This window comes from Streptomyces albidoflavus (genome assembly GCF_000719955.1).
Taxonomy (GTDB): domain Bacteria; phylum Actinomycetota; class Actinomycetes; order Streptomycetales; family Streptomycetaceae; genus Streptomyces; species Streptomyces albidoflavus.
On the sequence record NZ_JOII01000006.1, the window covers coordinates 57,672 to 169,985 of the forward strand.

Sequence of the window (112,314 nt, forward strand, 5' to 3'; positions counted from 1 at the left end):
CTGTACGGCGTCGACCCGGCCACCGTCGGCAAGGCCGTCCGCATGATCGTGGACGAGGACCTCGCCGACCACATCGACCTCAACTTCGGCTGCCCGGTGCCGAAGGTCACCCGTAAGGGCGGCGGCTCGGCGCTGCCCTACAAGCGGAACCTGCTGCGGGCCATCCTGCGCGAGGCGGTGTCGGGCGCCGGCGACCTGCCGGTGACGATCAAGATGCGCAAGGGCATCGACGACGACCACACCACCTACCTCGACGCCGGCCGGATCGCCGTCGAGGAGGGCGTCACGGCGGTCGCCCTGCACGGCCGCACCGCCGCGCAGCACTACAGCGGCACCGCCGACTGGGAGGCCATCGCCCGGCTCAAGGAGCACGTCACCGAGATCCCGGTGCTGGGCAACGGCGACATCTGGTCGGCCGCGGACGCCGTCCGCATGATGGCCGAGACCGGGTGCGACGGGGTCGTCGTCGGCCGGGGCTGCCTCGGCCGCCCCTGGCTCTTCGGGGACCTGGTCGCCGCCTTCGAGGGGACGGGCGCGCCGGCCGCGCCGACCCTGCGCGAGGTCGCCGACGTCATGGTGCGCCACGCGCAACTGCTGGGGGAGTGGATCGGCGACGAGGCGCGCGGGGTGATCGACTTCCGCAAGCACGTCGCCTGGTACCTCAAGGGGTTCTCGGTCGGCTCGGACCTGCGCCGCAGCCTGGCGATCACCTGCTCCCTCGCCGAACTGCGCGAGCAGCTCGACACCCTCCACCTCGACCAGCCCTGGCCCGCCGGGGCCGACGGCCCGCGCGGCCGCACCTCCGGCCGCGACCGCGTCGTCCTCCCCGACGGCTGGCTCAACGACCCCTGGGACTGCGCCGGGGTCGCCCCCGAGGCCGAACTGGACACCTCCGGCGGCTGATCGCCCCGCCGCAGCCCCCGGCACCGCACGACGGACCCCGCGTGACCGCCCCGGTCGCGCGGGGTCTTCGCATGTCCGGGCCGGTGCCCGTGCGGTGACTGCGGCCGGCCCCGTTCGGAGCATCAGCGAAGGCGGCGTGTCGGCGCGCTGCCGAGACTGAGGCCATGGCAGAGCAACGCACCAGACCCGCCAAGAGATCCACCGCCTCCAAGGGTTCCCGCGAGGAGCCGGTACGTGGTGCGCGGGGTGCCGCCGAGCGGGCGTGCGAGGGCCTCGCCGACCTGATCGGCCACCGCACCGAGGGGGTCTCGGCCGTCCGCAAGGCCGAGGAGCACCCCGGCTGGCGCGTCGACGTCGACGTGCTGGAGGTACCCAGGATTCCCGACACCACCAGTCTGCTCGCGACCTACGAGGTCGAACTGGACGGTGACGGCGAACTCCTGGAGTACCGCCGGGTACGCCGCTACCGGCGGGGCGCCGCCGACACCTGAGAAAGCTGGTCCGCCATGACGACCCCTGCGATATACCGCGACGACCTCGTCTGCGCCCCGCGCGCCGGCACGCTCTACGACACCCTGGAACTCATCCTCGACCGCGGCATGGTCATCGACGTGTTCATCCGGGTCTCCCTCGTCGGCATCGAGATCCTCAAGATCGACGCACGTATCTGCGTCGCCAGCGTCGACACGTACCTCCGCTTCGCCGAGGCGTGCAACCGCCTCGACCTGGAGAGCGACTCGCACAGCCGGACCGTGCCCGAACTCTTCGGGGGCGGGATGGCGGGGGCCGCCGGCAAGGCCGGGGCCAAGCGGGCCGCCAGTTCGGTCGGCGGCAAGGTCAAGGGCGCCCTCGGCCTCGACGGTGAGGATGACGACGACGAGGCCGACGAGGCCGAGGAGGAGCGGGCCGAGAAGCCGAGGCCGCGCAAGAAGCGTTCCCCGTCGTCTTCCGACCGCCCCCGCCGCCGCCCGGCCAGGAGCTGACCCATGAGCCTGTACGTCTACGGAGTCGTCGCACCCGGCCACCCGGTCCCGGCCGGCCGCGCCGGTGTCGGCGCCGGACCCGTGCGCCTGCTCACCACCGGGCCCGAGGCGCCGGCGGCGGTGGTCGGCGGCGCCCCGGCCGGGCTGCGTGCCCGGCGCCGCGATCTCACCGCCCACCAGGAGCTGCTGGTGGCGCTCGCCGCCGACGGGCCGGTGCTGCCGATGAGGTTCGGGGTGGTGCTGCCCGACGAGGCCGTGCTGCTCGACCAGTTGGCCACCCGCCGCTCCGCCTACGAACGGGCGCTGGAGCGGGTCGCCGGCCGCGTCGAGATGAACGTCAAGGCGCTGCCCCCGCAGGGCGAGGCCGCCCTCGCCCAACTCCTCGCCGAGGAAACGGGGTTGCGGGCGATGCGCGACCGTGGCCTGCGCCGCCCCGGGTACGAGGCGAGTGTGCGGCTCGGCCAGGCGGTGTCGGACGCGCTGGAGCGGCGGGCCAGGTTCGCCGCCGAACGGGTCCGCCGGAGCCTGGTCCCGCTCGCGGACCGGTGGTGCGACGGCCCTCAGGTCGAGGGGTGCGTCCTCAACGTGTCGCTGCTGCTGGACCGGGAGGCCGAGGCGGCCTTCCGCGCCGAGGCCGACCGCCTCGCCGCCGCCCTGGCCGGCCGGGCCGAACTGCTGCTCACCGGCCCGCTGCCCTGCTACAGCTTCGTCCCCGCCGAGGCACCTACCTCCCCGGCGCCGCACAGGGCGGCGGTCTGAGATGGGGCTCCTCACCGGACTGCTCACTCTGCCGCTCGTCCCCGCACGCGGCGTCGCCTGGATCGCCGACCGGCTGGAGGAGACGGCTGGGCGCGAGACCGCCGACCCGGCCGTGCTCCGCGCCCGCCTGGCCGCGCTCAACCGCGCGCTGGATGAGGGCGAGATCGACCAGGAGCGCTTCGAGCTGGAGGAGGAGCGCCTGCTGGACCTCTTGGAGGGCCGCCCACCGGGCCCGGTTCCCACCCACCCCGCACCCCCACCCCCGGGAAGTCACTGATGAACGACACGAACAAGGTGGCCCTCGCCACCGCGGTCGCCGCCGGGTACGCCCTCGGCCGCACCCGTAAGGCCAAGCTGGCCCTGACCGTCGGCACCTATCTGGCCGGACGCCGGTTCAAGCTCAGTCCGCAGGAGCTGGTGACCGAGGGAGTCAGCCGGCTCCGCGAGACCCCGCAGTTCAACGCGATCAGCGACCAGGTCCGCGGCGACCTGCTGACGGCGGGCCGCAGCGCCCTCACCGCGGCGGCCGACCGGCGCTTCGACTCGCTCGCCGACACCCTCCGCGAACGCACCTCCCTGCTCAGCTCCCCGCGCTCGGAGGAGGACGAGGACGACGACACCGAGTACGAGGAGTGGGAGGACGAGCCGGAGGACGAGCCGGAGGACGAGTACGCCGAGGAGGACGACGACTTCGGCGAGGCGTACGAGGGCGAGGAGGACGAGGAGGAGCCCGAACCCGAGCCCGCTCCCCGCCGTCGCAGCCCCGCCGCCAAGAAGTCGCCGCCCGCCAAGAAGTCCGCGCCCAGCAAGAAGTCGCCTCCGGCGAAGAAGTCCGCCGCGCGGAGGCCCGGGGAGGACAGCCCGGCCAAGAAGGCGGCCAGGAAGCCGCCCCCGGAGAAGGAGCCGTCCGGGAAGAAGGCCCCGGGCAGGAAGGCGGCGGACGAGCCGCCGGCGAAGAAGGCGGCCAAGAAGGCACCGGCCAAGAAGTCCGCCGCGAAGAAGCCGCCGGCGAAGAGCGTCCGTCGCCCCGGACGAGAGGGGTGACGGCAGATGGCCGCGAAGAAGGACGACGAGCAGGGTTCGGCGTTCGACCGGCTCAAGGAGGAGGCAAGGTCGCACCTGAGCGCCCGTGCCCAGAGCCTCGCCGACAAGGCGGGTGAGAAGGTCACCGAACTGACCGGGCGGCTCACCGACTCCGTGGACGGACCGGCCGGCGAGGCCGGCAAGCGCATCATGGAGGGCGAGTCCCCGGTCAAGGCGATGGCAGCCGAGAAGGCCAAGGACGTCAAGGACAAGGCCGTCGGCAAGGTCAAGGAGGCGTTCGGCGGCGGCACCGGCTCCACCGGCGACACCAAGGTCACCAACATCGTCGAGTCGATCGACATCCCGGTGCCGCTGCGGACGGTCTACGACCACTGGACGCAGTTCGAGGACTTCAGCTCGTTCATGAAGGGCGTCAAGTCGGTCACCCAGAACGAGGACGAAGAGACCGACTGGAAGGCCAAGGTCTTCCTCTCGGAGCGCAGCTGGACCGCCACCATCCAGGAACAGGTCCCCGACGACCGGATCGTCTGGACCTCGGAGGGGGACAAGGCCAGCACCGCCGGCGCCGTCACCTTCCACGAACTGGCGCCGCACCTCACCCGCGTCGTGGCCATCGTCGAGTACTACCCGGCGGGCTTCTTCGAGAAGACCGGCAACCTCTGGCGCGCCCAGGGCCGCCGGCTGCGCCTGGACCTCAAGCACTTCGCCCGCCACGTCACCCTCGGCCCGGACCCGGAGATCGAGGGCTGGCGCGGCGAGATCCGCGACGGCGAGGTGGTCCGCACCGACGAGGAGGCGCGGGAGGACGAGGAGTCCGAGGAGGAGTACGAGGACGGGTACGACGAGGACGAGGACGGGGAGTACGACGACGAGGACGGCTACGACGACGAGGACGACGAGGACGACGAGGACGACGAGGACGACGAGGACGACGAGGACGACGAGGACGACGAGGAGGAGAGGCGGTGAATGGCGGCGCGGCCGGGCTGCAGAGCTGGGAGCAGACCGACGTGCTGCCGCACAACGGTCCCTCCTCGGGCAACCTCGCCGACATCCTCGAACGCGTCCTGGACAAGGGCATCGTCATCGCCGGCGACATCAAGATCGACCTGCTCGACATCGAACTGCTCACCATCCGCCTGAGGTTGTTCGTCTCCTCGGTCGACACCGCGAGGAAGGCGGGCATCGACTGGTGGGAGACCGACCCGGCCCTCTCCTCCCGCGCCAAACGGGACGCCCTCATGGAGGAGAACGCCTTCCTCCGCGGCCGCCTCAGGGAACTGGACCCGGGCGACGGCGAGGAGGACGGCGCGGCAGAACGGACCACCAGGCCCCCGAACGAGAGGACGGCCTCCGCATGACCTACGCGACGTACGTCTACGCCGTCCGCCGGACCGGCGGTCCCGAGATCCACAGCCCCGGCCATGACGGCGGCGGGCCGGTGCGGCTGCTGCCGCTCGGTTCGCTGACCGCCGTCGTGCAGGACGTGCCGGCCGCCGAGTTCACCGAGGAGGCGCTGCGGCAGCGGTTCACCGACCGCCTCGACCTGGAGCGGTGCGCCCGCACCCACCACCGGGTGGTCAGCGCCGCCGCGGCCGGCGCCGCCACCGTGCCGCTGCCGCTCGCCACCCTCTACGCCAACGACGTGCGCACCAAGGTCGTCCTGGAGGAGCACGCCGAGCGGCTGAGCGAGGCCCTGCACCGGGTCACCGGGCACGTCGAGTGGGCGGTGAAGGTGCACCGCGACACCGCCGTGCCGCTCCTGGAGCCGGACGCGGACGCGGACGCGGACCCCCCGGCGGCGTCCGCGCCCGACGAGCCCGCCACCGGCCGGGAGTACCTGGCGCGGGTCCGCGACCGCCGAGCCACCCGCGAACGGCGGCAGGAGAGCGCGCTGGACGCCGTCGACCTGGTCGACCGGGTGGTCCGCACCGTCGCCGTCGCCTCCGTACGCAGGCCCCTGCACGGGGTGGAGCTGACCGGGCGGGACCGGCCGCAGGTGATGAACGGGGCGTACCTGGTGCCCCAGGACGACGAACGGCTGCTGAGCGCCGCCCTCGACACCCTGCGGCAGGACCCCCGGCTGAGCGGCTTCGCCGTCGAGGCGTCCGGGCCCTGGGTGCCGTACTCCTTCGCTTCGGTCGCCCTGACGGAAGGGGTCGGCCGTGACGGCGCCCCCGCGTGAGGTGGTCGACTGGGAGCACGTCCAGGCGCCGGTCGGGGTGCCGCTGGTCGACCTGCTCGACCGGGTGCTGGCCACCGGCGTGGTGATCAGCGGCGACCTGGTGATCGCCATCGCCGACGTGCCGCTGATCCGGCTCTCGCTGCACGCCCTGCTCGCCTCGGTCAGCGAACGCGTGCCCGCGCCCTGGGCCGACGGGGGGCCGCTGTGACCGGGACCCGGGTCGACATCGACCCACAGCAGGCCGGGCGGGACCTGGCCGCGCTGGTGCTGACCGTGGTCGAACTCCTCCGCCAGCTGATGGAGCGCCAGGCGCTGCGCAGGCTCGACCTCGGCGACCTCGACGACGGGCAGGAGGAGGCCATCGGCACCACCTTGATGATGCTCGACCGGCGGATGGACGAGCTCTGCGCCCAGCACGGCCTGCGCCGCGAGGATCTCAACCTCGATCTCGGCCCGCTCGGCACCCTGCTGCCGGACGGGGCCTGAGGGCGCGGGGGGTATCCAGGGATTGCGCCGGATTCGGGAGTAACGTACCGCCGCTCTCCGGTCACGGGGACGGAAGATTTCCAGACTGGCTCGTTCTGCGGAGGATGCCTGACGCATTACTGCAAGAGGAGTCTTGTCTTCCGTTCGTGTGTGCGTTCCGACCTGGAATGATGAGAAGCCGGGGCGGTGCGCGGTCTTTCCGCCGGGAGATCATCCGCGTGCGGGGAGGGGTTTCCCCTCTCGTGCGGCCGTTGTCCAGTGTGCGAAATGGCCAAAGTGCAAATACTCCCGCGCGTATCCATGTCCGTTCGGTCGCACCGCTGTGACCTGCGTAGCTGTGGAGTTTGTCAGGCTCCCGAACGATATCCCCGCGGGCATATGCGCGGTTGACGCGTGGCTGAGGTGCGCTATAGCTTCCGCTTGGTCTTGCTGGAGGACTGCTAAAGGGGCTTCCGGCATCACCTGCGTTCTGCGTAAAGGACGCGCCCTCGTCCGGGGAGACCCCCCGGGCGAAAGGTTGCAGTGCGCTCAGGGGGATGTTCGTGATCAACGCTGTCACCAGACGCTATGTCGACCGGTGCGCCGAGGCGGAATCGCCGTTGCGGAATGCCGCGCGGAAACTCAGCCTTCCGGCCGTCTACTCCCAGTCGTTCGGCCAGGTGCTCCTGGACCGCCCGCTCTTCGCCGACCGGACGGAGACCGAGGAGTTCGCCGACGACCTCCGTTCCCTCTTCACCCTCATGACCTCGCTGCCGGCCCGCCTCTACGGCGGGGACCTGCGCGCCTACTGCGCGGCCATCGGCATGGACGACCGGCTCGCCGAGCTGATGTGCCGGGGCTCGGTGCAGCCGCCCGTCCTGCACGCCCGGGCCGACGCCTACCACGACGGCACCCGCTTCCACCTGCTGGAACTCAACGCCGGCAGTGAACTGGGCGGCACCGACACCGCCCAGCAGAACCGGGCCTGGCTCCGCGTCCCCGAGTTCGCCGCCTTCGCCGAGGAGCACGGCCTGCGGCACCTCGACACGACGCCCCGGGTGGCCGCCGCCCTGCGCCGCGCGGCCGAACCCGTCACCGGCGGCGAGCCGGTCGTCGCCCTGATCGAGAGCACCGGCGGCCTCGCCGCCCACGAGCACGTCTTCACCGCGGTCCGCGAGGCCATGGCGGCCGAGGGCATCACCCTGCTCCTCGGCGAGATCCACGAACTGGCCGAGCGGAACGGCAAGATCACCCTCCGGGGCACCCCCCTCGACGTCATCCTGCGCTACTTCGTCGCCGGTGAGCTGCTCGACGACCCGGCCGGCCAGCAGGTCCTCGACACGCTCATCCGTGCCGACCGCGAGGGACGCACCGCGCTCTTCCTGCCCCTGGACAGCGGGGTCTACGCCAGCAAGGGCAGCCTCGCCCTCCTCCACGACCCCGCCGTCCGGGCCGAGCTGACCGAGGCCGAACGCGCCACCGTCGACCGGGCCGTGCCCTGGACGCGGCTGCTCGACGAGGGCCGGCAGTACGCCGGTGACCGCGCCGGTCTCCTCGCGCGCTGTCGCGCCGAACGCGAGGAACTGGTCCTCAAGCCCGGTGTCGGCTACGGCGGCGTCGGCACCGTCATCGGCCACGAGACGGACGACGCGAGCTGGGCCGAGGCGCTGGAACGGGCCGCGGGCGGCGACGCCGTCGTCCAGCGGCGGGTCCGCCCCGCCCCCGAACCCGTGGTGGACGCGGTCACCGGGCGCACCGAGGAGTGGGCCGCCAACTGGGGCGTCTTCGTCGACGGCGAGGGCTACGCCGGAGGCTTCGTCCGCGCGCTCCGGCCCGGCCACGGCGCCGTCATCTCCTTCTCCAACCCGGGCACGCGCAGCAGCTGCGTCTTCACCGCCGACTGACCGGCCGCCGCACCCTTCCCGCGAGCTCTTCCGCATCGCCGCACCGTCGCACCGTCGCACTCCAGGGCAGCCCTGCCCTCCTTCGTCACGCACCCGGCCGCCGGGCCGCGCCCCCGCAGGCACGGCCGGCCGCCCTGAAGGGACCGCTGATGTCCGAGCACGCCCCCGACGAGGAAGACCGCCCCCACATAGTCGTCATCAACCGATGGCGGGAGCGGTACGCCGACTACGCCGGCTACCTCGACCACGCCACCCACCGCGTCACCTACGTCTCGACCGACGTGGGGCTCGGCTCCGTGCCGGCCACGGCCGCCGGGACCGAGGTGGTCGCCGCCACCGACGACCTGCCCGCCGTCCGCGCCGCCGTCGCCCGGCTCGCCGCACGCCACGGCGCCCCGCGCGCCCTGGTCGCCCTCAAGGAGGACGACCTGCTGACCGGCGCCGAGCTGCGGACCGAGTGGGAGCTGCCGGGGCCACGCCCCGAGGACCTGGTGCGGTTCCGGGACAAGTACCTGATGTGCCGCGCGGTCGCCGCCGCCGGGCTGCCGGTACCCGCCTTCGCTGCGGCCGAACGCCCTTCAGATGTACGGGAGTTCGCCGGCCGCGAGGGATGGCCCGTCGTGCTCAAACCCCGTATCGGCAGCTCCAGCGCGGGCGTTCGGGTCCTGGACGGGCCCGAGGAGCTGCCCGGGGACGCCCCGTTCGCCGAGCCGATGCTGGTCCAGAGCTTCGACGCACGCCCCATCCACCACGCCGACGGCGTCTTCGACGGCACCCGCGTCACCCGGCTGCGCCTCTCCCGGTACGTCAACACCTGCCTGGGCTTCCGCGAGGGCACCTTCCTCGGCTCCGTCGAGGTGGACGACCCGGCCGTGGTCCGGGCGGCCGAGCGGGCCGCGACCGCCTACCTGGCCGCGCTCACCGACGCCCCCACCCCCTTCCACCTGGAACTCTTCATCGGCCCCGCCGGGGAGGCCGGGCCGGACTGCTCCTTCCTGGAGGTCGGTGCCCGGGTGGGCGGCTCGGAGATCCCCTTCATCTGGCGCGACCTGCACGGCCACGACCTGATGCGGACCGCCTTCGACCTCCAGCTCGGCCGCACCCCCGCCGCCGCGGACGCCGCTGCCACCGGCGAGGTCGGCGGCTGGCTGCTGATCCCCGCCCCGGCCGAACGCCCCTGCCTGATCACCCACGTCACCTCGATGACCGGGCTGACCCCGGGGCCGTACGCCGAGGTGGTACTGGCCCCCGGCGGGGTGCTGCCGGAGGCGGACGCCTACTACGAGCACGTCGGCGGGAGGTTCCGGTTCCGGGGCCGCACCAGCGCCGAGGTGACCGAGGCGCTGATCCACACGGCGACCCGGTTCCGGGTCAGTGCCGAACCGATTCTGCGGAGCACGCCCGCGGGCCCGTCGCCAAACGGCCGCACCGCGCTCTCCGCCGCGCACACCGCACCCGTGGAGGTGACCGGATGAAGGACTACGCCGAACAGATCCTCGACGGCGAGGGCGAGAACGACTACACCCGCTACATGCGGACCGACGCGCTGCTCTCCCTCCAGCGCGGGCCCGGGGAGTGGGTCCACCGGGACGAGATGCTCTTCCAGATCGTCCACCAGTCGACCGAGCTGTGGCTCAAGCTCGCCTGCGCGGAGGTGGCCGAGGCGACCCGCCGTATCGAGGCCGGCGAGCTGGACGCCGCCACCCGTCTGCTGGGCCGGGCCGCGCTCGGCGGCCAACTCGTCACCCAGCAGCTGGAGATGATGCGCCGTCTCTCCCCCTGGGACTTCCAGACCATCCGCACCATCCTCGGCCACGGCTCCGGCGCCGACTCGCCGGGCTGGCGCGCGGTCCGCAGCCACAGCCGGGTGATCGGCGCCGCCTTCGACAAGCTCGTCGCCGACCGGGGCATCGACCTCGCCGAGGTCTACCGCACCGGCGAGGACACCCCCGAGTACCGCCTCGCCGAGGCGATGATCGAGTGGGACGACCGGATCTCCATCTGGCGCGTCCAGCACTTCAAGGTGATCACCCGCATCATCGGCCACCAGTCCGTCGGCACCCAGGGCACCCCGGTCGACATCCTGGCCAAGCTGATCTCGCACAAGCTCTTCCCCGAGCTGTGGCACCTGCGCACCGAACTCACCGCCACCGGACCGATGGGCGACCAGCCGGTACGGGAGGGACTGTGAGCACCCTCGCCGCCGGACCGCGCCCCTCCGGCACGCTGAGCGCGGAGGAGTTCCGGGCCCACTTCCCCACGCTGGAGCGCGTCACCCACCTCGCCGGCTGCGGCCTCGCCCCCCGCTCGACCGCGCTGGACGAGGCGCTCGCCGAGATGCTGGAGGCGATGGCCTCGCACGGTGCTCCCTGGCATCTCTTCGAGGAGAGGACCGCCCAGGCCCGCGAGCGGTTCGCCGCCCTGGTCGGGGCCGACCCCGAGCAGATCGCCGTGGTCCCCAACGCCTCCGTCGGCGCCTACCAGGTCGCCTCCACCGCCGACTGGACCGCCCGGCCCCGCCTGGTCACCACGCCGCTGGAGTTCCCCTCCCTGGCCCACATCTGGCTCGCCCAGCGGCCCCGGGGCGCCGAGGTCGTCTTCGCCGAGGACCCCGAGGAGTACGCGGCGGCCGTCGACACCACCACCCGGCTGGTCTCGGTCCCCATGACGGCCTACCAGGACGCCCTGCGGATGCCGGTCGCCGAGATCGCCGAAATCGCCCACGCCCGCGGCGCCGAGGTCTTCGTCGACGCGTACCAGGCGGCCGGAGTCGAACCCGTCGACGTGCACCGCCTCGACTGCGACTACCTGGTCGCCGGCACCTCCAAGTACCTGCTCGGCCTCCCCGGCCTGGCTTTCCTCTACGCGCGTCGCCCTGAGGCGGCCGACCTGGACCCGGCCCTGACCGGCTGGTTCGGACGCCGCGACCCCTTCGCCTTCGACCCCCGCCTCCTCGACTTCTCCGGCACGGCGCGCCGCTACGAGACCGGCACCCCGCCGGTCCCCGCCTGCTACGCCGCCGCCGCCGGGCTCGGGCTGATCGCCCGGACCGACCCGGCGCGGGTACGCGCCCACGTCCAGGAACTCACCGCCCGCGCCGCCGACGCGCTGCGCGCCCAGGGCGAGAGCGTCCGGGAGATCCCCGCCGCCCGGCGCGGCGCCCACATCGGTCTGCTCGACCCCGAACCCGCCCGGCTCGCCGAGGAGCTGGGACGCCGCGGGGTCGCCGTGAGCGCCCGGGGCGACGTGGTCCGCGTCGCCTTCCACTACTACAACCACCCCGACGACATCGCCTCGCTCTGTAAGGCGCTGCGTGAGTACAGGTCCCGCTGAGAAACGAGCACCATCCGCCGAGCACACTCCCCACCCACACCCGTGGCAGGAATCATGTTCACAGCCGAACTCGCCTCCTGGGCCCGCGAACCGGACCCCGGAAGATTTCCCTACGACGCCGTCGTCCGCGAGTACCACCGCGTCGGCAAGCACTTCGTCCCCGCCGAACTGCTCCAGGAACTCACCCGGGTACGCGACATGCTGCCGGCCGTGCACGGCCCCTGGCCGGAGATACGCGCCCTGGCGTCCTTCCTCGACACCGCGCTGGACAAGCCGGACGGCCGCTACGACTACCCGACCTACCTGGCGCTGCCCGTCCTGGAACTGCCCAGCGCCGACGACCCGGTCTCCACCGCGCCCTTCGCCCGGCCCCGCTGCGACCGGCTCATCGCCCAGCTCGTCGCCGACGCGCTCGACTTCGAACTGGCCGCGCTGGACGGGCTGAGCGTACGGCTGCCGGAGATGCGCCCCGGCGAGGATCTCGTCGTCAAGCGCTGCAAGCACGGACTGCGCGCGGTCCTGCCCGCCCTCGGCCGGATGGCCCTGGACCGGGGCGTCACCGCCACCGGCCACATCGACCGGGCCCGCCAGGTCCGCACCCTGGTCCGCGCCGACATGTCGGTGGCCGAACGGCGCGCGGTCCAGCTGAGCGTCCTGCCGGTCTACGTCTCCCACGACGAGTACCTCTTCCTGCGCGTCCTGCAGTCCTTCGAGACGACGTTCGTGCTGCTCGCCATGGACCTGCGCGCCGCCATCGAGGCACTCGCCGGGCGCCGCGCCGAGGAGGCCGTCCACTTCATCCGGGGCGCCGAGGAGGCGCTGCGCGAGTCCGCGCCGCTCTTCTCCATGCTCGCCACCATGCAGATCGGCTCGTTCCGCACGTTCCGCGAGTTCACCGAGGGCGCCAGCGCCATCCAGTCCCGCGGCTACAAGCTGGTCGAGGCGCTCTGCCGCACCCCCGACAAGGAGCGGGCCGAGTCGCCCGCCTTCCACTCGGTGCCCGAGATCCACGCCCGCCTCGCCGGGGGACACCCCAACCTCGACGACGCCTACCGCGAGGCCCGGGAGTCCGGCGCCCTCGACGCGGAGGCGGCCGCGGCGGTCGAGTCGGCCATGACCGGCTTCGCCCAGGCGCTCCAGCGCTGGCGCGGCACCCACTACCGGCTCGCCGTGCGGATGCTCGGCGAGGCCACCGGCACCGGCTACACCGAGGGCACCCCGTACCTCGACTCGGTGCGCGACATACCCGTCTTCCACCACGCCGCGCCCGCGGCCGACCGGACCGTGAGGACACGATGACCGCAGTGGACGCACCCGTGGGGATCGTCGGAGCCGGGCCCGTCGGCCTGGTCGCCGCCCTCAGACTCGCCGGCCTCGGCGTGGCCAGCATCGTGCTGGACGCCAAACCCTCCCTGGTCAAGCAGGGTTCCAAAGCCTGCCTCATCCAGGGCGACGTCCTGGAGATCCTCGACAAGGCGGGGTGCGCCGACCCCGTCGACGCCGAGGGCGTGACCTGGCGCGTCGCGCGGACCTACGTGGCGAACGAGGAGATCCGCGCGGTCACCCATCCCAAGCCGCTCGGCTACGGCCCGTTCGTCAACATCTCCCAGTACCGCATCGAACAGGTCCTGGCCGAACGCGCCGCCGCCGAACCCCTCATCGACCTGCGCTGGGACCACCAGGTCGAGGACGTCGCCCAGGACGCCGCCGGGGTCACGCTCACCGCCAGGACCTCCGGCGCCGAACAGGTCCTGCGCTTCCGGCACCTGGTCGCCTGCGACGGCGTCCGCAGCACCCTGCGCGAACTGCTGGGGGTGGAGTGGACCGGGTACACCCACAAGGACCGGTTCCTCATCACCGACATCAAGGCCGAACTGCCGCTCGCCAAGGAACGGCACTTCCACTACAACCCGTCGTTCAACCCGGGCCGCCAGCTGGTCATGCACCCGCAGCCGGACGACATCTGGCGCATCGACTGGCAGCTCCCGCCCGACGCCGACATCGAGGCCGAACGCGCCGACGGCCGCTTCGACGCCCGGGTGCGCGCCGTCATCGGCGACATCCCCTACGAGATCGACTGGGTCAGCACCTACCGCTTCCACCAGCGCGTCGTCGCCCGGCTCCGGGTGGGCCGGGTGCTCTTCGCGGGCGACGCCGCCCACGCCCTGCCGCCGTACGGCTCGCGCGGCATGAACAGCGGCATCCAGGACGCCGACAACCTCGCCTGGAAACTCGCCCAGATCGAGCGGGGCCTGGCCGACGAGGAACTGCTGGAGAGCTACCACACCGAGCGGTACGCCGCGGCGCGCGAGAACCTCCGGGTCACCGAGGCCACCATCCGCTTCATGGTGCCCCCGCACCCCCTGCGCCGCTGGGCCCGGTCCGTCCTGCTGCGCCTCTCCAAGGTCCTGCCCTCGGCCGAGCGGCGGGTCAACAGCGGCCGCATGGCGGAGCCGTACGTCTACCGCGAGTCGCCGCTCATCCCGGGGGCCGAGGCCCACCCGCTGCTCGGCGCCTTCGCACCGGACGCGGCGCTCACCGGCGAGGGCGCCCCCGACCGGCTGCGCCGCCTCTTCGGCCGCGGCTTCACCGGGCTGCTGATCGCCCCCGACGCGGCCGGCGCCGCCCGGCTCGCCGCCGAGGCCCGCTCGCACCCGTGGGCCGTCCCGGCCGGCCTCGTCGCGGTGCTCCCCGCCGGCGTCCCGGCCGACGGCCTGCCCGAGGACGTCACCCTCGTCCGCACCGGCCCCGAGGGCCTGCCCGCCGGGTACGCCGCCACCACCCCGGTGTGGTGGCTGGTCCGGCCCGACGGCCACCTCGCCGCCCGCTCCACCCGCGGCGAGAGCTTCGCCGCCGCACTCCACACCGCCGCCGGAGCCAGCGTCCCGGCCGACGACGGCACCACTCCGGAAGGCGACGCCGCCCGCGTGGCCGCCCCCCTGCTGAGAGGAACCCAGGCATGACCACCCAACCACCCCCGTACGCATGGCTCAACGGTGGAGTCGTCCCCTGGGACCAGTGTGTTCTGCACGCGCGCAGCCAGGGGGCGTTCTGGGGCGCCAACGTCTTCGAGGGGCTGCGGGTCTACCGGGACGAGGACGGGCAGCGCCAGGTCTTCCGCGTCCAGGACCACCTGGACCGGCTGCGCCGCTCGATGAAGAGCCTGCACATGGAGATCGAGTACACCGACGAGGAGCTGACCCGGGCCTGCATGGACCTGGTCCTCGCCAACGACTTCGAGGCCGACGCCCACGTCTGCGTGGTCGCCTACTTCGGTCTGGGCTCCACCTTCGACCCGATGGGGCGCACCACCGAGACGGGCGTCCACATCACCTCCACGCCGGTGCCGCGCTCCGCCGCGCACGGCAGCGGGGTGGCCGCGACGATCTCCTCCTGGCGCCGCATCGGCGACGACACGATGCCCCCGCGCATCAAGACCGGCGCCAACTACCACAACAGCCGCCTCGCCCAGCACGAGGCGCTGCGCAACGGCTACGACACGGCGCTCCTCCTCAACCAGCAGGGCACCCTCGCCGAGGCCCCCGGCTCCTGCGTGGTGGTCGTCCGCGACGGCCGGCTGATCACCCCGCCCGGCACCAGCGGCGTCCTGGAGGGCATCACCGTCGACACCGTCGCGCGCCTCGCCGACGAGCAGCTCGGCCTGACCCTCCAGCACCGCCCCGTCGACCGCACCGAGCTGTACGTGGCCGACGAGGTCTTCCTCTGCGGCACCATGTCCGAGCTGCTGCCGGTCACCAGCGTCGACCGGCTCCCCGTCGGCGACGGCACCCCGGGCCCGCTGACCCGCGCCCTGCAGAACCACTACGACGACGCGGTCCGCGGCCTCGGCAAGCACCCCGAGTGGTGCACCCCGGTCCCGGCCCGGACGGGCGGTGCCGCATGAGCCTGCTGACCGACCTGGTGACGGCGGTGCGCACCGGCGGCGTCCGCGTCGTCGACCTGACCTCCCCGCTCAGCGAGGAGACCCCGATCATCGACCTGCCGCCCGAACGCGGCCAGCCCTGGCCCTTCGGCCGCGAGGTGATCAGCCACTACGACGCGGCCGGCCCCACCGTCTACTGGAACAACATCCGGCTCTCCGAGCACACCGGCACCCACTTCGACGCGCCCGTGCACTGGCTCTCCGGCAAGGACGGCCAGGACGTCTCCCAGGTCCCGGCCGAGCGCCTGGTCGGCCCCGCCGCCGTCATCGACCTCACCGCCGAGGCCGCCGACGATCCCGACTTCCTGATGCGCCGCGAGCACGTCGAGGCGTGGCAGGAGCGCCACGGCGCGCTGCCCGAGGGCGGCTGGCTCCTCTACCGGAGCGGCTGGGCCGAGCGCCAGGACGACCCGGCCGCCTTCCACAACGGCCGCCACACCCCGGGCGTCGCCCCCGACTGCGCGCGCTGGCTCGCCGAGGAGACCCCGCTGGCCGGGATCGGCGTGGAGACCGTCGGCACCGACGCCGGACTCGCCGGCGAGTTCCCCGACCGGCCGTACCCCTGCCACTGGTACTTCCACGGCGCCGGCAAGTACGGCCTGACCCAGCTGCGGAACCTCGCCCAGCTGCCGCCCACCGGCGCGGTCCTCATCGCGGGGCCGCTGCCCATCGTCGGCGGCTCCGGCAGCCCCAGCCGGGTGCTCGCCCTGGTCGAGACCGCCCCCGAAGGAGCCTGACCATGCGGGACAGCACGGGATTCGACCGCGCCAGCGACCTGCTGCGGCGGCACACCGGTGACACCGGGCGCCCCGGCGAGTTCACCCTCCTGGACCGCGAATGGGAGCTGCTGGACGGGGTGTTCAGCCCGACCTACACCCCGGTCACCGGCCTGTTCACCACCTGGCTGCCGTTCCCCGACGGGGGCTCCTTCCTGGAGATCGGCTCGGGCACCGGGGTCACCGCCGTGGTCGCGGCCCAGGAGGGCTGCGCCTCGGTGACCGCCCTGGACCTGAGCGAGGAGGCCGTCGAGAACACCCGCCGCAACGCCGCCCGCCACGGCGCCGGGGACCGCGTACGGGTGCTCAGGAGTGACCTGTTCTCGGCGCTCGGGCCCGAGGAGCGCTTCGACCTCATCTACTGGAACTCCAACTTCGCCGAGCCGCCCGAGGGTTTCGTCAACGAGACCGACCTGCACCACGCCTTCTTCGACCCCGGGTACGACGCGCACCGCCGCTTCCTGCGCGAGGCCCCGGCCCGGCTGAACCCCGGCGGACGCGTCCTCCTCGGCTTCAGCAGCATCGGCAACGTCGAACTGCTGCGTGCCCTGGCGGCCGAATCGGGACAGAAGCTCACGCTCTTCAGAAGTCAAGGGCGAGAAGTGGACACGATGGTGATCGAGTTTCAGATGTGGGAGCTCACGGCGGAGTGACCTCCCCCACAATCGACGGGTCAGACCCACCGCACAGACGACCGACCGAAGGACCGCACGTGCCCCAGAACGACGACGCCCGCGACCGCACCCTCTCCCTCCTGGACGACATCAGCCGGGGTGTGCTGGTCACCCTGAAGAAGGACGGCCGCCCGCAGCTGTCCAACGTCGACTTCACCTACGACCCGGAGAAGGGCGTCATCCGCTTCTCCACCACCGACGGCCGCGCCAAGGTCCGCAACCTGCGCCGCGACCCCCGGATCAGCCTCCACGTCACCACCGCCAACGGCGGCGCGTACGCGGTCTTCGAGGGCACCGCCACCCTCTCCGACGTGGCCGCCGCCCCCGACGACGAGGCCGTCGAGGAACTGGTCGACGTCTACCGCGCCGTCCAGGGGGAGCACCCCGACTGGGACGAGTACCGCACGGTCATGGTCGAGGACGGGCGCCTCGTCGTCCGGTTCTCCATCGACCACAGCTACGGCTGGGTCCCCGGCGCCTGATCCTCGCCCCGCTCACCCCCGGCGGGGCGCCACCGCGCCCCGCCGTCCACCCCGCACCACCGGAACAAGGAGTCCCGCCCATGCCCCGCCTGCACGTCGTCATAGCCTCCACCCGCCCCGGCCGCACCGGCCCGGCCGTCGCCGACTGGTTCACCGGCATCGCCGAGAAGCACGGCGGGTTCGACGTCCACGTCGTCGACCTGGCCGAGGTCGGGCTGCCCCTGCTGGACGAGCCGCACCACCCCGCGGAGCGGAACTACACCCACCAGCACACCAAGGACTGGAGCGCCTCGGTCGACGCCGCCGACGCCTTCGTCTTCGTCGCCCCCGAGTACAACTACGGCATCAACGCCGCCCTGAAGAACGCCATCGACTACCTCTACTTCGAGTGGCAGTACAAGCCGGTCGGCATCGTCAGCTACGGCAACACCTCCGCCGGCCTCCGGGCCGCGCAGATGACCAAGCAGGTCGTCACCACGCTGAAGATGATGCCGGTCACCGAGTCCGTGGCGATCCACTTCATCGGCACCCACATCGCCGAGGAAGGCACCTTCCAGGGCACCGAGGGCATGGCCGAGGCCGCCGGCGGGATGCTCGACGAGATCGCCCGGTTCGCCGAGGCGCTGCGCCCGCTGCGCGAGCCCGCAGTCTGACCCGACCGCCCTGACAGCGCCCGGAACCCTGGAGGGGAACGCCGTGCAGCAAGCCCACATCATCCTGGTCGGAAGTGGCGGACAGCCCTACCGCGACTACGCCTTCCGGTCCCTGGCCGGACGGTACCGGCTCTCGGCCCTGCTGCCGACGGACCCCACCTGGCAACAGCCCCACCTCCAGGACTGGCGCACCGCCGACCTCACCGACCCGGACGCCGTCACCGGCGCCCTGAAGGAGCTGGCCGACGACGGCTCCGCGGTGCTCACCTGGGACGAGACCGTCCTGGAGGTCACCGCGGAGGCGGCGGGCCGGCTCGGCCTGCACCACATGAGCGCCCGCTCCGCCCAGCGCTGCCGGGACAAGTACCTCACCCGCCGCCTGCTGGACGAGGCGGGGCTGCCCGCCGTCCGCCACGGCCTCGCCCACACCGCCCGGGAGGCCGAGGAGATCGCCGCCCGCCTGGGCTTCCCCGTCGTCGTCAAACCCCGCGCCCTCGCCGGCAGCGTCGGCGTGGTCCGCGTCGAGGAGCCGGAGGCGGTCGCCGCCGCCTTCGAGCTGGCGGGCGGCGCCGGGTACGCCACCCTGCCGAACGGCCACGGTATCCTCGTCGAGGAGTTCCTCGACGGCCCCGAGATCAGCGTCGACAGCGCCGTCCTGGACGGCGAGGTGAGCTGTGTCCAGGTGGCCGCCAAACGCCTCGGCTACGCCCCGCACTTCGAGGAGACCGGCCACCTCGTCAAGGGCTGGGACGGCACCGAGCCGTGGGCCGATGAGGTCCGCGCCCTGGTCACCGCCGCCCACACCGCCCTCGGCGTGGAGGCGGGCGTCACCCACGCCGAGGTCCGCCTCACCTCCCGCGGCCCGCGCCTGGTCGAACTCAACGGACGGCTCGGCGGCGACCTCATCCCGTACGCGGGACAGCTCGCCACCGGCGTCGACCTGGTCCGGGCGGCCGCCGCCGTCGCCCTCCGGGAGCGGCCCGACCTCACCCCCACCCGCGCCCTCACCACCGAGGTCCGGTTCGTCTACCCGCCGCACGACGGGCGGGTCGCGGCCGTCTCGGTCGGCCGGGCCGCCGAACTGCCCGGCGTGGCCCACGCCGCCACCCTGGTGGCCCCCGGCGACACGCTGCTCCTCCCGCCGCGCCAGCCGATACCCCGGCTCGCGGTGCTCATCGCCGAGGCCGCCGACGAGGCCGGGTGCGCCGAGGTCCTGGCCCGGGCACTGCCGGAGGTCACCAGCGAGGTCGTCCCGCTCACCGGGGAGCCCGGCCGATGAGCCTGCTCGGCCGCTTCCGCCCGGTCGACCGGCTGATCGTCACCCACGGCCTGTCCTCCTTCTGCCTCGGCCTCGTCTTCCCGTACACCGCGATCCACCTCGCCGCCCAGCCCGGGGTCGGCACCGGCGGCGTCGCGCTCTTCTACGGCGCGGCCGGCGTCGCCAACCTCGCCGTCGCCCTCCTGCTGACCGGCGGTGTGCTACGGCTGCCCCGGGTCACCCTCGGCGTGCTCGGCACCCTGCTGTGGTTCGTCGGCTACCTGACGATGCCGTTCGTCTCCTCGCACGCCCTGGCGCTGGTGGCGGGCGTGGCCATCGGCTGCGGCCAGGGCGGCTTCCTCGCCGCGATCGTGCCGCTGGTCAACTCCCTGGTCACCGCCGAGGAACGCCGCAAGGTCTTCGCCCGCCGCTACGCGGTGCTCAACGCCACCCTTGCCGCCGGCTCCCTGGTGGCCGGCGCGCTGACGCTGGTGCTGCCGCGCGGCGTCATCCCGTACTTCTTCGTCGCCAACGCGGTGGGCATCCTGCCGCTCACCCTCGCCATGCTGATCGCGGGGCGGCACGCCCGGGCCGCCGACGAGGAGAAGGAGAAGGCCGGGGGAGGGGAGGACGGGCCGCTGCTGCCGATGGCGGCGCTGGTCCGGCTGGCCATGCCGGCCGCCGCCGTCCAGCTCGCCGTCTTCCTCTTCGGCTTCAGCCAGTTCGAGGCGACCGCGCCGCTGGTCTCCGAACGGCTCATGCAGATGGGCCTGTTCGTGGTCTCCATCCTGCTCGCCGTCAACGTCCTGGTGATCGTCTGCACCCAGCGCCTGGTGACCCGCCTCCTGGAGGGCCGCCCGGAGACCGACGGCCTGCGGATCGCGGTGGGCCTGTGGACCGTCGGCTACGCGGTGGCCGGGGCGATGGCCTTCCTGCCGTACGGCTTCCGCCTCACCGGGCTGCTGGTCTACGCCGTGCTCTTCGCCCTCGGGGAGTGCGCCTACTCCTGCTCGTTCCACCCGTGGCTGATCTCCCTGGTCCCCGACCGGGAGCTGACCCGGGCCAACGCGCTGGCCAACTCCATGATGGGGGTGGGCAACTTCGCCGGGCCCTCGATCGGCGTGGCGCTCGCCGTCACCGGCAGCGCGCCCGTGGTCTGGTTCGGCCTCGGACTGTGCTGCACCCTCATCACGGTCGCCGTCGGCCTGCTGGCCCGCAGGAAGGCGGCGAAGGCTCCCGCCCCCGCCGCCGCCTGACGCACCCCCGGCTCAGACCCCGCCGACCGCCGTCAGCAGGGCCAGCGGGGTCGCCGCCACCCGGGACTCCCGGACACTGGCGTACGGGTGCGGGACCGGGGCGGGGGAGTCGGCCCGGTCGTACCCGGCGGCCACCGAGGGCAGGCCGCCGCCGGTCAGCGCGGCGGCCTCGGCGAAGGCCGCCGCCACCCGCCGGGCCTCGTCGTGCAGCCCGTACCGGGCCAGCCCCAGCGCGGCCAGCGCGTTGTCGTGCGGCCAGACGGCGCCCCGGTGGTAGCCGAGCGGGTGGTAGGCGGGCTGGCCGGCGGCCAGGGTGCGTACGCCCCAGCCGGAGAAGAAGTCCGGCTCCAGCAGGCGGCGCCCGACCACCTCCCCGTACTCCTTGTCGAGCAGCCCGGACCAGAGCAGGTGCCCGGCGTCCGAGGCGAGCGCGTCGAGCGGGCGGCCGTCGGCGTCGAGGGCGAGCGCGGGGAAGCCCTGCGGCTCCAGCCAGAAGTCGCGCTGGAAGCGGTCCCGCAGATCGGCGGCGGCCTGGTCGCAGAGGTCGGCGTAGGGCAGGTCCGCCCAGACGGTACGGGCCAGTTGGGCGACGCGGCGCAGCGCGTCGTACGCGTACCCCTGGGCGCCCGCCGAGGTGACCGCGCCCACCGGGCGGGAGCCGTCGGCGCGGCACAGGGCGCCGGGGGAGTCCTTCCAGTGGTGGTGGGCGTGGCCGCCCTCGTCGGCCCGGTGCAGCAGATAGCCGCTGGTGGCGAGCCCGCCGTGGTCCAGCATCCAGCCGACCGCCGCCCGGGCGTGCGGCTCCAGCCGCCGCGCGAGCGCCGCCTGTCCGGTCTGCTCGGTGTACGCGCCGAGCAGCACCAGGAAGAGCGGGGTGGCGTCGACCGAGCCGTAGTACCGCCCGTAGGGGACCTGGCCGAAGTGGGCCAGTTCGCCGTGGCGCACCTCGTGGACGATCCGGCCGGGCCGGGCCGCCGGGTCGGCCGCGTCCGGGTCGTCCGGGGCCTGGGTCGCGGCCAGCGCCAGCAGGGTGGCCGCCGCCGGGGCCGCGCGGTACGGCAGTACGAAGAGCGAGGCCAGCAGGGCGTCGCGGCCGAAGAGCGCCGCGTACCAGGGGACACCGGCGCCCGGCACGAGCAGCGCCTCGCCCTCCGGCCCGGCCGCCTCCACCTGGAGCAGCGCCAGTTCGGTCAGGCCCCGGTCGGCGGCGGCCGCGAGAGCCGGCTCGGAGGCGGGGAGCCTGACGCCCGCGCGGTACTCCTCGACGCTCCGCGCCCGCCGGGCCACCGCGTCCGCCACGGTGGCCGGGGGCGTCCGGGGCGCCGGGGCGTCACCGGGCAACGCCCGCACCCGCACGGTCAGCACCGCCTCCCCGGCCGCGTCCGGGTCGAGCGTCCAGACCAGCCGCCGGGCCCCGGTCCCGGTCTCCTCCACCGCCTCGGGGGCGGGCGTGGCGGTGATCCGCGTACGGGCCAGCCAGCCGCCCCGCCGGTAGCCGAACTCCACGCCGTCGTCCAGGAGTTCACGGCTCCGCTGGAGCGCGGCCTTGACGTAGGTGCGGTGGTCGGAGCGCAGCTCGAAGAGGTCGGCGAAGTCCGCGTCGACGGTGAGCGCGATCCGCAGCGGCGCCGCCGCCGGGGTGTTCCGCACCACCCGCAGCCGGTCGACGAGACACCCGTCGCTCAGCGCCTGCTCCCGGAAGACGGTGTACGCGGGCGGCTCGCCCGGCCCCGACCGGGGCGCCAGCACGCACCGCAGCGTCTCCTCGCCGGAGGCCGGGACCAGCACGTCCGGCGCGGCCCCGTCCAGCGCCAGCTGCCACCGGCTGAGATGCCGCGCGTCCCGCACGAACAGCCCCTTCGGCACGGCCCCCCGGCCGGCCACCACCGCCTCCCCCTCGTCCCCGAGCGCGGCGAACGCGCCCCCGTGCACCAGCAGATGATGGTCTCGCCCGTTCATGGCATGGCCCTCCCTTGACCCCGTGCCGACAAGTCTCAGACGCGGACCCCGGCCGTCCGCCGGTCCGCCCACCGCCCCGCGCGCCCCGCAGCCGTCCGCACCACCGCGGCCGGTTCGCCCGCCGGCTCCTCGCTCAGCAGGTCCACGCAGAGCGCCGCCGTCCAGCTGAAGTCCCGCGTCCCGCAGCTCTCCTTGGTGTACGGGTCGACGTACTCGGCGAAGCCGGAGGCGGCGGCGGTCTCCACCAGCGCCGCCCGCAGCCCGGCGGCCAGGCCGCGTTCACCGTGGAGCCGCAGGCCCCGCTCCAGCAGCCAGTTGGTGTTGAACCAGGCCGGGCCCCGCCAGTAGCGGCGCGGGTCGAAGACGGGGCCGAGCAGGTCGTAGCTGGGGACCAGTTCCACCGGGCCGCCGAGGCCGAAGTGGGGACCGCACGCGGTGTGCACCAGGGCGTCCACCACCTGCGGCGGCAGGCCCGGCAGCAGCAGCGGGAGCAGCCCGCCGACGGCCCGCTCGGGGACGGGCGCGCCCTCGCCCCCGGGGCCGGCCGGCAGGTCGCGGCAGAGGAAGAGACCCGCTTCGGGGTCCCAGAGCCGTTCCACCAGCACCTCGGTCAGCCGTCCGGCGCGGGCCAGCCGCTCGGGCTCCGGCTCGCCCAGTTCGGCGGAGATCTCGGCGAGGGCCTGTTCGGAGGCGATCAGCAGGGCGTTGAAGGCGGGGTCCTCCACCGCGAACTCCGGCCCGTCCGCGCCGCCCGGGGCCCGGTCCGCGTAGCCGCCGTCCCGGTAGCGGACCGCGAGCCGGACGTACCGGCCGTAGTCCAGGTCGGTCGGGCGGTCGCTCACCGTGCCGTGGTCGAGGTCGGCGCGGCGGAAGGAGCGGGCCGGGGCCGGGGTGACGCGGGCGAGCGGCGCGTCCCAGCAGGGGCTGTTGTCCATGCCCTGTTCCCAGGGGTGGACCACCGAGGCGAGTCCGGCGCCGCCGAGGTCGCGCCGCTCCAGCAGGTAGCGGTGCCAGGCGGCGAGCTTCGGCCGCAGGCGGGCGAGGAAGCCGCGGGCCCGGGAGAGCCCCGGGTCGGCCCGGTGGACCAGGAGCGCGGCGAGCGCGTGCACCGGTGGCTGGACGATCCCGGAGGTTTCCACCGCCTCGGGGGCGCCGGCGCCCCGGCCGTCGGTGGAGGAGCGCCAGAAGCCGGGGCCGGGGAAGTAGGCGCCGGCCGGCACCTCCGGGTTGAAGACGATGTGCGGCACCCGGCCGTCGCCCCACTGGGCCGCCAGCAGCGTCTCCAGTTCGATCTGGGCGCGCAGCGGCGAGAGGTGGCGCAGGCCGATGGCGACGAAGGCGGAGTCCCAGGACCACTGGTGGGGGTAGAGCCCGCGGGAGGGGACCGTGGAGGTGCCGGTCCAGTTGGCGTGCAGCACCCGGGCGGCGGCGGAGCGCAGCCGGGGCGCCGCCTCGGGCGCGGAGAACGGCGGGACCAGGGTGAGCGAGCCGGGGGTGACGTCGGTCACCCCAAGATCGGATGCAATCGTAGGCACACGCTCCGCTTCGGGCGCGGCGGTCTCGGCTGCCGGGTCGGCGGCGGTGCGGTCCACGCGTTCTCTCCCCTGGAGGGTCGTACGGACGCACCACTGCCCCCGTCGTGCGGCAGTGGGTACCGTAGGGTTACGTCTATTTAACACGCAAAACTCACTGTGTAATGCACAGTTGATGAGCGCAAGGGGGTAGGACATGTCGAGTTCGGCCGGAAAGGCCGGTCCCCGGGCCGGTGCGGGGGATCTGCTCGCCCTCGTCCGGAGCGGCCGCGCCACCACGCGCGGCGCCCTCCAGCAGGCCACCGGACTCTCCCGCGCCACCGTCGGCCACCGCCTCGACCGGCTCTTCCGCGCCGGATGGCTGCGCGAGGGCCCGGCCGACCCCGGCGGCTCCCCGCTCGGGGGACGCCCCTCCGTACGGCTGGAGTTCGACGACCGCCACGGCCTCGTCCTCGCCGCCGACCTGGAGACCCGGCACGCCCGCGCCGCCGTCCTCACCCTCGGCGGGGAACTCCTCGCCGAGCACACCGGTCCCCTCGACATCGCCGCCGGACCCGGCCCGGTCCTCGACACCCTCGGCCGCTGGTTCGCCGCCCTGCTCGTCCAGGCGCGGAGCCCCGCCGACGCCGTGTGTGGGATTGGTCTCGCCGTGCCCGGACCGGTCGACCACGCCACCGGCCGGGTCGTCCAGCCGCCGATCATGCCGGGCTGGGACGGGGCACCCCTCCCCGGCCTCCTCGGCGACGCCTTCCGCCGCCACTGCGGCGCCCCGCCCCCGCCGGTCCTGGTCGACAACGACGCCAACCTCATGGCCTACGGCGAGCAGCGCCACGCCCACCGCGACTGCGCCGCCTTCGCCCTGGTCAAGGTCTCCACCGGGATCGGCGCGGGCGTCGTGGTGGACGGCGGGATCTTCCGGGGCGTCGACGGGGGCGCGGGCGACATCGGCCACATCCGGGTCCCCGCCGGGCAGGACGCCCGCTGCACCTGCGGGGCCCACGGCTGCCTCGCCGCCATCGCCAGCGGCCGGGCGCTCGCCGCACGGCTCACCGAGGCCGGGGTCCCGGCAGCCTCCGGCTCGGACGTCCGCGACCTCCTCGCCGCCGGGCACCCCGAGGCGTCCCGGCTGGCCCGCGAGGCCGGCCGGCACGTCGGCGAGGTCCTGGCCACCGTCGTCACCCTCCTCAACCCGGGCGTCCTGATGATCGCCGGCGACCTGGCCGGCACCGCCTTCCTCACCGGCGTCCGGGAACTCCTCTACGAACGGGCCCTGCCCCGCTCCACCGCCCACCTGGAGGTGGTCACCTCCCGGCTGGGGGAGCGGGCCGCCGTGCGCGGCGCCGGGGCACTCGTCGTGGAACACGTCTTCGCCCCGGAGCGCGTGGAGGAACGGCTGGCGGCCCTTTCCCTGTGAGGGGTGGGGCTCAGCCGGCGGCGGCCCCGGCAGGTACGCGATCTCCGGGTTGGCCCCGGTGTCGAGCGCGTCGGGGAAGGCGCTGACGGAGCACCCCGCGAAGGGCGAGGCCACCTTCCCCCTGCCCGCCGCGACCAGCGAGACGCGCCCGTGGCACAGCGTGACGACGAACCGGTCCTCGGCCGGCGACCGGTCCAGCGTCCCGGTGACCTCCTCGCTCTCCGCAGGCGCGCCAGGCACCCCCGCCCGCCCGGTGGCGGCCCCCACCACCCCGGGGCAGAGTGGCCGCGAGGGGGACGACGAGGAGGTCCCGCATGTCCCAGCCGTCACCCCGGAACGGGCAGGAGTACGACTTCGTCGTCGTCGGCTCCGGAGCGGGCGGAGGCCCGCTCGCCGCCAACCTGGCCCTCGCCGGACACCGGGTGCTCGTGCTGGAGGCGGGCGGGGACCACGACTGCCCGTACCGCTCGATCCCGATCATGCAGTCCTTCGCCAGCGAGGACCCGGACATGGCGTGGAACTTCTTCGTCCACCACTGGGACGACCCGGCGACCGCGCGCCATGACCAGAAGTTCGACGAGGCCCGGGACGGCGTCCTGTACCCGCGTGGCAGCTCACTGGGCGGCAGCACGACGGTGAACGCGCTGATCACCCTCTTCCCCCAGGGGGAGGAGTGGCGGCGGCTGGCCGAGCTGACCGGGGACCCCGGCTGGGGCGTCGAGGCGATGCGGGAACGGTTCCGGCGCCTGGAGAACTGGCAGGGGCAGGACGCCGAGCCGCTGCCGGGCGAGAGCGCGGCCGAGCGGGACGCGAAGGCACGGCACGGCAGGGAGGGCTGGCTCGCCACGACGCGCGCCGCCCCGGGACTGGCCCCGCGCGAGCCCCGGTTCCTCGACATCATCGGCGCCGTCGAGCAGACCGCCCGCGCCCGCTTCGGCATCCCCGACGACGTCCCGCTGCCCCGCGATCCCAACGCCGCCGACACCCCGCCGGACTTCCAGGGGATGGCCTTCATCCCGGTCGCGGTCGACCAGGGCGTGCGCAACGGCACCCGCGAGCGGCTGCTCGACGTCCGACGGCAGGTCGGCGACCGTCTGACGATCAGGACCGACACCCTGGTGACCCGCGTGATCGTCGAGGACGGCCGCGCGGTCGGCGTCGCCTACCGCGAGCAGCGCCGGGCCTACGGCGCCGCGCCGGAGCGCACCTGCCGCCTCTCGCCCGACCCGGCGGACAGGGGCGAGGCCGAGCCCGTGACCGGCGAGGCGTACGCCTCCAAGGAGGTCGTCCTGGCGGGCGGCACCTACAACACCCCGCAACTGCTCATGCTCTCCGGCATCGGCCCCCGTGCCGAACTCGACCGCCTCGGCATCCCTGTGCTCGTCGACGCCCCGGGCGTCGGGCGGAACCTGCACGACCGGTACGAGGCCTCCGTCATCGCCGAACTCGACCGCAACTACCCGCTCTTCGACGGCTCCACGCTCGACGTCCCCGCCCCGGGCGAGCGGGAGGACGCGCTCATCGCCGAGTGGCGCGCCGGGCACGGCGGCCCGTACGGGACCAACGGCCAGCTCGCCGCGATCATCGGCCGGTCGAGCGTCTCCAGGGGCGACTCCGACCTCATGCTGCTGGTGACGCCCCTCGACTTCCACGGCTACTACCCGGGTTACGCCCAGGACGGCACCCTCGCCCACGACCGGCTGGGCGTGGTCGTGCTCAAGGGCCACACCAGGAACCGCGGCGGTGCGCTGACCCTGCGCTCGGCCGACCCCACGGACCCCCCGGAGATCCGGTTCCGCTACTTCGCCGAGGGCACCCCCGGCTGGGAGGAGGACCTGCGGGGCCTCGCCGACGGCCTGGAACTGGCCCGGGAGTTCCTGGACCAGGCCGCCGCCTCCGCCGGCGTCGTACGCGAGCTGGTCCCCGGTCCCGAAGTCCGCACTCCCGACCAGCTCATGGAGTGGGCGCGGACCCAGTCGTGGGGCCACCACGCCTGCGGCACCGCGAGGATCGGCGCCGACGACGACCCCGAAGCCGTGCTCGACGGCGATTTCCGGGTGCGCGGAGTGCCCGGGCTACGTGTCGTGGACGCCTCGGTCTTCCCGGACATCCCGGGCCTGTTCATCGCCTCCGCGGTCTACCTCGCCAGCGAGAAGGCCACCGAGGCTCTGCTGGCGGAACACCCTGCCTGACTCCGTCAGACGGCAACCGTGCCGGAGGTGAAGAGGCCGCAGCGGTCTTGCCCCGCACCTGCCGGTCCACCAAAGTCTTGAGTCCAGGTGCGCCGCCGACCTCGAGTGTGGCCGATTCGCATCGAACCCCTCCCGGGGACGGGCAGCCTGTAATCCCTCGGGACGTGGATCGACGCAGAGATGCCGGTCCTGGTTTCGTACATGGCAGCTCGTTGGAGCTGCACCTGCTGATCGGCGCCTGGGAGCGCACGTTCAAGCAACTCCCATTTCCAGTAGGCGAGTTCGTCCGTAACCAAGGAGAGTCCCCCGTGGCATCCAGGAGCGAGCAGCGCATGATGGCGGACCGCCTCGGTGTCCGTGCCGAAGCCGCTGAGTGGTGCACGATCGACAAGATCCCCCAGCCTCCCGCGGAGGTTCTCCGGGCCGCCGGCCATCCCCCGCTGCGGCCGGGGAGACTTCGCCCTCTGGGCATGGTCGGCGCGGCGCTCGCGCTGCTTTTCGCGCCGCTCGTCATGCTGTTGTCCCTTTTGTCCGACGCGAAGGAAGCGCTGAAGCGGGCCCTCGCGACGAAGTCCGAGAGGGAGCGGCTGCGCGCCAAGGACGCCGCCGACAGGCGGCGGGACGCTCTCATCGCCGAGCGCGGACTCGACCAGGTCTTCGACGGGAACTGGCACGGCGACGCGGGGCGTTTCCTGCTGGGCTGGTACAGCCGCTCCGCTCACCCCGAACGGCTCGTCGTCGCGGTGGAGGACGGGATCGTCCTGGCGGCTCCGCCGAAACGCGTGTCGGTCGGAAAGGAGAAGCACATGCGCGTGGTCGCGCGTCTCTCCGGCTCCGAGGCCGTCCTCGTCGACCCGTTCAACGGCGAGTTCGACACCCGCATCGTCCTGGTCCGCTTCCGGGACCGCTCCTGGCTCCGTCTGGGGACGGTCGAGCCGCGCGGTGCGCTGCACAAGCACCTGCTTCGTCAGCCTCTTGCCGACAGTTGACCCGCCCGGTCTGCAGGACGGGTCAGCTGTCGGCGCCCCTTGCTCCGCGCCTGCTTCGCTCGTTCTGCCGGGCGTGGGTGGGGATGGATGCCGATGTGGCTCGTAGTGGAGACGCCGCAGGCGGCACCAGCCCGTCTCCGTCGCGACGAACGACGAGGCCACATCCCCCAAGCCGCAGCCTCGTCACTTGAGCACGGTTGCGGCACTTGGCCCCGCTCATCCGAGCACACCCCACCCCCGCCCCCGGATTGGCGCAAACCCGCGCCCCCGCGGGGCCATCCGTGCGGCACCCCGTGCCGAGAGTGCCGGTATGCGGTGTGAGCTGTTCGCCTGGCGTGCGGAAGTGGTCCACATGGTGGCCCGAACCCCTGGCGTAGGGCGTGATTCTCGCCACCCCTGATCGGGCCTCTGCTCAGATGAGCGCGAATTGGGGGTCTGCACTTGTCAAAGGGTGGCACTGGGTGCCAATGCTCGATCATTTTTGAGCCGAACATCAATGTTGCCGAGCGTCACCGAATCGGCCCCGGAGTCTCACGTTCCGCTTTTATCCGTTCGACTCTTGAACGCGGATTCTTGATCCGCGCTCCCTTGCGATCACTTTAGATCTGCTGGCAGACGGGTGGCGGCAGCCCCATGACGCGCAAGTGGACGTACCGAGGAGCCTTCGATCTGGGTATGTTCCTCGCCGTCAGGGCAGCCAGTCCGCGAGGAGTCGAATCCCGTGTCGGAATCGAAGAACACAGAACCCGCCGTAACGAACGCCGGTGCCGAGCAGGCGCACGCGCAGAAGTTCGTCTACGACTTCACCGAGGGCAACCGCGACCTCAAGGACCTTCTCGGCGGCAAGGGGGCCAACCTCGCCGAGATGACCAACCTGGGTCTGCCCGTCCCTCCGGGCTTCACCATCACCACCGAGGCGTGCAAGACGTACCTCGACAGCGGTGACGAGCCCAAGGAGCTCCGCGACGAGGTGAGTGCGCACCTCGACGCCCTGGAGCGGACCATGGGCAAGAAGCTCGGCCAGGCCGACGACCCGCTGCTGGTCTCGGTGCGCTCCGGCGCCAAGTTCTCGATGCCGGGCATGATGGACACCGTCCTCAACATCGGCCTCTCCGACAAGTCCGTGAAGGGCCTCGCCGCGCAGTCCGGCGACGAGCGCTTCGCCTGGGACTCGTACCGCCGCCTCATCCAGATGTTCGGCAAGACCGTCCTCGACGTCGACGGCGACCTCTTCGAAGAGGCCCTGGACGCGGCGAAGAAGGCCAAGAAGGTCACGGTCGACACCGACCTGGACGCGGCCGAGCTGAAGAAGCTCGTCACCAAGTTCAAGAAGATCGTCAAGGCCGAGGCCGGGCGCGACTTCCCGCAGGACCCGCGCGAGCAGATGGACCTCGCCATAAAGGCCGTCTTCGAGTCGTGGAACGGCGACCGCGCCAAGCTCTACCGCCGCCAGGAGCGCATCCCGCACGACCTGGGCACCGCGGTCAACATCTGCTCCATGGTCTTCGGCAACCTCGGCCCCGACTCCGGCACCGGCGTCGCCTTCACCCGCGACCCCGCCAGCGGCCACCAGGGCGTCTACGGCGACTACCTGCAGAACGCCCAGGGCGAGGACGTCGTCGCCGGCATCCGCAACACCGTGCCGCTCGCCGAGCTGGAGTCGATCGACAAGAAGTCGTACGACCAGCTCATGGAGATCATGGAGACGCTGGAGACCCACTACAAGGATCTCTGCGACATCGAGTTCACCATCGAGCGCGGCCAGCTCTGGATGCTCCAGACCCGCGTCGGCAAGCGCACCGCCGGTGCCGCCTTCCGCATCGCCACCCAGCTCGTCGACCAGGGGCTCATCGACGAGGCCGAGGCGCTCCAGCGGGTCAACGGCGCGCAGCTGGCGCAGCTGATGTTCCCCCGCTTCGACGAGACCACCTCCGTCGAGACCATCGGCCGGGGCATCGCCGCCTCGCCCGGTGCCGCCGTCGGCAAGGCCGTCTTCGACTCGTACACCGCCATCAAGTGGTCGCGGTCCGGCGAGAAGGTCATCCTGATCCGCCGCGAGACCAACCCGGACGACCTGGACGGCATGATCGCCGCCGAGGGCATCCTCACCTCGCGCGGCGGCAAGACCTCGCACGCCGCCGTCGTCGCCCGCGGCATGGGCAAGACCTGTGTCTGCGGCGCCGAGGACCTGGAGGTGGACACCAAGCAGCGCCGGATGACCGCGCCGGGCGGCCTCGTCGTCGAGGAGGGCGACGTCGTCTCCATCGACGGCTCCAGCGGCAAGGTGTACCTCGGTGAGGTGCCCGTCGTGCCCTCGCCCGTCGTCGAGTACTTCGAGGGCCGGATGCACGCCGGCGCCGACGACGCCGACGAACTGGTCGCCGCCGTCCACCGGATCATGGCCTACGCCGACCGCGTCCGCCGCCTGCGGGTGCGCGCCAACGCCGACAACGCCGAGGACGCCCTGCGCGCCCGCCGGTTCGGCGCCCAGGGCATCGGCCTGTGCCGCACCGAGCACATGTTCCTCGGCGAGCGCCGCGAGATGGTCGAGAAGCTGATCCTCGCCGACACCGACGCCGAGCGGGAGAGGGCGCTGGAGCAGTTGCTGCCGCTCCAGAAGAAGGACTTCGTCGAGCTGTTCGAGGCGATGGACGGCCTGCCCGTCACCGTCCGGCTCCTCGACCCGCCGCTCCACGAGTTCCTGCCCGACATCACCGAGCTGTCGGTCCGCGTCGCCCTCGCCGAATCCCGCCAGGACGCCAACGAGAACGACCTGCGCCTGCTCCAGGCCGTCCACCGCCTGCACGAGCAGAACCCGATGCTCGGCCTGCGCGGCGTCCGTCTCGGCCTGGTCATCCCCGGCCTGTTCACCATGCAGGTCCGCGCCATCGCCGAGGCCGCCGCCGAGCGGAAGAAGGCCAACGGCGACCCGCGCGCCGAGATCATGATCCCGCTGGTCGGCACCGTCCAGGAGCTGGAACTGGTCCGCGACGACGCCGAGCAGGTCCTCGCCGAGGTGCAGAAGGAGACCGGCGTCGACCTGAAGCTGGCGCTCGGCACCATGATCGAGCTGCCCCGCGCCGCGCTGACCGCCGGCCAGATCGCCGAGGCCGCCGAGTTCTTCTCCTTCGGCACCAACGACCTCACCCAGACCGTGTGGGGCTTCTCCCGGGACGACGTGGAGGCCAGCTTCTTCACCGCCTACCTGGAGAAGGGCATCTTCGGGGTCTCGCCCTTCGAGACCATCGACAAGGACGGCGTCGGCAAGCTCGTCCGCGACGCGGTCGAGGCCGGCCGGGCCACCCGCCCCGACCTCAAGCTCGGCGTCTGCGGTGAGCACGGCGGCGACCCGGAGTCCGTCCACTTCTTCCACGAGGTCGGACTCGACTACGTCTCCTGCTCGCCGTTCCGCATCCCGGTCGCCCGGCTGGAGGCCGGCCGTGCCTCGGCCGCCTCGAAGGGCAGCGACAGCCGCTGACCCGCGACCTCCGGAGCCGCCCGCACGCCAGCCCCTGACCCTCACCGGCGTGCACCGCGTAAGGTTCCGGTTCCACCCTGGACCGGACCCGTCGCCACCCTTGTGCGGGGGAGCGCCGGGCCCGGTCCGGTGACAGAGCCCCTGGGTCCCGCTTCACGAGGGCGGGCCCCAGGGGCGCTGTGGTGTCCGGGGCCCGGGAGCGGGCGTGCGCCGTCTCGGCCCGTGGGCTCCCGAGGGGCTGGGCGCGCCTCCCCGATAGGGTCATGCCCATGCCTGACATAGCCCTGACCAGCATCATCCTGCTCTGCGTGGCCGCGCTGGCCGCCGGCTGGATCGACGCCGTGGTCGGCGGCGGTGGGCTGCTCCTGCTGCCCGCGCTGCTCCTGGGGCTCCCCGCCAACACCCCCGCCGCCTTCGCCCTCGGCACCAACAAGGCCGTCGCCATCGTCGGCACCACCGGGGCCGCCGTCACCTACGCCCGCCGCGCCCCCGTCGACGTCCGCACCGCCGTCCGGATCGGCCTGGCCGCGCTGGCCGGCTCGACCGGCGGCGCCTTCTTCGCGGCGGGGATGAGCACCGAGGTGCTCAAGCCGGTGATCATGGTGGTGCTGCTCGCCGTCGCCGCCTTCGTCATCCTCAAGCCCGCCTTCGGCACCACCGCGCCCCCGCCGGGCCCGGTCTCGCGGCGCCGCACCCTCGCCGCGATCGGCCTGGCCGGCCTCGGCATCGGCTTCTACGACGGGCTGATCGGCCCCGGCACCGGCACCTTCCTGGTGCTGGCGCTGACCGCCGTCCTCCACCTGAACCTGGTCACCGCCTCCGCCACCGCGAAGATCGTCAACTGCTGCACCAACGCCGGCGCGCTCGCCATGTTCGCCTGGCAGGGCACCGTCTTCTGGCAGCTCGCCGTGGTGATGGCCGTCTTCAACCTCGCCGGGGCCACCCTCGGCGCCCGCACCGCCCTCAAGCGGGGCAGCGGCTTCGTCCGGATCGTCCTGCTGGTCGTCGTCCTCGCCCTGGTCGCCAACATGGCGTACGAGCAGTGGATCGCCTGACCGGACCGGCCCTCACCTGATCCCGCGCGCCAGCAGCCACAGCCCCAGGCAGAAGAAGAACCAGGTCCCGGCGCCGACGGCCAGCGTGACCGCCCTGCGCCGCGACAGCCCCGCCGCCCCGGCCGCGCGGACCGGACGCCGGGCGGGCCCGGTCAGAGCCCGCCGCCACGCGTGTGGCGGTGCAGCAGCCAGGTGCCGCCGGCGGCGGCCAGCCCCAGCGCCGCCACCCCGGCCGTGACCTGCACCGGGTCGGTGCCCAGCGCCGAGTCGACGCCCGCCACGGAACCCTGGGTCACCTTCTCCCCGGCGGCGTCCGCCGGTTCGCCCCCGGGCCCCGAACGCCCCTCGGGCCGCTCGCCCGGCAGCAACTCCTCCCGCTCCCGGGAGTCGTCCTCGCCCAGCGAGGTGAGCCTCACCACCAGATCCGCGGCCACCACCTCTCCCTGCGGGCAGCGCGCCACGATCTCGTACGTCCCCGGGACCGCCGAGCGCGGCACCCGGAAGGTGCCCCGCGCCTCCTCGCCCTCCGCGTCCGGCGCCAGGCTGAACCGCCCCGCGCCGACCGCGCCCGCGTCGCCCGTGACGGTCCCGCCGCCCCGGCCCTCCTCGGCGCAGGCGCCGGTCAGCAGGGTGACCGCGGCGCCGGGCGCCACCTGCCGGGGCTCGACGGCCGCCCGCCCGCCGCCCCCCGCGTCGGCGTACGCGGCCGGGGCGGCGGACAGGGCGAGACCGGCACCGAGGGCGGCGGCCGCTCGGACCGTACCGGTCAGCAGACGGGCAGTACGCATGGTGCTCCTTAGCCACAGACGACAGCGGCACACGGGTGCCGCCGGGGCGCGTCCCCGCTACCGAGGTAAAGCCGCCCCGCCGCGCACCGCCTGTCGGACACCTCGTCACAGCCCCGCGCCCGCCCAGTCGGCTGACGCCTCGTCGGCCTCGTCGGCGCAGGTCACAGCAGGTGTACCCGCGAGCGGCCGCCCCTTCCCCCGCCCCGCCGGTGAACGGGTGACCCGCACCCCCGACCGGCCCAACCCCCTCGCCCGCCCGCCGTCCGACGTACCGTGAGCGCGACACTCAGCCCGAGGAACCCGAGTAACCCCAGGAGAGGGAACCGAGATGACCGCCCCGCAGGAGTCCACGCCCCCGCCCGCGCTCGTCGTCGTCACGACCGTCGACACCCCCGACCGGGCCGAGACGCTGGCCGCCGGAGCCGTCGAGGCCCGTCTCGCCGCCTGCGTACAGATCGTCGGCCCCGTGACCTCGGTCTACCGCTGGCAGGGCGCGGTCGAGAACGCCCGCGAATGGCAGCTCCACCTCAAGACCGCCGAGTGGCGCTACCCGGCCCTGGAGGAGTGGCTGCTGAGCCACCACGACTACGACACCCCGGAGATCCTCGCCGCCCCCGTCACCGGCAGCCCCGCCTACCTCCGCTGGATCGCCGAGGAGACGGCCCCTGACGCCGGGTGAAATCCCCGTGCGGGCCACCCCGCCCGCGCGCCGGACTCCCCGCATGACGCCACGCCTGACCCGCCTCGACCCCGACGCCCTGCACGCCACCCCCGGCTACCACCACGTCACCGTGGTCGAGGCGGGCCGCACCGCCCACCTGGCCGGACAGTGCCCCCTCGACCCCCAGGGCGACCTCGTCGGCCCCGGCTCCCTCGACGCCCAGACCGACCAGGTCGTCGCCAACGCCCTCACCGCCCTGGCCGCCGTCGGCGCCGGTCCCGACGATGTCGTCCGCGCGGTGATCTACGTACGCAGCGACGAGCGGGGCCGACCTCTCGGCCACCTGGGCGCGGCTCATGGACTCCGCCCTGGCCCCCGCCTTCACCGGCGCCGCGACCCTGCTGGGCGTCGCTCAACTGGGCTTCGCGGGGCAGCTCGTGGAGATCGACCTGACGGCGGCGCTTCCGGACGGGGGCTGAGGGCGGCACTCCGTCGCTGTCCAGCTCTCCCAGACGGCCGCCAGCCCCGCCTCGACCGGCGGAGTCACCCGGTCGAGCAGTCTGACCTGCGCCCCTGGCCCCGCCAGCTCCATCCGGGAGGGATGGCCGGCTCCGGGCGGCCGGACGCCCAGCGAGGTGACCGAGCCGATCACCCGGTGGGGGCCGAGCACGCCGGGCAGTTCGCGCTGCTCAGGGTCGAGCAGGTCGAGGTCCTCCATGAGGAGTTCGGTGCCCTCGTGCCGGGCCCGGGTCAGCGCCCGGACCGCCCCGCCGCGCTCTCCGGAACGGCCCAGGACCAGCAGGTCCCGCCAGAGCATCCGGCCGCCCGCGGCCACCTCCACCTCCGTCAGCCGCTCCACCCTGGCCCCCGAGGCGATCACGAACGGGGCTCCTGACCAGAGGAGTTCACCGCCCTCGGCGATCTCCACCCGGGCCCGCCACCGGGAGGCCCCGCCCCGGTGGTCGTAGGCGACCAGGCCGGAGGGTTCCACCAGTTCCAGCCGCGCGCCCGCCCCGACCGTGATCCGCAGGTCGAGGGTGTCCCCGGCCAGCAGCCCCGCCCGGGTCGAGACCAGGGCGACACGGACCCGGTCGGGCGGGGAGAACAGCGGCCGGGGCGCCAGGAACGCGCCCGGGCTCAGCTCGGCGGCCACCTGCCGCCCGGCCCCGTCGCGCACCGCTTCGACCAGGGTGGGGCGGGTCTCCTCGCCGGTCGGGTCGGTCCCCGTCACGCGTGCCGGTGCGGGGCCATGGGGCCCGGGTCGGTGGGCACATGGACGCCCGCGCGGTGGCGTACCAGCAGCGCCCGTACCCAGTCGGCGAGTTCGGCGACCGAGGCCGGGTCCTTGCGGGAGAGGGCCAGGACCGGGAGCCCGTCGCGGGCCGCCTCGGCGTCGGCGACCATGGCGGCCACGTCGACCTCGACGTGCGGGGCCAGATCCGTCTTGTTGACGATCAGCAGGTCGGCGCCGGTGATGCCGGGGCCGCCCTTGCGGGCCACGTCCCCGCCTCCCGCGACGTCGATGCAGAAGAGCTGGGCGTCGGCGAGGGCCGGGCTGAAGGTCGCGGTGAGGTTGTCGCCGCCGCTCTCCACCAGGACGAGGTCGAGCGGTCCGTACGCCTCCTCCAGATCCTCGACCGCGTCGAGGTTGGCGGTGACGTCGTCGCGGATCGCGGTGTGCGGGCAGGCGCCCGTCTCCACGGCGCGGATGCGCTCGGTCGGCAGGACCCCGGCGGAGCGCAGGAAGCGGGCGTCCTCGTCGGTGTAGATGTCGTTGGTGACGACGGCCATCGACAGCTCGGGGGCGAGCGCCCGGCAGAGCGCCGCCAGGATGGAGCTCTTCCCGGTGCCGACGGGGCCGGCGACCCCCAGCCGCAGTGCGCGCGGCCGGCCGGCGTGGTGGGTGTGCGGACGGTTCTCGTGGTCAGGCAAGGAAGAGTCTCCGTTCTCGTCGTGCGTGGTCCAGCGCCCACTGTTCGGTGAGCGGGGCCGCGCGGGCGGGCAGGCCGTCCGGGGTCCGGACGGCGAGGGCCAGTTCCACCGCCGACTCGGCGTCGGGCCGGGCGGCGAGGAGCCAGGCGACCGAGTCGAGCGGGTCGCCGGGCAGCAGTTTGAGTGCGGCGGCCGCGACGGTCTGCAGCTCGTCGTGGACCACCGCGTGGGCCAGTTCGGCCGCCGTCACCCCCATCACGGCGCCGAGCGCGCCGAGCGCGCCGAACGCCACCGGGCGCAGCGGGCGGGAGCCCAGCCCCGCCAGGGCGGTGACCGCCGGATGGTCCGGGGCCAGCCGCCGCGCCAGCCGGTGGACACCCCGGCCCAGGGTGGCCGAGACCTCGCGCTGCGGCGCCGCCGGCATCCGCGCGGCCAGCGCCCGCTGGACGGGCTCGTACGCCACCGGCGTCCGGTGTGCCGCCCGCAGCGCGAGGACGGCGCCGGCCGCCTCGGTGACCGCCGTGGTGCGCAGCCGGGCCCGCAGCAGCGCCGGGACGCGGTCGCGGGTCAGCCCGGCGGCGACGGCGGGTTCGAGCCCGGCGCTGTAGGTGTGGCCACCGACCGGCAGGCGCCCGTCACCCAGCAGCAGGGCGGCGAGGGCACCCATCAGAAGAGGCTGTACCGCTGGGCCAGCGGAAGGGTGGTGGCGGGTGCCGGCACGACGGGCTCCCCGTCGACGCTGATGGCGAAGGTCTCCGGGTCGACGTCGATCGCCGGGAGTGCGGTGTTGTTCGGCAGGTCCGCCTTGGTGAGGTGCCGGGTCGGCCGGACCGGCAGCAACTCCCGTGCGAGGCCGAGGCGTCCGGCGAGCCCGTCGTCCAGGGCGGCGGGGGCGACGAAGCTCACCGAGAGGTGGGCCCCGGCTCCGGCGGCCGCGGTGGGGCGCAGCAGGACCGGCTGGGTGGTGGGGATGGCGGCGTTGGCGTCGCCGAGCGGCGCGTACACCACCATGCCGCCCTTGAGGACCGCGGCGGGGCGGATGCCGAAGAAGGCCGGGTCCCACAGGACCAGGTCCGCGAGTTTGCCGGGCTCCACCGAGCCCACGACGTGGTCGATGCCGTGCGCGACGGCCGGGCAGATCGTGTACTTGGCGACGTAGCGGCGGGCGCGTTCGTTGTCGGCGGGCAGCGAGCCGCCGAGGCGGCCGAAGCGCTGCTTCATGGTGTGGGCGACCTGCCAGGTGCGGCAGACGACCTCGCCGATCCGGCCCATCGCCTGGGCGTCGGAGGAGGTGATGGAGAGGGCGCCGAGGTCGTGGAGGATGTCCTCGGCGGCGATGGTGGTGGCGCGGATGCGCGACTCGGCGAAGGCGAGGTCCTCGGGCACCCGAGGGTTGAGGTGGTGGCAGACCATCAGCATGTCGAGGTGTTCGGCGACGGTGTTGACGGTGTGCGGCAGCGTCGGGTTGGTGGAGGCGGGCAGGATGTGCGCCTCGGCGGCGAGGGTGATGATGTCGGGCGCGTGCCCGCCGCCCGCCCCCTCGGCGTGGAAGACGTGGATGCCCCGCCCGGCGATCGCGCCGAGGGTCCCTTCCACGTAGCCGGTCTCGTTGAGGCTGTCGGCGTGCAGCGCGACCTGGAGTCCGTACGTGTCGGCGGCGCGCAGGGCGGCGTCGACGGCGGCCGGGGTGGCGCCCCAGTCCTCGTGGACCTTGTAGCCGCCGGCGCCGCCGAGCGCGGCCTCGGCCAGCGCCTGTTCGCCGACGGTGGAGCCCTTGCCGAAGAGCATGACGTTGAGCGGCAGGGAGTCCAGCGAGCGGTGCATCATCGCCAGGTTCCACGGCCCCGGGGTCACGGTGGTCGCCTTGGACGCCTCGGTGGCGCCGGTGCCGCCGCCGATCACGGTGGTGGTGCCGGTGGCGAGCGCCTCGTGCAGGGTCTGCGGCATCAGGAAGTGGACGTGGGTGTCGACGGCCCCGGCCGTGAGGATGCGCCCCTCGCCGGAGACGACGTCGGTGCCGGGGCCGATCACCAGCTCCGGGTGGACCCCGTCGCTGATGTCCGGGTTGCCCGCGCGGCCCAGCGCGACGACCCGCCCGGCGCGGACGCCGACGTCGGCCTTGACGACGCCCCAGTGGTCGAGGACGAGGGCGTTGGTGACGACCAGGTCGAGGGCGCCGCCGGCGCGCGAGGTGGTGGCCTGGGCCATCGACTCGCGCACGGACTTGCCGCCACCGAAGACGGCCTCGTCGCCGCCGAAGCAGCGGTCCTCCTCGACCTCGATCCACAGGTCGGTGTCGGCGAGGCGGACGCGGTCCCCGGTGGTGGTACCGTAGAGCGCCGCGTAGGCGGCACGGGTCAGCCGGGCCATGTCAGGTTCCCTCCATCGGCAGGGGACGGGTGGACGGGGCCAGCACCGTCGGCGCCACGGCGGGTGCCCCGGGTGTCAGGAGGGCCGTGGGCCCGGCCGCGCCGGTGCCGGCGGCGGGAGGCTCCGGCCGCGCGGTGCGCACGAGGATGCCGGGGACGTGCCGCCGGCCGCCGAGTGCCACCAGGGGGACATCGACCCCGACCCCCGGCTCGAAGCGCAGCGAGGTGCCGGAGGGAATGTCGAGGCGGAATCCCTCAGCCGCGGAACGGTCGAAGGAAAGCGCCGGATTCGCGTCGGGGAAATGCAGATGCGAGCCGACCTGAATAGGGCGGTCGCCGTCGTTCACCACGGAAATCAGTATCGTGGAAAGAGTTGAGTTCAGTATCAGTTCGCCGGGACCGGTCCGGGTCTCGCCGGGGATCACGGGATCGGCGAGGTGATCGTGACGAGCTTGCGCCCGTCCGGGAAGGTCGCCTCGACCTGGACGTCGTGCACCATCTCCGGGACGCCTTCCAGCACGTCAGCACGGGTGAGGACGGAACGGCCCGTCGTCATCAGCTCGCTGACCGAGGCGCCTTCCCTGGCCCGTTCCACGGCCCAGCAGGAGAGCAGTGCGACCGCCTCGGGGTAATTGAGGAGAACGCCGCGTTCACGCCGGTCGCGCGCCACCATTCCGGCGACGCTCAACAGTAGTTTCTCCGTGTCGGACGGAGTGAGAAACATGGGAAACCTCCGTGGCGGCGGCACTCCCCGGAATTCCCGGATTCGCCCCGGCCACGGTCCTCTTATAAGCCCCGGAAGAGCGTGCTGGCAACTTCCTCCGCACCGCAAAAAGTCCCTTTCTGGGGTTAGCTACCCCTATATACGGGCAAATCAGGCAAAATTTGGTGCCGGAGTCAGTCGCCCGGACGGTCCCGCCGCCCCTGAAGCACCCCGGCGAGCAGCAGCACCAGCACCCCCGCGAAGGGCACCACCAGCAGCCCCACCCGCAGGCTCGCCGCGTCGGCGACCAGGCCGACCAGGGGCGGGGAGAGCAGGAAGCCGAGCCGCATCAGCCAGGAGACCAGGGCGAGGCCCGATCCGGGTTTGAGCCCCGGCAGTTCGTCGGCCTCGTGCATCGCCGCCGGTACCAGCGTGGCCACGCCGAACCCGGCCGCCGCGAAGCCGAGGATCGTCCCCGGCGCGGTCGGGAAGGCCAGGGCGAGGCCCATCCCCGCCGCCGCGATCAGCCCTCCGGCGCGGGCCACCGCCCGCTGGCCGAACCGGTCGACCAGCCGGTCCCCGAGGATGCGGCCGACGAACTGGGCCCCGACCAGGGCGATGAAGCCGAAGGCGGCCAGCGCCACCGAGGCGTGCAGCGGTCCCGAGAGGTAGAGCGCCGCCCAGGAACTGCCGGCGTCCTCGACCTGCGTGCCCGCGGTCGCGATGAGGACCAGCGCGGCCAGTACCCAGGCCGTACGGCGGCCCGGGGTGACCGTCTTCCCCGGCCGTTCGGCGGGCGCGTCGGCCACCGGCTCGACGGGGGAGTCGGTGTCCGGGCCCGGCAGGCAGAACCGCAGGGCGCCGAAGGCGGCGGCGGTGCACACCGCGCCGGAGACGGCCAGATGCTGTCCCGGCGGCAGGCCGAGCGCGATGGCTCCGGCGGCCGTCGCCCCGCCGGTGACGGCGCCGATCGACCAGATGGCGTGGAAGGAGTTGATGACCGAGCGCCCGTACCGCCGCTGCACCCGCAGCCCGTGGGCGTTCTGCGCCACGTCGGTGATGGCGTCCATCGCCCCGGCGAGGAAGAGCGCGGCGGCGAACAGGCCGACCGTGCCGGAGAATCCGGCGGCGACGATCCCCGCCGCCGTCAGCAGCGTCCCGGCCACCGCCGCCCGCGCCGACCCCAGCCGCCGGATGACCACCCCGGCCGCGAGCCCCGCCGCGACCGCCCCCGCCGGGAACGCGGCCACGGCCAGCCCGTACCCCGCGTTCCCGATGCCGAGGGCCTCCTTGATCTGCGGATACCGCGGCAGGAGGTTGGCGAAGAGCGCGCCGTTGGTGAAGAAGAGCACGGCGACGGCCACCCGCGCCCGCCGGACGGCCACGGGGGGCCCGGTCGCAACATCGACTGTCATGCGCGGGAGCCTATAGCCCGGAGTGTACGAACGTACATTCCTCGGGCGGGTCCGTCCTGGCCGGGCCCGTCCTGGCCGGGAGCGGGCCCGGCCGGAGCGGTCAGACGATGCCGCCGTTGGCGCGCACCACCTGGCCGTTGACCCAGTGCCCGGCCGGAGAGGCGAGGAAGGCGACCACCTCGGCGATGTCCTCGGGCGTGCCCAGGCGTTCCAGCGGCGGCTGCGACGCCAGCCGCGCCACGGTCTCCTCGTCCTTGCCGTCGAGGAAGAGGTCGGTGGCGGTCGGGCCGGGGGCGACGGCGTTGACCGTGACGTTCCGTCCGCGCAGTTCGCGGGCGAGCACCAGGGTCAGCGCCTCCACCGCGCCCTTGCTCGCGCTGTACGCGCCGTAGGTGGGGAAGGCCAGGCCCACCACCGAGGTGGAGAAGGTGACGAGGGCGCCACCGTCGCGCAGCGTCCGGGCCGCCTGCCGCGCGACCACGAAGGTGCCCCGCACGTTGGTCCGCAACACCGCGTCCAGCTCCGCCAGTTCCAGCTCGGCGACGGGCGCCAGGTGCATGCGCCCGGCCGCGTTCACCACCACGTCGACCCCGCCGAACGCGGCTTCGGCCTCGGAGAAGAGCGCCGCCACCTGCTCCTCCTCGGCGATGTCGGCCTGGACCGCGACGGCCCGGCCGCCGTTCGCGGTGACCTCCCGCGCGGCGTTCTCGGCCAGCTCGCGGTTGCCCGCGTACCCCACCACCACCGCGAAACCGTCGGCGGCCAGCCTGCGCACCGTCTCGCGGCCGATGCCCCGCGAACCACCGGTGACGATCGCGACGCGACCGCCCTTCTCCTCCTGCGACGCCATGAAAGCTCCTGAAGGTCGGACGGGCTGCGGACAGGGGCGCCGGACGCCGACGCCATTGTTCTCCCGCCCCACCCCCACCGCATCTCGATAAGCGCCCCTTATCGCGCATTCGAAAATGCCTCTTTGACGCCACCGTGCGTGCGGGTGGAAGGTGGATATCGGCTCGGAAAACGGACCGGAAATACCCCGGTCACGCGAAACCGCATTTCCGATGCCTGTTTCCCAGGAGGAAATCATGGCGAAGATCGTCTGCGTTCTCTACCCGGACCCGGTCACCGGCTTCCCGCCCCAGTACGCGCGCACCTCCCTCCCCGCGCTCGACGGCTACCCCGGCGGCCAGACCCTGCCGACCCCCGAGGGCCTCGACTTCACCCCCGGCGAACTGGTGGGCAGCGTCTCCGGGGAGCTGGGGCTGCGGGAATTCCTGGAGTCCCAGGGACACACCCTGGTGGTCACCTCCGACAAGGAGGGCCCCGACTCCGAGCTGGACCGTGAACTGGCCGACGCCGACGTGGTGATATCCCAGCCGTTCTGGCCCGCCTACCTCACCGCCGAACGCATCGCCCGCGCCCCGAAGCTGAAGCTGGCGCTGACCGCCGGCATCGGCTCCGACCACGTCGACCTGGACGCCGCCATCGCCCGCGGCATCACCGTCGCCGAGGTCACGTACAGCAACAGCATCAGCGTCGCCGAGCACGCCGTGATGCAGATCCTGGCCCTGGTCCGCAACTACCTGCCCTCCCACAAGATCGCGGCCGAGGGCGGCTGGAACATCGCCGACTGCGTCTCGCACGCCTACGACCTGGAGGGCATGGACGTCGGCGTCATCGCCGCCGGCCGCATCGGCCAGGCCGTGCTGCGCCGCCTCAAGCCCTTCGGCGTCCGCCTCCACTACACCGACAAGCGCCGGCTGCCGCGCGAGGTCGAGGAGGAGCTGGGCCTGACCTTCCACGCGAGTGCCCAGGAACTCGCCCGCAACATCGACGTGGTCTCCATCCACGCCCCGCTCCACCCCGAGACGCAGAACCTCTTCGACGAGAAGCTGCTGGCGGCCATGCGGCCGGGCTCCTACATCGTCAACACCGCCCGCGCCCAGATCGTCGACCGCGACGCGATCGTCCGCGCCCTGGAGTCGGGACAGCTCGCCGGTTACGCGGGCGACGTCTGGTACCCCCAGCCCGCCCCCGCCGACCACCCCTGGCGCACCATGCCGCACAACGGCATGACCCCCCACATCTCCGGCACCACCCTCACCGCCCAGGCCCGCTACGCGGCCGGCACCCGCGAGATCCTGGAGGACTGGCTGCAGGGCACGCCGATCCGCGAGGAATACCTCATCGTCGACGGCGGCCGCCTCGCCGGAACGGGTGCCGCGTCGTACACGGCGGGAGAAAAGACGGAAGAAAAGAGCTGACCCGCACCAGAACAACCGGCCAGTGAATTCCGGCCGTAATGTCGGAACACCGGTGGCGCTTTTCCCCGAAAAGCGCCACCGATGACTGTCCGCCTGCCGGCGCTCTCACTCCCGCCGGTGCACCGACACCGCGTACGCCCCGCCGTCGTACGGCTCCCGGTCCCAGGTCGCGTACCGGGCCTCAAGGTCCAGCCCCGCCGCCGAGGCGTGCGCGTCGTACGCCTCCAGGGTGTACCCCCGGTCCAGCGAGAACCCCGCGACCAGTCGGCCGCCTTCCGGGCGCACATGCCGGGCCACCCCGGCGACCAGCGCGGCCTCGGTTCCCGGTGCGGTGAACAGAGGGACGTTGCCCGCCATCACCACCACGTCGAAGGAGCGCCCGAGGTCGAGGCCGGCCAGATCGCTCCGGTGCCACGCGAGGCCGGGGGCGAGGCGTCGCGCGGTCGCCAGCATCGAGGGGTCGAGGTCCACCCCCACCACCTCGATCCCGTGCCGCGCCAGCTCGACCGCCACCCGCCCGGTCCCGCACCCGGCGTCGAGCACACTGCCCGGCCCCAGCGACCGCACCAGCTCCGCCTCCCCGTGCACCTCGCCGCCCCCGGCAGCGATCTCGTCGAACCGTGCCTGATACGCGTCGCCGTTCCACACCATGCGGGGAACTCTGGCACAGGCGGGAAGGGGGCCGGGGCGGCGGGGGCTCAGCGGTGCTGGGGCGTCGGATGGTGCTGTTCCCGCCAGGCACGCGGGGAGATGCCGTAGGCGTGTTTGAACGCCTTGCTGAAGTGGGTGGCGTCCACGAATCCCCAGGTGCGGCCGATGCTCGCGATGGTGCGGAGGCGGCCCTGCGGCCCGGCCAGTTCCCGTCGGCACTCGGCCAGCCGGTGGGCGCGTATCCAGTCGCCGAGGCTGATGCCCGACCGGGCCAGCACGGTGTAGAGGTGGCGTACCGAGATGCCGTGCGCGGCGGCGATGCGCGGGGCGCACAGGCCGGGGTCGGCCAGGTGGTCGCGGATGTACTGGGTGATCCGCAGGCTGAGCGGCGCTTCCGGCACCTTCGCCCGCCCGGGCAGCACCCCGCCGAACTGGGAGACGACCACGGCCCGCAGGAGTTCGACGCTGGGGTGTACGAGTGCTTCCGCCCCGGAGCCGCCGCGTAACTCCTCGCTCGCGGCCAGCTGGGAGAAGTAGGTGAAGGCGAGACGCGCCGTGGGATTGGCGGGGCCGAAGGCGGTGGCGGTGACCGCGCGCAGGACCCGTTCCGGGAGCGCGAGCGTCTCGCGGGGGATGCGCAGGGAGAGGTAGTCCACCCCCTGCTCGAAGCTCAGCGAATATGGCGCGGTCGACTCGAAGACCACCAGGCTCCCCGGCCCGACCCGGCACTGCCGGCCGTACTGTCCCACCACGTTGGTCCCCGTGACCTGGAGTCCGAGGAAGACCGCCGGCGCGTGGTCCCCCCGGGCCAGCCGCTCGGTACGGCGCAGGGTCACCGGGGTGCCCCGGGCGGAGCAGACCTTGAGGGGGCCCACGGCGCCGAGTCCCATCCGGGCGCCGATGCGCTCCTCGGGACCGTGGTGCTGGATGTCGATGCGGGAGAAGGACTCCCACAGGGCGTGCCGGATCAGGTCCTCACGCTCCGGCGGGGCCACCGCCGAGGTGTCGAGCACCGCCGTGCGGCCGGTTCCGGGCCCCGCCCGGCCCGGGACCGGCATGACGGCCTGGTGATCTGTTCCCCCCACGAGCCACCCCTCCTCGTGCGCACTCGGCGCTCCGCACCACCCAGCAGGATGTGGCGTGCGCCCCCGTCGCACAAGGCGCGGGCGGAGACCGGCGGCAGGGCGCACGACTGACCAAGAGCCATGCACGCTCGACCAGGTCGCGCCTCCTTCTTACTCCTACTGTTCCGAGCCGACGGGCTCACCGGAGCGCGCGGGAGGGGGGAACAGGGTGCGGGGGAAGAAGAGTCTGCCGCTGGCCGTTCTCCTCCTCGTGCTGACCGCCGGCTGCGCGGGCGGAACGGGGGAGCACGCCACCGGCTCCGGAACGCGGGCCAGGGAGCTGACCCTCGCCGAGGAGGCCGCGATCGACCGGGCGGAGGACACCCTGGTCGGCGTCTGTATGCGGCGCGAGGGCTTCCGGTACTGGCCGGGCCCGGTGCCGGGCGTCGCGGAACGCCAGGCGGGCCGCTACGTCGTGGACGACGTCGACTGGGCCCGCCGGTACGGCTACGGCCGGTCCTTCGACCTCGCCGCCGAGAAGGCGCGCGTCGGCCACCCCAACGTCACCTACGCCAACGCGCTGCCGGCGCGCGAGCGCGTCCGTTACTCCCACGCGCTCGACGGGGACCTCGACGACGCCGTCACCGTCAGCCTGCCCTCCGGAGGCACGGTCGCGACCCCGCGCACCGGCTGCTACGCCGAGGCGCGGACCCGCCTGTACGGCGACCACGCGGCCTGGTTCCGCGCCCGGAAGACCGTCACGTCCCTGACCCCCCTGTACGTCCCGCGCATCCTCGAGGACGCACGCCTGTCCACCGCGGTCGCCGCCTGGTCCCGGTGCATGAAGGAGGCGGGCAGGCCCTTCGCGAGCCCCGACGAGATCCGCCGCGAACGGGACGGCCTGGTCGAGGGCATGAGCCGGGCCGAGGCCCTGCGCACCGAATCCGCGCTGGCCGTGACCGAGGCCGAGTGCGCGCGGGAGACCTCCCTGGGCGAGACCGCACGCGCACTGGAGACCGAGTACCGCGCCGAGGCCCTGCGCCCGTACGCCGAGGAATCCACCGCGTACCGCCGGATGAGGCTGGCCGCCCTCGCCCGGGCCCGGGAGCTGTGAAGCAGGCCGGCGCCCCCAGATCTCCGTGGCATCCCGTCACGGGAGTACCGACCCTTCCACCCACCGAGGAGTCCCGCTCATGAGGAAACTGCCCGCCGCCCTCACCGTGCTCGCGATGGCCGCACTCGGCACCGCCGTCCCCGTCTCCACCGCGCAGGCCGCCGCAGGCTGCGCCGACGCCTACGCCGGCGCGATCTCCGGCTACATGTACGCCTACGACTACACCAACTGCAGCGGCTACCTCGGCAGGGCCGAGGGCAACGACTCCAACTGGGGTGACAGCGGCGGCAGCTTCCAGGGCTCCGACACCAACAGAGCCACCTCCGTCCTGAACAAGGGCAACAGCCAGGAGGTCCAGTTCTTCAACGGGACCGGCACCCAGTGGAGCGGCGGCCAGATCTGCCTCTCCCGCTCCGAGCGCTACGCCTCCGACCTCACCAACGACTACTTCACCAGCGGCGCCCTGGTCAGCAACGCCATCAGCTCGCACCGCTGGGTGAATTCCGGCACGTGCACCAAGTGGGCCGTCTGACCCCCGCCTGACACCGGTACGAAGAAAGGGGGCCGCCATCGTGAGATGGCGGCCCCCTTCTCAGGTTCCGCGGCTGCGAAGGCCCCCGGGGCGCCTTGCGGTGGGGCGGGTGGGACTCGAACCCACGACCGACGGATTATGAGTCCGCTGCTCTAACCGGCTGAGCTACCGCCCCGTAGCGGCGTGTCGCGTACATGTGTACGTGCCGTCTGCCGCAGCATAGCCGCTCATACGATCTGCTGCCCCGGCTGGTCGGCCTTGCCCGATCTTGAGGACTCCGCGGCGGCGTGTGCGGTTCCACGAACGGGGCAGAAGCTCCGCACATGGACTTCGACGAGACGCCGGGCGCACGAAAAAGGACCCCCGAGGGGGCCCTCATCGTTTGCTCTCCCGACTGGACTCGAACCAGTAACCTGCCGGTTAACAGCCGGCTGCTCTGCCAATTGAGCTACAGGAGATCGAGCTCCCCCGACTGGACTCGAACCAGTAACCTGCCGGTTAACAGCCGGCTGCTCTGCCAATTGAGCTACAGGGGAATGCTGCTTCGCATCGAACGGGGCTCCCGCGCGGAGTGCTCCGGAGGGCGCTCGTTCGCTGCGACACATACATTAGCGCAAGCAGGGGGGTGCTTCGCCAATCGGTACCCGGCGGGGCCTCGCCCCTGCTCCCGCGCTCGGCAGAACCGACCACTACGGAAGGGTGGCAGTTGATGCGCTACCGGCTCACCTTCGTCGCCGGAGTGGCCCTGGGCTACGTGCTCGGGAGCCGCGCGGGCCGCGAGCGGTACGAACAGTTGAGGAAGTGTGCGGAGCGCGTGGCGCAGAACCCGGCGGTCCGCAACGCCGCCGAGAGCGCCGCCCAGCAGGGGCGGGGCTTCGCCGGCAAGGCCTACCACTCGGTGAGCGAGCGGGTCGGTGACCGGGTCCCGGCGCCGGTCGCCGAGCGGGTGCGGTCGCTGCGCGAGCGCGGCCAGAACCCGGGCGACGACTGGGGTACCGGGAACCTCTGAGACCGGTCTCACACCCCGCCGCCCGCCCGGCGCGGACCCAGGGCGCCCCGTCTCCACGGGGCGCCCTCCGCGTGCGGCAGAATCGTCCTATGGGCATAGTCGCCGGGCTGGACAGTTCGTCCGCATTCACGCGCATGGTCGTCTGCGACACCGAGACGGGTGCCGTACTGCGGCAGGGGTACGCGCCGCATCCGAAGGAGGGTGAGGGGCCGGTCTCGGACGTCGATCCGCAGAGCTGGCTGCTCTCGCTCGGCGAGGCCGCGGCCGGCGGGCTGCTGGAGAACGTCGAGGCCATCGGGGTCTCCGCCCAGCAGAACGGCCTGGTGCCGCTGGACGCGCAGGGCGGGACGGCACGGCCCGCCATGGTCGGCGGGGACAAGCGGGCGCAGGTCGCCGCGGCCGATCTGACGGCGGAGCTCGGCGGGCGCGAGGCGTGGGTCCGGGCGGTCGGCTGCGTACCGCAGCCCGCCCAGCCGGTGGCCAAGCTGCGCTGGCTGGCGAAGAACGAGCCGGAGAACGCCGCCCGTACCGCCGGGCTGCTCCAGGCCCACGACTGGCTGGTCTGGCAGTTGCTGGGCCGGCCCGTCCGCCGCACCACGGACCGGGGCGGCGCCTCGGGTACCGGCTACTGGTCGGCGGCGGCGGGGGAGTACCGGCCCGAGCTGGTGGAGCTGGCGCTCGGCCACCGGGCCGTGCTGCCCGAGGTGACCGGCCCGGCCGAAGCGGCGGGCACCACCCCGGAGGGGCTGCTGATCTCGGCGGGGACCGGCGAGACGATGGCGGCCGCCTTCGGTCTCGGCGTCGGTCACGGTGACGCCGTGGTCTCGCTGGGCGCCTCCGGCTCGGTGATGGCCGTCCACCACGAGGCCGCCTGGGACCCGGACGGCCTGATCACCTCCTACGCCGACGCCACCGGCATGCACCTCCCGGTCGTCCACACCCTCAACGCGGTACGGGCCCTGCGCGGCACCGCCGACCTGCTCGGCGTCGACCTGCCCGAACTCTCGCGGCTGGCCCTGGAGTCGACGCCCGGTTCGCACGGCCTGGTGCTGCTGCCGTACCTGGAGGGGGAGCGCACGCCCCGGCTGCCGCACACCGCGGGGACGCTCAGCGGGCTGCGGCGCGAGTCGATGAAGCGGGAGCACCTGGCGCGGGCCGCGTTCGAGGGGATGCTCTGCTCGCTCGCCGACGCCCTCGACGTGCTGCGCGGCCGGGGCGTGGCGATCCGCCGCGTCTTCCTGCTGGGTGCCGCCGCCGACCTGCCGGCGATCCGGGCCGCCGCCCCGATGATCTTCGGCGCCCCGGTGATCGTCCCCGAACCGGCCGACTACGCGGCCCTCGGCGCGGCCCGCCAGGCGGCCTGGGCCCTCGGCGTCGAGCGGGGCACCCTGGACCGCTCGGCCCCGCCGGCGTGGGGCGGCGCGGCCGGTACGCACCTGGAGCCGGGCGAGGAACTCCCCGTCGGCCAGGCCGTACGCCAGCAGTACACGGCCGTGCGGGACCAGACCCACCCGGACGCCTTCGGCGGGGGAACTCCGGCCTGACCTGCGGCGGGGCCTGGGGCCGGAGCGGCCACCCAGGAGTCTTGACCCGGGTTTGGACAAAACCGGTGGGTTCCGGCGGGCCGGGTGGCGCAGGATGGGTGCGCATCCCGTACGGCCGATCCGGAAGAGACCTGTGCTCATACGACTCCTGCGGACGTATCTGCGTCCGTACCAGAAACCCATCGCGCTGGTGATGGTGCTCCAACTGCTCCAGACCTGCGCGGCCCTGTACCTTCCGTCGCTCAACGCGGACATCATCGACCGGGGCGTCGTGCGGGGCGACACGGGCGTCATCCTCGGGCTCGGCGCCGTCATGCTGGCGGTCACGCTGGTGCAGATGGCGGGCAACATCGGCGCCGTCTACTTCGGCGCCCGGACCGCCGCCGCCCTCGGCCGGGACGTGCGGGCGGCCGTCTTCGACCGGGTGCAGTCCTTCTCGGCACGGGAGCTGAACGGCTTCGGGGCACCGTCCCTGATCACCCGGACCACCAACGACGTCCAGCAGGTCCAGATGCTGGCCCTGATGACCTTCACGCTGATGGTGACGGCGCCCATCATGTGCGTGGGCGGCGTGATCATGGCGCTGGGCCAGGACGTACCGCTCTCCGGGGTGCTGCTGGCGGTGCTGCCCGTGATGGCGGCCTCGGTCGGCGTGGTCGTCTGGCGGCTGCGGCCGCTCTTCCGCTCCATGCAGAAGCGGCTGGACACCGTCAACCGGGTGCTGCGGGAGCAGATCACCGGCAACCGCGTCATCCGCGCCTTCGTCCGCGACCGGTACGAGACCGAGCGGTTCGGCCGGGCCAACACCGACCTGACCGAGGTCTCGCTGGGCACCGGCCGGCTGCTGGCGCTGATGTTCCCGCTGGTGATGCTGGTGGTGAACCTGTCCTCGCTGGCCGTGGTCTGGTTCGGCGCCCACCGGATCGACAGCGGCGCGATGGAGATCGGCTCGCTCACCGCCTTCCTCGCCTACCTGATGCAGATCGTCATGTCCGTGATGATGGCCACCTTCATGTTCATGATGGTGCCGCGCGCCGAGGTGTGCGCCGAGCGCATCCAGGAGGTGCTGGGGACGAGCAGCAGCGTCGTCCCGCCCGCCGAGCCGGTCCGCGAACTGGCCGGCCGGGGCACGCTGGAGATGCGGGCCGCGGGGTTCCGCTACCCGGGCGCCGAGGAGTGGGTCCTGCGCGACGTGGAGCTGTTCGCCGGGCCCGGCGAGACCACCGCCGTCATCGGCTCGACCGGCTCCGGCAAGACCACCCTGCTCGGCCTCGCCGCCCGGCTGATCGACCCCGTCGAGGGCGAGGTGCTGGTCGACGGCGTCGACATCCGCCGGATCGACCCGGCGCTGCTGGCCCGCACCGTCGGCCTCGTCCCGCAGAAGCCGTACCTCTTCTCCGGCACCGTGGCGAGCAACCTGCGGTACGGCAACCCCGAGGCGAGTGACGAGGAGCTGTGGCACGCGCTGGAGGTGGCGCAGGCCAAGGAGTTCGTCGAGCGGCTGGAAGGCGGGCTGGAGGCTCCCGTCTCGCAGGGCGGGACCAACGTCTCGGGCGGTCAGCGGCAGCGGCTCGCCATCGCGCGGACCCTGGTGCAGCGCCCCGAGATCTACCTCTTCGACGACTCGTTCTCGGCGCTGGACTACGCGACCGACGCGGCGCTGCGGGCAGCCCTGCGCGCGGAGACCGCCGAGGCGGGCGTGGTGATCGTCGCCCAGCGGGTGTCGACCATCCGGGACGCCGACCGGATCGTCGTCCTCGACGAGGGCCGGGTGGTGGCGGTCGGCCGCCACCACGACCTGATGGAACGGGACGAGACCTACCGGGAGATCGTGCTCTCCCAGCTGACGGAAGCGGAGGCCGCGTGATGGCGGGCCCGATGGGCGCGGGAGCGCCGGGACAGCAGTCGATGGACTTCAAGGGTTCGGGCAAGCGGCTGCTGGCCCAGTTCCGCCCCGAGAAGAAGGTGCTGTGGGCGATGCTCGCCACCGGCCTGGTCAGCGTGGCGCTCTCGGTGACCGGCCCGAAGATCCTCGGCTGGGCCACCGACCTGGTCTTCGCGGGCATCGTCGGCCGCGACATGCCGGCCGGCGCCACCCGCGAGCAGGTACTGGCGGGGATGCGCGAGGGCGGCGACGACGGCGTGGCCGACATGCTCTCCGGGATGGACTTCACCCCCGGCCAGGGCATCGACTTCGGTGCCGTCGGCGAGGTGCTGCTGCTGGCCCTCGGCGTCTTCCTGCTGGCCAGCGCCCTGATGGCGGTCTCGGCCCGGCTGAGCAACCGCGCGATCAACCGCACCGTCTTCCGGATGCGCCGCGACGTGCAGACCAAGCTGTCGCGGCTCCCGCTCTCCTACTTCGACCAGCGCCAGCGCGGCGAGGTGCTCAGCCGTGCCACCAACGACATCGACAACATCGGCCAGACGCTCCAGCAGACGATGGGCCAGGTGGTCAACTCGCTGCTGACCGTCATCGGTGTGCTGGTGATGATGTTCTGGATATCGCCGCTGCTCGCCCTGGTGGCGCTGGTGACGGTGCCGCTCTCCTTCGTGGTCGCCACCCGGGTCGGCAAGCGCTCCCAGCCGCACTTCGTCAGCCAGTGGTCCTCCACGGGCACGCTCAACGCCCACATCGAGGAGATGTACACCGGCCACAGCCTGGTCAAGGTCTTCGGCCGCCAGGACGAGTCGGCCGAGCGGTTCGCCGAGGAGAACGACGCGCTGTACCAGGCGTCCTTCAAGGCCCAGTTCACCAGCGGCATCATGCAGCCGCTGATGATGTTCGTCTCCAACTTCAACTACGTGCTGGTCGCGGTCGTCGGCGGCCTCCGGGTCGCCTCGGGCGCCCTGTCCATCGGCGACGTGCAGGCGTTCATCCAGTACTCCCGGCAGTTCTCGATGCCGCTGACCCAGGTCGCCTCGATGGCCAACCTGGTGCAGTCCGGCGTCGCCTCCGCCGAGCGGGTCTTCGAACTCCTCGACGCCGACGAGCAGGAGCCCGACCCGGTCCCCGGCGCCCGCCTGGAGAAGCCGCTGGGCCGCGTCGCCCTGGAGAAGGTCTCCTTCCGCTACGAGCCGGACCGGCCCCTGATCGAGGACCTCTCCCTGACCGTCGAGCCGGGCCGCACGGTCGCCATCGTCGGCCCGACCGGCGCCGGCAAGACCACCCTGGTCAACCTGCTGATGCGGTTCTACGAGGTCACGGGCGGCCGGATCACCCTGGACGGCGTCGAGATCGCCGCCATGGCCCGGGAGGACCTGCGCTCCCGGATCGGCATGGTCCTCCAGGACACCTGGCTGTTCGGCGGCACCATCGCGGAGAACATCGCCTACGGCGCCTCCCGCGAGGTCAGCCGCGAGGAGGTCGAGGAGGCGGCCCGCGCCGCCCACGCCGACCGCTTCGTCCGCACGCTCCCCGACGGCTACGACACCGTCCTCGACGACGAGGGCAGCGGGGTCAGCGCCGGGGAGAAGCAGCTCGTCACCATCGCGCGGGCCTTCCTCTCCGACCCGGTGATCCTCGTCCTGGACGAGGCCACCAGCTCGGTGGACACCCGTACCGAGGTGCTGATCCAGCAGGCCATGGCCCGGCTCGCGCACGGCCGGACCTCCTTCGTCATCGCCCACCGCCTCTCCACGATCCGGGACGCCGACACGATCCTGGTGATGGAGAACGGGGCCATCGTCGAGCAGGGCTCGCACACCGAACTCCTCGCCGCCGAGGGAGCGTACGCCCGCCTCTACGCGGCCCAGTTCGCCGAGGCGGCCGTCGAGGTCGACTGAGGGGCGGCCACGGGGGCCGGGCGGCCCCCGTGGCATGCTGGAACGGCCGCCCGTGTACAGGACAAGGGCGCCGGACGGACGAAGGAACGGGTGGCGGAGTTGGCGGAGGAACCGCGCGAACGAGGGGCCGGCGGGCGGGGTTCCGAGCAGCCGTCGGCGATCGCCCTCTACCTGCCCGTCGGGATGTGCCTCGGGGTGGCGGCCGGCCTGCTCCTCGACAACCTCGCCGTCGGGATCGGCCTCGGCCTCGCGCTCGGCGTCGCCCTCGGCGCGGTCGTCGACGCCAGGCGGCGCGGCCAGGAGTGAGCCGGGCCCGCCCCGCTCACTCCAGATAGCCCCGCAACTGCCCCGCCGCCGTGTGCTCCCGGAGCCGGCGCAGCGTCTTCGACTCGATCTGGCGGACCCGTTCGCGGGTGACCCCGAAGAGCCGGCCGATCTCCTCCAGGGTGCGCGGCCGGCCGTCGTCGAACCCGTACCGCAACTGCACCACCTGGCGTTCGCGGTCGCCGAGGGTGGCGAGGACCGCGTCGAGGTGCTGGCGGAGCAGGAGCAGGGCGGCGCTCTCGGCGGGGGAGGCCGCGTCGGCGTCCTCGATGAGGTCGCCGAGGAAGACGTCGTCCTCGCCGCCGACCGGCGCGTGCAGGGAGATGGGTTCGCGGGCCAGCCGCAGCACCTCCTCGACCTTCTCGGCGCTCAGCCCGAGCCGCTCACCGACCTCCTCGGCGGCCGGCTCGCGCCCCGCCTCCTGGAGCAGGGCGCGCTGGGTGCGCACGACCCGGTTGATCAGCTCCACGACGTGCACCGGCACCCGGATGGTGCGGGCCTGGTCGGCGAGGGCGCGGGACATCGCCTGGCGTATCCACCAGGTCGCGTACGTGGAGAACTTGAAGCCCCGGGTGTAGTCGAACTTCTCCACCGCGCGGATCAGCCCGAGATTGCCCTCCTGCACCAGGTCGAGCATGGTCAGGCCGCGGCCCGTGTACCGCTTGGCGACCGAGACGACGAGCCGCAGGTTGGCCTCGATGAGCCGCCCCTTGGCCCGCTCCCCGAGGACCACCAGCCGCCGCAGGTCCCGGGCGAGACCGGCGTCCGCGCAGCCCCCGGCGAGCTTCGCCGCGGCGAACACGCCCGCCTCGACGCGCCGGGCCAGCTCCACCTCGTCGGCGGCCGAGAGCAGCGGGATGCGCCCGATCTCCCGGAGGTACTGCCGGAAGAGGTCGGGGGCGGCCGCCCCCGCCTGCTCGGATCCGGCCGGTACCCGCCCGCCCGCGCCCTGCGGCCCGGTCCCGGCTCCGCCGGCCGGGGCCCGCTGGGGCGACCTGCGCGGGGTGGGGACGGCCGGGGCGAGGACCGCGGACGGAGCGGTGGGGGCGGAGCGAGGGGGCCTGGTCTGCACGGGGGGTGACCTCCCGGGTGATCGCGTGGCGGATCGGGGGATGGTGCGTACGACGTGCGAGGTGCGGCGGTGCGGGGGGAGCACGCCCGGGGCCGAGGGCGCCGCACCAGTGTGCGGCACACCGCGCCTTAACCACGAGAGTGCGTCCGGACTTTTCCGGCAGGGCCTCCGCCCGGGCGGCGAGCGGGGCGTGGCGTCTACAGGGCCTGGGCGCCGTTGTTGCGCAGGCTCCGGTCGTACTGCTGGAGGACCCACAACTCGTTCTGTACGGAGGCGAGTTGCGTCTGGTCGCCCTGGGCGGCGACGCGGGTGAAGGTGCCCTGGAGGTCGCGGATGCGGCGTTCGACGGCGCGCAGGCGGACCTTGACCAGCTGCTCCCCGGCGTAGACCTCGTCGACGGTGCGGCGGCGGATCGCCTCGACGGCCAGTTCGGTGACCATGGCGCGGACCGTGTCGTCGGGGGCGGCCTCGCGGACCCGGGTGAGGTAGTCCATGCCGAGGTCGGCGCCGAGTTCCGCGCCGCCCGCCTCCTCGATGGCCTCGCGCACCGCGGCGTAGGGGGCGGCGGTGAACTCGTCGGAGCCGTAGGCGTCGAAGGCCGGGGAGACGAGTTCAGGGCGTTGCAGGGCGAGCTTCAGCAGTTCGCGTTCGGTGGTGAAGGCGGGGCTGCGGAGGTTGAGGGCGGGGCCGCTGAAGCGGGGGGCGCTCGTCTCGACGGCGTGGCCGGCGACGTCGGCGCGGCGGGGCGCGGGCCCGGCGTCGGAGCCGCGGTCGCGGGCCCAGCGGGCGAGCTGCCCGATCCGGCGGACGACGAACTGGGTGTCGAGGATGCCGAGCATCCCGGCGAGCTGGACGGCCACCTCGTGCTGGGAGGAGGCGGACTTGATGCGGGCGACGACCGGACCGGCCTCGTCCAGCGCGGCCGCGCGGCCCGCCGGGGTCTCCAGGTCGTACCGGGAGACGATCTGGCGCAGGGCGAACTCGAAGAGCGGGGTGCGGGGTTCGACCAGGTCGGCGACGGCCTCGTCGCCCTTGGCGAGACGGAGGTCGCAGGGGTCCATGCCGTCCGGGGCGATGGCGATGTAGGTCTCGGCAGCGAACTTCTGGTCGTCCTCGAAGGCGCGCAGGGCGGCCTTCTGCCCGGCCGCGTCGCCGTCGAAGGTGAAGATCACCCGGGCGCTGCCGTTGTCCATCAGCAGGCGCCGGAGGATCTTGATGTGGTCCTGGCCGAAGGCGGTGCCGCAGGTGGCGACGGCGGTGGTGATCCCCGCCAGGTGGCAGGCCATGACGTCGGTGTACCCCTCGACGACCACGGCCCGGCTCGCCTTGGCGATGTCCTTCTTGGCGAGGTCGATGCCGTAGAGGACCTGCGACTTGCGGTAGATCGGGGTCTCGGGGGTGTTGAGGTACTTGGGGCCGTTGTCGTCCTCGCGCAGGCGGCGGGCGCCGAAGCCGACGACCTCGCCGCCGATGTCGCGGATGGGCCACATCAGGCGGCCCCGGAAGCGGTCGACGGGGCCGCGGCGGCCGTCCTGGGCGAGGCCGGAGGTGATCAGTTCCTTGTCGGTGAAGCCCTGGCCGCGGAGGTAGCGGGTGAGGTGGTCCCAGCCGACCGGGCTGTAGCCGATGCCGAAGTGGGTGGCGGCGGCCTGGTCGAAGCCGCGCTCGGCGAGGAAGCGGCGGCCGGTCTCCGCCTCGGGGCCGTCGAGCTGCTTGGCGTAGAACTCGGCGGCGGCCTTGTGCGCCTCGATCAGCCGGATGCGCTCGCCGCGCTGGTGGGAGGGGTTGTACCCGCCCTCCTCGTAGCGCAAGGTGATGCCGGCCTTGGCGGCGAGGCGTTCGACGGCCTCGGAGAACGTGAGGTGATCGACCTTCCGCACGAAGGTGATCGTGTCGCCGCCCTCCTGGCAGCCGAAGCAGTGGAAGAGGCCCTTGGCCGGGCTGACCTGGAACGACGGGGACTTCTCGTCGTGGAAGGGGCAGAGACCCTTGAGGTTTCCGCCGCCCGCGTTGCGCAGCGAGAGGTACTCGGACACGACGGCGTCGATCGGGACCGCGTCCCGGACCGCCTTCACGTCCTCGTCATTGATCCTGCCTGCCACGCGGAAAGTCTACGGCCGTCGCGAGGCTGGTCCGCCGTCCGGTCTCCCTCCGGACCTCCGGCCCCGCAGCTCACCGGAGCCGGGGAACGGAGGACGGCGGACCGGACGGCCCGTGCGGCGTCAGGCCCCGAGGCTCTCCAGCGGCACCGAGGGGTCGGCCAGCGCGTCGGCGTCGACCGGTTGGCCGTGCCGGATCAGCCGCTGGATCTGGTCGGTGACGTCCCACACATTGACGCTCATCCCGGCCAGCACCCGCCCCTCGGAGAGCCAGAAGGCGACGAACTGGCGGCGGCCCGCGTCACCCCGGATGACGACCTGGTCGTAGGTGCCGGGCGGGGCGTAGCCGGAGTACTCCAGCCCGATGTCGTACTGGTCCGAGAAGAAGTACGGGACGCGGTCGTAGCGGACCATGCGGCCCAGCATGGCGCGGGCGGCGGCCGGGCCGCCGTTGAGGGCGTTGGCCCAGTGCTCGACGCGCAGCCGGGTGTCGAGGAGCGGGTGGTGGGCGGCGGCCACGTCGCCGGCCGCGTAGATGTCCGGGTCGGAGGTGCGCAGCGAGGCGTCCACCGCGATGCCGCCGCCGTGCTCGCGGTCGACCAGGGCGAGCCCGGCCGCCTCGGCCAGCGCGGTGCGCGGCGCGGCGCCGACCGCGGCCAGCACGTCGTGGGCCGGGTGCTCCTCGCCGTCGTCGGTGTGCGCGGCCAGGACCACCCCGTCCTGGCCGCTGATGGAGGTGAGGCGGGCGCCGAAGTGGAAGCGGACCCCGTGGTCGCCGTGGAGCTCGGTGAAGACCTGGCCCAGCTCGGGGCCGAGCACGTCGTGCAGCGGCGTCGGCTGCGCCTCCACCACAGTGACCTCGGCGCCGTAGCCGCGTGCGGCGGCCGCCACCTCCAGGCCGATCCAGCCGCCCCCGGCGATCACCAGGTGGCCGTTGTCCCGGCCGAGCGCGGTGAGGACCTGGCGGAGCCGGTCGGCGTGGGCGAGGCGGCGCAGGTGGTGGACGCCGACCAGGTCGGTGCCCGGGACGTCGAGGCGGCGCGGTTCGGCGCCGGTGGCCAGCAGCAGCTTGTCGTACTTGAGGACCGTGCCGTCGCCGAGCCGGACGGTGTGCGCCTCGCGGTCGAGGGCGACGGCGGGCTGGCCGAGGTGCAGCTCGATGTGGTGGCGGGCGTACCAGGAGGGTTCGTGGACGAAGACGCTGTCCCGCTCGTCCTTGCCGGTCAGATAGCCCTTGGAGAGCGCGGGCCGCTCGTAGGGCCGGTCGCGTTCGTCGCAGACGAGGATCACCCGGCCTCTGAAGCCTTCCTCGCGGAGGGTTTCGGCCGCCTTGGCCCCGGCCAGTCCTCCTCCGACGATGACGAATGTCTGATCCGCGTCGACCACGTCGAGCCTCCCTGTTCTTCCTGCCCTGCGGCGCAGGTGCGGTGCTGCCCGCCTCAGCGAGCGTCCCGTACGGAGCGTAATGCGGGAAGAGGGGGTGGCCCGATCGGGCCAACGAGTCGTCACACCACGTGGTGGACAAGGGGCTTGACGCCTGGGCCGCCCGGCCCTTGCGCGGCCGCCCAAAGGGGTTGCGCCGCCGGGTCACAATGGTGCGGAGTGTGTGCGTCCGCGCTGGTGGGGAGCGGTGGACGCAGAGTTCCAGGCGGTGGCCGAGGGTGACGGGAGTCCTGGCCGGGCCGCGACCGGGACCCGGAGACAGGAGGAGCCGTGGTGGGTCAGCGAGGCCATGACACCGTCCTGGGCACGGCCGGTACGCCGGGAGCCGGGGCCGGCCCGGTGACCGCCGAGCCCGGGGCGGTGCGCGGGGCCGCGCCCCAGCCGCCGCCCGCCCGGCCGCGCCGCCCCCGCCCGTGGGCGCTGCGCGCCCCGCGCCGGATGGCCTCGCAGGTGCTGCTGGTCCAGCTGGTCATCGCCGTCGGCGTGACCGCCCTGGCCACCGGGCTCTTCCTCGCCCCGCTCAGCGACCAGCTCGACGACCAGGCCACCCACCGCGCGCTCGCCGTCGCCCAGGCCATGGCGAGCGACGAGGACCTCGCCGGCGACCTGCTGCGCGCCGAGCCGGTCCGGGGCAACCCGGTGCAGCGCTCGGCGGAGCGGGTCCGGCGGGCCACCGGCGCCGAGTACGTCGTCGTCCTGGACCGGCAGGGCGTCCGCTACTCGCACACCGACCCGGCGCTGATCGGCCGCCGCGTCTCCACCGACCCCTCCCGGGCCCTGGCCGGGCACGAGGTGCGGGAGATCGACGTCGGCACCCTCGGCCGCTCGGCCCGCGGCAAGACACCCCTGCGCGACGCCGACGGCCGGGTGATCGGCGCCGTCTCGGCCGGCATCCGCTACGAGTCCGTCCGCGACCGGCTGACCGGGGCCGTCCCGCAGGTCGCCGGGTACGCCACGGGCGCGCTCGGCGTCGGGGTCCTCGGCGCGCTCGCCTTCTCGCGCGTCGTCTACCGGCGCACCCGGGGCCTCACCTTCTCCGACATCGCCGCCCTGCTCGACGAGCGCGAGGCGATGCTCCACTCGATCCGCGAGGGCGTTCTCGCCCTGGACGGCCAGGGCAGGGTCCGGCTCGTCAACGACGAGGCGCAGCGGCTGCTGGGTCTCGGCCGCCCGCGCGCCGGGGAGCCCGACGGGATCGGCCGGCCGGTGGCGGCCCTGCTCGGGCCCGGGCGGCTCACCTCCGTGCTGACCGGCGAGGTCGCCGGGACCGATCTGCTGGCGGTGCGCGGCGGCCGGGTCCTGGTGGTCAACCGGATGCCCACCGAGGACGGCGGCGCCGTCGCCACCCTGCGCGACCGCACCGAGCTGGAGGCGCTCGGCCGCGAGCTGGACGCCACCCGCGCCCTCCTGGACGCCCTGCGCGCCCAGGACCACGAGCACGCCAACCGCCTCCACACCCTGCTGGGCCTGCTGGAACTCGGGCTGTACGAGGAGGCCGTCGACTTCGTCACCGAGACGGTCGGCTCGCACCGCGCCACTGCCGAGCAGATCGCCGAGTCGGTGGGCGACCCGCTGCTGGCCGCGCTGCTGGTCGGCAAGGCCACGGTGGCCGCCGAACGCGGGGTGGCGCTGCGGCTGGCCCCCGGCTCACGGCTGCTCGGCCGGCTGGTCGCCCCGCACGATCTGGTCACCGTCCTGGGCAACCTGGTCGACAACGCCCTGGAGGCGGTCGGTGCTCCCGGGCCCTCCGTACCCGCCGGCGGCGAGGACCGGCTGGTGGAGGTCGGGCTGCGGGCGCGCGGGCGTACGGCGGAGCTGACGGTGCGCGACACCGGCGCGGGCGTGCCGCCCACCCAGCGCGAGCTGGTCTTCGCCGACGGCTTCTCGACCAAGGAGGCCGCGCCCGGCCGGGGCGGCCGCGGACTCGGCCTCGCCCTGGTCAAACGCCACGCCCAGCGGTACGGAGGTACCGTCTCGGTGGCGGGGGCCGAGGGCGGCGGCGCCGTGTTCACCGTGGTCCTGCCCGAGGCGCTGGCCGCCCCGGAGGGGTCCGCGTCCGACCCGCACGAGGAGGAGGGCCGATGATCGACGTCCTGGTCGTCGACGACGATCCCCGGGTGGCGCGGATCAACGCCGCCTACACCGACCGGGTGCCCGGCTTCCGCACGGCCGGCACCGCCCACACCACCGGCCAGGCCCTGGCCTGGCTGGACGGCCACCACGCCGACCTGGTCCTCCTCGACCACTACCTCCCCGACGAGAACGGCCTCGGCCTCGTGCGGCGGCTGCGCGCCGGCGACTCCCGCACCGACGTGATCATGGTGACGGCCGCCCGCGACGTGGCCACCGTGGAGGCGGCGATGCGGTACGGCGCCCTGCACTATCTGGTCAAGCCGTTCAGCTACAGCGGCCTGCGCGCCAAGCTGGAGGGGTACGCCGTCCTGCGCCGCACCCTCGCCGACGGCCCCGAGGCCGGCCAGGAGCGGGTCGACCGGATCTTCGGCGTGCTGGGCAGCGCGGCGGCCGGCCCGATGGCCCTGCCCAAGGGCCACTCGGCGCAGACGGTGCGGCTGGTGCGGCAGGCGCTGAAGGAGGCCGGCCAGCTCTCCGCGACCGGCGTGGCCGACCGGACCGGGCTCAGCCGCCAGACCGCCCAGCGCTACCTGAAGCTGCTGGAACGCTCCGGCCAGGTCGGTCTCACCCTCCGCTACACCGGTTCCGGGCGCCCGGAGCACGTCTACACCTGGACGGGGACCGGCGACGACGCGTGACGACGAGGGCGCGCCCCGGTCCCTCGTGGTGGACCGGGGCGCGCCCTCGTGCGGGCGGTACGGGCGGGGGCCTCAGGCGATGCCGAGGAGCAGGGCGGCGGCCAGGATCACCAGGGAGACCATCACGGCCCACTTGACCGTGGCGCGGGTGTGGTCGCCGAACTCCACCTTGGCCATGCCGACCAGCACGTAGACGGCGGGGACCAGCGGGCTGGACATGTGGAGCGGCTGGGCGATGAGTGAGGCGCGGGCGATCTCCAGCGGGGAGACGCCGTGCTGGGCGCCGGCCTCGGCGAGGATCGGCACGATGCCGAAGTAGAACCCGTCGTTGGACATGAAGTACGTGAAGGGGATGCTCAGCAGGCCGGTGATGAGGGCCATGTGCGGCCCGAGGCTGTCCGGGACCGCGCCGACCAGCGTCTTCGCCATCTCCTCGACCATGCCGGTACCGGTCAGCACGCCGGTGAAGACGGCGGCGGCGAAGACCATGCCCGAGACGTTCAGGACGTTGTCCGCGTGGGCGGCGATCCGCTCCCGCTGCTGCTTCATGTGCGGGAAGTTGACGGTCAGGGCGAGGGCCGCGCCGAACATGAAGATGACCGGGATCGGCAGCAGCTGGGCGACCAGGGTGACCAGGACCGCCAGCGTCAGCAGGGCGTTGAACCAGAAGAGCTTCGGGCGCAGCGTGGGGCGGTTCGGGTCGAGCGTGCCCCCTTCCCCGTCCTCGGCGGGCCCGTCGCCGGAGTCGCCGCCGGTGCCGGGTTTCGCCAGGTCCGGGGTGGCCGTACCGCCGGAACCGCTCGCGGCGGCGGGGCCGGTGGCCGTACGGGTGGCGGTCGGCCCGGCGGAGCCGGTGCGGCTGCCCGCGCCCACGCCGGCCGGGGTGCGGTCGCGGGTCTCGGCCCCGGCCTCCTCGTCCTCGGTGGTGGTCACGGTGTCGGAGGCCGGGCCGGACTCGGTGAGCAGGCCCAGGCGGCGGCGCTCGCGCAGGCCGAGAATCCAGGCCAGGGCGAAGACGCTGAGCAGGCCGATGGCGAGGGCGGGCACCATCGGGACGAAGATGTCGCCGGCGTCGAGCTTCAGCGCGGTGGCGGCGCGGGCGGTGGGGCCGCCCCAGGGGACGGTGTTCATCACGCCGTTGGCGGTGGCGGTGACCATGGTCATCGTCAGCACGCTCATCTTCAGCCGCAGGTAGAGCGGGAGCATCGCGGAGACGGTGATCATGAACGTGGTCGAGCCGTCGCCGTCCAGCGAGACGATCGCCGCGAGCACCGCCGTGCCGAGCACGACCCGGGCGGGGTCGGCCTTGCAGAACCGCAGGATGCCCCGGACGATCGGGTCGAACAGGCCGACGTCGATCATCACGCCGAAGAAGATGATCGCGAACATCAGCATGGCCGCCGTGGGCGCCAGTTCGCCGATCCCCTCCAGCACGTACTCACCCAGGTGGGACCCCTGTCCCGCGATCACGCAGAAGAGGGCCGGGATGAGGATGAGCGACGTCATCGGGGACATCTTCTTCGTCATGATCAGCGTCAGGAATGTCGCGATCATGACGAATCCGAGGACCGTCAGCAGCATAGAACTTCCACCTTCGTCCGGCTCGTGGCCACAGCTCCGTGGCCGGACGAAAGTACGAGCGGCGCTCCGGCGGACACAAGGAGTCAACGCGAGAGCAATACGCGCGAAACCTTCCCGCCCCCTCCCGGTCGCCTCGGCGGCGCGGGCGAAGCCTCCGGCGGCGTCCTGATCTGCGGTGACGGGTCGAAGAGCGGATGGCGGGGGCCGGGCGCGAGGTTCCGGGGACCGGCTACGGTCGGTGGCGTGACCGGTCCCTGGGGTGGCGCTGAACGCGCCTCACCGAGCCGGTACGGGTCCCTGGCGGGCCGACGCGGCGGCGGACGCGGACGGGCGCTGACGGAACGGCCCGCCGGGCGGGCGAGCGGGACCGTGGCCGGGCCGCGCCCTGGTCGACGTCCCGCTCAGCTGACGCCTCGTCAAGAGGGTGGCCCCTGCGGCAAATACCGGCGCACGCCGTGGACATCCGTGTCCCGGTGCCGGGGTGGGTCGGGCTCCTCGCGGTCGCGCCGGTGGGTGCCGGGCGGCGGCCAGTCGGCCTCCACCCGGGAGGCCGTCTCGATGTCCGGGGCGGAGCTTCAGGGCGGCTCCCGCCGGTGCCTGCGGGCCGCCGCCGGCTTGGCCTTGCGCGCGACCCGCTCGGCCCTGCTCCCGCCCTCGTGCCGCGCGCCCCTGCGTGCCGTCCGCCCGGAAGAGCCCACCTCCGCCGTCCGCCGGGCCGTCCGCCCGGCCGACCCGGCCGCCTCCGAGGCCGTGTCCCCGGCTTCGGACGCCGTGTCCCCGGCCTCGGAGGCGACGTCGGAGGCCGCGTCTCCGGCCTCCTCGACCGCCTCGCCGGCGCTTCCCCCGACCTCCTCCGCCGCCTTTCCCGCGCCCTGTCCGACCTCCTCGGTCGCCTTCCCCGCGCCCTCCCCGACACCCTCTACGGCCTTGCGCGCCCCCTTGCCCGTCTCCTGCACGGCCTCCCCGGCGCCCTCGCCCAGCTCCCCGACCGCCTGACCGGCGCCCTCGCCCAGGTTCTCCGCCGTGGCGCCGAGCCCGGCGGTGATCTGCTCCAGGATCTGCGGGTTCCGGTCGATGGTGGCGAGCACCCGGCCGATGATCGCGGCGACGTTGTCGAGCCGGACGTTGAGCAGCGCCTGCGCGTCCACGCCCTTGATGTCCAGCTCCACGCCGGAGAGTTCGACGTCTGCGCCGACGTTCAGCTTGAGGAGGCTCAGCACCTCGGCCTGGAGGGAGACCTTGGCCCGCAACTCCTCGACCTGGAGATCGATCTCGTCCACGTGGAGCTGCGGAACGTCGAGGTGGACGTCCGGCTCGCCGGACGTCCCGGCGGGCGGCGAGGGCGGGGCCGGCTCGGCCAGCTCCCCCTCGATCGGCTCTTCGAGCTCCTCCTCGCGGTCCGCCTCGTCCTCCGCGTAACCGTGTTCTGTCATGCGGCCCTCCGTGGATCTGCGGGCATACCGTCACATTTCACCCTAGGTGAGGTGTGCGCGGAGTGCGCCCGGAGAGCCGTCGGCGCAGGTCGTCGGGGAGCACCACGTCGTGGGGCTCCCGCCTCGTGATGCCTTCCGGCCGCCCGGTGACGCGGTCCTCCCGTGTGGTCACGCCTCCCGGCCGGGGCCGCCGTGCCTCAGCAGCGGCTGCCCGGCTCCGTCAGGTCCGCGTGCAGGGAGCGGGCGGAGGCGTCGGTGAGCGAGGCGATCTGGTCGATGACGACGCGCTTGCGGGACCGGTCGTCCTGCGCGGCCTCGAAGAGCGCGCGGAACTGCGGGTCCAGCCCGAACGGGGCGCGGGCGAGGAGCGCCTGCGCCAGCTCGGCGATGACCACGCGCTGCTCGGCCCGCAGCACCTCCTGCTCGGCGCGCTGCATCACGTACCGGTCGGCCAGCGCCTTCAGCACCGCGCACTCCAGCCGTGCCTCACGCGGCACGACCAGCTCCGCCGCGTACCGCACGGGGGAGGTGCCGCGTCCGGCGCCGGTGGGCGGTCCGAGGACGTACGCGGCGCGGGTGGCGGCCTCGGCGGCCAGGCAGAAGCGGCCGATCAGCTGGCTGGTGGCGTCCTTCAGCCGGGCCTGCGCGGCGGCGGTGCCGTCGTACCCGTGCGGCCACCACTCCTCGTCCATGAGGCGGTCCAGCGCGGCCGTCACCTCGGCCGGGTCGCTCCCCGCCGGGGCGTACCGCTCCAGGGCGAGGCGGGCGATGTCGCGGCGCTCGGGGTCCGCGTGCAGCAGATTGGGGTCGATGTGACCCGCGTGCAGGCCGTCCTCCAGGTCGTGGACGGAGTACGCGACATCGTCCGACCAGTCCATGATCTGGGCCTCGAAGCAGGTCCGCCCGGCCGGGGCCTGGTCGCGGAGCCAGGTGAAGACCGGCAGGTCGTCCTCGTAGACGCCGAACTTCGGGGAGGCCGGATCGGTGGGGTGACCGCCGCGCGGCCACGGGTACTTGGTGGCGGCGTCCAGGGAGGCGCGGGTGAGGTTGAGCCCGACGCTGGTCTGCTCGCCGGTACGCGGGTCGGTGCGGAACCGCTTGGGCTCGATCCGGGTGAGCAGGCGCAGCGACTGGGCGTTGCCCTCGAAGCCGCCGCAGTCCCCGGCGATCTCGCTCAGCGCCTGCTCGCCGTTGTGCCCGAAGGGCGGGTGGCCCAGGTCGTGCGAGAGGCAGGCCGTCTCGACCAGGTCCGGGTCGCAGCCCAGGGCGGCGGAGAGGTCGCGCCCGACCTGGGCGCACTCCAGGGAGTGCGTGAGGCGGGTGCGGGGCGCGGCATCCCACACCCGGCTGCGCGTACCCGGGGTCACCACCTGCGTCTTGCCGGCGAGGCGGCGCAGGGCGGAGGAGTGCAGGACGCGGGCCCGGTCCCGCTGGTACGCGGTCCGGCCCGGTCGTTTGTCCGGCTCCGGGTCCCACCGCTCCACGGCGGTGACCGCCGCCTCGACCGGATGGGGATGCTCTGCTGCCGTCATGGCTCCGACCGTAGCCGCCGCGAGTGACAACCGTGCACGCGGAGCCTCCGGTGGGGTGTCCGTGCCGAGGCGCACGCTGGAGGGCGGCGCGGGCTGAGGTGCCGTCAGGCAGGTTTCCCACCGGCTTCGTTGTGGAGGCGCGTGGCGGGAACCGGGGCAGACCGGGCGGCGTTGGAGAGGGCAGGGGGATCACGGAGCGTGAAGTGTGGGGGTAGAGATGGGGAACGGTGTGCGGGCCACGGCCGAGCGGGCCGGGCGCGCGGTGCTGAAGGCCCGGCGGGCGGCGGCGCACCTCGTGGCGGGGCGGGCGCCGGCGTCCCGGGCCGCCGGCGGGAGACGGCCGGGCGGGCGCCGGGCGCTGCTCGCGGTGATGGTCCTCTGCGTGCTGGCGCTGCTGCCCGCCGCCTGGATGCGCTTCTCGGCCGACGGCCACCTGCGGAGCACGGCGGACGTGGAGCGGACCGAGGTCGCGGTGGTCTTCGGCGCCGGTCTGTGGGGCGAGGAGCCCTCGCCCTACCTCGCCCGCCGCCTGGACGCGGCGGCCGAGCTGTACGAGGCGGGCCGCACCGAGGTGGTCCTGGTGACCGGGGACAACAGCCGCGAGGAGTACGACGAACCGGAGGCGATGCGCCGCTACCTGGTGGCCCGGGGCGTCCCCGACCACCGGATCGTCAGCGACTACGCGGGCTTCGACACCTGGGACTCCTGCGTCCGCGCCCGGAAGATCTTCGGCGTGGACAAGGCCGTCCTGATCAGCCAGGGCTTCCACATACACCGGGCGGTGACCCTCTGCCGTTCCGCCGGGCTCCAGGCGTACGGCATCGGCGTCGACGACCGCCACGACGTCAGCTGGTACGCGGGCGGCGCCCGTGAGGTCCTGGCCTCGGGCAAGGCCGCCCTGGACGTCCTGCTCCGCCCCGACCCGGTCTTCCTCGGCGAGCAGGAGGAAGGGGTGACCCGCGCGCTGGAGTCCGCGCGGTGACCTGGCGGCGGTGGCGAGCGCGCCGTTCGACCGGGTGGCGGTTCCCCTTTGGCAAGGCCACCCGGGTCCGGTCGAAGGGTGAGAAGCGACGGGGGTTCCGCAGGGCTGTGAAGCGGGTGGGGGAGGGGCTGGTCGAGGCGGTGGGGGAGGCCGTCGCCGAGGTGATTCTCGGCCTGCTCGCCTGTGCCCTGCTCGGCTGCCTGGTGCTGATCGCCTACCTGAGCTGGTCCTTCAGTCCGCGCCTCACCCTCGCAGGGGCCGGGCTGTTCAGCCTCCTCCTCGCCCATGGGGCCTGGCGGACCTTCCGCACCACCGCGAAGGGGCGCCGCCGGGGCTTCGCCGCCTTCACCGCCGGCATCTTCAGCGTCACCGCCGTGACGGCCCTCTTCCTGCTGTTCTACGCCACAGGATGCGACTGCCTGTGAGGCCCGGGTGGCACGACCCCGGCGCCCCACTACGATCACCGCCGTGCGAACGCCCGGTCTCGCGGTCGCAGGTGTTCGCGTGGGCCCGCCGCCCGCAGGACCACGTCCAGGACCCGTGCCGGGTCGGCCGCGTAGGCGTGCGAGAACCACGCCATGTTGGCCTCCACCACGGCCCACCGGTGGCGTTCCTGGCGCTGGTCGCGCAGGTGCCCGATGTCCAGGACGACGGCACTCGGCAGCGTGTGCCCGGCGGCGGCGGTCAGCCGGTCGACGAACTCCCGGATCTGCGTGGCGACGGCCCTGCCCGCGCGGTCCGTACTGAGCGGGCAGGGGTCGAGTCGGCCGAACACCGCATACCGGCTCGCCGTGGCGATGCGCCCGTCCAGCAGGAAGAGCCGGTACTCCGCTGCGAAGGTCACCACGTCGGACAGCAGCACCGGTTCGGCCGGGTCGAGGGAGGGGGAGAGCTGGGAGCCGTCGGTATAGACATCGGCCGGGAAGGACTTTTCGCGGGGCGGTTTGACGAACGTCGGACGGTCGATCGCCCGCGCGTCCGCGACGGTCCCCGTGCGGACCCGGCGCCCGGTGAACTCCTCCGGCAGCTCGGCGAGCCAGCGGTCCGCCGGTTCCAGCAGCGCCAGGCCGAGCCGCCCTGCCAGCCGCTCACCTGCGGCGGGTCCGCCGTACCAGTGGGCCGGCCCGGTCAGGCCGGGCTCCTCCGCCGCTCTGACCGGCATCCCCCGGCGCGCCGCCTCGGCGGCCAGGAGTTCCATGGTCGACGTCCGCCACCCGGGCATGACCAGCACCGAGCACCCCTCCCCACCCTTCGCCGGACCGCCACGCCGACCCGGCGGCGTCCGCCGTCGTTCTACGCCGCCAGGGGGCTCGTGTCCAGGTGGGCCAGGAGGTCGCCCGGGGTGTCGTAGACCGCGACGGCGCCCGCCTCCTTCAGTTCGGCGGCGCTGACGCCGCCGGAGAGCAGGGCCGTGCAGTCGACGCCCGCGCGGCCGGCTGAGACCACGTCCCAGACCGAGTCGCCGACGAAGTGGGCACGGTTCGGGGGGACGCGGGCCTCGCGAAGGGCGGCTTCGACCAGGTCGGGGGCGGGTTTGCCGGCGTCCACCTGGTCGCTGTCGGTGGTGGCGAGGATGGCGTCGTCGGCGTCGATGGTGCCCAGCATCGCCTTCAGGTCGTGACCGCGCGCCGAGGTGGCGAGGACCACCCGCCAGCCGCGCCGGGCCAGCGCGCGCAGCAGGTCGGCGGCGCCGGGGACGGGCTGGAGCCGGTCGTGCCAGGTGCCGAAGAGAGTGGCGTGGGCGTCGCTGATCGCGGAGACGTGCTCCTCGGAGTGGCCGGGGCCGATCAGGCGCTCGACGAGGTGGCCGCCGGACATGCCGATGAGCCGGTGGATGTCGCGGGTCGCCACCTTGTGCCCGGCCTGCCGGAACGCCTCCCACCAGGCGACGGTGTGGAAGTAGGTGGAGTCGACCAGGGTGCCGTCGACGTCGATGATGGCGGCGCGGGCCTGCTCGGGGGGTGGTGTGGTCACGGCGGGCACCTCGCTGAGGTAGGGCGGACACGGGCACGGCGTGCGGTCCCGCCTGCCCGGTGATCGTGCCGGGAACCGGACGGAGGCGGAACGGAACGAATCGCTCCACCCTTGCGAGCGTAGGCCCGGCCAGGGTGGTCGGGCATCCGGAGCGCCCGCGTCCCGGCGGGTGGCGGGAGCGTGCGTTCCCGATCCTCGGGCAGCCGGATCCGGAGGGGCGTCCCGGGTTTCATTCTCCGCCGATCGGCAAAGCACCTCATATGGTGCAAATCGGATACACGATGATGACCGAGCAGGCAGGCCCCCGGCAGCTCGTCCAGGACGTGGTGAAGGCCGAGGAGGTCGGCTTCGACTTCTCCGTCACCTCCGACCACTACGCCCCCTGGCTGGTGGAACAGGGCCACGCCCCGTACGCCTGGAGCGTGCTGGGCGCCGCTGCCCAGGCCACCTCCCGCATCCCGCTCATGTCGTACGTGACCTGTCCGACGACCCGGTACCACCCGGCGGTCGTGGCCCAGAAGGCCGCCACGCTCCAGCTGCTCTCCGAGGGCCGTTTCCGGCTCGGGCTCGGCTCGGGGGAGAAGCTCAACGAGCACGTCGTGGGCGGCGGCTGGCCCGGGATCGCCGAGCGGCAGGACAAGTTCGACGAGGCGGTCCGGATCATCCGCTCCCTCCTCGACGGCGACACCCTGACCCACCACGGCGAGTACTTCGACGTGGACGCGGCCAAGCTCTGGGACCTCCCCGACGAGCCGCCGCCCATCGGCATCGCCGTCTCCGGTGAAGCCTCCTGCGAGCTGGCCGGCGAGCTGGCCGACCTGGTCATCGCCACCGAGCCCAAGTCCGGGCTGATCGACGCCTTCGAGCGGCACGGCGGCGAGGGCAAGCCCCGCGTCGGGCAGCTCCCCATCTGCTGGGACCCGGACCGTGCGGCGGCGGTGCGCCGCGCCCACGCCCAGTTCCGCTGGTTCGGCGGCGGCTGGAAGGTCAACAGCGAGCTGCCCACCCCGGCCGCCTTCGCCGGGGCCACCCAGTTCGTCCGCGAGGAGGACGTGGCCGCCTCCATCCCCTGCGGCGACGACGTGGGGGAGTTCGTCGACGCCATCGGGGCGTACAAGGAAGCCGGGTTCACCGAGATCGCCGTGGTGCAGGTCGGCGGCGACTCGCAGAGCGGCTTCCTCGACTGGGCCGGCTCCACCCTGCTCCCCGCGCTCCGCGACCGGCTGTGAGCGCGGTGGGCGCCGGGGACGAGGAACGCGTCCGGGCCGGGCGGCGCACCCTCACCGTCCACCGGCCCGACAAGGTGCTCTACCCGGACGACGGCCTCACCAAGGGCGAGGTCGTCGGCTACTACCGTGACATCGCCCCGCACATGGTGCCCCACCTGCGCGACCGCCCGCTGATGCTGGAGCGCGACCCCGAAGGCGTCGGGGAGCAGCCGCACTTCATGCAGAAGAACGCCGGCGCCCACTATCCGGAGTGGGTGCGCCGGGCGCCGATGCCCAAGGAGGACGGCGGCACCGTCGACCACCCGGTCTGCGACGACGCCGCCACCCTCGTCTACCTCGCCGACCAGGCGGTGCTCACCTTCCACCGCTGGCTCTCCACCGTCGGGAACCCCCGCCACCCCGACCTCCTCGTCCTCGACCTCGACCCGCCGGGCGACGACTTCGCGGCGGTCCGCGAGGCCGCCCTGCGCTTCCGCGACCTCCTCGCCGAGGTGGAGCTGGACCCGCTGCTGATGACCACCGGCTCGCGCGGGCTGCACCTCGTCGTCCGGCTCGACGGCCGCGCCGGTCACGACACCGTCCGCGCCTTCGCCCAGGACGCCGCCGAACTGCTGGCCGCCCGCCACCCCGACCGGCTCACCACCGCCGTCCGCAAGGACCGCCGGGGCGACCGCCTCTTCCTCGACTCCGGCCGCAACGCCTACGCCCAGACGGCCGTGGCCCCCTGGTCGCTCCGCTCCCGCCCCGGCGCCCCCGTCGCCGCGCCGCTCACTTGGGAGCAGCTGGACGACCCGGAACTCGACGCCCGTACCTTCTCGCTCCGTGACCCGGACGGCGTACAGGCGCAGGCCGCGTCCCGGCCCTGGGCCCGGCCGCCGAGGCCGCGGGGGATCGCGGCCGCCGCGCGGCGGCTGGAGAAGCTGCGACGGAGTGGCTGAGCCGGCATGCCGAGCCCGGTCGCGGAGGGTGATTGGCCCGTGTTGCGGGGTTTTACGGCCCGGGGGACGGTTACGCGAGTGGGAGCCCACCGGCCTCACGCCCCCCACGTGACTGCAGGAGACACCCGGCATGGCGCAGAACAAGTCCCCCGACCCGAAGCAGCGGCAGCGCGCGGAGGCGCTCGCGCCCGACCCCTGCGGCGGCCCCCTCACCACCGACCAGGGCGTGACCGTCGAGCACACCGACGACTCGCTGCGCGCCGGCGAACGCGGGCCCACCCTGCTGGAGGACTTCCACTTCCGGGAGAAGATCACCCGCTTCGACCACGAGCGCATCCCCGAGCGGGTGGTGCACGCCCGGGGCGCCGGGGCGTACGGCTACTTCGAGCCCTACGCCTCCTGCGCGGAGTTCACCCGGGCCGCCTTCCTCCAAGACCCCGCCGTGCGCACCCCGGTCTTCGTCCGCTTCTCCACCGTGCAGGGGCCGCGCGGCTCCGCCGACACCGTGCGCGACGTGCGCGGCTTCGCGACGAAGTTCTACACCAGCGAGGGCAACTACGACCTGGTGGGCAACAACTTCCCGGTCTTCTTCATCCAGGACGGCATCAAGTTCCCGGACTTCGTGCACGCGGTGAAGATGGAGCCGCACAACGAGATCCCCACCGGCGCCTCCGCCCACGACACCCTCTGGGACTTCGTCTCGCTCCAGCCGGAGACGCTGCACACCATCATGTGGCTGATGTCCGACCGGGCCATCCCGCGCAGCTACCGCATGATGCAGGGCTTCGGGGTGCACACCTTCCGCTTCGTCGACGCCGCGGGCAAGGGCACCTTCGTCAAGTTCCACTGGAAGCCGAAGCTCGGCGTCCACTCGCTCGTCTGGGACGAGGCCCAGGAAGTGATGGGCCGCGACCCCGACTTCAACCGGCGCGACCTCTGGGACACCATCGAGGCCGGCCAGTACCCCGAGTGGGAACTGGGCGTGCAGCTCGTGCCCGAGGCGGACGAGCACAAGTTCGACTTCGACCTCCTCGACGCCACGAAGATCATCCCGGAGGAGCAGGTCCCCGTACGGCCCATCGGCCGCATGGTGCTCGACCGCAACCCGGACAACTTCTTCGCCGAGACCGAGCAGATCGCCTTCTGCACCGCCAACGTCGTGCCCGGCATCGACTTCACCAACGACCCGCTGCTCCAGGCCCGGAACTTCTCCTACCTGGACACCCAGCTCATCCGGCTCGGCGGCCCCAACTTCGCCCACATCCCGGTCAACCGGCCGGTGGTCGACGTCCGCAACAACCAGCGCGACGGCTACCACCAGGAGGAGATCCACCGGGGCACCAACTACTCGCCCAACTCGCTGGGCGGCGGCTGCCCCGCGCTCGGCTCCGTGGACGAGGGCGCCTACCGCCACCTCGCCGAACGCGTCGACGGCGTCAAGATCCGCAAGCGCAGCCCCAGCTTCGACGACCACTACACGCAGGCCGCGCTCTTCTGGCACTCCATGGCCGGCTGGGAGAAGCAGCACATCGTCGACGCCTTCCGCTTCGAACTCGGCAAGGTGGGCGCCGTGCCGGTCCGTGAGCGCACCGTCGAGCAGCTCGCCCGCGTCGACCACGAGCTGGCCACCGCCGTCGCCGAGGGCATCGGCGTCGCCGCCCCCGCCCGCCAGGAGACCCCGAGCCCGCAGCCGTCCCCGGCGCTGAGCTTCGAGAACAACCAGGGCGAGTCCACCATCGCCACCCGGCAGATCGCCCTGCTCGCCACCGACGGCGTCGACGCCCACCAGGCCACCGTCCTCCGCGACACCCTGCGCGAACGCGGCGCCGTCGCCGAGGTGCTGGCCCCGCACGACGGCACCGTACGCGCCGCCGACGGCTCCCCCCTCACCGTCGACCGGGCCCTGCCCACCGTCGCCGCCGTCCTGTACGACGCGGTGGTGCTCACCGACGGCAGCGAGCCGGGCGACGGCTCCGACGGCGACGCGGCCCGGCGCTTCGTCCGCAATGCCTACCGCCACGGCAAGCCCGTCGCCGCCTACGGCTCCGCCACCGAGCTGCTGACCCGGCTGCTCCCCGACGGGCTGCGGCTGAGCACCCCCGACGGCGAGGTCACCGCCGACCGCGGCGTGGTCAGCGGGGGCACCGCCGACTCGCCGTTCACCGAGGAGCTGGTGAAGGCCGTCGCCGCCCACCGCTTCCGCGACCGCCCGGCGCCCCGGGCCTGACCCGCCGCCGGCCTTCGACCGCCGACCACCGCCGACCACCGAAAGGGAGGCCCACGTGAGCCCCTCCGACAACGGGACCCAGGTCCTCGTCGTCCTGACGGGCGCCGACGCCCACGACGCCCGGATCGTCTTCGACGCCCTCGGCACGGCCTTCGCGCCCGCCGGGCCCGACGAGAACCGGGCCGCCGCCGAGGACGACGCCGCCGGGGCCTCCCTGCTGCGCTCCGCCCTCTACGAGGCCGGCGAGCAGACCGGCCACCCCCAGGTGGCCAGCCCGCTGCGCACCGTCGTCAACGTCACCCTCCAGGGCGACTACGGCGCCGTCGACCGCCTCTGCGCGACCCTCGCCGACGCCTTCCGGCTGGAGAAGGTCGGCGAGGCCCCCGGCGACCAGGAGAAGGAAGTCGAACTCCGGCTCCACCCGCACGACAGCTGACTCCCCCCGACACCCGCCGGGCCGCCCCCCCCATGTCCCCACGGGGAGGCGGCCCGGCGGCGTGCCGCCCCGCTCAGGCGGCGGCCGGTTCGTGCCCGGCGAGCGGCGCGGTCGGCAGGCCCCCGTGCGAGCGCACCCCGCGCAGGAAGGCGTCCACCGCCTCGGTCGCGCTGTGCTCCGGCGACCAGCCCAGCTCCGCACGGGCCCGCGCGGTGTCCAGCAGCGGCAGCCGCAGCACCGCGTCGAAGAGCCCCGGCGAGGCCCCCAGCGCCCGCAGCCGCCACCCCGCCGACAGCGCCGCCCTCGGCAGCGCCGGGGGCAGTTCCACGGACCGGCTCTCCAGCAGTGCGGCGAGGACCTGCCCGTCGATCACGGGGTCGGCGGCGAGGTTGAAGGGGCCGCGCACCTCCTGGACGACGGCCCGCGCGTAGGCGTCGGCCGCGTCGTCGGTGTGCAGCGCCTGGAACCGCAGCCCGCGCACCCCCGGCAGCACCGGCAGCAGGTCGGGCCGGAGCAGGCGCCCCGGCAGCAGCCGGTGGCCGAAGATCCGCAACTGCTCCCCGGCCGCGCTCTCCTTGAAGAGGAAGGCGGGACGCATCCGCACCACCCGCGTGTCGGGGTGGTCCCGCTCGAAGGTGTCGAGCACCCGCTCCAGGTACGCCTTCTCCCGCGTGTAGGCGGCGCCCGGCCAGCCGTGCGTCGGCCAGGACTCGTCCACCCGGTGGCCGTCGGCCGGCCCCGGCGCGTACGCGCCGACCGAGGAGGCGTGCACCAGGGCGGGCACCCCGACCGTCGCGGCGGCCTCGAAGACCCGCAGCGAACCGAGGACGTTGGCCTCCCAGGTGACCGCCGCGTCCCGGGTCGGCTGGAACCGCCAGGCCAGGTGGACGACGGCGTCCGCGCCCTCGAAGAGCCGCAGCAACCGGTCGGGCGCCTCCGGCGCCGTCAGGTCGCAGGCGGCCCACTCGACCCCCGGATACGAGAGCCGGGGCGTCCGCCGGGCCAGACCGAGCGCCGAGACCACCCGGGGCTCCTCGGCCAGACGCCGCATCACACTGGTGCCGACATTGCCGGTGGCGCCGGTGACGACCACCCGCAGGGGTTTCGGGGTGCTGCTGGTCATGGACACTCCTCCTGCCGTACGGCGGAACCGGCCGGGCCGGGGGTGGACCGGCCGGGGGTGTGCTGGTGGTGGGGGAGGCAGGGGGCGCCGCCCCCGGTCGGGGCGCGCCGGCGCCGGCCACCCCAGGCCGGCCGCTCCGCCCGTGTCGGTCGGACGCGCTTCTCGGGCCTCGCCTCGCCGGCCACTAGAGCGGCTGCCCGCCCGTCACGTTCATGATCTCGCCGGTGATGTAACTGGCCTGGTCGGAGGCGAGGAAGACGTAGGCCGGAGCGAGTTCGGCCGGCTGGGCGGCGCGGCCCAGCGGCGACTGGGCGCCGAACTCCTCGGTGCTGGGCAGCGTCGAGGGGATGAGCGGGGTCCAGACGGGGCCGGGCGCGACCGCGTTGACCCGGATGCCGTCGGCGGCCAGCATCTGGGCGAGGCCGTGGGTGAACGTGGTGATGGCGCCCTTGGTCATGGCGTAGTCGAGCAGGTGCGGGGAGGGCTGGAACCCCTGCACGGACGTGGTGTTGATGATGGCGGAGCCCGGGCCCAGGTGCGGGCGGGCCTCGCGGCAGAGCCAGAACATCGCGTACAGGTTGGTGCGCATCACCCGGTCGAACTGTTCGGTGGTGATCGCCTCGATGCCCTCGGGCTGTGACATCTGGTACGCCGCGTTGTTCACCAGCAGGTCCAGGCCGCCGAGTTCGGCGACGGTCCGGGCGACCAGTTCGCGGCAGGTCTCCTCGTCGCGGATGTCGCAGGGCACCGCGATCCCGGTGCGGCCCGCCTCGGTGATCAGGCGCAGGGTGACGCGGGCCTCGTCCCGCTCCTCGGGCAGGTGGGCGAAGACGAGGTCGGCGCCCTCGCGGGCGAAGGCCAGCGCCACCGCCCGCCCGATCCCGGAGTCCCCGCCGGTCAGCAGCGCCCGCCGGTCCCGCAGCAGCCCCCGGCCCCGGTAACTCTCCTCGCCGTGGTCGGGTACGGGGTCCATACGGGCCGTGCTGCCCGGGTGCTCCTGGCTCTGCTCGGGCTGGGGCGGGCGCGGGCGGTCGCCGGCGTCCTGGTGGCCTCGGGGGTCGGTCATCGGAAGCTCCCTTCCGGTCGTCGGAGGTACGGGGCGCGGTCAGGCGGGCCGGGCCACGGCGTCGGCGTGGTGGCCGGGGAGGAGGGCGCTGCGGTCCTGGGTCCAGGCGTCGAGCAGCAGCGCCCCGAGCCGGTCCTCCAGCAGGGAGGTGGCGGCGACGCCGAAGGCCACGTCGGCGTCGAGTTCCGGTTCGTCGGCGAGGAGCCCGGCCACCACGTCCCGGCGCACCACCTGTTCGTGGACGGCGTCCGCCTCGACGTGCTCCTCGTAGAAGCGGACCGCCGCCGGACCGGCCCCCGCCTTGCGCAGCGCGTCCGCGAGCCGCCGCGAGCCGGGGGAGGAGGTCACCTCGACGGCGGCGAAGTGGCCGACCAGCGCGCCGCGCAGCGCCCGGTGCAGCCCGAAGAGCGACATCAGGTTGACGGTGGCGAGGGCGGCGGCGGGGGCCGCGTCCAGGTAGTGGCCGTAGGCCGGGTCCAGGCCCAGTTCGGCCATCAGCTCCGCGTAGAGCCGGGCGTGCACGTCCTCGGCGCGCCCCGCGCCGAACTCGTCGTACTCCACCGCGGCCAGCCCCGCCTTGGCCCGGCCGCGCAGCCGGGGGATCATCCAGGCGTGCGGGTCGGCCTCCTTGAGGTGGTAGAGGGAGCGCAGCGCCGCGTACTCGCGCAGTTCGGGCAGGCGGTGGGTGCGGCGCAGGTGGTGGCTGACGCTGCCGGGCCGGTGGCCCGCGGGCTCCACCAGCAGGGCGTCCAGGGCGGCCGCCGCGCTCGCCGGGCGTTCGGCGTCGGCCCGCAGCGCCGCCAGGAACGGCTGCTCCAGCGTGGCGCGCAGGGCCAGCAGTTCGGGATCCCACTCGCGGCTGTCGTCGGCCGGGGCGCCCGCGAAGCCCTGGTAGTGGAGTTCGTAGAGGACGTACAGGGCGAGCTGGAGGTCCTCGCCGTACGGGTCGGCGGTGGCCTCGGCGCCGTCGGTGACGGGGGAGCCGCCGGAGCGCAGCGCCTCCACCACCCCCGCGGACACGGGGCCGCGCGGCTCGGGGAGCCGGGGCCGGGTGAGCCGGGAGCGGGCGGGCGTGGTCATCGGGGTTCCTCCTCCGGGGAGTCGGGCGCGTCGGCCCTCTCCGGGGCGCGTGCCCGGTGGCTGGTGTCGCACCACGGGTAGCGGGCGCTGCGGCGGCAGGTGCAGAGGGCGACGGTCGGCCGGTGCGAGAAGTGGGTGGTGCCGTCCTCGGTGACCACCTCGACGGGCCCGTCCACCAGGAGCGGCCCGCCGTCGGGGTCCAGCCGCACCCGCGTCGGGCGCTCAGGCGTGGACGGCACGGACGATCACCAGTTCCTCCCACGGACTGCCGTCGGCCAGCCCCCGCGCCACCAGCCACTCGTGGCGCCCGGTCAGCACCGGCCCGTACGGGATGCGGACCCGGTCGCTGACCTCGGCGCGCATCCCGGCGGCGGCCAGCCGGCTCAGGGTCGCCTCGGTGCCGCAGAGCGCGGAGTGGACCAGCAGCAGGGTGCCGCCGGGGCGCAGCGCGGCCGGGGCGTCGGCGCAGATCCGGTCGAGCAGGGCGCGCCCGTCGGGACCGGCGTCCCAGGCGCGGGCGGGGCCGGAGGCGGGCGGTGTCTCCTCGGGCGCGGGCACGTACGGCGGGTTGCTGACCACCAGGTCGAAGGTGCGGCCGGTGACGGGCGCCGTCAGGTCGCCGCGGTGGACCCGCAGGCGGCAGCGGGCCCGGGCGGCGTTGAGCCGCGCGGTGAGGACGGCCGTCCAGGAGATGTCCACGGCGGTGACGCGGGCGCCGGTGCGGGCCGCGTGCAGGGCGACGGCCCCGGTGCCGGTGCCGAGGTCGAGCACCTCGGTACCGGGTCCCGGCTGCTCGGCGGTGACGGCCCGGGTCAGCAGGGCCGTGTCGTGCTGGGGTGCGTAGACCCCGGCCGGGGCCAGCACGGGGGAGAGCGGGGGAGCGGGGGCACTGGTCATGGGCGGCTCCATCCTGGTCGGGGCAGCGGCGAACGCGGCCGGACCTCCTGTCCACTCTCCGGCCGACGGGCCGGGTCCACCACTTGGCCCAGGGGATGTCCTGGGGCGCCGCGTACGCCCGAGGAGCGCGTCCACCTTTCGGGGCCCGGTTGCTCCGGTCGGGTGACCGGGTGAATGACTGGCTCCGCAGCGGTCATGCGGGGGGTGAGGGATCTTTCGCGAAGCGCCCGCACAGCTCCGGGCGTAACGTGGAGAACCAGACATGTCGGACGGCGGTGACCGCTGGGCGGACAGCCCGGCAGGCCGCCCGCACCGACCGACCGCCCAGCGGCAGGAGGCGCGCACATGTACGCAACGACCGAGGCCCAGGTCCTGGGAGCCTCCGAGTCGGGGGGAATCGGGTGGGTGCTCGGCATCGGGCTCGCCGTGCTGGCCGTGGCCGTGGTGGGGATGCTCGTCTGGGTGGTCCGCAAGGGCATCCAGACCCGCGCGGAGGAGCCGGAACCGCCGAGCCCCGAGTCGCAGCCGCACAAGCCCGCCCGGCCCACCCATGAAGAGGACTACCGCGAGGACGACGTGGGGGAGTTCCCGACCGACGGCGGCCGGCTCCTGCCCCACGAACTGAAGGGCGTCAGCAGCCACCAGGCCGAGCCCCCCGAGGGCGGCCGGCCCAAGCACACGCCGGGCCACAGCGGTGGCTTCGGCAGCGGCGGCGCCGGCGGCTGAGCCGCGCCCCCTGCCGCACCGCGGCGTGACCGCCCGAAGGCCGGGCCCTCCCAGGAGGGCCCGGCCTTCGGCGTGCGGGGCGCCCGCCGCCCGCTCAGGTCATGGGCGGCATCTCGCCCTCGGTGGTGCCGGTGTCGATGACGGAGAAGGACGCGCCCTGCTGGTCGGAGACGGCCGCGAACCGGCCGAAGGGCGTGGTCGTCGGGCCGTAGTGGACCTGGCCGCCCAGGCGGACCGCCGTGTCGAGGGCCGCGTCGCAGTCCGGCACGGAGAAGTAGACGTTGACGTAGCTGGGGACCTCCGGCGGGAAGTCGTCGGTCATCGCCATCCGGCCGAGGACCGGGCGCCCCGCCACGCTCCAGATCCGGAAGTCCATCTCCGGGTCCTCCATCACGCCGACCTGGTAGCCGAAGAGCTCGGGGAAGAACCGGTCGGTCGCCGCCGCGTCCCGGGTGTAGACCTCCGCCCAGGCGTACGCGCCCGGCACCTCGGTCAGCCCGAACCCCGGGTGGGTGTTCGGCTGCCAGAGCGAGAAGGCGGTGCCCGCCGGGTCCCGCAGCGAGGAGGTGATGCCGAAGCCGCCGACGTCCTCGGGCCCCATCGCCACCGTGCCGCCCAGCCCCTCCACCCGGCCGGTCACGGCGGCCGCGTCCGAGGTGGCCAGGTAGAGGTTCCACAGGGCGGGGGCGTCGGGACCGGGCATGACCGGCATGAGGGCGGCGACGGGCTTCCCGTCGACCAGCGCCATCGTGTAGTTGCCGTACTCCTCGCCGAGGTCGTCGAAGGTCCAGCCGAGGACCTGGCCGTAGAAGTCACGGGCGGCCGCCAGGTCGGGAAACATCGCGTCGGCCCAGCAGGGCGCGCCGTCGGGGAACGGACTCATGGGGTTGCCTCCACAGGGGCGGGGGGGGGAAGGGGTGGTCCGCGGCCGGTGCGGCCGCAGGACGGGCCGGGGCGGGCGAGGGGCCCGCCCCGGCCCGTGGGTCAGGGAGTTCGCGGAGCGCGCGGCGCGGCGTCAGGCGGAGAGCGGGTTGAGCGTCATCGGCTCGATCAGCCCGTCGAGCATCGCGCCGAGCCCGGTCACCGAGGCGATGTCGGGCCGCTCGGCCACCTGGACCGGCATCCCGGTCGCCTCCCGGATCATCTGGTCGAGGCCGGGCATCAGGGCGCTGCCGCCGACCATCATGATCCCGCGGTCGGCCAGGTCGGCGACGAGGTCGGGCGGGCAGTCCCGCAGCACCTTGCCGATGCCGTCGAGGACCCCGGTGAGCGGGATGCTGATGGCGCTGCGCAGCCCCACCGTGTCCACCTCCACCGACCGGGCGAGGCCGGTGGCGACGTCCCGGCCGTGGATCTCGGTGGTGCCGCTCCCCGTCATGGACAGGTCGCCGCCGCGCAGCGCCACGTGGAGCGGGCGGACCGACTGGCTCGGCAGCATCAGCTCGTGGTGGTGGCGCAGGTAGGAGAGGACGGAGTGGTCGATGGCGTTGCCGCCGACCGGGACGCGCTCGGCCGTCACGATCGAGCCGAGCGAGAGGACGGCGATCTGCGTGGTGGCGGCCCCGCACACCAGGATCATGCTGGCCTCGGGCCGCTCCACGGGCAGCCCGCACCCCACGGCGGCGGCGATCAGCGTGTCGACCAGCTCCACCCGGCGCGCCCCGATCCCCACCAGCGTCTCCACGGTGGCCCGCTGGGCCAGCGGGTCCGCGTCGTGCGGCGTGCAGGCGGCGGCCCGCAGCCGGGGCTTGCGGCGCAGCGCGCGGCGCACCTTGTCACCGAGGAGGTGGCGGAGCATCCGCTGCGCCATGTCGATGTCGATGACGGTGCCGCCCTTCACGGGGCGGACCACGCGGATGTAGCCGGGGGTGCGGCCGGTCATCTGCTCGGCCAGCGTGCCGACCGCGATGAGCGCGCCGGTGCGCGTGTTGATCGCCGCCGCGCTCGGTTCGTCGACGACGACCCCCTCGCCCTTGATGAAGACCCGGGTCCGTGCGGCCCCCAGGTCGACGGCGAAGTGGCAGCGGCGCAACTGCTCCAGACTTGCGGTCACGGCAGATCCTCCCGAGTGCGGTGACGGATACGAGCCCGGTGCGGGCGGCTCCCTCGATCCTGGGCCCGCCGCCGGTTTGCCGCCCGCCGGGAGGGTCCGCGCGGGTGGCCGCGGGTCCCGGGGCCGGGGGAAACCCGCTCGGCCGGGTGGTGGGCGGCGCGTTAGCATCCGCTCCTGTGCACAGTGAGACCTCGAAGGACGAGCCCCCGGCCCCGGACGACGCGCAGGCGATACTCCCCTCCCCGCGAGACCCGGTGGCGGCTCCGCCTCGAAAACGGCTCCTCGCCGACCTGACGCCCCTGCGTACCTCCGCAGACTTCCGGCGGCTGTGGATCGGCAACACCATCTCGTGGGTCGGCCAGGGCATGACCGCCCTCGCCATCTCCCTCCAGGTCTACGACCTCACCCGCTCCAGCTTCTCGGTCGGCCTGGTCGGCCTCTTCTCCCTGGTGCCCCTGGTCGTCTTCGGCCTCTACGGCGGGGCCATCGCCGACACCGTCGACCGCCGCCTGCTGGGGCTCGCCAGCTCCACCGGCTCCTGGCTGCTGGCAGTCGCCCTCGCCGTGGCCGCCTTCGCCGGCTTCCACCAGGTCTGGTTCCTCTACGCGGTCGTCGCGCTCCAGGCGGTCTGCGCGGCGCTGAACTCCCCGGCCCGCACCTCGATGATCCCGAGGCTGCTCCCCGCCGAACAGCTCCCCGCCGCCAACGCCCTCAACTCCATGACCACCACCTTCGGCACCATGACCGGGCCGATGCTCGGCGGCGCCCTGGTCGGACTCTGGGGCTACCAGGCGGCGTACCTCATCGACGCCGTCGCCTTCACCGCCGCCCTCTACGCGATGTGGCGGCTCCCGGCGATGCGCCCGCAGCGCGAGGAGGGCAGCCGGGGGCGCGCCTCGGTCCTCGACGGCCTGCGCTTCCTCGCGACCCGGCCCAACATCCGGATGACCTTCTTCACCGACCTGTGCGCCATGGTTCTCGCCCACCCCCGCGCCCTCTTCCCCGCCGTCGCCGTCGTCTGGTACGGCGGCGACGCGAAGACGGCCGGGCTGCTGGTGGCGGCGCCCGCCGTCGGCGCCCTGCTGGGCAGCGTCTTCTCCGGCTGGCTCGGCCGCGTCCACCGGCACGGGGTGGCGATCCTGCTCGCGGTCGGCGGCTGGGGGCTGGCCGTCGCCGTCTTCGGCCTCACCCGCAACCTCTGGCTCGGCCTCCTCTTCCTGGCCCTGGCCGGCGCGGCCGACGCCATCTCCATGGTTTTCCGCTCGACCATGCTCCAGGCGGCCACCCCGGACGCGATGCGCGGCCGGCTCCAGGGCGTCTTCATCGTGGTCGTCGCGGGCGGCCCGCGCCTCGGCGACTTCCTCGCCGGCAGCGTCGGCGACCTCGCCTCCCCGACGGTCGCGGTCACCGGCGGCGGCCTCCTCTGCGTCCTCGCCGTCACCGCCCTCGGCCTGCGCTGGCGCAACTTCGCCCGCTACGACGCCCGCGACCCGCAGCCCTGACCCCTGGAGGGTGAGTGAACGGCGGCGGCGCCGCCTCCCCTTGGGACGAGGGGAGACGGCGCCGCACCTGCCCGGGCTCAGTGCCCGGACGCGCTTCCGACAGGTGTCACACCAGCCGGCCGACGAAGTGGACGAGGCCGGCGAGGATGTCGGTGAGCAGGTTCATGGGAGGGATCTCCTTGGTGCTGCGCGCCCGGGGACAGGGCGCTCGGGACATGGAACACGGGCCCTGGGAAAGAGACTTGGGCTCCGTCGCGGTGACGGTGTGCACCCCGTCGGTCGCTGAACGCAAGCATTGTGCTTCGTGGCGTGCTCACGCAATTCCTCGCGGAATGATCACCTGTTCAAGGGAACATCCGTCCATCTGTTCGCGCGACCGGCAACGGGGGTCACTCGCGTCCCTCCACCACCGTGACCTCCTGGAGCAGCCCCCAGGTGAACTCCGCGACCGCGTCCCGCACCGGCCCGCCCTCGCACTCCGGCGCCGTGACGCGCAACCGCCACCGGGTCGGGGCCGAGCCTTGCATCGGCCGTGCGGGAAAGGCCCGCGCGACCTCCTCGACGGTGTACTCCCAGGGCCGCAGGGCATCCAGCGCCGCCGGAGCGGGCGGCGCACCCCCGGGCCCCCGCACCAGCCACTCGTTCCACAACGCACCCCCGGGCGCCACCACCGCCTCGAACCGCAACGCGGGCCAGAGCACCACCGGCCACCGCAACGCCTCACACTCCAGATCCCCCACGACCCGCCGCTCCACGGCCTCCGGCACCCCCAGCACCGACCGCAACAACCCGGCCCCCCGCCGCCCCCTGGGTAACCGCACCATCGCCTGCCACCGCCGGTTCGCCTCCCGCATGGCGCCGGCATCCACCCCCAGCTCCCGCCGCGCCTCCTCCACCATCCCCGCCTGAAAATCAGCCATCCGCCGCAACAACACCAACTGAAACTCAAGCGACCCGAACGAACTGGTCCCACCGACAGCAGCGCACATCCCCCCATTGTCCGCAGCCCCCACCCCACCGCGAAAAACAGCGGGCACGACCACCGAGAGGCAACTGGCCGACCGCCGAAAAACAGCCCGGCCGGCGCTTGAGGCCATCTTGAACGGACGAGTCCGATCCGGACCTCGGCCCACAACCCAGCCCGGCCGGCGCTTGAGGCCATCCTGAACCGTCAGGTTCCCCCGGGCCCAAGCCCAAAGATCAGCCCGGCCGGCGCTTGAGGCCACCCCACCGCACCCCCGCCGGGGAGGGAAGACTCACTCCCCGGCCATCCTCCGCAACATCCCCCGGAGGACCTCCCGCTCCTCCCGGGAAAACCCGGCAAGCGGCTCCCGAGCAAAATCAAGGGAGTCCCGCAGCACCCGCGCGACCTCAAGCCCCTCCGCGGTCAGAGCGGCCACCTTGATCCGCCGGTCCCCGGGATCGGCCTGCCGCTCGACCAGCCCCCGCAGGGCGAGCCGGTCCACGATCCCGGTGACGTTCGACGGCTCGCACTTGAGCCGCCGGGCGATCTGCCGCATGGGCATCGCCTCGAGGGACAGCAGACCCAGTACACGCGCCTGCGCGCCGGTGAGTGCCTGCTCGGCGGCGGCCCGGTCGTACTCCTCGTGGTACCGCGCCACGACAGCGCCGATCAGCTCGACGACTTCGAGGGTCAAGGGGTCCGTGCGGGTGGCCATGGGTCCCAGGATAGCCGGTTGCTTGACAACATGAAATATTCAGACGCATTGTTGTTTCACCTCATGAAACATTAGGAGGAGACACCGCATGACCGCACTTCCCTCGTCCGGCCGCGAATGGCACCTCGTCGCCCGCCCCGACGGCTGGCCCACCCCCGAGGACTTCGCCCTCCGCGAGGTCCCGGTCGAGGCCCCCACGGCCGGCCGGATTCTCGTCCGCAACCTGTACTTCTCGGTCGACCCGTACATGCGCGGCCGGATGAACGACGTGAAGTCGTACGTCCCGCCGTTCCAGCTGGACGCCCCCATGGACGGCGGCGCGGTCGGTGAGGTCATCGCCTCCGAGGCCGAGGGCTTCGCCGTCGGCGACCACGTCCTGCACGGCCTGGGCTGGCGCGAGTACGCCAACCTGCCGGCCAAGCACGCCAAGAAGGTCGACGGCTCGCTGGCCCCGCTCAGCGCCTACCTCGGCGTCCTCGGCATGCCGGGCCTGACCGCGTACGCCGGCCTGCTCGACGTCGCCTCGTTCAAGCCCGGCGACGCCGTCTTCGTCTCCGGCGCGGCCGGTGCCGTCGGCAGCGAGGTCGGCCAGATCGCGCGGCTCAAGGGCGCCTCCCGGGTCATCGGCTCGGCCGGCTCCGACGAGAAGGTCAAGCTCCTCGTCGACGAGTACGGCTTCGACGCCGCCTTCAACTACAAGAACGGCCCCGTCGCCGAGCAGCTGAAGGAGGCCGCCCCCGACGGCATCGACGTCTACTTCGACAACGTCGGCGGCGACCACCTGGAGGCCGCCCTCGGCCGCCTCAACCAGTTCGGCCGGGTGGCGCTCTGCGGCGCCATCGCCCAGTACAACGACAAGGGCGCCCCCACCGGCCCGCGCAACCTCGCCCTCGCCATCGGCAAGCGGCTGCGGCTCCAGGGCTTCATCGTCGGCGACCACAGCGACCTGCAGCCGCAGTTCGTCGACGAGGTCTCCGGCTGGGTCCGCTCCGGCGAGCTGAAGTACAACGAGACCTTCGTCGAGGGCATCGACAACGGTGTGGAGGGCTTCCTCGGCATGCTCCGGGGCGAGAACACCGGCAAGATGATCATCGACCTGTCCCGCTGAACGACTCTCTCGTCTAGGCTCGGCCACGGCCCGCCGGGGTCGTGGGCGCGAGCCCCGGCGGAACAATCAGGAGGAACACGCATGTCCATCCAGCACATAGACGTCGCCTACACCGCCGTCGCCACCGCCGAGAACGGCCGTGACGGCCGGGTCGCGACCGACGACGGCAAGCTCGACGTCGTCGTCAACCCGCCCAAGGAGATGGGCGGAAGCGGCGCCGGCACCAACCCGGAGCAGCTCTTCGCCGCCGGTTACAGCGCCTGCTTCCAGGGCGCGCTGGGCGTCGTGGCCCGGGCCGCCAAGGCCGACATCAAGGGCTCGACCGTCACCGCGCAGGTCGGCATCGGCAAGGCCGAGGCCGGCGGCTTCGGCCTGGAGGTCGAGCTGATCACCTCCATCCCGAACGTGGACCGCGCCACCGCCGAGGAGCTCGTCGCCAAGGCCCATGAGGTCTGCCCGTACTCCAACGCCACCCGCGGCAACATCAAGGTGACCCTCACCGTCGCCTGACCCCGCCCCGCGGCCCCCGGCCCACCCGCCCCGCGCACGCGGTGCGGGTGGGCCGGTAGGGTTCCCGCATGGGTGATCTCGGCGTCGGTTTCCGGTACTTGATGAACGGCCAGCGCTGGGCGCTGTCCCATGGGAAGACCTTCGGGCTGGGTCTGCTGCCCGGCCTGATCACGCTGGTCGTCTACGCGGCGGCGCTGGTCGCGCTCGCCTTCGGCGCCGACGACCTGATCGCCTGGGCCACCCCCTTCGCCGACGGCTGGGGCTCCCCGTGGCTCGGCCTCTTCCGCGGCTTCCTCACCGCGGTCCTCTTCGCGCTGGGCCTGATGCTCGCGGTGATCACCTTCACCTCGGTCACCCTGCTCGTCGGCTCGCCCTTCTACGACGCCGTCTCCGAGCGCGTCGACGCCTCGATCGACGGCAACGTCCCCACCTCCGGCCGCTCCTTCTGGTACGACCTGTGGGTCTCGACCCGCGACAGCCTGCGCATCCTGGTCCGCGCCGCGATCTGGGGCGTACTGCTCTTCGCGCTCGGCTTCATCCCGGTCGTCGGCCAGACCGCCATCCCCGTCGCCGGCTTCTTCGTGACCGGCTTCTTCCTCACCGAGGAACTCGCCTCCGTCGCCCTCGCCCGGCGCGACGTCGACCTGCGCGGGCGGCTCACCCTGCTCCGCTCCCGCCGGATGCTGGCCTGGGGCTTCGGCGTACCGCTGGCCCTCGCCTACGTGATCCCGTTCGTCGCCGTCTTTCTGATGCCCGGTGCCGTCGCCGGGGCCACCCTGCTCTCCCGCGACCTGCTGGGCGAGCCGACCGCCCCCACGGCGGACGCCGTCCCCGGCACCGGCGAAGCCGCCCCCACCGGCCTGGCGAAGCCCCCGGCCGACACTCCGGCCGAGCGCTGACCGGCCGTAACTCCCCTCCTCAGGACGGCGGCTCCTCGCCCAGCAGGACGAGGAAGTCGCGGAAGGCCGCCGTCATGTCGACCGCCTCCGGGTCCAGCAGCCACTGGTACTGGAGGCCGTCCATGACCGCCACCAGCAGCGGAGCCGCCTGCTCCGGTGTCAGCCCACTCGGCAGCCGCTCGCCGTACGCGGTGCGCAGGATGGCCGCCATGTCCGCGCGCACCACGGCGTACCGCCCGGTGAAGTAGGCGCGGGCCGGGTGGTCCCCGGTGACGCTCTCGCCCAGCAGCGCGGAGAAGGTCCGCACGATGGCCGGCCGGGTCGCGTTGTAGTCGACCAGCGCCGCCAGCAGATCCAGCCGCCAGCTCTCGCGCGGGGTCGCGTCCCACTGGTCGCGGGCCTCCAGCACTCCCACCAGCAGCGCCTCCTTGGTGGGGAAGTGGTGCAGCAGCCCCTGCTGGGTGAGGCCGACCCGCTCCGCCACGGCCGCCAGCGAGGCGGCGCGGTAGCCGCGCTCGGAGATCACCTCCAGCGCCGCCCGCAGGATCTCCCCGCGCCGGTCCTCGTTCCTGCCGCCCCTGCTCATGGCTGGCGCCGCCCTCTCCTCCTGCTGTACCGCCGGAAGCCGGACCCGCGCGCCCGGCAGCGGCGACGTTACGACACCCCGTGACCGGCCGGGGACCCGGCACACCCATGACATAACGAAAAGGTCACGAACCCGATCGCTCACCAGGGAGCGAGGGCAAGATGTGACCAGGCGCCGGGCAGGGACCCCCGCGCCGCCCACCCGCGCGAGGAGAGACCATGACGGATCACCCCGGCAAGGAGTACGAGGACCGGCTCGACCAGGCCGTCGAGGCCGCGTTCGCCGCCCTCGACCTGGACGCCAAGAGCCGCCTGCTGGCCGGACAGGACATGTGGTCGCTGCCCGCGCTGCCCGAGGCCGGAGTCGGCTCGCTGGTCATGTCCGACGGGCCCGTCGGCGTCCGGGGCGTCCGCTGGACCGCGGCCGACCCCTCCGTGGCGCTCCCCTCGCCGACCGCGCTCGCCGCCTCCTGGGACCCGGAGCTGGCCCGCCGCGCCGGGGTCCTCCTCGCCCAGGAGGCCCGCCGCAAGGGCGTCCACGTCCTCCTCGCGCCGACCGTCAACCTCCACCGCTCCCCGCTGGGCGGCCGCCACTTCGAGACGTACAGCGAGGACCCCTACCTGACCGGGGCGATCGGGACCGGCTACGTCCAGGGTGTGCAGAGCGGCGGGGTCGGCACCACCGTCAAGCACTTCGCGGGGAACGACGCGGAGACCGAACGCTTCACCGTCGACAACCGCATCGACGCCCGGACACTGCGCGAGGTCTACCTCGCGCCGTTCGAGACGATCACCACCGAGGCCCGCCCGTGGGGCGTCATGACCGCCTACAACAGCGTCAACGGCACCACCATGACCGAACACCACGAGCTGGTCACCGGCGTCCTGCGCGGCGAATGGGGCTTCGACGGGATCAACGTCTCCGACTGGCTCGCCGCCCGCTCCACCGGCCCCGCCCTCACCGCCGGCCTCGACCTCGCCATGCCCGGCCCGCGCACCGTCCACGGCCCCGCGCTCGCCGCCGCCGTCCGCGCCGGGCAGGTGGACGAGGCGTACGTCGACGCTGCCGTCCGCCGTGTGCTGCGCCTGGCCGGACGCGTCGGCATCCTCGACGGCGTCGGCCCCGCCGTCGGGCCCGGGCAGCTCCCGGCCGAGGTCGACGGCGCCGCGGTGGCCCGCGAGGTCGCCCGGCGCGGCTTCGTCCTGCTCCGCAACGCACCCACCGCCGACGGCACGCCGGTCCTGCCGCTCGGCCCGGAGCCCGGCACCGTCGCCCTGATCGGCGCCGCCGCCCGCGAGGCCCGCGCCCTCGGCGGCGGCTCCGCCACCGTCTTCCCGCCGCACCTCACCTCGCCCCTGGAGGGGCTGCGCGCCGCCCTCGGCGAGGAGGCCGTCACCTTCCGCGTCGGCGCCGACCCGCAGACCGACCTCGGCCCCGCCACCCAGGGCTTCGACCTGCGCGCCGTCTGCCGCGACGCCGAGGGCACCGTCCTCGGCACCGCGCCCGTGCCCGGCGGCGCCGTCCAGTGGGTCGGCAGCGATCTGCCCGAGGGCGTCACCCACGACACCCTGCACTCCATCGAGATCACCGGCACCTACACCCCGCCCGAGTCCGGCCGCCACACCTTCGGCACCCGGGGCCTGGGCGCCTTCCGCCTCACCGTCGACGGCCGGGAACTCTGGTCCGGCAGCCAGGGCCTCGGCGAGGCCCGCGACCCGTTCGAGGCGTTCTTCGGCGCCCCCACCGAACGCGCCACCGCCCACCTCACCGCAGGCACGCCCGTCGACCTCAGCCTGGAGTACGTCCGCACCCGCCTGCCCGACGCGCCCCTGGAGGGCGTCAGCGTCTCCCTCGTCCACCTGCTGCCCCAGCGCGACCCGGACGAGCTGATCGCCGAGGCCGCCGAGGCCGCCCGGCAGGCGGAGACGGCGGTGGTCGTCGTCGCCACCACCGAGGCCGTCGAGTCCGAGGGCTTCGACCGCACCTCGCTGGCGCTCCCCGGCCGCCAGGACGACCTGGTCCGCGCCGTCGTCGCCGCCAACCCCCGCACCGTCGTGGTGGTCAACGCGGGCTCGCCGGTCGAGATGGCCTGGCGCGAGGAGGCCGCCGCCGTGCTGCTGACCTGGTTCCCGGGCCAGGAGGGCGGCTCCGCCCTCGCCGACGTCCTCCTCGGCCACGAGGAGCCCGGCGGCCGCCTCCCCACCACCTGGCCGGCCCGCCTCGCCGACGCCCCCGTCACCGACACCACCCCCACCGACGGCCGCCTCGATTACACCGAGGGCGTCTTCGTCGGCTACGCCGCCTGGGAGCGGGCCGGCACCACCCCCGCCTACCCCTTCGGCCACGGCCTCGGCTACACCGACTGGGCCTACGAGACCCTGCGCGCGGAGGGCCGCACGGTCACCGTCGGCCTGCGCAACACCGGTACCCGCCCGGGCCGCGAGACCGTCCAGCTCTACCTCGCCCCGCCGCCCGCCGCCCCCGGCGAGCCGGAACGCCCCGCCCAGCGCCTCGCCGGCTTCGCCCTCGCCGAGGCGGGACCCGGCGAGTCCACCGAGGTCACCGTCGAACTCCCCGGCCGCGCCTTCCAGATCTGGGACGAGGCGGCGGGTGGCTGGTCCCACCGTCCAGGCCGCTACGAGGTGCGCGCCGCCCGCTCCGCGGCCGACCCGCGCCTGACCCTGGCCCTCCAGGAGGACTGACCGGCGTGCGGCCCGGGGTGCCGTACGCGCCCCGGGCCGCTCAGCCCTTCGCCGTCACCGCGCGGTAGGCGATCCGCGCGATGTGCGCCTGGCCGTTCTTGCTGGGATGGAACCAGTCCCACGGGGAGAGCTGCGTACCGGTGAAACGGAAGTCGAAGACCGCCCCGCCGTCGGTGCGGCAGAGCCGGTCCTGCCCGCAGACCTCCGCCAGCACCCGGTTGTACGCCTTGACCCGCTTGTGCACCTTGGCCCGGCGCTTCACCGACTTCTTGTCGACCGCGTCCGGCTTCGACAGCATCGACCGGCAGATCCCCAGCGCCCACACCTGCTTGCCCAGCTCGCTGGTGCGCCCCTCGGACCAGAGCCGCTTCAGGTCCGGCACGCTCGCCATGTACACCTGGGTGCGCGGGAGCTCCTCGCGGACGATCTCCATCGCCTCCTTGACCGACTTCCGGAAGTCCTTGACCTTGGTCATGTGGCGGGTGGAGGTCCGGCAGGCGTCGTTGGCCCCGACCATCACCGTCAGCAGCTCCGGCCGGTCCTGCACCGCCCGCTCCACCTGCGCCGGAAGGTCCGCCGCCCGCGCCCCCGAGACCGCGTGGTTCCAGCTCCGCTCCGCCGCGCCCCGCTCCCCGAGCAGCCGCAGCGCCAGCGAGCGCACCCCCGGGTCGCTGCCCGTGGCCCAGGACGCCTCCGGGCAGTCGGCCAGCACCGAGCAGGCGTCGAAACCGCGCGTGATGGAGTCCCCGACCGCCGCCAGCGAGGCCGGACGCGTGTCCCACCCGGTCTGCTGCCTGGCCCGGGGCGCGGCCTGCTCGTCGCTGCCCTGCGAGGAGGACGGCGCGCTCCCGCAGGCGGGCAGCACCGCGCCCAGGAGCACCGCCAGGGCCGCCGCGGTCCCCGCCCGCCTCCTGCGGCCCCGTACACCCCGCTCGCCCATCGCGCCTCCTTCCGCCTGCTGCTCCGTCGCCGCCTGCCGTCAGGGCGGTCCTCCCGCTCAACGGGTTCGCCCCCTCGCGCGGTTCCGGGCGCCATCGTCGCGCGGCCCGGGGGCCGCCGCGCGCTGTGCTCGGCCGGTCCGGTGCGTACTGCCCCCGGCCGGCCCAGCCGCGCCACCCGCCCGTCACCCGGCCGCCGGAACGGCCCCGGGGGTGTCTGACAGATCCTGTGCGGTGTCCGCGGTGTTCGGTGCGTGCTCTCGGCGCGCCGGACGAAGGTCCTCGTAGCGGAGCTACTTGGGCCTTTGGCCGGTGCGGCGAGAGTGCGTGCCGGGCGCCGCGGGTGCCGTGCGGGATCTGTCAGGCACCCCCCTAGGTTCTGTCCGGCGGATCACTGGCGGAGCCAGAGGCGTATCGCTGCGGCGGTGACGGTGCCGTGGAAGACGTAGGCCCGCTTGTCGTAACGGGTTGCGACTGCGCGGGAGTTCTTAAGCCGGTTGATGGTCCGCTCGACCTCGTTGCGGCGCCGGTAGTGGTCGCGGTCGAAGCCGGTGGGCCTGCCGCCCGCGCTGCCTCTGCGGCGGCGGTTGGCCCGCTGGTCCTTCGGTTCCGGAATCGTGTGTCGGATGTCGCGTCTTCGCAGGTAGCTGCGGTTGCGGCGTGAGCTGTATGCCTTGTCGCCGCTGACGTGGTCCGGCCGTGTCCGGGGTCGTCCGCCCAGCGGACGGGGGACCCGAATGCGGTCCAGGACCTCGATCATCTGTGGGGCGTCGCCCCACTGGCCCGGCGTGAGCAGGAGGGCCATGGGGCGGCAGCCGCCTTCGCCGGCAAGGTGGATCTTGCAGGTCAGGCCGCCCCGGGACCGTCCGAGTCCCTCGTCGGGGCGGTGGTGCCGGGGCGTCGTCCTTTTTTCGGGACCCGCGGCCGGGTCTTGCGGGCGCCGGCCGCATGCTGGTGGGCCCGGCAGGACGTCGAGTCGACACCGACCATCGACCAGTCGATCCGCCCCGCCAGGTCGGCGTCGGCCTGGACCGAGTGCAGGATCCGGTCCCAGGTTCCGTCCGCCGACCAGCGGCGATGCCGTTCATAGACGGTCTTCCACGAGCCGTAGCGTTCCGGCAGGTCACGCCACGGGACACCGGTCCGGACCCGGAACAGGACGCCGTTGACCACAGTGCGGTGGTCGTTCCATCGGCCGCCCCGCCGACCCGAAGGCGGCAGATGTGGTTCCAGTAACGACCACTCGCGATTCGTCAGATCCCCCCGACCCATGACCGAACCAACGAGCGACCGGTCAGAAGGTCACATGATCCGCCGGACAGAACCTAGGCCGGGCGGGTGGCGCCGGGCGTGCGCCGGGCGCGTCCTGGCGGGTGAAAGGCTGGGGATTCGGGGAAACCGGCCCGACGGTACGTCACCCTCCCACGGGTGCGGCACGGTAGCTTTGGCCCCGGGCAGTCCGGCCGGTGGCGTACGGACGCCCCGGGGGCCGCGCCGCCCACCGGTTCCGCTAAGTTACATCACGTCACATCTGTCCTATTTGGGAAATTCGCTCGGCATGGGTGCGAGGCCGCTCGGGACAGCGCCCCTCGGTCCCCCACTGGAGGTTCCGGTGACGACACGTGGAGTCCTGTACGTGCACTCCGCTCCCCGCGCGCTGTGCCCGCATGTCGAGTGGGCCGTGGCCGGTGTGCTCGGCGTGCGCGTCAGCCTCGACTGGATTCGGCAGCCCGCCGCCCCGGGCACCTGGAGAGCCGAGTTCTCCTGGCAGGGCCAGGCCGGCATCGCCTCCCGGCTCGCCTCCGCGCTGCGCGGCTGGCAGCAGCTGCGTTTCGAGGTGACCGCCGAACCCAGCCCCGGCGCCGAGGGCGAGCGGTACAGCTCCACCCCGGGCCTCGGCATCTTCCACGCCGTCACCGGCATCCACGGCGACATTCTCGTCCCCGAGGACCGGCTGCGCGCCGCCCTGGTCCGCTCCCAGGCCGGCGAGACCGACCTGGAGGCCGAGATCGCCCGCCTCCTCGGCAAGCCCTGGGACGACGAACTGGAACCCTTCCGTCACGCCGGCGAGGGCGCCCCCGTCCGCTGGCTCCACCAGGTCGTCTGAGCCCCGGGCGCCCGCACGCCCGTACAGCGGAAGGGCCCGCCTCCCCACGGGGGGAGGCGGGCCCTTCGCCCTGCGTACGCGGGCCGGTCAGACCGTGCGGAAGGCGAGGACCACGTTGTGGCCGCCGAAGCCGAACGAGTTGTTGATCGCGGCGACGGTGCCCTCGGGCAGCTCGCGCGCCTCGCCGCGGACCACGTCCGCGCCGGCCTCGGTGATCGCCGGGTCCAGCTCGTCGACGTTGAGCGTCGGCGGGGCCTTGCGGTGCTTCAGCGCCAGGACCGTCGCGACCGTCTCGATGCCGCCGGCGCCGCCGAGCAGGTGGCCCGTCATCGACTTGGTCGCCGAGATCGCCACGTGCTCCAGGTCCTCGCCCAGGATCTGGCGAAGCGCCTTGACCTCGGCGATGTCGCCCTGCGGCGTCGAGGTGGCGTGCGCGTTCAGGTGCACGACCTCGGAGGGCTTCAGGTCGGTGTCGTCCATCAGGTGCTGCAGCGCCGCCGCGATGCCCCGGCCGGTCGGCTCGGGCTGCGCGATGTGGTGGCTGTCGGCCGACAGGCCCTGGCCCAGCACCTCGCAGTAGACGCTCGCCCCGCGCGCCGCCGCGTGCTCGGCCGACTCCAGGACGACGACGCCCGCGCCCTCGCCGAGGACGAAGCCGTCGCGGCCGGTGTCGTAGGGGCGCGACGCCTTCTCGGGCTCGTCGTTGTTCTTCGACATCGCCATCATGTTGGCGAACGCCACCACCGGCAGCGGGTGGATGGCCGCCTCGGTGCCGCCCGCCACGACCACGTCGGCGCGGCCGGTGCGGATCATCTCCACCGCGTAGCCGATCGCCTCGGCGCCGGAGGCGCAGGCCGACACCGGGGTGTGCACACCGGCCCGGGCGTTGACCTCCAGGCCGACGTTGGCCGAGGGGCTGTTCGGCATCAGCATGGGCACGGTGTGCGGGGAGACGCGCCGGGCGCCCTTCTCCTTCAGCACGTCGTACTGGTCCAGCAGCGTGGTGACGCCGCCGATGCCGGAGGCGATGACCGTGCCGAGGCGCTCCGGGCTGATCTGCTCGTCCTCGCCCGCCATCGCCGTGTAACCGGCGTCGGCCCAGGCCTCACGGGCGGCGATCAGCGCGAACTGCGCCGAGCGGTCGAGCTTGCGTACCAGGGGGCGCGGCAGGACCTCGGCCGGCTCCACCGCGATCTGCGCGGCGATCCGGACCGGCAGGTCCGCGTAGCGTTCGTCGTCCAGCGGACGGACGCCGGAGCGGCCCGCGATCAGACCTTCCCAGGTCGATGCGGCGTCGCCACCCAGCGGGGTGGTCGCGCCGATACCGGTGACGACCACGGTGCGATTGGTCGGGCTCACAGGGCTTGTCTCCACAGGTCAGAGGGTCGAGCTACGAGGCGCGCCACCACCGGTGCGGCGGTCGGGCGCCCGGACCGGCCGAGGCCGGGGCCGGGCAGCGGGGAGCGGACCCGGAAGGCCCGGGGCCGCTCCCGGTGCGTCGGGGCTCAGCCCTGGTGCTTCAGGATGTAGGACGTGGCGTCGCCGACGGTCTTGAGGTTCTTGACGTCCTCGTCGGGGATCTTCACGTCGAAGCGCTCCTCGGCGGCGACGACGACCTCGACCATGGACAGCGAGTCGACGTCCAGGTCGTCGGTGAAGGACTTGTCCAGCTGGACGTCCTCGACCGGGATGCCGGCGATCTCGTTCACGATCTCCGCGAGACCGTCGACGATCTCTTCCTGCGTGGCGGCCATGATGGCGCTCCTTCGTTGGTGTTCTGAGGTGTACGGTTCCGCGCACTCCGGAAGAACCGGAGGTGAGCGGCGCCTAGGGGAGAGTAACGACCGTCGCGGCGTAGACGAGACCCGCCCCGAAGCCGATGACGAGTGCCGTGTCGCCGCTCTTGGCCTCGCCCGTCGCCAGAAGCCGCTCCATCGCGAGCGGGATCGACGCGGCCGAGGTGTTGCCGGTGGTCTCGATGTCACGGGCGACCGTGACGTGCTCCGGCAGTTTGAGGGTCTTCACCATCGAGTCGATGATCCGCATGTTGGCCTGGTGCGGAATGAAGACGTCCAGGTCGTCCGCGGTGATCCCGGCGGCCTCCAGCGCCTGCTGGGCGACCTTGGCCATCTCGAAGACGGCCCAGCGGAAGACCGCCTGGCCCTCCTGCGTGATCGCCGGGAACTTCTCCGGGTGGCCGTCGCGGTACTCCGCCCACGACACCGTCTGCTTGATGGTCTCCGACTTGTCGCCCTCGGAGCCCCACACCGTCCGCCCGATGGCCGGGACGTCGGAGGGGCCGACGACGACCGCGCCCGCGCCGTCACCGAAGAGGAAGGCCGTCGCGCGGTCCTCGTGGTCGGTGAGGTCGCTGAGCCGCTCCACGCCGATGACCAGCACGTGCTCGGCCGACCCGTCGACGATCATGCCCTTGGCCAGGGTCAGGCCGTAGCCGAACCCCGCGCAGCCGGCGGAGATGTCGAAGGCGGCGGGCTTGCCGGCGCCCACCAGGTGGGCGATCTCGGTGGCGACCGCCGGGGTCTGCTTGAAGTGCGAGACCGTCGAGACGACGACGGCGCCGATGTCGGCCGGGGCTATACCGGCGTCCGCGATGGCCTTGCCCGCCGCCTCCACCGACATCGCGGTGACGGTCTCCTGGTCGTCGGCCCAGTGCCGGGTCGCGATGCCCGAACGCGAGCGGATCCACTCGTCGGACGAGTCGATCCGCTCCAGGATCACCTCGTTGGGCACCACCCGCGTCGGGCGGTAGCCGCCGACCCCGAGAATGCGCGCGTACGGTGCACCCTTGCTGGGCTTGATCTTCGCCATGCTGTCGGTGCTCCTTCTCAGGCCGTCTGCGAGTCCGCCGGGGCGGCGGGGGAGTGCTCGGCGATCAGGGCGCGTGCGGCGTCGAGGTCGTCGGGGGTCTTCAGGGCGAGCGTCTTGACGCCCGGCATCGCACGCTTGGCCAGTCCGGTCAGCGTGCCGCCCGGGCAGACCTCCAGCAGCGCGGTCGCGCCCAGCTCCTGGAAGGTCTCCATGCACAGGTCCCAGCGGACCGGGTTGGCCACCTGGCCCACCAGCCGCTCCAGCACCTCCGTACCCGTGGCCACCCGCGCGCCGTCCCGGTTGGAGACGTACGGCACCACCGGGTCGGCCGGGGCCAGCTCCTTGGCGGCCGTCTCCAGCTCCGCCACGGCCGGGGCCATGTGCGTGGTGTGGAAGGCACCGGCCACCTTGAGCGGCACCACCCGGCGCACGCCCTCGGGCTTGTCGGCCACCAGGGCGTCGATCTGCTCCAGCGTGCCCGCGGCGACGATCTGCCCGGCGCCGTTGACGTTGGCCGGGGTGAGGCCGAGCTTCTCCAGGTGGGCCAGGGTCACCTCCGGGTCGCCGCCGAGCAGGGCGGCCATCCCGGTGGCCGTGACCGCAGCGGCCTCGGCCATCGCCTGCCCGCGGCGGCGCACCAGGCGCAGCGCGGCGGTGTCGTCCAGGACCGAGGCGAAGGCGGCGGCTGTGATCTCGCCGACGCTGTGACCCGCGACGGCGCCGGGGGCCACCTCGCCGAGCGCGGCGGCGGAGAGCAGCCCGGCCGCGACCAGCAGCGGCTGGGCCACCGCGGTGTCACGGATCGCCTCGGCGTCCGCCTCGGTGCCGTAGTGCACCAGGTCGAGGCCGATGGCGTCGGACCAGGCCGCGACGCGGTCGGCGGCACCGGGGAGTTCGAGCCAGGGGGTCAGGAAGCCGGGCGTCTGAGCGCCCTGGCCGGGAGCGACGAGTACGAGCACTCTCACACTCTCTCTTGGGGAGGGCCCCGACGGCCGGTGGGGACAGGGACCAAGAACCGTCAGGGGAATTGTTGGTGTCCGACAAAATCCTAGAGTTGCGCCTCGGCGTCCGCCAAGCGCCCCAGGATCAGCGCGATACGCAGCGTGAAGGCCGATCGCACGTCGGAGGGTGACCAGCCGGTGACGTCAGTCACACGTCGAAGCCGGTAGCGCACGGTGTTCGGGTGGACGAACAGCATCCGCGCCGCCCCTTCGAGGCTGCTCGCCTGCTCCAGGTACACACTCAAGGTCTCCAGGAGGGCGGACCCCGCCTCCTCCAACGGTCTGTAGATCTCCTCCACCAGCTGGTCCCGCGCGGCGGGATCGCCCGCCATCGCGCGCTCGGGCAGCAGATCGTCCGCGAGGACCGGGCGGGGCGCGTCCTGCCAGGCCGCGCACGCCTTCAGCCCCGCCGCGGCGGCCTGCGCCGAACGCGTCGCCGCCAGCAGATCCGCCACCACCGGACCGGCCACCACGGGCCCCGCCGCGTACGGCCCGATCAACGCCTTCGCCACGTGCAGCGGGTTGTCGCTGCCGCCCGCGATCACCACCAGACGGTTGCCGAGGACGCCGGTCAGCACCTGCACCTTGGCCCCGCGCGAGGCCCGCCGGATCGCCTCCACGGTCAGCTCGCTGTCGCCGTCGGGCGCGGTGCCGAGGATGACGCAGACGTGCTCGGGGGAGTTCCAGCCGAGCGCGGCCGCCCGGGAGACGGCGCCCTCGTCGGCCTCGCCGGAGAGCACCGCGTTGACCACCAGCGACTCCAGCCGGGCGTCCCAGGCGCCGCGCGCCTCGGCCGCCTGCGCGTAGACCTGGGCGGTGGCGAAGGCGATCTCGCGGGCGTAGACCAGCAGCGCCTCCCGCAGCACCGACTCGTCGCCCGGCGCCGCCACCTCGTCGATCGCGGTCTCCATCACCTCGATCGTGGTGCGCACCATCTCCACGGTCTGCCGCAGCGTGATCGCCCGCGTCAGTTCGCGCGGTGCCGTGCCGAAGACGTCGGTGGAGATCGCCTGCGGCGCGTCCGGCTGCCGGAACCACTCGGTGAACGCCGCGATACCCGCCTGCGCCACCAGGCCGATCCACGAACGGTTCTCCGGGGGCATCGCCCGGTACCAGGGCAGCGTCTCGTCCATCCGCGCGATGGCGTTGGCGGCGAGGCGCCCGGAGGAACGCTCCAGCCGCTTCAGCGTCGCGGTGTGCGGGTGGCCGGCCCCCGCCTCCGCGGAGTGCTCCGCGGACTGCTCGGTGGGCCGGTCGGGGGGTGTGGATTCGGGTTGGGACACGTGACAAGACTGCCTCATCGGAGAGGGGTGGTGGGCTGGCGGGTCGCAGGGGAGGGGCGCCGGACGCGTGGAGGGCCGGGCCGTACCGTGGTGCGGGTGATCGACGTACGGCGCTCCGGCGACCGGTACCGGGGCAGCGAGCCCCCGTCCGGCATCAGCTCTCTGCACGCCTTCTCCTTCGGCCGGCACTACGACCCGGACAACCTCCGCTTCGGCCCGCTCCTCGCCTGCAACGAGGAGCGCCTCGCTCCCGGCGCGGGCTTCGACGAGCACCCGCACAGCCACACCGAGATCGTCACGTGGGTGACCGAGGGGGAGCTGACCCACCAGGACTCCACCGGCCACACCACCGTGGTCCGCCCCGGCGACGTCCAGCACCTCAGCGCCGCCTCCGGCGTCCGCCACGTCGAGCGCAACGACGGCCCCGCCCCCCTCGCCTTCCTCCAGATGTGGCTGGCCCCCCTCACCTGGGACGGCACCCCCGCCTACTCCCTCATCCGCCGCGAGGACCTCCCCCAGGACCACGCCGACACCGTCGTCCTCACCCTCCCCGCCGCGGCAGCCACCCTCCACCACCTCCAGCTCACCCCCGGCCGTCCGCAGCCCCTGCCGGAGGCGCCACTCCGGTACGTCCACGTACTGAACGGTGAGGTCCGGTTCGGCCCCGCCCCGGCGGAGGCCCCGTCCGGCGCCCCGGAGGCCGACGTCCGGAACGGCGCCCCGGCGGCGGAACTGGGCCCCGGGGACTCCGCCCGGATCGGCGCCCCGGCCGAAGGCCCCCTTACGCTCATGGCGCACGGCGAGGCCCCGGCCGAACTGCTGGTCTGGGCGATGGAGGGGTGACGGGCGTCCGCGCCCGGACGGGGGAGGGCCAGGCACGTCGATCGGCCGTGGGGTGCCCGAAAGCCGGCCCGGTCAAGTCCCGCCGACGCTGAGGAACGGCCCGGGAGCGGCAGGCGGGCGGGCGCGGCGGAAGCAGCGGTACGGGGCGAACGGCTCGCCCCTCAACTCCGCTTCCCGTGCCGCCACATGGCCCACATCTCCGGACCGGAACGGAACGTGAGCCGCCGCTCGGTCACGAACCCCAGCCGCTGGTAGAACCCCAGATTCCGCTCATTGCTCGACTCCAGGAACACCGGCCGCCCGTCGGCATCCGCCCGCTCCAGCAACCCACCGAGCACCACGCCCCCGAGCCCCGTCCCCTGAGCCTCGGCCCGCGTCCCCAGGAACTCGACGTACCAGTGCTCCGGCATCCTCGGATGCCGCCGCTCCAGGGCGAACAACCGCGCCCCGACCCTCGGCAGCTCCGCCCGGCCCGCCCGGACCAGCGTCCCCGCGTTCCGCAGCAGATAGGCGGCCGGCAGCTTCCAGGCACCGGGCTCCGCCCACACGCACACCACCCGCCGCCCCTCATCGGTCCACACCCGCCCGTACGGGATCTGCTGCGCGAGATGCCCCCGGAACAGCAACCGGAGCCGCCCCTCCCGGTCACGCGGCATCAGCCACGCCCAGACCGGATCGTCCCGGTACGCACTCGCCAACACCCCGGCAAGCACCTCCACATCAGCCGCACGGGCCTGCACGAGTCGCCCCATGCGGGGACGGTACGCGCGGGGGACTGGGGGCGCCAAGGGGCGGAGGGGCGGGGTACGGGGGCGCGAGGTGCGGCTGGGGGAGCGGCAGACGATCCCTTGTGGGCGGGGTTTTGGCGGGCAAGGCAGGGGCGGGGTTCAGGCGGCCTTGGGCGGGGGCCGGGGTGGGGCGCTGGGCGAGATGGCTGGGGAGGGGTGGAGGGAGTTGGAGGGCGTGCTGACTAGGCGGGTGCTTGAGGGGAGGGAGGCAAGGAGGACGAGGGCTGAGCAGGTTCGGGCGTGCCCGGTGCTGGGGCTGGCCCGTGCGGACAGTGGGTCCAGCCGGGGAGCCGACCGAACCGGGAGGCCAGCCTGACTCTGGATCTGCCTCGCCTGGAGCTGGCCTCGCCGGGAGCCGCCCGGCTTAGGGTCACGTCGGAATCTGGGCGACTTGGCGCCGGCCCCGCCCTGTCACGGGTCCACCAGGGCGGGGCCACCGGGGCCGGGTATCCGGAGAGCCCGACCCGGGAGTGCGCAAGGCTCGCCGCTCGGAGATCCGGTGTCTTGTCAGGCCGTGCCCTGAGGCGGAACCGAAGCCGAACGATCTCGACCCGGCCCTCTTTACCCCAGCCTCGGCGCACAGGGGCCCTTGGCCCTGGGTCCCGTCAGCTGTCCCCGGCCCCGCCCAGCTCCTTGAGGACGGCGTCCGTGAACGGGGGCCACGCCTCGATGGCCCAAGGCCCGAAGTCCCGGTCCGTCAGCGCGACGGCGGCGGCCCGGGCGTCCGGGTCGATCCACAGGAACGTGCCGGACTGCCCGAAGTGCCCGAAGGTCCTCGGCGACGACGCCGCCCCCGTCCAGTGCGGCGACTTCCCGTCCCGGATCTCGAAACCCAGTCCCCAGTCGTTCGGATTCTGGCTCCCGTACCCGGGCAGCACCCCCTTCAGCCCCGGATGCACGACCGACATGGCCTCGGCGACCGTACGGGCGTCCAACAACTGGGGCGCCTGCACCTCCGCCGCGAACCGGATCAGGTCGTCCACCGTCGACCACCCGTCCTTCGCCGGGGACTGCCCCCCTTCCAGCGTGGTCGACTCCATCCCCAAGGGCTCCAGCACGGCCTGACGCAGGTACTCCGGGAAGGCGATTCCCGTCACCTTGGCCAGGTGCTCCCCCAACGCCTCGAAACCGGCGTTCGAGTAGATCCGACGCGCTCCGGGCTCCGCCTGGACCCGGTTCTCGTCGAAGGCCAGCCCGCTGGTGTGCGCCAGCAGGTGCCGTACCGTCGCGCCCTCGGGCCCGGCCGGCTCGTCGAGCTCGACGGCCCCTTCCTCGTACGCCACCAGCACGGCGTACGCCGCGATCGGCTTGGTCACCGACGCCAGCGCGAACCGCCGGTCGGTGGGCCCGTGGGTCCCGGCCACCGTCCCGTCGGACCGCACCACGGCCGCCGCCGCGTGCGGCACCGGCCACTCGTCCACCCGTGCCAGACTCTCAAGGCTTCGCATGTCGGCGAGTCTAGAACGGGCGTCCGGCCCGGTCGGGCGGTGCCCGGTCCTCACCAGGCGAAGTCCGGCGACGCGTGGAAGGCGTGCAGGGTGATGGCGGACGGCCGCCGAAGCGGGCGGGAGGCGGATCGTGCCCGCCTCGGGGCGATCCGCGCTTGCCTGGAGTGGACTCCAACGTTCTAGCGTGGAGGACATGACGGTGACGGATACCACCTCCCTGCCCGCTGTGGTCCGAGACTGCTTGGCCGAACCCGACCCCCTTCCCCGCCCGGACGGCGACGACCGGTACACGATCAGCGAGGTCGCCGAGCTGACCGGTCTGACCCCTCACACCCTCAGGTGGTACGAGCGCATCGGCCTGATGCAGCACATCGACCGCTCCCACTCCGGACAGCGCCGCTACAGCAACGCCGACCTGCGCTGGCTGTCGCTGGTCGGCAAACTGCGCCTCACCGGCATGTCCGTCGCCGACATGATCCGCTACGCCGAACTCGCCCGAGCCGGGGAGCACACCTTCGCCGAACGGCAGGAACTCCTCCAGGCCACCCGCCGGGACGTCCTGACCCGCATCGCGGAACTCCAGGGCACCCTCTCCGTCCTCGACTACAAGATCGACCACTACGCGGGCAAGATCGACCGCCACGCACGCACCCGGACGGCCGAAGCCGCCCCGCGCGCCGAGGGCGCCCCGCGCGCCGAGGGCGCCCCGCGCGCCGAGGGCGCCTGACCTCCCGCTCCACGGCCCGCGCCCACGACGCGAGCCACCCACGCCACTCCGTTCTGGCCCCCGTCCACGATCCCGCGACGGCGAGGCCAGGGCTCCCATGGAGGAATCACCATGACGCAGCACTCTCCTGACTCTTCCGCCCCGTCCGCCGGCGCCGCCGACGGCACCCGCCCGTCCCACATCGGCACGGTGGCCCTTTCGACAGGCGGCCCCGAAGTCGGTGTCCAGGGCCTCGGCTGCATGGGCATGAGCTTCGCCTACGGACCCACCGACACCGACGCTGCCCGCGCCACCCTCAGCCGCGCCCTCGACCTCGGCGTCACCTTCTTCGACACCGCGGACGTCTACGGCGCCGGTGAGAACGAACAGTTCCTCGCCCCCTTCTTCCAGGCCCACCGCGACGAGATCACCATCGCCACCAAGTTCGCGCTGGGCATCGACCCGAACCAGCCCGGCGTGCGCACGATCCGCAACGACGCGCCCTACATCCGTGAGAGCGTCGACGCCAGCCTCCGCCGACTCGGCGTGGAGCACATCGACGTCTACTACATGCACCGCCGCGACACCTCCGTCCCCATCGAGGAGACCGTCGGCACCATGGCGGAACTGGTCAGCGCCGGCAAGGTCGGTCACCTCGGCCTCAGCGAGGTCACCGCCGCCGAACTCCGGGCAGCCCACGCGGTCCACCCGATCACGGTGGTCCAGTCGGAGTGGTCGCTGTTCAGCCGTGACGTCGAGGCGTCGGTGGTTCCCGCGGCCGCCGCGCTCGGCGTCGGGTTTGTGCCCTACTCACCGCTCGGGCGGGGATTCCTGACCGGCTCCTTCGTCCAGGCCGAGAGCGAACTCACCGACGACGACTTCCGCCGCAGCCAGCCCCGTTTCACCGGCGACAACGCCGCGGCCAACGCCGCCCTGCTGGAGCCCCTGCGCACGGTCGCCGCCGCCCACGGAGCCAGCCCTGCCCAGATCGCCCTGGCCTGGGTCCAGCAGCAGGCGGAGGTGCACCGCCTGCCGGTCGTCCCCATTCCGGGCACCCGCAAGCCGACCCGCGTCGAGGAGAACACCGCGGCGACCCGCATCCACCTCACCGAAGCGGAGCTGGCCCTCCTGGAGCCCATCGCGGGCAAGGTCGCCGGTGACCGCTACGCCGACATGTCCTTCACCTCGGCGGGCCGCGACTGATCCGTACAGCCTCATCCCGCTTCCCCCTCTCCGCCTCTCGCGTCTCTGCCTCTCACGCCCGGTCCTGAGGTCTCCCATGTGGCCGAAGGGCCGGGCCTCCTGGCCGCGCGCACTCCTGAACTCAGGCCAGCCGGAGAGCGAATATCGCGAACCCCGCCGCCAGCACACCGGCCACCACGCGTATCCCTCGTCCCGCTCCGGTCCACGGCGCGTCCAGGCGACGGGCGGACCTCGCGGTCACCATCAGCAGGGCGGCGAAGAGCGGTATCCACATCACCCGTGCGGCGACCCAGCCGGCCGTGTCCGGTGTCGAGGTGAGGCCGGGCACCACACCGAGGGCCGCCCCCGGTATCGCCGCGGTCAGCATCGCCGTCTGGTGCCAGCAGAGGATCGTCATCGCCGACAGGTTGACCGCGACGACCGGTGTCCACCAGGACGGGCGCCGGAGCAGTGAGGCGAGCCGGTCGCGCAGCAGCACCGCCGCCCCGCTCTGGAAGGCCCCTAGCGCAAGTACCAGCAGTGAGGGCGGGTGCGAGTTGGTCCGGGCCTCGCCCGGCACCCCCACCATGGACATCGGATACCCGAACTCCCACAGCAGCAGGGCGAACAGCGCGGCCCCACCGAACAGCAGCACCTTTGCCGCCCGCCGGCTCATACGCCCTTCGCCCCAGCCCACCCCCAACTGGTAGGCGAACAGCCACCCGGGCAGCACGTTCAACAGACTCAGCCACGTCGGCATCCCGGCCGACCAGGGTCCGTACCGAAGCAGGTCCACGACGGCGACCGTGCCGAGGAGTGGCACGGCGGCCCAGGGACCCGCCTTCCGGGCGGCAAGCGCACACCACGGTGTCAGCGCGGTGACCGCCCCGTAGACACCGACGAACCAGAGCGGCTGGATGACGAGAGTGGCCGCTGTGTGCAGGGTGGCGTCAGGCACCCCCGACCACCACAGCACCGTCAGGAGGCCCGCCCAGATCGCCGTCACGCCCACCACGGGGCGTCCGAGCCGTACCAGCCGTCCGGCGATCCAGCTCCGTGCCGACTCGCCCCGCTCGGACGCCCGCCGGTAGGAGAGCGCCGAGGCGTATCCCCCGACGAGGAAGAAGATGCCGAGCATCTGCAGCACCCAGCTCAGGGGCGCGAGCGAGGGGAAGGAGGAGAGCGGACTGGCGTTGTGGAGGCCGCCGTCGCCGTCACGTGTGAACCCGCCGAGGAGCCAGTGGCCGGTCGGCACCGCAAGCAGGGCCAGGGCCCGCAGTCCGTCGAGCGCGCGGTCACGGTGAGCAGGAGTTGCCGCGTCCACCTTGGCCACGGCCTGACGCATCCGGGTCGCGTTCATGCCGCTCTCCCTTCCGCGATGGAGGCGAAGACCGCGAGAGCGTCCGTACCGGGAGCGAAGTAGTCGGAGTGGCCGCTCACCCCCTGCGCGGGCACATGGCGGGCGCCGAAGCCGGGCGCGGTCGGGTCGGTGCCGTGGCCCAGCTCGAAGAGCCGCAGATGGGGCACCTTGCCGATCCAGTCCCCGGAGCTGCGTGCCGCCCAGACGCGGGCGGAGGTGCCCAGGGAGGCGGCGTCCGCCACCCGCATCCCCGGTGAGCCCAGGACCACCAGATCGCTCATGCGCAGACCCGGTGCGGCCAGGCCGCACACCACCGATCCGTAGCTGTGGCAGAAGAGTGACGGGCTGGGAAGTCCCGTGGCGTCCAGCCCCTCGACGAAGCGCCTCAGCCGGGGTGCGCCCGCCTCGGCCAGGCGGCCGGTGGCCGCGTCGGGACCGATCCCGACCGGGGTGGTGTAGCCGACCCAGGCGATGACCGCGGTCCGCCCGTCCGTCGCCTTGGCGAGGGAGCGGGCCATGCCCGCCGGTGTGCCGTAGGGGTTGCCTGAGCGGTTGAAGGTGCCGAGGTCGATGTCGGAACCGGGGACGACGACCGCCACGTGCCGGGCCGAGCCGAGGTCGCCGAAGACCTCTGCCACCTGCCCTCGGCCCCGGGGATCGAAGACGAGTATCTGCCGTCCCGGCTCCAGCAGCCCGCGGTACCGTTCGGCACGCTCGGCCGCCCGGTCGCGTTCCTCGCCGGACAGCCGCCGGTCCGCCGCCCTTTTCCGCTCCCCGGCGCGTGCGTCGGCCAGTGCCCGGGCGTTGGCCGCGTAACGGAGGGGGGCCGGCGCGCCGTCCAGGTTGCCCAGGACGAGGGGGTGGCGTTCGGCGAGGTCAGCCAGCTGTCGCTCCGTCAGGTCGGCCAGGAGATGACCGACTTCCGTGGGCGTGGTGCGTGCCGGGTCGGGCAGGTCCCGCCCTGTCGAGGTGTCGGTGCGCCAGGCTGCGACGCCGGGTGGCGGTCCCGTGACAGGGGCCTGCTGGCCGGTCGACGCCCACCCGGTGGTGGCCGTCATCAGCGTGGACGCCAGCACCAGCCCGGCCATCGTGCGCCGGCCTCGCGAACGTGCCCCTGGCCTCGCTGAACGTACCCGCATCCGCATCATCGGTCCCCGTCTCCCCGTCCGGCCGGTGCTCGTGTCCGGCCTGTTGGAGAGAAAGGTAGGAAGACGACACCCGCGGGGGCTTCACACCGGAGAGCCAAGTACGGCGTCATACCCCAGTAGGGGGTGGGTGAGGCCAAGGAGGCGGGGGACGACGGAGAAGACCGCCCGGCGCGGAGGCTGCCGGACGGTCGGGGGAGAGGGGGCGAGCGAGGTCAGCGCACGCTGTCACCGGGCTTGACCAGCCCGGATTCGTAGGCGGCGATGACCGCCTGGGCGCGGTCGCGGATACCGAGCTTGGAGAGGATGCGGCTGATGTGGGTTTTCACCGTCTGCTCGGCGAGGACGAGTTGTTCGGCGATCTCCAGATTGGAGAGCCCGCGGGCCACCAGCTCCAGTACCTCGGTCTCACGCGGTGTGAGGCCGTTCAACTGCAGACGGGGGTCGCGACGGGGGCGCGGGCGCCGCCGGACGATGTCCTCGATGAAGCGGCGGGTCACGGCGGGGTCGAGCAGCGCGTTCCCGCCGTGGATGACGCGGACCGCCGAGACCAGGCTGGCCGGCGGCGAGTCCTTCAGCAGAAAGCCGGAGGCTCCGGCGTGCAGCGCCTCGTACACGTAGTCGTCCACGTCGAAGGTGGTCAGCATGATGACCTTCGGACGATGGGCCGTCCCCGGCTGCGGGCTCAGCAGCTCCCGGGTCGCCGTCAGACCGTCCATCTCCGGCATCCGTACGTCCATCAGCACGATGTCGGGGTGGGTCTTGCGGCTCACCTCGATACCGCTCCGCCCGTCCGCGGCCTCGCCGACGACGTCGATGTCCGACTGGGCGGACAACAGCGCGGCGAAACCGGCCCGCACCATGCCCTGGTCGTCGACGATGATCACACGGATGCTCATGCGGGGTCAGGTTCCTTTTCACGACGGGGGAGCCGGGCGGCGACACGGAATCCTCCGCCGGGCAAGGGGCCGGTGTCGAGGGTCCCACCGACGAGCCGGACCCGCTCCCGCATTCCGACGAGACCATGGCCCGTCCCCGTGGTCTCCAGCGGCACCCGGCGTGCACGACCGGGCCCGTTGACGATGACCACCGTGACGGAGTCGCTCTCCACGGAGACGGAGATCGTCGTCCGCGCCTCCGGGGCGTGCCGCACGACGTTGGCCAGTGCCTCCTGGACGATGCGGTAGAGCGACAGGTCCAGCGAGGCGGGGAGGTCGGCCAGCATCGCCGCGATCTCCACCTCGGTCCGCGACATGGTCACCGGCACTCCGGCCCGTACGGTGGCGGCCACCAGTTGGCTGAGCTGCCGAAGACCTGGCTGTGGCGTCCGTTCCCCCTCGGCGTCCTCGCTGCGCAGGACGGAGAGGATGCGGCGCATCTCCGTCAGCGACTCGCGGGCGCTCTCCGCGATGGAGCTGAACTCCCGCGCCGCCTCCTCGTCGAGATGCGGTATGCGGTAGCGCGCCGAGTCGGCCTGCACCGTGATGAGTGACATGTGGTGGGCCACCACATCGTGCAACTCGCGAGCGATGCGGTTGCGTTCCTCCAGGAGCGTCCGCTGGGACCGCTCCGCCTCGCTGATGGTCTCCTGCTCGACCAGTCGGCGCTGCGCGTCACCCCTCTCCCGCAGCGTCGCCGAGAGCAGCAGGAGAGCTCCGGACAGGGTGAAGGTGAGGAGCTGGGTACCGTCGCTGTGCTCCTGGGAGAGGACCTCGAAGAAGAGCCCCGCGCCCCCGGTGGCCAGCCAGACGGCGAGCAGGGTCCGCCTGCCCGCGCGCAGACCCAGGCAGATCATGAGCAGTTGGTAGCCGACGATGTTCATCGGTGTCCAGGGCCAGGACCTTCCGTCGAGACCCGGGGTCCCCAGCATGGCGACGGCCGCGACGATGTCGGCGGTGAAGATCACCCACCATGCCTGGACGGGGCGCGACACGGCCAGGAGGAGCGGTGCGGTCTGCGCGGTGGCGAAGGCGCCGGCCAGGGCTCCGTTCATTCCGTAGTCCTGGACCAGGACCGTCGTCGTGACCGGCAGCAGAGCCGCCACCGCCGCGAAGGCCAGCCCGTGCGGAAGGTGGCGCACCCAGGCGTTCCGCGCGCCCGAGAGCAGCGGCCGGGTGGAGTCCGCCGGTGTGCCCAGCGCCAGCCCCAGGGAGCGCAGTTCCTTCCGGGAGGAGCGCACGGCCGGGGTGGTGGCCGTGCGCCGGGCCCATTCCCGTACACGGTCGAGTGCCTCGCGCAGGGAGCGGGGCGAGGAGGAGTCGTCTTCGTGGTCACGCGGCGGTTCGGTCTTCATGGCTCGCACAGCCTAGGCAGCTCGGCCCTGGACCGCGTCATACTACGGAGCTGCATCGAGGGTCATACCGGGGTATGCAGACACGTGTCCGAAAGAGGGGCATTCTGGGCGACGTGCCAGAGATGATCCTCAAGCCGCGTGCCCCTTGCGCACAGCCACCCCCGGGTGCGTCGCGAGGCGGGCCCCGCCCTGTCCCGCTCCGTCCTCACAGTTCGGACAGCAGCTGCGTCTTCTTGCTGACGAACTCCTCGTCGGTCACCAGGCCGGCCTGGTGCAGATCACCGAGATGCCGGATGCGCTCGGCGATGTCGGCGGGGTCGCGGCGGAGCGGGATGCGGGCGGCCTCCGCGGGGCGGCTCTCTGGCGTGCGCTCGGCGGCCCGCACGGCGGCCAGGACGGCCGCGGCGAACGGCAGCGACTCGTGAACGGGCCCGTAGCCCGGCCCGAACACCACGCACGCCGGGTCCAGTTCGGAGCGGGCGGCCGGCGCCGCCGATCCGGCCCGTGGCACCAGCCGCAGGCAGCCGTTGAGCTCCTCCGGCGAGCGCCACTCGACGTCCGCCAGCTCGGTCACCGGGAAGGTCTGGTCGCCCGCCTTCCACTTCTCCGTGGACGCGCCCGTGGGAGACCAGCGGAACGACACCGCCGCCCCGTCGAAGGACGCCTTGCCGTCGTACGCCTTGAAGTGCAGCGGTGCCTCGGGGGGCGCCACCAGGTCGCGGACGGAGGCCGGGGCCGGGCGGTCCGCGATGAGCTTGTTCAACTCGTCCACCTGCTCGCGGGCCTGCTGCTCCTGGGCCGAAGGCAGCACCAGGCGGTAGGGGTCGCAGCCCTCCTTCAACTGGCCGGAGGCGGCGTCCATCAGGGGGTCGGCGCCCGCCCGGGCCACCGCGCGCAGCACCACGGTCCCGCGTCTGCCGGGAGCCAGCGAGACCGTGTCCAACGCCTCCAGCGGGACGCGCCGTTCACCGAGCGCCTGAAAAAGCTTCGGTGTCCGGATGCCCCGTTCGAAGCGGATGAGCACGGAGTCGGAATCGATCTCCCAGGCGGCATGAGATCCAGCCAATACGTCACCCATGCGGCTCATCGTATGCGCCACGCTTCTCCTCGTCCCCTTTCCCGGCGGGCCCGCCGCCCTGCCGTCTCTACGCGCGTCAGGCAGAGACGACGTCCTCGGCGTCGTGATAACAGCTGTTGGTGCCGGCGGCGCACCGCAGGGTCTGGTAGGCCCCGACGCCGATCCGGGCGAAGTTGTCGAGGCTCTCCGTCCCCGGCTCGAAGTAGCCCGCGTGCCCCGCGGCCCCGTTGGCGGAGAGCACGCGCGCACCGAACTCGGCCGACACGGGGTCGGTGCCGTGCCCCACTCCGGCGAGTTCGAGGTTGGGGATTTCACCGATCCAGTCGTCCTGGTCCCGCATCGCCCAGATCCGGGCTCCCGTGCCGAGCTGGGCGGCGTTGGCGGCACGCATGCCGGGGCTTCCGGCGACCGCGATGTCCGTGACCCGGGAGGGCAGATCGCGGGCGGAGACGCCGCAGACCACCGACCCGTAGCTGTGGCAGTACAGGGCGACCGACTTCTTCCCGGGCAGGCTGCGGACCAGGTTGGAGAGCCGCACGGCGCCGTCCTCCGCCCGCTTGGCGGTGACGGCGTCCACACCGATGCCCGCCGGAGAGGTGTAGTCGGCCCAGGCGATCACCGCCACCCGCGGAGCGCCGGACGCGGAGCGCGGCAGACTGCCCTCGCGCTGTGCGCGCTCCGCCTTGTACAGCGACTTGGCCATGCCGGCAGGGGCCGAGAACGTCCTGTAGGTCCGCTCGTACGTCAGCACGTCGGTGTCGACACCCGGCACCACGACGGAGACCCGTGCCGCGCGGTCGAGGTTGCCGAAGACCTCGGCGACCCGCCCCCGCCCGGTCGGGTCGAAGGCGAGTACATGGCGCTTGGGATGCAGCAGAGAGAGGAAGCGGTGCATCCGGCGGTCGGCCTCCTGGCGGCCTTCCGTGGAGAGCCGGTGGTCACGGACCCGCTCCCGCTCCACGCCGACCGCCTCCTCGAGCGCGATCCGGTTGGCCCGGTAGCGCAGTTTCGGTGGCGCGCCGTTCATGTTCCCCACCGCCAGCGGATACCGCTCGGCCAGGTCGAGCCGTTGAGCACGGCTGAGCGAGGCGAAGAACCCGGCCAGCTTGGCCGAGGGCGCGTCCGCGTCCGGCAGCGCCTTGCCCTGGAAGCGGCCGTCACTCCATGCGTTCAGCGCGCGCTGCAGCGGATTGGTGTCACCCCGCTGGTGACGCGCGGCTGTCCAGCCGGAGGTCGCCAGCATGACGAGGACGATCGCCAGGGCGAGCAGCGTGCGCCAGACGTTGAACTGGGGAGATGAGTCGAAGGAAGTCACTGCGGGACACCCTAGGAGACCGTCGGCGCTGCTTCGGGCAGCCGTGGGTCAGATCACTGAACCGGGCGGGCCTTTACGGCAAACCGGGTGCACGTGCTTCCGCCGGTGACTTTCCGTGCACGGACGCGTGGGTCAATCGATCTCGTCAACGGGCCGGATTCGTCCCGGCGGGACACGTCGAGCCTGCCGAGGACTCCGGTGGCCATGGCGGGCCCGGAGCCCGAGCCGCGTCGGCGCAGCGCGCCGCGCGGGGTTACGTCACTCGTTAGGGGACAGGGTGTGACCGGCGAAGAGGGGCTGAAGAGCCCTTCCGGCGGGGTCGCGGTCCGGTTCGTGCAGCGGGCTCTGCCTCTCTGACGTGGGAGAACGCCGCTCGAACCCGGCCCGCGGCAAAACCGGGCGCTTCCCCGCGCGAGGCGGAACAACCGCTACCGGTGCTGGCTGTGCGTGAAGTTCACCTATCAGGCTGGTGACCGCCGCCGGAGCTTCCCTCCGAGGCCCTCGCCGGTCCACAGTTCACTCACCGGCCGCACCACCGGCGCATCCGGGCTCCGGCCCGATCGCCGGGCGGTGCCTCGCCCACCGCCACGGTGTGGAGCCGGGACCCAGCCACAGACGCGCACGCCGCAACAGCGGCGCATTCGTCATGGACGCCTCCGGCCATGGCGCCGCCCTCCACAAGCGGGCAGGCCCCGCCTGTGTGGCGCGGCACTCCGTGGCCATCCACCCATCCGCCCTTGGGCAACGGCGCCCGCACGCGCCGCGACGAGCCCCTGCCCCGCACGACGCACCGCAGAGCAATCACTCAACGACCACCATCCATCACACCGAGGAACGGGGAATCACCATGTCGAAGCCGATGAAGCACTCCAGGCCGATCCCGACCCACCCGGGACGCGGCATCCACCGGGACCGCGTGGTGGCCCCCACCGCGCGCCGGCGTCCCCTGCAGCCGCGCATCGTCCGGCACGCCGCGGCACCCGCAGCCTCCAGCCCGGCGGGACCGGACAAGGGACGTGCCAAGGGGTTCGTCCGGAGGCTGCTGGCCCACGCGTCGGCCAACCGCCACCTGGCCCCCATGACGGTCGTCGCCGTCGCCGCGCTCTCCACCGCCCTGGCCCTCGCTCCGAGCTCGGCCGTTCCGGCCGGACCCGCCGAGGTCCGCGCCGAGGCGGCCGGGCAGGGCGGGCTCGCCTCCTGCGGCGCCGGACAGCTCTGTCTCTGGCAGAAGGCGGATTTCGGAGGGAAGCGCCACGTCTTCGAACTCTCCGGCACCGAGATCGAGAGCTGCGTCGCCCTTCCCTCCGGTGCGGTGGCTCACGCCCTCGCCAACCGCCTGGGACGGCCGGTCACCACCTACCAGTCGGCCGAGTGCGCCGAGACGGGCGAGTTCGACACCCATCCCGGCAGCGGGACCTGGCAGCCGTCCTCTCCCTACGGCGTGCGCGCGTTCAAGATCTGGGAGAACTGACCGTGCGGCGCCGCATCCCGCGACCTCCGCGTCCCACGCCCCGCCCCGCCCCGGCACGCGCGGGCGCACGCGGTTCGGCGGGAACCGGGCCGGCCGCACCTCACCGGGCCCAGCGACGCCCGGCCGGACGGGCCGGGACGAGGCCGCCGGGGAACCGCGGACGCGGCGCCGCCCGGGCCGTCCCACACCGGCCAGGCCCCCTTGAAGGTCTGCGCCGCACCAGCTCAGCCCGCTGCGGAGGCCCCGATCACACAGGAGCCCGACGGGCCGCGTACCGCACGACCGCAGCGGTGCGGGGCTGGATGGGGCGTCTGGCAGCCAAGGCGGTCCGCCTGTTCCGTCTGCTCCGGACGTGCCGGAGGGCGGCGGAGACCTTCACTCCGCCGCCCTCCGGGCCACACCACGAGGCTCGCGGGTCAGGCGTCGCCGCCCGCCGCACCCGGGTCCGCGGCTGCCACGTCGAGCAGCTGGTACCGGTCCATCGCCTGCTTGGGAGCGGCACGGTCGACCTTGCCCTCACGGGCCAGCTCGGTCAGCACGGCCAGCACGATCGACTGCGCGTCGATGTGGAAGAACCGCCGGGCCGCGCCCCGGGTGTCGGCGAAGCCGAACCCGTCGGCGCCGAGCGACTGGTAAGTCCCGGGCACCCAGCGGGAGATCTGGTCGGGGACCGCGCGCATCCAGTCGGAGACCGCCACGAAGGGACCCTCCGAGCCGGACAGCTTCTGCGTCACGTACGGAACGCGCTGTTCCTCGTCCGGGTGGAGCAGGTTGTGCCGCTCCACGTCGATCGCCTCGCGGCGCAGCTCGTTCCAGGAGGTCGCCGACCACACGTCGGCCCGTACGCCCCACTCCTCCGCCAGGATCCGCTGGGCCTCCAGGGCCCACGGCACGGCCACGCCCGAGGCGAGGATCTGAGCCGGGACCTCGCCCGATTCGCCGGCCCGCAGCCGGTGCACGCCCTTGAGGATGCCTTCGACGTCGACGTCCTCCGGCTCCGCGGGGTGCTGGATCGGCTCGTTGTAGACGGTGAGGTAGAAGAACACGTCCTCGCTGTCCGGCCCGTACATCCGCCGCAGGCCGTCCTGGACGATGTGCGCGATCTCGTAGCCGAACGCCGGGTCGTAGGCGACGACCGCGGGGTTGGTGGAGGCGAGCAGCTGAGAGTGGCCGTCGGCGTGCTGGAGCCCCTCGCCGGTGAGGGTGGTCCGGCCCGCCGTGGCGCCGAGCACGAATCCGCGAGCCAGTTGGTCCGCCATCTGCCAGAACTGGTCGCCGGTGCGCTGGAACCCGAACATCGAGTAGAAGACGTAGACGGGGATCAGCGGTTCGCCGTGGGTGGCGTAGGCGGAGCCGGCCGCGATCAGCGAGGCCGTGCAGCCGGCCTCCGAGATCCCGTCGTGCAGCATCTGCCCGGTCGGCGACTCCTTGTAGGCCAGGAGCAGTTCGCGGTCGACGGACTCGTACTGCTGGCCCAGCGGGTTGTAGA

At 73.4% G+C, this 112,314-nt stretch carries 104 protein-coding genes, 3 tRNA genes and 1 pseudogene (2 of these 108 running past the window's edge); 58 read left to right on the plus strand and 50 right to left on the minus strand.

The window, feature by feature from the left end; all coding sequences use genetic code 11:
* From dusB to IF45_RS0108155, 24 genes are all read left to right on the plus strand, one after another.
* Window positions 1–903: the 3' portion of a tRNA dihydrouridine synthase DusB gene (gene dusB, locus IF45_RS0108040; RefSeq protein WP_030306475.1), read on the plus strand. The gene continues 270 nt to the left of window position 1, outside the view; the window shows 903 of its 1,173 coding nt (coding positions 271–1,173); its start codon lies off the left edge, out of view; the stop codon is at window positions 901–903.
* 164 nt (window positions 904–1,067) lie between these two features.
* Complete coding sequence (locus IF45_RS0108045) at window positions 1,068–1,394, plus strand: gas vesicle protein GvpO (protein WP_008405648.1); 327 nt, start codon at window positions 1,068–1,070, stop codon at window positions 1,392–1,394.
* A gap of 15 nt (window positions 1,395–1,409) precedes the next feature.
* Window positions 1,410–1,886: a gas vesicle protein GvpJ gene (gene gvpJ, locus IF45_RS0108050; protein ID WP_003947950.1), complete on the plus strand. Its 477-nt coding sequence runs from the start codon at window positions 1,410–1,412 to the stop codon at window positions 1,884–1,886.
* A gap of 3 nt (window positions 1,887–1,889) precedes the next feature.
* Window positions 1,890–2,645, plus strand: coding sequence for a GvpL/GvpF family gas vesicle protein (locus IF45_RS0108055; RefSeq protein WP_030306476.1), 756 nt, complete (start codon window positions 1,890–1,892; stop codon window positions 2,643–2,645).
* 1 nt (window position 2,646) lies between these two features.
* Window positions 2,647–2,922: a gas vesicle protein GvpG gene (locus IF45_RS0108060; RefSeq protein WP_030306477.1), complete on the plus strand. Its 276-nt coding sequence runs from the start codon at window positions 2,647–2,649 to the stop codon at window positions 2,920–2,922.
* The gene (locus IF45_RS0108065; protein ID WP_030306478.1) at window positions 2,922–3,689 is read left to right on the plus strand and encodes a hypothetical protein; all 768 of its coding nucleotides are present in this window, start codon (window positions 2,922–2,924) and stop codon (window positions 3,687–3,689) included. Before IF45_RS0108060 ends, IF45_RS0108065 begins: the two co-directional genes overlap by 1 nt.
* Before the next feature lie 6 nt (window positions 3,690–3,695).
* Window positions 3,696–4,658, plus strand: a complete 963-nt coding sequence (locus IF45_RS0108070) for an SRPBCC family protein (RefSeq protein ID WP_030306480.1) — start codon at window positions 3,696–3,698, stop codon at window positions 4,656–4,658.
* Between the two features lie 17 nt (window positions 4,659–4,675).
* Window positions 4,676–5,050, plus strand: a complete 375-nt coding sequence (locus tag IF45_RS0108075) for a gas vesicle protein (RefSeq protein WP_107048037.1) — start codon at window positions 4,676–4,678, stop codon at window positions 5,048–5,050.
* Window positions 5,047–5,874: a GvpL/GvpF family gas vesicle protein gene (locus IF45_RS0108080; RefSeq protein WP_030306484.1), complete on the plus strand. Its 828-nt coding sequence runs from the start codon at window positions 5,047–5,049 to the stop codon at window positions 5,872–5,874. Before IF45_RS0108075 ends, IF45_RS0108080 begins: the two co-directional genes overlap by 4 nt.
* On the plus strand, window positions 5,855–6,082 hold the full coding sequence (locus tag IF45_RS0108085) for a gas vesicle protein (protein WP_003947943.1): 228 nt from the start codon (window positions 5,855–5,857) through the stop codon (window positions 6,080–6,082). The genes IF45_RS0108080 and IF45_RS0108085 overlap by 20 nt, the downstream gene beginning before the upstream one ends.
* Complete coding sequence (locus IF45_RS0108090; protein WP_030306486.1) at window positions 6,079–6,360, plus strand: gas vesicle protein K; 282 nt, start codon at window positions 6,079–6,081, stop codon at window positions 6,358–6,360. Before IF45_RS0108085 ends, IF45_RS0108090 begins: the two co-directional genes overlap by 4 nt.
* A gap of 536 nt (window positions 6,361–6,896) precedes the next feature.
* Window positions 6,897–8,243 (plus strand): hypothetical protein, encoded by a 1,347-nt coding sequence (locus IF45_RS0108095; RefSeq protein WP_226660312.1) that lies wholly within the window; start codon window positions 6,897–6,899, stop codon window positions 8,241–8,243.
* Window positions 8,244–8,392: 149 nt separating this feature from the next.
* Window positions 8,393–9,718 (plus strand): ATP-grasp domain-containing protein, encoded by a 1,326-nt coding sequence (locus tag IF45_RS0108100; protein ID WP_030306488.1) that lies wholly within the window; start codon window positions 8,393–8,395, stop codon window positions 9,716–9,718.
* Window positions 9,715–10,434 carry a tryptophan 2,3-dioxygenase family protein gene (locus IF45_RS0108105; RefSeq protein ID WP_008405635.1) on the plus strand — a complete coding sequence of 240 codons (720 nt, stop codon included), beginning with the start codon at window positions 9,715–9,717 and terminating at the stop codon, window positions 10,432–10,434. Before IF45_RS0108100 ends, IF45_RS0108105 begins: the two co-directional genes overlap by 4 nt.
* Window positions 10,431–11,576, plus strand: a complete 1,146-nt coding sequence (locus tag IF45_RS0108110) for an aminotransferase class V-fold PLP-dependent enzyme (protein WP_030306489.1) — start codon at window positions 10,431–10,433, stop codon at window positions 11,574–11,576. The genes IF45_RS0108105 and IF45_RS0108110 overlap by 4 nt, the downstream gene beginning before the upstream one ends.
* 54 nt (window positions 11,577–11,630) lie before the next feature.
* Window positions 11,631–12,875, plus strand: coding sequence for a tryptophan 2,3-dioxygenase (locus tag IF45_RS0108115; RefSeq protein WP_008405632.1), 1,245 nt, complete (start codon window positions 11,631–11,633; stop codon window positions 12,873–12,875).
* Window positions 12,872–14,539 (plus strand): FAD-dependent monooxygenase, encoded by a 1,668-nt coding sequence (locus tag IF45_RS0108120; RefSeq protein WP_078842849.1) that lies wholly within the window; start codon window positions 12,872–12,874, stop codon window positions 14,537–14,539. The genes IF45_RS0108115 and IF45_RS0108120 overlap by 4 nt, the downstream gene beginning before the upstream one ends.
* Entirely contained in the window at window positions 14,536–15,480 is a 945-nt protein-coding gene (gene ilvE / locus IF45_RS0108125; protein WP_030306491.1) for a branched-chain-amino-acid transaminase, read from the plus strand. The genes IF45_RS0108120 and ilvE overlap by 4 nt, the downstream gene beginning before the upstream one ends.
* Complete coding sequence (locus tag IF45_RS0108130; protein WP_026234998.1) at window positions 15,477–16,256, plus strand: cyclase family protein; 780 nt, start codon at window positions 15,477–15,479, stop codon at window positions 16,254–16,256. Before ilvE ends, IF45_RS0108130 begins: the two co-directional genes overlap by 4 nt.
* Before the next feature lie 2 nt (window positions 16,257–16,258).
* Window positions 16,259–16,948, plus strand: a complete 690-nt coding sequence (locus tag IF45_RS0108135; RefSeq protein ID WP_003947933.1) for a methyltransferase domain-containing protein — start codon at window positions 16,259–16,261, stop codon at window positions 16,946–16,948.
* Window positions 16,949–17,007: 59 nt separating this feature from the next.
* Window positions 17,008–17,451, plus strand: a complete 444-nt coding sequence (locus IF45_RS0108140) for a PPOX class F420-dependent oxidoreductase (RefSeq protein ID WP_030306492.1) — start codon at window positions 17,008–17,010, stop codon at window positions 17,449–17,451.
* A gap of 80 nt (window positions 17,452–17,531) precedes the next feature.
* Window positions 17,532–18,104, plus strand: a complete 573-nt coding sequence (locus IF45_RS0108145; protein ID WP_030306495.1) for an NADPH-dependent FMN reductase — start codon at window positions 17,532–17,534, stop codon at window positions 18,102–18,104.
* A 43-nt stretch (window positions 18,105–18,147) separates the two neighbouring features.
* Window positions 18,148–19,383 carry an ATP-grasp domain-containing protein gene (locus tag IF45_RS0108150; protein ID WP_030306497.1) on the plus strand — a complete coding sequence of 412 codons (1,236 nt, stop codon included), beginning with the start codon at window positions 18,148–18,150 and terminating at the stop codon, window positions 19,381–19,383.
* Window positions 19,380–20,618 carry an MFS transporter gene (locus tag IF45_RS0108155; protein ID WP_030306499.1) on the plus strand — a complete coding sequence of 413 codons (1,239 nt, stop codon included), beginning with the start codon at window positions 19,380–19,382 and terminating at the stop codon, window positions 20,616–20,618. Before IF45_RS0108150 ends, IF45_RS0108155 begins: the two co-directional genes overlap by 4 nt.
* Before the next feature lie 12 nt (window positions 20,619–20,630).
* On the opposite strand, the gene IF45_RS0108160 is transcribed toward IF45_RS0108155, so the two are convergent.
* Both IF45_RS0108160 and IF45_RS0108165 read right to left on the minus strand, forming a co-directional pair.
* Complete coding sequence (locus tag IF45_RS0108160) at window positions 20,631–22,577, minus strand: amylo-alpha-1,6-glucosidase (RefSeq protein ID WP_030306501.1); 1,947 nt, start codon at window positions 22,575–22,577, stop codon at window positions 20,631–20,633.
* Window positions 22,578–22,612: 35 nt separating this feature from the next.
* A complete protein-coding gene (locus IF45_RS0108165; RefSeq protein ID WP_026234997.1) occupies window positions 22,613–24,169 on the minus strand; it encodes an MGH1-like glycoside hydrolase domain-containing protein in 1,557 nt (518 codons plus the stop codon).
* 136 nt (window positions 24,170–24,305) lie between these two features.
* Here IF45_RS0108165 and IF45_RS0108170 point away from each other — a divergent pair, with 136 nt between their 5' ends.
* The 5 genes from IF45_RS0108170 to IF45_RS0108190 all read left to right on the plus strand — a co-directional run bounded on the left by IF45_RS0108170 (window position 24,306) and on the right by IF45_RS0108190 (window position 33,237).
* On the plus strand, window positions 24,306–25,523 hold the full coding sequence (locus tag IF45_RS0108170) for an ROK family protein (RefSeq protein ID WP_018468061.1): 1,218 nt from the start codon (window positions 24,306–24,308) through the stop codon (window positions 25,521–25,523).
* A 314-nt stretch (window positions 25,524–25,837) separates the two neighbouring features.
* Window positions 25,838–27,715 carry a GMC family oxidoreductase gene (locus IF45_RS0108175; RefSeq protein ID WP_030306503.1) on the plus strand — a complete coding sequence of 626 codons (1,878 nt, stop codon included), beginning with the start codon at window positions 25,838–25,840 and terminating at the stop codon, window positions 27,713–27,715.
* A gap of 308 nt (window positions 27,716–28,023) precedes the next feature.
* Window positions 28,024–28,704 (plus strand): hypothetical protein, encoded by a 681-nt coding sequence (locus IF45_RS0108180; RefSeq protein ID WP_100750447.1) that lies wholly within the window; start codon window positions 28,024–28,026, stop codon window positions 28,702–28,704.
* 721 nt (window positions 28,705–29,425) lie between these two features.
* A complete protein-coding gene (gene ppdK, locus IF45_RS0108185) occupies window positions 29,426–32,182 on the plus strand; it encodes a pyruvate, phosphate dikinase (RefSeq protein ID WP_030306505.1) in 2,757 nt (918 codons plus the stop codon).
* A 269-nt stretch (window positions 32,183–32,451) separates the two neighbouring features.
* Complete coding sequence (locus IF45_RS0108190; RefSeq protein WP_010637756.1) at window positions 32,452–33,237, plus strand: sulfite exporter TauE/SafE family protein; 786 nt, start codon at window positions 32,452–32,454, stop codon at window positions 33,235–33,237.
* Window positions 33,238–33,389: 152 nt separating this feature from the next.
* Here IF45_RS0108190 and IF45_RS0108195 read toward each other — a convergent pair whose 3' ends face one another.
* Window positions 33,390–34,025, minus strand: a complete 636-nt coding sequence (locus IF45_RS0108195) for a hypothetical protein (protein WP_030306508.1) — start codon at window positions 34,023–34,025, stop codon at window positions 33,390–33,392.
* Window positions 34,026–34,353: 328 nt separating this feature from the next.
* On the opposite strand from IF45_RS0108195, the gene cutA reads away from it, so the two are divergent.
* Both cutA and IF45_RS32170 read left to right on the plus strand, forming a co-directional pair.
* Window positions 34,354–34,704, plus strand: coding sequence for a divalent-cation tolerance protein CutA (gene cutA, locus IF45_RS0108200; RefSeq protein WP_030306509.1), 351 nt, complete (start codon window positions 34,354–34,356; stop codon window positions 34,702–34,704).
* Between the two features lie 43 nt (window positions 34,705–34,747).
* Window positions 34,748–35,165, plus strand: a pseudogene (locus IF45_RS32170) (RidA family protein).
* On the opposite strand, the gene IF45_RS0108205 reads toward IF45_RS32170, so the two are convergent.
* From IF45_RS0108205 to IF45_RS0108240, 8 genes are all read right to left on the minus strand, one after another.
* A complete protein-coding gene (locus tag IF45_RS0108205) occupies window positions 35,099–35,917 on the minus strand; it encodes an urease accessory protein UreD (protein ID WP_030306511.1) in 819 nt (272 codons plus the stop codon). The pseudogene IF45_RS32170 and the gene IF45_RS0108205 overlap by 67 nt on opposite strands.
* Window positions 35,914–36,618, minus strand: coding sequence for an urease accessory protein UreG (ureG, locus tag IF45_RS0108210; RefSeq protein ID WP_018894405.1), 705 nt, complete (start codon window positions 36,616–36,618; stop codon window positions 35,914–35,916). The genes IF45_RS0108205 and ureG overlap by 4 nt, the downstream gene beginning before the upstream one ends.
* Complete coding sequence (locus IF45_RS0108215) at window positions 36,611–37,285, minus strand: urease accessory protein UreF (protein ID WP_030306514.1); 675 nt, start codon at window positions 37,283–37,285, stop codon at window positions 36,611–36,613. Before IF45_RS0108215 ends, ureG begins: the two co-directional genes overlap by 8 nt.
* Window positions 37,285–38,988, minus strand: a complete 1,704-nt coding sequence (locus IF45_RS0108220; protein WP_030306516.1) for an urease subunit alpha — start codon at window positions 38,986–38,988, stop codon at window positions 37,285–37,287. The genes IF45_RS0108215 and IF45_RS0108220 overlap by 1 nt, the downstream gene beginning before the upstream one ends.
* Before the next feature lies 1 nt (window position 38,989).
* Window positions 38,990–39,412: an urease subunit beta gene (ureB, locus tag IF45_RS0108225; protein WP_018468053.1), complete on the minus strand. Its 423-nt coding sequence runs from the start codon at window positions 39,410–39,412 to the stop codon at window positions 38,990–38,992.
* A complete protein-coding gene (locus IF45_RS0108230) occupies window positions 39,409–39,711 on the minus strand; it encodes an urease subunit gamma (protein WP_008405589.1) in 303 nt (100 codons plus the stop codon). The genes ureB and IF45_RS0108230 overlap by 4 nt, the downstream gene beginning before the upstream one ends.
* Before the next feature lie 173 nt (window positions 39,712–39,884).
* On the minus strand, window positions 39,885–41,105 hold the full coding sequence (locus IF45_RS0108235; protein WP_003947915.1) for an MFS transporter: 1,221 nt from the start codon (window positions 41,103–41,105) through the stop codon (window positions 39,885–39,887).
* A 100-nt stretch (window positions 41,106–41,205) separates the two neighbouring features.
* On the minus strand, window positions 41,206–41,955 hold the full coding sequence (locus IF45_RS0108240) for an SDR family oxidoreductase (protein ID WP_030306517.1): 750 nt from the start codon (window positions 41,953–41,955) through the stop codon (window positions 41,206–41,208).
* Between the two features lie 235 nt (window positions 41,956–42,190).
* Here IF45_RS0108240 and IF45_RS0108245 point away from each other — a divergent pair, with 235 nt between their 5' ends.
* Complete coding sequence (locus tag IF45_RS0108245) at window positions 42,191–43,369, plus strand: NAD-dependent formate dehydrogenase (protein ID WP_030306518.1); 1,179 nt, start codon at window positions 42,191–42,193, stop codon at window positions 43,367–43,369.
* A gap of 105 nt (window positions 43,370–43,474) precedes the next feature.
* Here the strand turns inward: IF45_RS0108245 and IF45_RS0108250 are convergent, their stop codons facing one another.
* Together IF45_RS0108250 and IF45_RS0108255 are read right to left on the minus strand one after the other, a co-directional pair.
* Window positions 43,475–44,020, minus strand: a complete 546-nt coding sequence (locus IF45_RS0108250; protein ID WP_008405582.1) for a class I SAM-dependent DNA methyltransferase — start codon at window positions 44,018–44,020, stop codon at window positions 43,475–43,477.
* A 47-nt stretch (window positions 44,021–44,067) separates the two neighbouring features.
* Window positions 44,068–45,078, minus strand: a complete 1,011-nt coding sequence (locus tag IF45_RS0108255; RefSeq protein ID WP_030306519.1) for an AraC-like ligand-binding domain-containing protein — start codon at window positions 45,076–45,078, stop codon at window positions 44,068–44,070.
* Window positions 45,079–45,313: 235 nt separating this feature from the next.
* Between IF45_RS0108255 and IF45_RS0108260 the strand changes: the two genes are divergently transcribed.
* Together IF45_RS0108260 and IF45_RS0108265 are read left to right on the plus strand one after the other, a co-directional pair.
* Entirely contained in the window at window positions 45,314–46,198 is an 885-nt protein-coding gene (locus IF45_RS0108260) for a hypothetical protein (protein WP_030306520.1), read from the plus strand.
* A gap of 79 nt (window positions 46,199–46,277) precedes the next feature.
* Window positions 46,278–46,730 (plus strand): hypothetical protein, encoded by a 453-nt coding sequence (locus IF45_RS0108265; protein WP_003947908.1) that lies wholly within the window; start codon window positions 46,278–46,280, stop codon window positions 46,728–46,730.
* Window positions 46,731–46,831: 101 nt separating this feature from the next.
* Here the strand turns inward: IF45_RS0108265 and IF45_RS0108270 are convergent.
* The 3 genes from IF45_RS0108270 to IF45_RS0108280 form a co-directional block, all read right to left on the minus strand.
* A tRNA-Ile gene (locus IF45_RS0108270) sits at window positions 46,832–46,905 on the minus strand.
* A gap of 210 nt (window positions 46,906–47,115) precedes the next feature.
* A tRNA-Asn gene (locus tag IF45_RS0108275) sits at window positions 47,116–47,188 on the minus strand.
* 5 nt (window positions 47,189–47,193) lie between these two features.
* Window positions 47,194–47,266 (minus strand) — tRNA-Asn (locus IF45_RS0108280).
* Window positions 47,267–47,439: 173 nt separating this feature from the next.
* On the opposite strand from IF45_RS0108280, the gene IF45_RS0108285 reads away from it, so the two are divergent.
* The 5 genes from IF45_RS0108285 (at window position 47,440) to IF45_RS0108305 (ending at window position 53,372) form a co-directional block, all read left to right on the plus strand.
* A complete protein-coding gene (locus IF45_RS0108285) occupies window positions 47,440–47,739 on the plus strand; it encodes a hypothetical protein (protein ID WP_003947907.1) in 300 nt (99 codons plus the stop codon).
* An 89-nt stretch (window positions 47,740–47,828) separates the two neighbouring features.
* Window positions 47,829–49,283: a xylulokinase gene (locus IF45_RS0108290; protein ID WP_030306521.1), complete on the plus strand. Its 1,455-nt coding sequence runs from the start codon at window positions 47,829–47,831 to the stop codon at window positions 49,281–49,283.
* Window positions 49,284–49,416: 133 nt separating this feature from the next.
* On the plus strand, window positions 49,417–51,150 hold the full coding sequence (locus tag IF45_RS0108295; protein ID WP_015507928.1) for an ABC transporter ATP-binding protein: 1,734 nt from the start codon (window positions 49,417–49,419) through the stop codon (window positions 51,148–51,150).
* A complete protein-coding gene (locus tag IF45_RS0108300; protein WP_015507929.1) occupies window positions 51,150–53,066 on the plus strand; it encodes an ABC transporter ATP-binding protein in 1,917 nt (638 codons plus the stop codon). The genes IF45_RS0108295 and IF45_RS0108300 overlap by 1 nt, the downstream gene beginning before the upstream one ends.
* 90 nt (window positions 53,067–53,156) lie before the next feature.
* Window positions 53,157–53,372, plus strand: coding sequence for a glycine zipper domain-containing protein (locus IF45_RS0108305; RefSeq protein WP_003947903.1), 216 nt, complete (start codon window positions 53,157–53,159; stop codon window positions 53,370–53,372).
* A gap of 16 nt (window positions 53,373–53,388) precedes the next feature.
* Here IF45_RS0108305 and IF45_RS0108310 read toward each other — a convergent pair whose 3' ends face one another.
* From IF45_RS0108310 to IF45_RS0108320, 3 genes are all read right to left on the minus strand, one after another.
* Entirely contained in the window at window positions 53,389–54,462 is a 1,074-nt protein-coding gene (locus tag IF45_RS0108310; protein ID WP_030306522.1) for an RNA polymerase sigma factor, read from the minus strand.
* A gap of 197 nt (window positions 54,463–54,659) precedes the next feature.
* A complete protein-coding gene (gene dnaG, locus IF45_RS0108315) occupies window positions 54,660–56,564 on the minus strand; it encodes a DNA primase (RefSeq protein WP_003947901.1) in 1,905 nt (634 codons plus the stop codon).
* A gap of 120 nt (window positions 56,565–56,684) precedes the next feature.
* Entirely contained in the window at window positions 56,685–57,947 is a 1,263-nt protein-coding gene (locus tag IF45_RS0108320) for an NAD(P)/FAD-dependent oxidoreductase (protein ID WP_008405561.1), read from the minus strand.
* Window positions 57,948–58,274: 327 nt separating this feature from the next.
* Here IF45_RS0108320 and IF45_RS0108325 point away from each other — a divergent pair, with 327 nt between their 5' ends.
* Both IF45_RS0108325 and IF45_RS0108330 read left to right on the plus strand, forming a co-directional pair.
* On the plus strand, window positions 58,275–60,089 hold the full coding sequence (locus tag IF45_RS0108325; protein ID WP_030306523.1) for an ATP-binding protein: 1,815 nt from the start codon (window positions 58,275–58,277) through the stop codon (window positions 60,087–60,089).
* Window positions 60,086–60,775, plus strand: a complete 690-nt coding sequence (locus tag IF45_RS0108330; RefSeq protein ID WP_030306524.1) for a response regulator — start codon at window positions 60,086–60,088, stop codon at window positions 60,773–60,775. Before IF45_RS0108325 ends, IF45_RS0108330 begins: the two co-directional genes overlap by 4 nt.
* A 72-nt stretch (window positions 60,776–60,847) precedes the next feature.
* On the opposite strand, the gene IF45_RS0108335 is transcribed toward IF45_RS0108330, so the two are convergent.
* The 3 genes from IF45_RS0108335 to IF45_RS0108345 form a co-directional block, all read right to left on the minus strand.
* Window positions 60,848–62,356: a CitMHS family transporter gene (locus IF45_RS0108335; protein ID WP_030306526.1), complete on the minus strand. Its 1,509-nt coding sequence runs from the start codon at window positions 62,354–62,356 to the stop codon at window positions 60,848–60,850.
* A 575-nt stretch (window positions 62,357–62,931) separates the two neighbouring features.
* Window positions 62,932–63,789, minus strand: a complete 858-nt coding sequence (locus IF45_RS0108340; RefSeq protein WP_030306528.1) for a Tim44 domain-containing protein — start codon at window positions 63,787–63,789, stop codon at window positions 62,932–62,934.
* 197 nt (window positions 63,790–63,986) lie between these two features.
* The gene (locus IF45_RS0108345) at window positions 63,987–65,321 is read right to left on the minus strand and encodes a deoxyguanosinetriphosphate triphosphohydrolase (RefSeq protein ID WP_003947895.1); all 1,335 of its coding nucleotides are present in this window, start codon (window positions 65,319–65,321) and stop codon (window positions 63,987–63,989) included.
* Window positions 65,322–65,538: 217 nt separating this feature from the next.
* On the opposite strand from IF45_RS0108345, the gene IF45_RS0108350 reads away from it, so the two are divergent.
* Window positions 65,539–66,303 (plus strand): SanA/YdcF family protein, encoded by a 765-nt coding sequence (locus IF45_RS0108350; protein ID WP_008415194.1) that lies wholly within the window; start codon window positions 65,539–65,541, stop codon window positions 66,301–66,303.
* Window positions 66,304–66,410: 107 nt separating this feature from the next.
* Window positions 66,411–66,728 (plus strand): hypothetical protein, encoded by a 318-nt coding sequence (locus IF45_RS0108355; protein ID WP_030306531.1) that lies wholly within the window; start codon window positions 66,411–66,413, stop codon window positions 66,726–66,728.
* A gap of 35 nt (window positions 66,729–66,763) precedes the next feature.
* On the opposite strand, the gene IF45_RS0108360 is transcribed toward IF45_RS0108355, so the two are convergent.
* Complete coding sequence (locus IF45_RS0108360) at window positions 66,764–67,501, minus strand: ATP-grasp domain-containing protein (protein ID WP_030306532.1); 738 nt, start codon at window positions 67,499–67,501, stop codon at window positions 66,764–66,766.
* Window positions 67,502–67,596: 95 nt separating this feature from the next.
* A complete protein-coding gene (locus IF45_RS0108365; protein WP_003947892.1) occupies window positions 67,597–68,277 on the minus strand; it encodes an HAD family hydrolase in 681 nt (226 codons plus the stop codon).
* 260 nt (window positions 68,278–68,537) lie between these two features.
* On the opposite strand from IF45_RS0108365, the gene IF45_RS0108370 reads away from it, so the two are divergent.
* From IF45_RS0108370 to IF45_RS0108385, 4 genes are all read left to right on the plus strand, one after another.
* Window positions 68,538–69,506, plus strand: coding sequence for a TIGR03557 family F420-dependent LLM class oxidoreductase (locus IF45_RS0108370; protein WP_026234982.1), 969 nt, complete (start codon window positions 68,538–68,540; stop codon window positions 69,504–69,506).
* Window positions 69,503–70,444, plus strand: coding sequence for a non-homologous end-joining DNA ligase (ligD, locus tag IF45_RS0108375; RefSeq protein WP_030306535.1), 942 nt, complete (start codon window positions 69,503–69,505; stop codon window positions 70,442–70,444). The genes IF45_RS0108370 and ligD overlap by 4 nt, the downstream gene beginning before the upstream one ends.
* 130 nt (window positions 70,445–70,574) lie before the next feature.
* Window positions 70,575–72,671, plus strand: coding sequence for a catalase (locus IF45_RS0108380; RefSeq protein ID WP_030306537.1), 2,097 nt, complete (start codon window positions 70,575–70,577; stop codon window positions 72,669–72,671).
* Between the two features lie 55 nt (window positions 72,672–72,726).
* Window positions 72,727–73,107: a hypothetical protein gene (locus IF45_RS0108385; protein ID WP_003947888.1), complete on the plus strand. Its 381-nt coding sequence runs from the start codon at window positions 72,727–72,729 to the stop codon at window positions 73,105–73,107.
* A gap of 73 nt (window positions 73,108–73,180) precedes the next feature.
* On the opposite strand, the gene IF45_RS0108390 is transcribed toward IF45_RS0108385, so the two are convergent.
* The 5 genes from IF45_RS0108390 to IF45_RS0108410 form a co-directional block, all read right to left on the minus strand.
* Complete coding sequence (locus tag IF45_RS0108390; RefSeq protein ID WP_030306539.1) at window positions 73,181–74,230, minus strand: NAD-dependent epimerase/dehydratase family protein; 1,050 nt, start codon at window positions 74,228–74,230, stop codon at window positions 73,181–73,183.
* A gap of 184 nt (window positions 74,231–74,414) precedes the next feature.
* Window positions 74,415–75,296 carry an SDR family oxidoreductase gene (locus IF45_RS0108395; protein ID WP_030306541.1) on the minus strand — a complete coding sequence of 294 codons (882 nt, stop codon included), beginning with the start codon at window positions 75,294–75,296 and terminating at the stop codon, window positions 74,415–74,417.
* A 39-nt stretch (window positions 75,297–75,335) separates the two neighbouring features.
* Window positions 75,336–76,376, minus strand: coding sequence for an iron-containing redox enzyme family protein (locus IF45_RS0108400; RefSeq protein ID WP_030306543.1), 1,041 nt, complete (start codon window positions 76,374–76,376; stop codon window positions 75,336–75,338).
* A complete protein-coding gene (locus IF45_RS0108405) occupies window positions 76,373–76,615 on the minus strand; it encodes a CDGSH iron-sulfur domain-containing protein (protein ID WP_010637694.1) in 243 nt (80 codons plus the stop codon). Before IF45_RS0108405 ends, IF45_RS0108400 begins: the two co-directional genes overlap by 4 nt.
* Entirely contained in the window at window positions 76,599–77,273 is a 675-nt protein-coding gene (locus IF45_RS0108410) for a HemK2/MTQ2 family protein methyltransferase (RefSeq protein WP_003947883.1), read from the minus strand. Before IF45_RS0108410 ends, IF45_RS0108405 begins: the two co-directional genes overlap by 17 nt.
* Window positions 77,274–77,618: 345 nt before the next feature.
* Between IF45_RS0108410 and IF45_RS0108415 the strand changes: the two genes are divergently transcribed.
* Window positions 77,619–77,999: a DUF6479 family protein gene (locus IF45_RS0108415; protein ID WP_003947882.1), complete on the plus strand. Its 381-nt coding sequence runs from the start codon at window positions 77,619–77,621 to the stop codon at window positions 77,997–77,999.
* 94 nt (window positions 78,000–78,093) lie between these two features.
* On the opposite strand, the gene IF45_RS0108420 is transcribed toward IF45_RS0108415, so the two are convergent.
* Both IF45_RS0108420 and IF45_RS0108425 read right to left on the minus strand, forming a co-directional pair.
* Window positions 78,094–78,882 (minus strand): VOC family protein, encoded by a 789-nt coding sequence (locus IF45_RS0108420; RefSeq protein WP_008408688.1) that lies wholly within the window; start codon window positions 78,880–78,882, stop codon window positions 78,094–78,096.
* Between the two features lie 132 nt (window positions 78,883–79,014).
* On the minus strand, window positions 79,015–80,052 hold the full coding sequence (locus IF45_RS0108425) for a rod shape-determining protein (protein WP_008408690.1): 1,038 nt from the start codon (window positions 80,050–80,052) through the stop codon (window positions 79,015–79,017).
* 230 nt (window positions 80,053–80,282) lie between these two features.
* On the opposite strand from IF45_RS0108425, the gene IF45_RS0108430 reads away from it, so the two are divergent.
* Window positions 80,283–81,554, plus strand: a complete 1,272-nt coding sequence (locus IF45_RS0108430) for an MFS transporter (protein ID WP_174905206.1) — start codon at window positions 80,283–80,285, stop codon at window positions 81,552–81,554.
* 389 nt (window positions 81,555–81,943) lie between these two features.
* Here the strand turns inward: IF45_RS0108430 and IF45_RS0108440 are convergent, their stop codons facing one another.
* On the minus strand, window positions 81,944–82,543 hold the full coding sequence (locus IF45_RS0108440; RefSeq protein WP_030306547.1) for a hypothetical protein: 600 nt from the start codon (window positions 82,541–82,543) through the stop codon (window positions 81,944–81,946).
* A 267-nt stretch (window positions 82,544–82,810) separates the two neighbouring features.
* Entirely contained in the window at window positions 82,811–83,233 is a 423-nt protein-coding gene (locus IF45_RS0108445; RefSeq protein ID WP_008408697.1) for a MarR family winged helix-turn-helix transcriptional regulator, read from the minus strand.
* 88 nt (window positions 83,234–83,321) lie between these two features.
* On the opposite strand from IF45_RS0108445, the gene IF45_RS0108450 reads away from it, so the two are divergent.
* The 3 genes from IF45_RS0108450 to IF45_RS0108460 all read left to right on the plus strand — a co-directional run bounded on the left by IF45_RS0108450 (window position 83,322) and on the right by IF45_RS0108460 (window position 85,750).
* Entirely contained in the window at window positions 83,322–84,341 is a 1,020-nt protein-coding gene (locus IF45_RS0108450) for an NADP-dependent oxidoreductase (protein WP_003947876.1), read from the plus strand.
* Between the two features lie 81 nt (window positions 84,342–84,422).
* A complete protein-coding gene (locus IF45_RS0108455; protein ID WP_003947875.1) occupies window positions 84,423–84,851 on the plus strand; it encodes an organic hydroperoxide resistance protein in 429 nt (142 codons plus the stop codon).
* Between the two features lie 68 nt (window positions 84,852–84,919).
* The gene (locus tag IF45_RS0108460; RefSeq protein WP_008408700.1) at window positions 84,920–85,750 is read left to right on the plus strand and encodes an EI24 domain-containing protein; all 831 of its coding nucleotides are present in this window, start codon (window positions 84,920–84,922) and stop codon (window positions 85,748–85,750) included.
* 19 nt (window positions 85,751–85,769) lie between these two features.
* Here the strand turns inward: IF45_RS0108460 and IF45_RS0108465 are convergent, their stop codons facing one another.
* The gene (locus IF45_RS0108465; RefSeq protein WP_003947873.1) at window positions 85,770–86,336 is read right to left on the minus strand and encodes a TetR/AcrR family transcriptional regulator; all 567 of its coding nucleotides are present in this window, start codon (window positions 86,334–86,336) and stop codon (window positions 85,770–85,772) included.
* 218 nt (window positions 86,337–86,554) lie between these two features.
* Between IF45_RS0108465 and IF45_RS0108470 the strand changes: the two genes are divergently transcribed.
* The gene (locus tag IF45_RS0108470; protein WP_030306549.1) at window positions 86,555–89,038 is read left to right on the plus strand and encodes a beta-glucosidase; all 2,484 of its coding nucleotides are present in this window, start codon (window positions 86,555–86,557) and stop codon (window positions 89,036–89,038) included.
* Between the two features lie 40 nt (window positions 89,039–89,078).
* Here IF45_RS0108470 and IF45_RS0108475 read toward each other — a convergent pair whose 3' ends face one another.
* A complete protein-coding gene (locus tag IF45_RS0108475) occupies window positions 89,079–89,978 on the minus strand; it encodes an SGNH/GDSL hydrolase family protein (RefSeq protein WP_030306551.1) in 900 nt (299 codons plus the stop codon).
* 389 nt (window positions 89,979–90,367) lie between these two features.
* Window positions 90,368–91,248 (minus strand): IS5 family transposase gene (locus IF45_RS32875; protein ID WP_103506694.1). Its coding sequence is split into 2 segments (ribosomal slippage): window positions 90,368–90,888 and window positions 90,888–91,248, totalling 882 coding nucleotides; the frame shifts between segments, so codons are not numbered across the junction.
* Between the two features lie 340 nt (window positions 91,249–91,588).
* Here IF45_RS32875 and IF45_RS0108490 point away from each other — a divergent pair.
* A complete protein-coding gene (locus IF45_RS0108490; protein WP_003947870.1) occupies window positions 91,589–92,083 on the plus strand; it encodes a DUF3145 domain-containing protein in 495 nt (164 codons plus the stop codon).
* Window positions 92,084–92,170: 87 nt separating this feature from the next.
* On the opposite strand, the gene IF45_RS0108495 is transcribed toward IF45_RS0108490, so the two are convergent.
* The 5 genes from IF45_RS0108495 to IF45_RS0108515 all read right to left on the minus strand — a co-directional run bounded on the left by IF45_RS0108495 (window position 92,171) and on the right by IF45_RS0108515 (window position 97,100).
* Complete coding sequence (locus IF45_RS0108495) at window positions 92,171–93,442, minus strand: beta-ketoacyl-[acyl-carrier-protein] synthase family protein (protein ID WP_003947869.1); 1,272 nt, start codon at window positions 93,440–93,442, stop codon at window positions 92,171–92,173.
* Between the two features lie 146 nt (window positions 93,443–93,588).
* On the minus strand, window positions 93,589–93,837 hold the full coding sequence (locus tag IF45_RS0108500; RefSeq protein ID WP_003947868.1) for an acyl carrier protein: 249 nt from the start codon (window positions 93,835–93,837) through the stop codon (window positions 93,589–93,591).
* 73 nt (window positions 93,838–93,910) lie between these two features.
* Window positions 93,911–94,912, minus strand: a complete 1,002-nt coding sequence (locus IF45_RS0108505; protein WP_003947867.1) for a ketoacyl-ACP synthase III — start codon at window positions 94,910–94,912, stop codon at window positions 93,911–93,913.
* A gap of 17 nt (window positions 94,913–94,929) precedes the next feature.
* The gene (locus IF45_RS0108510; protein WP_030306567.1) at window positions 94,930–95,871 is read right to left on the minus strand and encodes an ACP S-malonyltransferase; all 942 of its coding nucleotides are present in this window, start codon (window positions 95,869–95,871) and stop codon (window positions 94,930–94,932) included.
* 89 nt (window positions 95,872–95,960) lie between these two features.
* Window positions 95,961–97,100 (minus strand): PucR family transcriptional regulator, encoded by a 1,140-nt coding sequence (locus tag IF45_RS0108515; protein ID WP_095730220.1) that lies wholly within the window; start codon window positions 97,098–97,100, stop codon window positions 95,961–95,963.
* Window positions 97,101–97,283: 183 nt separating this feature from the next.
* Between IF45_RS0108515 and IF45_RS0108520 the strand changes: the two genes are divergently transcribed.
* A complete protein-coding gene (locus IF45_RS0108520) occupies window positions 97,284–98,039 on the plus strand; it encodes a pirin family protein (RefSeq protein WP_030306569.1) in 756 nt (251 codons plus the stop codon).
* A 161-nt stretch (window positions 98,040–98,200) separates the two neighbouring features.
* Here the strand turns inward: IF45_RS0108520 and IF45_RS0108525 are convergent, their stop codons facing one another.
* Both IF45_RS0108525 and IF45_RS0108535 read right to left on the minus strand, forming a co-directional pair.
* The gene (locus IF45_RS0108525) at window positions 98,201–98,791 is read right to left on the minus strand and encodes a GNAT family N-acetyltransferase (RefSeq protein WP_026047995.1); all 591 of its coding nucleotides are present in this window, start codon (window positions 98,789–98,791) and stop codon (window positions 98,201–98,203) included.
* Window positions 98,792–99,432: 641 nt separating this feature from the next.
* A complete protein-coding gene (locus IF45_RS0108535; protein WP_075987314.1) occupies window positions 99,433–100,275 on the minus strand; it encodes a serine hydrolase domain-containing protein in 843 nt (280 codons plus the stop codon).
* A 193-nt stretch (window positions 100,276–100,468) separates the two neighbouring features.
* Between IF45_RS0108535 and IF45_RS31295 the strand changes: the two genes are divergently transcribed.
* Together IF45_RS31295 and IF45_RS0108545 are read left to right on the plus strand one after the other, a co-directional pair.
* Window positions 100,469–101,002, plus strand: coding sequence for a MerR family transcriptional regulator (locus tag IF45_RS31295; RefSeq protein ID WP_242536815.1), 534 nt, complete (start codon window positions 100,469–100,471; stop codon window positions 101,000–101,002).
* Between the two features lie 111 nt (window positions 101,003–101,113).
* The gene (locus IF45_RS0108545; RefSeq protein ID WP_030306576.1) at window positions 101,114–102,184 is read left to right on the plus strand and encodes an aldo/keto reductase; all 1,071 of its coding nucleotides are present in this window, start codon (window positions 101,114–101,116) and stop codon (window positions 102,182–102,184) included.
* Window positions 102,185–102,305: 121 nt separating this feature from the next.
* Here IF45_RS0108545 and IF45_RS0108550 read toward each other — a convergent pair whose 3' ends face one another.
* The 6 genes from IF45_RS0108550 to IF45_RS0108575 form a co-directional block, all read right to left on the minus strand.
* On the minus strand, window positions 102,306–103,523 hold the full coding sequence (locus IF45_RS0108550) for an acyltransferase family protein (protein ID WP_030306579.1): 1,218 nt from the start codon (window positions 103,521–103,523) through the stop codon (window positions 102,306–102,308).
* Window positions 103,520–104,611: an alpha/beta hydrolase gene (locus IF45_RS0108555; RefSeq protein ID WP_030306581.1), complete on the minus strand. Its 1,092-nt coding sequence runs from the start codon at window positions 104,609–104,611 to the stop codon at window positions 103,520–103,522. Before IF45_RS0108555 ends, IF45_RS0108550 begins: the two co-directional genes overlap by 4 nt.
* A 272-nt stretch (window positions 104,612–104,883) precedes the next feature.
* Window positions 104,884–105,567, minus strand: a complete 684-nt coding sequence (locus tag IF45_RS0108560) for a response regulator transcription factor (RefSeq protein ID WP_030306583.1) — start codon at window positions 105,565–105,567, stop codon at window positions 104,884–104,886.
* On the minus strand, window positions 105,564–106,961 hold the full coding sequence (locus tag IF45_RS0108565; protein WP_030306585.1) for a sensor histidine kinase: 1,398 nt from the start codon (window positions 106,959–106,961) through the stop codon (window positions 105,564–105,566). Before IF45_RS0108565 ends, IF45_RS0108560 begins: the two co-directional genes overlap by 4 nt.
* A gap of 205 nt (window positions 106,962–107,166) precedes the next feature.
* Entirely contained in the window at window positions 107,167–108,039 is an 873-nt protein-coding gene (locus tag IF45_RS0108570; protein ID WP_026282341.1) for a DUF4429 domain-containing protein, read from the minus strand.
* A 76-nt stretch (window positions 108,040–108,115) separates the two neighbouring features.
* Window positions 108,116–109,354 carry an alpha/beta hydrolase gene (locus IF45_RS0108575; protein ID WP_018468000.1) on the minus strand — a complete coding sequence of 413 codons (1,239 nt, stop codon included), beginning with the start codon at window positions 109,352–109,354 and terminating at the stop codon, window positions 108,116–108,118.
* Between the two features lie 1,078 nt (window positions 109,355–110,432).
* Here IF45_RS0108575 and IF45_RS33810 point away from each other — a divergent pair.
* The gene (locus IF45_RS33810; protein ID WP_003947852.1) at window positions 110,433–110,825 is read left to right on the plus strand and encodes a peptidase inhibitor family I36 protein; all 393 of its coding nucleotides are present in this window, start codon (window positions 110,433–110,435) and stop codon (window positions 110,823–110,825) included.
* Window positions 110,826–111,241: 416 nt separating this feature from the next.
* Here the strand turns inward: IF45_RS33810 and aceE are convergent, their stop codons facing one another.
* Window positions 111,242–112,314: the 3' portion of a pyruvate dehydrogenase (acetyl-transferring), homodimeric type gene (gene aceE, locus IF45_RS0108585; RefSeq protein WP_010637642.1), read on the minus strand. It continues 1,660 nt past the right edge of the window; the window shows 1,073 of its 2,733 coding nt (coding positions 1,661–2,733); its start codon lies beyond the right edge, outside the window — the gene reads right to left on this strand; the stop codon is at window positions 111,242–111,244.

What these genes read in the sequence shown, in the direction of transcription:
- IF45_RS0108045 (WP_008405648.1), top strand. Translation starts at nt 1,068, where the DNA reads ATGGCAGAGCAACGCACCAGACCCGCCAAGAGATCCACCGCCTCCAAG.
- gvpJ (WP_003947950.1), top strand. Translation starts at nt 1,410, where the DNA reads ATGACGACCCCTGCGATATACCGCGACGACCTCGTCTGCGCCCCGCGC.
- IF45_RS0108055 (WP_030306476.1), top strand. Translation starts at nt 1,890, where the DNA reads ATGAGCCTGTACGTCTACGGAGTCGTCGCACCCGGCCACCCGGTCCCG.
- IF45_RS0108060 (WP_030306477.1), top strand. Translation starts at nt 2,647, where the DNA reads ATGGGGCTCCTCACCGGACTGCTCACTCTGCCGCTCGTCCCCGCACGC.
- IF45_RS0108065 (WP_030306478.1), top strand. Translation starts at nt 2,922, where the DNA reads ATGAACGACACGAACAAGGTGGCCCTCGCCACCGCGGTCGCCGCCGGG.
- IF45_RS0108070 (WP_030306480.1), top strand. Translation starts at nt 3,696, where the DNA reads ATGGCCGCGAAGAAGGACGACGAGCAGGGTTCGGCGTTCGACCGGCTC.
- IF45_RS0108080 (WP_030306484.1), top strand. Translation starts at nt 5,047, where the DNA reads ATGACCTACGCGACGTACGTCTACGCCGTCCGCCGGACCGGCGGTCCC.
- IF45_RS0108095 (WP_226660312.1), top strand. Translation starts at nt 6,897, where the DNA reads ATGTTCGTGATCAACGCTGTCACCAGACGCTATGTCGACCGGTGCGCC.
- IF45_RS0108100 (WP_030306488.1), top strand. Translation starts at nt 8,393, where the DNA reads ATGTCCGAGCACGCCCCCGACGAGGAAGACCGCCCCCACATAGTCGTC.
- IF45_RS0108105 (WP_008405635.1), top strand. Translation starts at nt 9,715, where the DNA reads ATGAAGGACTACGCCGAACAGATCCTCGACGGCGAGGGCGAGAACGAC.
- IF45_RS0108115 (WP_008405632.1), top strand. Translation starts at nt 11,631, where the DNA reads ATGTTCACAGCCGAACTCGCCTCCTGGGCCCGCGAACCGGACCCCGGA.
- IF45_RS0108120 (WP_078842849.1), top strand. Translation starts at nt 12,872, where the DNA reads ATGACCGCAGTGGACGCACCCGTGGGGATCGTCGGAGCCGGGCCCGTC.
- ilvE (WP_030306491.1), top strand. Translation starts at nt 14,536, where the DNA reads ATGACCACCCAACCACCCCCGTACGCATGGCTCAACGGTGGAGTCGTC.
- IF45_RS0108130 (WP_026234998.1), top strand. Translation starts at nt 15,477, where the DNA reads ATGAGCCTGCTGACCGACCTGGTGACGGCGGTGCGCACCGGCGGCGTC.
- IF45_RS0108135 (WP_003947933.1), top strand. Translation starts at nt 16,259, where the DNA reads ATGCGGGACAGCACGGGATTCGACCGCGCCAGCGACCTGCTGCGGCGG.
- IF45_RS0108145 (WP_030306495.1), top strand. Translation starts at nt 17,532, where the DNA reads ATGCCCCGCCTGCACGTCGTCATAGCCTCCACCCGCCCCGGCCGCACC.
- IF45_RS0108155 (WP_030306499.1), top strand. Translation starts at nt 19,380, where the DNA reads ATGAGCCTGCTCGGCCGCTTCCGCCCGGTCGACCGGCTGATCGTCACC.
- IF45_RS0108160 (WP_030306501.1), bottom strand. Translation starts at nt 22,577, where the DNA reads ATGAACGGGCGAGACCATCATCTGCTGGTGCACGGGGGCGCGTTCGCC.
- IF45_RS0108170 (WP_018468061.1), top strand. Translation starts at nt 24,306, where the DNA reads ATGTCGAGTTCGGCCGGAAAGGCCGGTCCCCGGGCCGGTGCGGGGGAT.
- IF45_RS0108175 (WP_030306503.1), top strand. Translation starts at nt 25,838, where the DNA reads ATGTCCCAGCCGTCACCCCGGAACGGGCAGGAGTACGACTTCGTCGTC.
- IF45_RS0108190 (WP_010637756.1), top strand. Translation starts at nt 32,452, where the DNA reads ATGCCTGACATAGCCCTGACCAGCATCATCCTGCTCTGCGTGGCCGCG.
- IF45_RS0108195 (WP_030306508.1), bottom strand. Translation starts at nt 34,025, where the DNA reads ATGCGTACTGCCCGTCTGCTGACCGGTACGGTCCGAGCGGCCGCCGCC.
- cutA (WP_030306509.1), top strand. Translation starts at nt 34,354, where the DNA reads ATGACCGCCCCGCAGGAGTCCACGCCCCCGCCCGCGCTCGTCGTCGTC.
- IF45_RS0108215 (WP_030306514.1), bottom strand. Translation starts at nt 37,285, where the DNA reads ATGGGTGCCCTCGCCGCCCTGCTGCTGGGTGACGGGCGCCTGCCGGTC.
- IF45_RS0108220 (WP_030306516.1), bottom strand. Translation starts at nt 38,988, where the DNA reads ATGGCCCGGCTGACCCGTGCCGCCTACGCGGCGCTCTACGGTACCACC.
- IF45_RS0108230 (WP_008405589.1), bottom strand. Translation starts at nt 39,711, where the DNA reads ATGTTTCTCACTCCGTCCGACACGGAGAAACTACTGTTGAGCGTCGCC.
- IF45_RS0108235 (WP_003947915.1), bottom strand. Translation starts at nt 41,105, where the DNA reads ATGACAGTCGATGTTGCGACCGGGCCCCCCGTGGCCGTCCGGCGGGCG.
- IF45_RS0108240 (WP_030306517.1), bottom strand. Translation starts at nt 41,955, where the DNA reads ATGGCGTCGCAGGAGGAGAAGGGCGGTCGCGTCGCGATCGTCACCGGT.
- IF45_RS0108245 (WP_030306518.1), top strand. Translation starts at nt 42,191, where the DNA reads ATGGCGAAGATCGTCTGCGTTCTCTACCCGGACCCGGTCACCGGCTTC.
- IF45_RS0108250 (WP_008405582.1), bottom strand. Translation starts at nt 44,020, where the DNA reads ATGGTGTGGAACGGCGACGCGTATCAGGCACGGTTCGACGAGATCGCT.
- IF45_RS0108255 (WP_030306519.1), bottom strand. Translation starts at nt 45,078, where the DNA reads ATGCCGGTCCCGGGCCGGGCGGGGCCCGGAACCGGCCGCACGGCGGTG.
- IF45_RS0108265 (WP_003947908.1), top strand. Translation starts at nt 46,278, where the DNA reads ATGAGGAAACTGCCCGCCGCCCTCACCGTGCTCGCGATGGCCGCACTC.
- IF45_RS0108285 (WP_003947907.1), top strand. Translation starts at nt 47,440, where the DNA reads ATGCGCTACCGGCTCACCTTCGTCGCCGGAGTGGCCCTGGGCTACGTG.
- IF45_RS0108290 (WP_030306521.1), top strand. Translation starts at nt 47,829, where the DNA reads ATGGGCATAGTCGCCGGGCTGGACAGTTCGTCCGCATTCACGCGCATG.
- IF45_RS0108300 (WP_015507929.1), top strand. Translation starts at nt 51,150, where the DNA reads ATGGCGGGCCCGATGGGCGCGGGAGCGCCGGGACAGCAGTCGATGGAC.
- IF45_RS0108330 (WP_030306524.1), top strand. Translation starts at nt 60,086, where the DNA reads ATGATCGACGTCCTGGTCGTCGACGACGATCCCCGGGTGGCGCGGATC.
- IF45_RS0108335 (WP_030306526.1), bottom strand. Translation starts at nt 62,356, where the DNA reads ATGCTGCTGACGGTCCTCGGATTCGTCATGATCGCGACATTCCTGACG.
- IF45_RS0108340 (WP_030306528.1), bottom strand. Translation starts at nt 63,789, where the DNA reads ATGACAGAACACGGTTACGCGGAGGACGAGGCGGACCGCGAGGAGGAG.
- IF45_RS0108345 (WP_003947895.1), bottom strand. Translation starts at nt 65,321, where the DNA reads ATGACGGCAGCAGAGCATCCCCATCCGGTCGAGGCGGCGGTCACCGCC.
- IF45_RS0108350 (WP_008415194.1), top strand. Translation starts at nt 65,539, where the DNA reads ATGGGGAACGGTGTGCGGGCCACGGCCGAGCGGGCCGGGCGCGCGGTG.
- IF45_RS0108360 (WP_030306532.1), bottom strand. Translation starts at nt 67,501, where the DNA reads ATGGAACTCCTGGCCGCCGAGGCGGCGCGCCGGGGGATGCCGGTCAGA.
- IF45_RS0108370 (WP_026234982.1), top strand. Translation starts at nt 68,538, where the DNA reads ATGGTGCAAATCGGATACACGATGATGACCGAGCAGGCAGGCCCCCGG.
- IF45_RS0108380 (WP_030306537.1), top strand. Translation starts at nt 70,575, where the DNA reads ATGGCGCAGAACAAGTCCCCCGACCCGAAGCAGCGGCAGCGCGCGGAG.
- IF45_RS0108390 (WP_030306539.1), bottom strand. Translation starts at nt 74,230, where the DNA reads ATGACCAGCAGCACCCCGAAACCCCTGCGGGTGGTCGTCACCGGCGCC.
- IF45_RS0108395 (WP_030306541.1), bottom strand. Translation starts at nt 75,296, where the DNA reads ATGACCGACCCCCGAGGCCACCAGGACGCCGGCGACCGCCCGCGCCCG.
- IF45_RS0108400 (WP_030306543.1), bottom strand. Translation starts at nt 76,376, where the DNA reads ATGACCACGCCCGCCCGCTCCCGGCTCACCCGGCCCCGGCTCCCCGAG.
- IF45_RS0108410 (WP_003947883.1), bottom strand. Translation starts at nt 77,273, where the DNA reads ATGACCAGTGCCCCCGCTCCCCCGCTCTCCCCCGTGCTGGCCCCGGCC.
- IF45_RS0108415 (WP_003947882.1), top strand. Translation starts at nt 77,619, where the DNA reads ATGTACGCAACGACCGAGGCCCAGGTCCTGGGAGCCTCCGAGTCGGGG.
- IF45_RS0108420 (WP_008408688.1), bottom strand. Translation starts at nt 78,882, where the DNA reads ATGAGTCCGTTCCCCGACGGCGCGCCCTGCTGGGCCGACGCGATGTTT.
- IF45_RS0108440 (WP_030306547.1), bottom strand. Translation starts at nt 82,543, where the DNA reads ATGTGCGCTGCTGTCGGTGGGACCAGTTCGTTCGGGTCGCTTGAGTTT.
- IF45_RS0108445 (WP_008408697.1), bottom strand. Translation starts at nt 83,233, where the DNA reads ATGGCCACCCGCACGGACCCCTTGACCCTCGAAGTCGTCGAGCTGATC.
- IF45_RS0108450 (WP_003947876.1), top strand. Translation starts at nt 83,322, where the DNA reads ATGACCGCACTTCCCTCGTCCGGCCGCGAATGGCACCTCGTCGCCCGC.
- IF45_RS0108455 (WP_003947875.1), top strand. Translation starts at nt 84,423, where the DNA reads ATGTCCATCCAGCACATAGACGTCGCCTACACCGCCGTCGCCACCGCC.
- IF45_RS0108460 (WP_008408700.1), top strand. Translation starts at nt 84,920, where the DNA reads ATGGGTGATCTCGGCGTCGGTTTCCGGTACTTGATGAACGGCCAGCGC.
- IF45_RS0108465 (WP_003947873.1), bottom strand. Translation starts at nt 86,336, where the DNA reads ATGAGCAGGGGCGGCAGGAACGAGGACCGGCGCGGGGAGATCCTGCGG.
- IF45_RS0108470 (WP_030306549.1), top strand. Translation starts at nt 86,555, where the DNA reads ATGACGGATCACCCCGGCAAGGAGTACGAGGACCGGCTCGACCAGGCC.
- IF45_RS0108475 (WP_030306551.1), bottom strand. Translation starts at nt 89,978, where the DNA reads ATGGGCGAGCGGGGTGTACGGGGCCGCAGGAGGCGGGCGGGGACCGCG.
- IF45_RS0108500 (WP_003947868.1), bottom strand. Translation starts at nt 93,837, where the DNA reads ATGGCCGCCACGCAGGAAGAGATCGTCGACGGTCTCGCGGAGATCGTG.
- IF45_RS0108505 (WP_003947867.1), bottom strand. Translation starts at nt 94,912, where the DNA reads ATGGCGAAGATCAAGCCCAGCAAGGGTGCACCGTACGCGCGCATTCTC.
- IF45_RS0108525 (WP_026047995.1), bottom strand. Translation starts at nt 98,791, where the DNA reads ATGGGGCGACTCGTGCAGGCCCGTGCGGCTGATGTGGAGGTGCTTGCC.
- IF45_RS0108535 (WP_075987314.1), bottom strand. Translation starts at nt 100,275, where the DNA reads ATGCGAAGCCTTGAGAGTCTGGCACGGGTGGACGAGTGGCCGGTGCCG.
- IF45_RS31295 (WP_242536815.1), top strand. Translation starts at nt 100,469, where the DNA reads ATGACGGTGACGGATACCACCTCCCTGCCCGCTGTGGTCCGAGACTGC.
- IF45_RS0108545 (WP_030306576.1), top strand. Translation starts at nt 101,114, where the DNA reads ATGACGCAGCACTCTCCTGACTCTTCCGCCCCGTCCGCCGGCGCCGCC.
- IF45_RS0108550 (WP_030306579.1), bottom strand. Translation starts at nt 103,523, where the DNA reads ATGAACGCGACCCGGATGCGTCAGGCCGTGGCCAAGGTGGACGCGGCA.
- IF45_RS0108555 (WP_030306581.1), bottom strand. Translation starts at nt 104,611, where the DNA reads ATGGCCGGGCTGGTGCTGGCGTCCACGCTGATGACGGCCACCACCGGG.
- IF45_RS0108560 (WP_030306583.1), bottom strand. Translation starts at nt 105,567, where the DNA reads ATGAGCATCCGTGTGATCATCGTCGACGACCAGGGCATGGTGCGGGCC.
- IF45_RS0108565 (WP_030306585.1), bottom strand. Translation starts at nt 106,961, where the DNA reads ATGAAGACCGAACCGCCGCGTGACCACGAAGACGACTCCTCCTCGCCC.
- IF45_RS0108570 (WP_026282341.1), bottom strand. Translation starts at nt 108,039, where the DNA reads ATGGGTGACGTATTGGCTGGATCTCATGCCGCCTGGGAGATCGATTCC.
- IF45_RS33810 (WP_003947852.1), top strand. Translation starts at nt 110,433, where the DNA reads ATGACGGTCGTCGCCGTCGCCGCGCTCTCCACCGCCCTGGCCCTCGCT.